Source organism: Planotetraspora phitsanulokensis, assembly GCF_016863295.1.
Taxonomy (GTDB): Bacteria; Actinomycetota; Actinomycetes; order Streptosporangiales; family Streptosporangiaceae; genus Planotetraspora; species Planotetraspora phitsanulokensis.
This window is the reverse complement of sequence record NZ_BOOP01000008.1, coordinates 285,705-398,793: the sequence shown is the minus strand read 5'-3', so window position 1 is coordinate 398,793 and position 113,089 is coordinate 285,705. Positions and strand designations below refer to the sequence as shown.

112 protein-coding genes (2 of these 112 only partly in view) are annotated in these 113,089 nt (G+C 70.6%); 52 read left to right on the top strand and 60 right to left on the bottom strand.

The window, feature by feature from the left end; all coding sequences use genetic code 11:
* On the top strand, window positions 1–314 hold the 3' portion of the coding sequence (locus Pph01_RS11735; protein WP_204073045.1) for an IucA/IucC family protein. Its footprint begins 1,411 nt before the window's first position; only the last 314 of its 1,725 coding nucleotides appear in the window; its start codon lies off the left edge, out of view; the stop codon is at window positions 312–314.
* On the opposite strand, the gene Pph01_RS11730 is transcribed toward Pph01_RS11735, so the two are convergent.
* Window positions 296–1,351: a type III PLP-dependent enzyme domain-containing protein gene (locus Pph01_RS11730; protein WP_239116613.1), complete on the bottom strand. Its 1,056-nt coding sequence runs from the start codon at window positions 1,349–1,351 to the stop codon at window positions 296–298. The two genes, Pph01_RS11735 and Pph01_RS11730, sit on opposite strands and share 19 nt — an antisense overlap.
* A 184-nt stretch (window positions 1,352–1,535) precedes the next feature.
* Here Pph01_RS11730 and Pph01_RS11725 point away from each other — a divergent pair, with 184 nt between their 5' ends.
* Window positions 1,536–2,252, top strand: coding sequence for a Uma2 family endonuclease (locus tag Pph01_RS11725; RefSeq protein WP_204073044.1), 717 nt, complete (start codon window positions 1,536–1,538; stop codon window positions 2,250–2,252).
* 8 nt (window positions 2,253–2,260) lie between these two features.
* Here Pph01_RS11725 and Pph01_RS11720 read toward each other — a convergent pair whose 3' ends face one another.
* The 8 genes from Pph01_RS11720 to Pph01_RS11685 all read right to left on the bottom strand — a co-directional run bounded on the left by Pph01_RS11720 (window position 2,261) and on the right by Pph01_RS11685 (window position 13,846).
* Window positions 2,261–5,506, bottom strand: a complete 3,246-nt coding sequence (locus tag Pph01_RS11720; protein WP_204073043.1) for an ATP-dependent helicase — start codon at window positions 5,504–5,506, stop codon at window positions 2,261–2,263.
* Between the two features lie 19 nt (window positions 5,507–5,525).
* Window positions 5,526–8,675 (bottom strand): ATP-dependent helicase, encoded by a 3,150-nt coding sequence (locus Pph01_RS11715; protein WP_239116612.1) that lies wholly within the window; start codon window positions 8,673–8,675, stop codon window positions 5,526–5,528.
* A gap of 400 nt (window positions 8,676–9,075) precedes the next feature.
* Window positions 9,076–9,396 (bottom strand): MGMT family protein, encoded by a 321-nt coding sequence (locus tag Pph01_RS11710; protein WP_204073041.1) that lies wholly within the window; start codon window positions 9,394–9,396, stop codon window positions 9,076–9,078.
* Window positions 9,384–9,755, bottom strand: coding sequence for a hypothetical protein (locus tag Pph01_RS11705; RefSeq protein ID WP_204073040.1), 372 nt, complete (start codon window positions 9,753–9,755; stop codon window positions 9,384–9,386). Before Pph01_RS11705 ends, Pph01_RS11710 begins: the two co-directional genes overlap by 13 nt.
* A 79-nt stretch (window positions 9,756–9,834) precedes the next feature.
* On the bottom strand, window positions 9,835–11,004 hold the full coding sequence (locus tag Pph01_RS11700) for a S8 family serine peptidase (protein ID WP_204073039.1): 1,170 nt from the start codon (window positions 11,002–11,004) through the stop codon (window positions 9,835–9,837).
* The gene (locus Pph01_RS11695) at window positions 10,998–11,873 is read right to left on the bottom strand and encodes a hypothetical protein (protein WP_204073038.1); all 876 of its coding nucleotides are present in this window, start codon (window positions 11,871–11,873) and stop codon (window positions 10,998–11,000) included. Before Pph01_RS11695 ends, Pph01_RS11700 begins: the two co-directional genes overlap by 7 nt.
* 9 nt (window positions 11,874–11,882) lie before the next feature.
* On the bottom strand, window positions 11,883–13,133 hold the full coding sequence (locus Pph01_RS11690; protein ID WP_239116611.1) for a S8 family serine peptidase: 1,251 nt from the start codon (window positions 13,131–13,133) through the stop codon (window positions 11,883–11,885).
* Entirely contained in the window at window positions 13,127–13,846 is a 720-nt protein-coding gene (locus tag Pph01_RS11685) for a hypothetical protein (protein ID WP_204073036.1), read from the bottom strand. The genes Pph01_RS11690 and Pph01_RS11685 overlap by 7 nt, the downstream gene beginning before the upstream one ends.
* Window positions 13,847–14,008: 162 nt before the next feature.
* On the opposite strand from Pph01_RS11685, the gene Pph01_RS11680 reads away from it, so the two are divergent.
* Together Pph01_RS11680 and Pph01_RS11675 are read left to right on the top strand one after the other, a co-directional pair.
* A complete protein-coding gene (locus Pph01_RS11680) occupies window positions 14,009–14,476 on the top strand; it encodes a hypothetical protein (protein WP_204073035.1) in 468 nt (155 codons plus the stop codon).
* Entirely contained in the window at window positions 14,476–14,778 is a 303-nt protein-coding gene (locus Pph01_RS11675; RefSeq protein WP_204073034.1) for a winged helix-turn-helix domain-containing protein, read from the top strand. Before Pph01_RS11680 ends, Pph01_RS11675 begins: the two co-directional genes overlap by 1 nt.
* Before the next feature lie 81 nt (window positions 14,779–14,859).
* Here Pph01_RS11675 and moeZ read toward each other — a convergent pair whose 3' ends face one another.
* Both moeZ and Pph01_RS11665 read right to left on the bottom strand, forming a co-directional pair.
* Window positions 14,860–16,038: an adenylyltransferase/sulfurtransferase MoeZ gene (gene moeZ, locus Pph01_RS11670; protein ID WP_204073033.1), complete on the bottom strand. Its 1,179-nt coding sequence runs from the start codon at window positions 16,036–16,038 to the stop codon at window positions 14,860–14,862.
* 98 nt (window positions 16,039–16,136) lie between these two features.
* The gene (locus tag Pph01_RS11665; RefSeq protein ID WP_204073032.1) at window positions 16,137–17,057 is read right to left on the bottom strand and encodes an alpha/beta fold hydrolase; all 921 of its coding nucleotides are present in this window, start codon (window positions 17,055–17,057) and stop codon (window positions 16,137–16,139) included.
* Between the two features lie 377 nt (window positions 17,058–17,434).
* Here Pph01_RS11665 and Pph01_RS11660 point away from each other — a divergent pair, with 377 nt between their 5' ends.
* From Pph01_RS11660 to Pph01_RS11640, 5 genes are all read left to right on the top strand, one after another.
* Window positions 17,435–17,824: a hypothetical protein gene (locus Pph01_RS11660; RefSeq protein ID WP_204073031.1), complete on the top strand. Its 390-nt coding sequence runs from the start codon at window positions 17,435–17,437 to the stop codon at window positions 17,822–17,824.
* Between the two features lie 295 nt (window positions 17,825–18,119).
* Window positions 18,120–18,503 carry a hypothetical protein gene (locus Pph01_RS11655; protein WP_204073030.1) on the top strand — a complete coding sequence of 128 codons (384 nt, stop codon included), beginning with the start codon at window positions 18,120–18,122 and terminating at the stop codon, window positions 18,501–18,503.
* Between the two features lie 312 nt (window positions 18,504–18,815).
* Window positions 18,816–19,217 (top strand): hypothetical protein, encoded by a 402-nt coding sequence (locus Pph01_RS11650; protein ID WP_204073029.1) that lies wholly within the window; start codon window positions 18,816–18,818, stop codon window positions 19,215–19,217.
* Window positions 19,218–19,835: 618 nt separating this feature from the next.
* The gene (locus Pph01_RS11645) at window positions 19,836–20,075 is read left to right on the top strand and encodes a hypothetical protein (protein ID WP_204073028.1); all 240 of its coding nucleotides are present in this window, start codon (window positions 19,836–19,838) and stop codon (window positions 20,073–20,075) included.
* Window positions 20,076–20,742: 667 nt separating this feature from the next.
* Entirely contained in the window at window positions 20,743–21,060 is a 318-nt protein-coding gene (locus tag Pph01_RS11640) for a hypothetical protein (protein WP_204073027.1), read from the top strand.
* 309 nt (window positions 21,061–21,369) lie between these two features.
* On the opposite strand, the gene ku is transcribed toward Pph01_RS11640, so the two are convergent.
* Window positions 21,370–22,287 carry a non-homologous end joining protein Ku gene (gene ku / locus Pph01_RS11635; RefSeq protein WP_204073026.1) on the bottom strand — a complete coding sequence of 306 codons (918 nt, stop codon included), beginning with the start codon at window positions 22,285–22,287 and terminating at the stop codon, window positions 21,370–21,372.
* Between the two features lie 76 nt (window positions 22,288–22,363).
* Between ku and ligD (Pph01_RS11630) the strand changes: the two genes are divergently transcribed.
* From ligD (Pph01_RS11630) to Pph01_RS11610, 5 genes are all read left to right on the top strand, one after another.
* Complete coding sequence (gene ligD / locus Pph01_RS11630) at window positions 22,364–23,326, top strand: non-homologous end-joining DNA ligase (RefSeq protein WP_204073025.1); 963 nt, start codon at window positions 22,364–22,366, stop codon at window positions 23,324–23,326.
* The gene (gene ligD, locus Pph01_RS11625; RefSeq protein ID WP_204073024.1) at window positions 23,323–24,210 is read left to right on the top strand and encodes a non-homologous end-joining DNA ligase; all 888 of its coding nucleotides are present in this window, start codon (window positions 23,323–23,325) and stop codon (window positions 24,208–24,210) included. Before ligD (Pph01_RS11630) ends, ligD (Pph01_RS11625) begins: the two co-directional genes overlap by 4 nt.
* A 44-nt stretch (window positions 24,211–24,254) precedes the next feature.
* A complete protein-coding gene (locus Pph01_RS11620; RefSeq protein ID WP_204073023.1) occupies window positions 24,255–24,458 on the top strand; it encodes an Rv3202a family protein in 204 nt (67 codons plus the stop codon).
* 66 nt (window positions 24,459–24,524) lie between these two features.
* Window positions 24,525–25,145 carry a TetR/AcrR family transcriptional regulator gene (locus Pph01_RS11615; RefSeq protein WP_239116610.1) on the top strand — a complete coding sequence of 207 codons (621 nt, stop codon included), beginning with the start codon at window positions 24,525–24,527 and terminating at the stop codon, window positions 25,143–25,145.
* Between the two features lie 95 nt (window positions 25,146–25,240).
* Complete coding sequence (locus Pph01_RS11610; protein ID WP_204073021.1) at window positions 25,241–25,471, top strand: DUF3107 domain-containing protein; 231 nt, start codon at window positions 25,241–25,243, stop codon at window positions 25,469–25,471.
* A gap of 52 nt (window positions 25,472–25,523) precedes the next feature.
* On the opposite strand, the gene Pph01_RS11605 is transcribed toward Pph01_RS11610, so the two are convergent.
* From Pph01_RS11605 to Pph01_RS11590, 4 genes are all read right to left on the bottom strand, one after another.
* The gene (locus tag Pph01_RS11605; RefSeq protein ID WP_204073020.1) at window positions 25,524–26,027 is read right to left on the bottom strand and encodes an SRPBCC domain-containing protein; all 504 of its coding nucleotides are present in this window, start codon (window positions 26,025–26,027) and stop codon (window positions 25,524–25,526) included.
* Between the two features lie 216 nt (window positions 26,028–26,243).
* Window positions 26,244–26,582 (bottom strand): ArsR/SmtB family transcription factor, encoded by a 339-nt coding sequence (locus Pph01_RS11600; RefSeq protein ID WP_239116609.1) that lies wholly within the window; start codon window positions 26,580–26,582, stop codon window positions 26,244–26,246.
* Between the two features lie 12 nt (window positions 26,583–26,594).
* Complete coding sequence (locus tag Pph01_RS11595) at window positions 26,595–26,942, bottom strand: VOC family protein (protein WP_204073019.1); 348 nt, start codon at window positions 26,940–26,942, stop codon at window positions 26,595–26,597.
* A 69-nt stretch (window positions 26,943–27,011) separates the two neighbouring features.
* Complete coding sequence (locus tag Pph01_RS11590; RefSeq protein ID WP_204073018.1) at window positions 27,012–27,683, bottom strand: ferritin-like fold-containing protein; 672 nt, start codon at window positions 27,681–27,683, stop codon at window positions 27,012–27,014.
* A gap of 399 nt (window positions 27,684–28,082) precedes the next feature.
* On the opposite strand from Pph01_RS11590, the gene Pph01_RS11585 reads away from it, so the two are divergent.
* From Pph01_RS11585 to Pph01_RS11575, 3 genes are all read left to right on the top strand, one after another.
* Window positions 28,083–29,936: a DEAD/DEAH box helicase gene (locus Pph01_RS11585; protein ID WP_239116608.1), complete on the top strand. Its 1,854-nt coding sequence runs from the start codon at window positions 28,083–28,085 to the stop codon at window positions 29,934–29,936.
* Between the two features lie 222 nt (window positions 29,937–30,158).
* Complete coding sequence (locus Pph01_RS11580; RefSeq protein WP_204073016.1) at window positions 30,159–31,037, top strand: alpha/beta fold hydrolase; 879 nt, start codon at window positions 30,159–30,161, stop codon at window positions 31,035–31,037.
* A gap of 13 nt (window positions 31,038–31,050) precedes the next feature.
* A complete protein-coding gene (locus Pph01_RS11575) occupies window positions 31,051–31,971 on the top strand; it encodes an oxygenase MpaB family protein (protein WP_204073015.1) in 921 nt (306 codons plus the stop codon).
* On the opposite strand, the gene Pph01_RS11570 is transcribed toward Pph01_RS11575, so the two are convergent.
* From Pph01_RS11570 to Pph01_RS11560, 3 genes are read right to left on the bottom strand one after another with little or no spacing between them, the layout of a single operon-like run.
* A complete protein-coding gene (locus Pph01_RS11570) occupies window positions 31,968–32,951 on the bottom strand; it encodes a RecB family exonuclease (protein ID WP_204073014.1) in 984 nt (327 codons plus the stop codon). The genes Pph01_RS11575 and Pph01_RS11570 overlap by 4 nt on opposite strands.
* A gap of 6 nt (window positions 32,952–32,957) precedes the next feature.
* On the bottom strand, window positions 32,958–33,668 hold the full coding sequence (locus Pph01_RS11565) for an MBL fold metallo-hydrolase (protein WP_204073013.1): 711 nt from the start codon (window positions 33,666–33,668) through the stop codon (window positions 32,958–32,960).
* 39 nt (window positions 33,669–33,707) lie between these two features.
* Entirely contained in the window at window positions 33,708–34,352 is a 645-nt protein-coding gene (locus Pph01_RS11560) for a DUF6758 family protein (protein WP_204073012.1), read from the bottom strand.
* A 73-nt stretch (window positions 34,353–34,425) separates the two neighbouring features.
* On the opposite strand from Pph01_RS11560, the gene Pph01_RS11555 reads away from it, so the two are divergent.
* Window positions 34,426–34,830, top strand: coding sequence for an NUDIX hydrolase (locus Pph01_RS11555; RefSeq protein WP_239116607.1), 405 nt, complete (start codon window positions 34,426–34,428; stop codon window positions 34,828–34,830).
* Here the strand turns inward: Pph01_RS11555 and Pph01_RS11550 are convergent.
* Together Pph01_RS11550 and Pph01_RS11545 are read right to left on the bottom strand one after the other, a co-directional pair.
* Window positions 34,811–38,233, bottom strand: a complete 3,423-nt coding sequence (locus tag Pph01_RS11550) for a beta propeller repeat protein (RefSeq protein WP_204073011.1) — start codon at window positions 38,231–38,233, stop codon at window positions 34,811–34,813. The genes Pph01_RS11555 and Pph01_RS11550 overlap by 20 nt on opposite strands.
* Window positions 38,234–38,380: 147 nt before the next feature.
* The gene (locus tag Pph01_RS11545; RefSeq protein ID WP_204073010.1) at window positions 38,381–39,361 is read right to left on the bottom strand and encodes a CPBP family intramembrane glutamic endopeptidase; all 981 of its coding nucleotides are present in this window, start codon (window positions 39,359–39,361) and stop codon (window positions 38,381–38,383) included.
* Window positions 39,362–39,496: 135 nt separating this feature from the next.
* On the opposite strand from Pph01_RS11545, the gene Pph01_RS11540 reads away from it, so the two are divergent.
* Together Pph01_RS11540 and Pph01_RS11535 are read left to right on the top strand one after the other, a co-directional pair.
* A complete protein-coding gene (locus tag Pph01_RS11540; protein ID WP_204073009.1) occupies window positions 39,497–40,189 on the top strand; it encodes a hypothetical protein in 693 nt (230 codons plus the stop codon).
* Window positions 40,190–40,253: 64 nt separating this feature from the next.
* Complete coding sequence (locus tag Pph01_RS11535; RefSeq protein WP_204073008.1) at window positions 40,254–40,805, top strand: DUF6529 family protein; 552 nt, start codon at window positions 40,254–40,256, stop codon at window positions 40,803–40,805.
* Between the two features lie 10 nt (window positions 40,806–40,815).
* Here Pph01_RS11535 and Pph01_RS11530 read toward each other — a convergent pair whose 3' ends face one another.
* Entirely contained in the window at window positions 40,816–41,757 is a 942-nt protein-coding gene (locus Pph01_RS11530; protein WP_204073007.1) for an HpcH/HpaI aldolase/citrate lyase family protein, read from the bottom strand.
* 272 nt (window positions 41,758–42,029) lie between these two features.
* Here Pph01_RS11530 and Pph01_RS11525 point away from each other — a divergent pair, with 272 nt between their 5' ends.
* Both Pph01_RS11525 and Pph01_RS11520 read left to right on the top strand, forming a co-directional pair.
* Window positions 42,030–42,596 carry a biotin transporter BioY gene (locus Pph01_RS11525; protein ID WP_204073006.1) on the top strand — a complete coding sequence of 189 codons (567 nt, stop codon included), beginning with the start codon at window positions 42,030–42,032 and terminating at the stop codon, window positions 42,594–42,596.
* Window positions 42,597–42,605: 9 nt separating this feature from the next.
* Window positions 42,606–42,956, top strand: a complete 351-nt coding sequence (locus Pph01_RS11520; protein WP_239116606.1) for a hypothetical protein — start codon at window positions 42,606–42,608, stop codon at window positions 42,954–42,956.
* A 22-nt stretch (window positions 42,957–42,978) separates the two neighbouring features.
* On the opposite strand, the gene Pph01_RS11515 is transcribed toward Pph01_RS11520, so the two are convergent.
* The gene (locus Pph01_RS11515; protein WP_204073005.1) at window positions 42,979–43,917 is read right to left on the bottom strand and encodes an EamA family transporter; all 939 of its coding nucleotides are present in this window, start codon (window positions 43,915–43,917) and stop codon (window positions 42,979–42,981) included.
* An 86-nt stretch (window positions 43,918–44,003) separates the two neighbouring features.
* Between Pph01_RS11515 and Pph01_RS11510 the strand changes: the two genes are divergently transcribed.
* Both Pph01_RS11510 and Pph01_RS11505 read left to right on the top strand, forming a co-directional pair.
* The gene (locus Pph01_RS11510; RefSeq protein WP_239116605.1) at window positions 44,004–45,212 is read left to right on the top strand and encodes a magnesium transporter MgtE N-terminal domain-containing protein; all 1,209 of its coding nucleotides are present in this window, start codon (window positions 44,004–44,006) and stop codon (window positions 45,210–45,212) included.
* Window positions 45,213–45,217: 5 nt separating this feature from the next.
* Entirely contained in the window at window positions 45,218–45,679 is a 462-nt protein-coding gene (locus Pph01_RS11505) for a DUF1003 domain-containing protein (protein WP_204073004.1), read from the top strand.
* On the opposite strand, the gene Pph01_RS11500 is transcribed toward Pph01_RS11505, so the two are convergent.
* The gene (locus tag Pph01_RS11500) at window positions 45,649–46,482 is read right to left on the bottom strand and encodes an aspartate/glutamate racemase family protein (protein WP_204073003.1); all 834 of its coding nucleotides are present in this window, start codon (window positions 46,480–46,482) and stop codon (window positions 45,649–45,651) included. The two genes, Pph01_RS11505 and Pph01_RS11500, sit on opposite strands and share 31 nt — an antisense overlap.
* 117 nt (window positions 46,483–46,599) lie before the next feature.
* Here Pph01_RS11500 and Pph01_RS11495 point away from each other — a divergent pair, with 117 nt between their 5' ends.
* Complete coding sequence (locus Pph01_RS11495) at window positions 46,600–47,739, top strand: Mrp/NBP35 family ATP-binding protein (RefSeq protein WP_204073002.1); 1,140 nt, start codon at window positions 46,600–46,602, stop codon at window positions 47,737–47,739.
* Between the two features lie 10 nt (window positions 47,740–47,749).
* Here Pph01_RS11495 and Pph01_RS11490 read toward each other — a convergent pair whose 3' ends face one another.
* The 4 genes from Pph01_RS11490 to sigE form a co-directional block, all read right to left on the bottom strand.
* Window positions 47,750–48,097, bottom strand: coding sequence for a sec-independent translocase (locus Pph01_RS11490; RefSeq protein WP_204073001.1), 348 nt, complete (start codon window positions 48,095–48,097; stop codon window positions 47,750–47,752).
* Window positions 48,098–48,165: 68 nt separating this feature from the next.
* Window positions 48,166–49,485 (bottom strand): S1C family serine protease, encoded by a 1,320-nt coding sequence (locus Pph01_RS11485; protein ID WP_204073000.1) that lies wholly within the window; start codon window positions 49,483–49,485, stop codon window positions 48,166–48,168.
* Between the two features lie 59 nt (window positions 49,486–49,544).
* On the bottom strand, window positions 49,545–50,105 hold the full coding sequence (locus Pph01_RS11480; protein WP_204072999.1) for an anti-sigma factor family protein: 561 nt from the start codon (window positions 50,103–50,105) through the stop codon (window positions 49,545–49,547).
* Window positions 50,102–50,710, bottom strand: a complete 609-nt coding sequence (gene sigE, locus Pph01_RS11475) for an RNA polymerase sigma factor SigE (protein WP_203883742.1) — start codon at window positions 50,708–50,710, stop codon at window positions 50,102–50,104. The genes Pph01_RS11480 and sigE overlap by 4 nt, the downstream gene beginning before the upstream one ends.
* Before the next feature lie 185 nt (window positions 50,711–50,895).
* Here sigE and Pph01_RS11470 point away from each other — a divergent pair, with 185 nt between their 5' ends.
* Complete coding sequence (locus Pph01_RS11470; protein ID WP_239116604.1) at window positions 50,896–51,528, top strand: O-methyltransferase; 633 nt, start codon at window positions 50,896–50,898, stop codon at window positions 51,526–51,528.
* Here Pph01_RS11470 and Pph01_RS11465 read toward each other — a convergent pair.
* Window positions 51,525–52,940 (bottom strand): leucyl aminopeptidase, encoded by a 1,416-nt coding sequence (locus Pph01_RS11465; RefSeq protein ID WP_204072997.1) that lies wholly within the window; start codon window positions 52,938–52,940, stop codon window positions 51,525–51,527. The two genes, Pph01_RS11470 and Pph01_RS11465, sit on opposite strands and share 4 nt — an antisense overlap.
* Before the next feature lie 81 nt (window positions 52,941–53,021).
* On the bottom strand, window positions 53,022–53,189 hold the full coding sequence (locus Pph01_RS11460; protein ID WP_203883600.1) for a DUF3117 domain-containing protein: 168 nt from the start codon (window positions 53,187–53,189) through the stop codon (window positions 53,022–53,024).
* A 180-nt stretch (window positions 53,190–53,369) separates the two neighbouring features.
* On the opposite strand from Pph01_RS11460, the gene Pph01_RS11455 reads away from it, so the two are divergent.
* Entirely contained in the window at window positions 53,370–54,143 is a 774-nt protein-coding gene (locus Pph01_RS11455; protein WP_204072996.1) for a PaaX family transcriptional regulator, read from the top strand.
* Window position 54,144: 1 nt separating this feature from the next.
* Window positions 54,145–54,924 (top strand): enoyl-CoA hydratase-related protein, encoded by a 780-nt coding sequence (locus tag Pph01_RS11450; protein WP_239116603.1) that lies wholly within the window; start codon window positions 54,145–54,147, stop codon window positions 54,922–54,924.
* Here Pph01_RS11450 and Pph01_RS11445 read toward each other — a convergent pair.
* Both Pph01_RS11445 and Pph01_RS11440 read right to left on the bottom strand, forming a co-directional pair.
* The gene (locus Pph01_RS11445) at window positions 54,890–55,465 is read right to left on the bottom strand and encodes a DNA-3-methyladenine glycosylase I (RefSeq protein WP_204072994.1); all 576 of its coding nucleotides are present in this window, start codon (window positions 55,463–55,465) and stop codon (window positions 54,890–54,892) included. The two genes, Pph01_RS11450 and Pph01_RS11445, sit on opposite strands and share 35 nt — an antisense overlap.
* Complete coding sequence (locus tag Pph01_RS11440) at window positions 55,459–55,968, bottom strand: hypothetical protein (protein ID WP_204072993.1); 510 nt, start codon at window positions 55,966–55,968, stop codon at window positions 55,459–55,461. Before Pph01_RS11440 ends, Pph01_RS11445 begins: the two co-directional genes overlap by 7 nt.
* 44 nt (window positions 55,969–56,012) lie before the next feature.
* Between Pph01_RS11440 and Pph01_RS11435 the strand changes: the two genes are divergently transcribed.
* Window positions 56,013–56,285 (top strand): hypothetical protein, encoded by a 273-nt coding sequence (locus Pph01_RS11435; RefSeq protein ID WP_204072992.1) that lies wholly within the window; start codon window positions 56,013–56,015, stop codon window positions 56,283–56,285.
* Between the two features lies 1 nt (window position 56,286).
* Here the strand turns inward: Pph01_RS11435 and Pph01_RS11430 are convergent, their stop codons facing one another.
* Together Pph01_RS11430 and Pph01_RS11425 are read right to left on the bottom strand one after the other, a co-directional pair.
* A complete protein-coding gene (locus tag Pph01_RS11430) occupies window positions 56,287–56,865 on the bottom strand; it encodes an LOG family protein (RefSeq protein WP_204072991.1) in 579 nt (192 codons plus the stop codon).
* A gap of 4 nt (window positions 56,866–56,869) precedes the next feature.
* Window positions 56,870–57,616: an LOG family protein gene (locus tag Pph01_RS11425; protein WP_204072990.1), complete on the bottom strand. Its 747-nt coding sequence runs from the start codon at window positions 57,614–57,616 to the stop codon at window positions 56,870–56,872.
* Between the two features lie 106 nt (window positions 57,617–57,722).
* Here Pph01_RS11425 and Pph01_RS11420 point away from each other — a divergent pair, with 106 nt between their 5' ends.
* Window positions 57,723–58,172 carry a hypothetical protein gene (locus Pph01_RS11420; protein ID WP_204072989.1) on the top strand — a complete coding sequence of 150 codons (450 nt, stop codon included), beginning with the start codon at window positions 57,723–57,725 and terminating at the stop codon, window positions 58,170–58,172.
* The gene (locus Pph01_RS11415) at window positions 58,169–60,331 is read left to right on the top strand and encodes a bifunctional polysaccharide deacetylase/glycosyltransferase family 2 protein (RefSeq protein WP_204072988.1); all 2,163 of its coding nucleotides are present in this window, start codon (window positions 58,169–58,171) and stop codon (window positions 60,329–60,331) included. The genes Pph01_RS11420 and Pph01_RS11415 overlap by 4 nt, the downstream gene beginning before the upstream one ends.
* Before the next feature lie 9 nt (window positions 60,332–60,340).
* On the opposite strand, the gene dapE is transcribed toward Pph01_RS11415, so the two are convergent.
* Genes dapE through fdxA form a run of 5 tightly spaced genes read right to left on the bottom strand, consistent with a single transcriptional unit; the run spans window position 60,341 to window position 64,333 of the window.
* On the bottom strand, window positions 60,341–61,402 hold the full coding sequence (gene dapE / locus Pph01_RS11410; protein ID WP_204072987.1) for a succinyl-diaminopimelate desuccinylase: 1,062 nt from the start codon (window positions 61,400–61,402) through the stop codon (window positions 60,341–60,343).
* 11 nt (window positions 61,403–61,413) lie between these two features.
* A complete protein-coding gene (locus Pph01_RS11405) occupies window positions 61,414–62,217 on the bottom strand; it encodes a hypothetical protein (RefSeq protein WP_239116602.1) in 804 nt (267 codons plus the stop codon).
* 21 nt (window positions 62,218–62,238) lie between these two features.
* Complete coding sequence (locus Pph01_RS11400; RefSeq protein WP_204072986.1) at window positions 62,239–62,883, bottom strand: DUF4178 domain-containing protein; 645 nt, start codon at window positions 62,881–62,883, stop codon at window positions 62,239–62,241.
* Between the two features lie 11 nt (window positions 62,884–62,894).
* Window positions 62,895–63,974: a succinyldiaminopimelate transaminase gene (gene dapC, locus Pph01_RS11395; RefSeq protein ID WP_204072985.1), complete on the bottom strand. Its 1,080-nt coding sequence runs from the start codon at window positions 63,972–63,974 to the stop codon at window positions 62,895–62,897.
* Between the two features lie 32 nt (window positions 63,975–64,006).
* Window positions 64,007–64,333, bottom strand: a complete 327-nt coding sequence (gene fdxA, locus Pph01_RS11390; protein ID WP_204072984.1) for a ferredoxin — start codon at window positions 64,331–64,333, stop codon at window positions 64,007–64,009.
* A 98-nt stretch (window positions 64,334–64,431) separates the two neighbouring features.
* On the opposite strand from fdxA, the gene Pph01_RS11385 reads away from it, so the two are divergent.
* The 7 genes from Pph01_RS11385 (at window position 64,432) to Pph01_RS11355 (ending at window position 73,527) form a co-directional block, all read left to right on the top strand.
* On the top strand, window positions 64,432–64,677 hold the full coding sequence (locus tag Pph01_RS11385) for a hypothetical protein (protein WP_204072983.1): 246 nt from the start codon (window positions 64,432–64,434) through the stop codon (window positions 64,675–64,677).
* A gap of 21 nt (window positions 64,678–64,698) precedes the next feature.
* On the top strand, window positions 64,699–65,784 hold the full coding sequence (locus tag Pph01_RS11380) for an ABC transporter substrate-binding protein (protein ID WP_239116601.1): 1,086 nt from the start codon (window positions 64,699–64,701) through the stop codon (window positions 65,782–65,784).
* A 75-nt stretch (window positions 65,785–65,859) separates the two neighbouring features.
* Window positions 65,860–66,636, top strand: coding sequence for a class I SAM-dependent methyltransferase (locus Pph01_RS11375; RefSeq protein ID WP_204072982.1), 777 nt, complete (start codon window positions 65,860–65,862; stop codon window positions 66,634–66,636).
* A 66-nt stretch (window positions 66,637–66,702) separates the two neighbouring features.
* On the top strand, window positions 66,703–68,340 hold the full coding sequence (locus Pph01_RS11370) for a hypothetical protein (RefSeq protein WP_204072981.1): 1,638 nt from the start codon (window positions 66,703–66,705) through the stop codon (window positions 68,338–68,340).
* A gap of 4 nt (window positions 68,341–68,344) precedes the next feature.
* Window positions 68,345–70,405, top strand: coding sequence for a UvrD-helicase domain-containing protein (locus Pph01_RS11365; RefSeq protein ID WP_204072980.1), 2,061 nt, complete (start codon window positions 68,345–68,347; stop codon window positions 70,403–70,405).
* A 49-nt stretch (window positions 70,406–70,454) separates the two neighbouring features.
* Window positions 70,455–72,299: a sigma factor-like helix-turn-helix DNA-binding protein gene (locus tag Pph01_RS11360; RefSeq protein WP_204072979.1), complete on the top strand. Its 1,845-nt coding sequence runs from the start codon at window positions 70,455–70,457 to the stop codon at window positions 72,297–72,299.
* A gap of 10 nt (window positions 72,300–72,309) precedes the next feature.
* Complete coding sequence (locus Pph01_RS11355) at window positions 72,310–73,527, top strand: CysS/YqeB C-terminal domain-containing protein (protein WP_204072978.1); 1,218 nt, start codon at window positions 72,310–72,312, stop codon at window positions 73,525–73,527.
* Here Pph01_RS11355 and rraA read toward each other — a convergent pair.
* From rraA to mshB, 4 genes are read right to left on the bottom strand one after another with little or no spacing between them, the layout of a single operon-like run.
* Window positions 73,509–73,991, bottom strand: coding sequence for a ribonuclease E activity regulator RraA (gene rraA / locus Pph01_RS11350; protein WP_204072977.1), 483 nt, complete (start codon window positions 73,989–73,991; stop codon window positions 73,509–73,511). The genes Pph01_RS11355 and rraA overlap by 19 nt on opposite strands.
* A complete protein-coding gene (locus tag Pph01_RS11345; protein ID WP_204072976.1) occupies window positions 73,972–74,424 on the bottom strand; it encodes a hypothetical protein in 453 nt (150 codons plus the stop codon). The genes rraA and Pph01_RS11345 overlap by 20 nt, the downstream gene beginning before the upstream one ends.
* 44 nt (window positions 74,425–74,468) lie before the next feature.
* Window positions 74,469–74,846 (bottom strand): DUF6113 family protein, encoded by a 378-nt coding sequence (locus tag Pph01_RS11340; RefSeq protein ID WP_204072975.1) that lies wholly within the window; start codon window positions 74,844–74,846, stop codon window positions 74,469–74,471.
* Between the two features lie 10 nt (window positions 74,847–74,856).
* Complete coding sequence (mshB, locus tag Pph01_RS11335; protein ID WP_204072974.1) at window positions 74,857–75,762, bottom strand: N-acetyl-1-D-myo-inositol-2-amino-2-deoxy-alpha-D-glucopyranoside deacetylase; 906 nt, start codon at window positions 75,760–75,762, stop codon at window positions 74,857–74,859.
* A gap of 57 nt (window positions 75,763–75,819) precedes the next feature.
* Here mshB and Pph01_RS11330 point away from each other — a divergent pair, with 57 nt between their 5' ends.
* The gene (locus Pph01_RS11330) at window positions 75,820–77,892 is read left to right on the top strand and encodes a DPP IV N-terminal domain-containing protein (protein WP_204072973.1); all 2,073 of its coding nucleotides are present in this window, start codon (window positions 75,820–75,822) and stop codon (window positions 77,890–77,892) included.
* A 67-nt stretch (window positions 77,893–77,959) separates the two neighbouring features.
* Here Pph01_RS11330 and Pph01_RS11325 read toward each other — a convergent pair whose 3' ends face one another.
* Both Pph01_RS11325 and Pph01_RS11320 read right to left on the bottom strand, forming a co-directional pair.
* Window positions 77,960–79,708, bottom strand: coding sequence for an ABC transporter ATP-binding protein (locus tag Pph01_RS11325; protein ID WP_204072972.1), 1,749 nt, complete (start codon window positions 79,706–79,708; stop codon window positions 77,960–77,962).
* 2 nt (window positions 79,709–79,710) lie between these two features.
* Window positions 79,711–81,411 carry an ABC transporter ATP-binding protein gene (locus Pph01_RS11320; RefSeq protein WP_204072971.1) on the bottom strand — a complete coding sequence of 567 codons (1,701 nt, stop codon included), beginning with the start codon at window positions 81,409–81,411 and terminating at the stop codon, window positions 79,711–79,713.
* A 99-nt stretch (window positions 81,412–81,510) separates the two neighbouring features.
* Here Pph01_RS11320 and Pph01_RS11315 point away from each other — a divergent pair, with 99 nt between their 5' ends.
* Together Pph01_RS11315 and Pph01_RS11310 are read left to right on the top strand one after the other, a co-directional pair.
* On the top strand, window positions 81,511–81,744 hold the full coding sequence (locus Pph01_RS11315; RefSeq protein ID WP_204072970.1) for an RNA polymerase subunit sigma-70: 234 nt from the start codon (window positions 81,511–81,513) through the stop codon (window positions 81,742–81,744).
* Window positions 81,745–81,747: 3 nt separating this feature from the next.
* A complete protein-coding gene (locus Pph01_RS11310; protein ID WP_204072969.1) occupies window positions 81,748–82,320 on the top strand; it encodes a Clp protease N-terminal domain-containing protein in 573 nt (190 codons plus the stop codon).
* Between the two features lie 133 nt (window positions 82,321–82,453).
* On the opposite strand, the gene Pph01_RS11305 is transcribed toward Pph01_RS11310, so the two are convergent.
* The 3 genes from Pph01_RS11305 to Pph01_RS11295 are packed head-to-tail and all read right to left on the bottom strand — an operon-like array spanning window position 82,454 to window position 85,886.
* Window positions 82,454–83,194: a succinate dehydrogenase/fumarate reductase iron-sulfur subunit gene (locus Pph01_RS11305; RefSeq protein WP_204073099.1), complete on the bottom strand. Its 741-nt coding sequence runs from the start codon at window positions 83,192–83,194 to the stop codon at window positions 82,454–82,456.
* A gap of 32 nt (window positions 83,195–83,226) precedes the next feature.
* Window positions 83,227–85,158 (bottom strand): fumarate reductase/succinate dehydrogenase flavoprotein subunit, encoded by a 1,932-nt coding sequence (locus tag Pph01_RS11300; RefSeq protein WP_204072968.1) that lies wholly within the window; start codon window positions 85,156–85,158, stop codon window positions 83,227–83,229.
* Window positions 85,155–85,886, bottom strand: coding sequence for a succinate dehydrogenase cytochrome b subunit (locus Pph01_RS11295; RefSeq protein WP_239116600.1), 732 nt, complete (start codon window positions 85,884–85,886; stop codon window positions 85,155–85,157). The genes Pph01_RS11300 and Pph01_RS11295 overlap by 4 nt, the downstream gene beginning before the upstream one ends.
* Before the next feature lie 164 nt (window positions 85,887–86,050).
* Between Pph01_RS11295 and Pph01_RS11290 the strand changes: the two genes are divergently transcribed.
* From Pph01_RS11290 to Pph01_RS11260, 7 genes are all read left to right on the top strand, one after another.
* Window positions 86,051–86,995 carry a LysR family transcriptional regulator gene (locus tag Pph01_RS11290; RefSeq protein WP_204072967.1) on the top strand — a complete coding sequence of 315 codons (945 nt, stop codon included), beginning with the start codon at window positions 86,051–86,053 and terminating at the stop codon, window positions 86,993–86,995.
* 23 nt (window positions 86,996–87,018) lie between these two features.
* Window positions 87,019–88,317, top strand: coding sequence for a PP2C family protein-serine/threonine phosphatase (locus Pph01_RS11285; RefSeq protein ID WP_204072966.1), 1,299 nt, complete (start codon window positions 87,019–87,021; stop codon window positions 88,315–88,317).
* Window positions 88,317–89,888 (top strand): sensor histidine kinase, encoded by a 1,572-nt coding sequence (locus tag Pph01_RS11280; RefSeq protein ID WP_204072965.1) that lies wholly within the window; start codon window positions 88,317–88,319, stop codon window positions 89,886–89,888. The genes Pph01_RS11285 and Pph01_RS11280 overlap by 1 nt, the downstream gene beginning before the upstream one ends.
* Window positions 89,881–90,318, top strand: coding sequence for a response regulator (locus Pph01_RS11275; RefSeq protein WP_204072964.1), 438 nt, complete (start codon window positions 89,881–89,883; stop codon window positions 90,316–90,318). Before Pph01_RS11280 ends, Pph01_RS11275 begins: the two co-directional genes overlap by 8 nt.
* A gap of 102 nt (window positions 90,319–90,420) precedes the next feature.
* Window positions 90,421–91,221 carry a succinate dehydrogenase subunit SdhC gene (gene sdhC / locus Pph01_RS11270; RefSeq protein ID WP_204072963.1) on the top strand — a complete coding sequence of 267 codons (801 nt, stop codon included), beginning with the start codon at window positions 90,421–90,423 and terminating at the stop codon, window positions 91,219–91,221.
* Between the two features lie 2 nt (window positions 91,222–91,223).
* Window positions 91,224–93,119: a fumarate reductase/succinate dehydrogenase flavoprotein subunit gene (locus Pph01_RS11265; protein WP_204073097.1), complete on the top strand. Its 1,896-nt coding sequence runs from the start codon at window positions 91,224–91,226 to the stop codon at window positions 93,117–93,119.
* Complete coding sequence (locus tag Pph01_RS11260; protein WP_204072962.1) at window positions 93,119–93,874, top strand: succinate dehydrogenase/fumarate reductase iron-sulfur subunit; 756 nt, start codon at window positions 93,119–93,121, stop codon at window positions 93,872–93,874. Before Pph01_RS11265 ends, Pph01_RS11260 begins: the two co-directional genes overlap by 1 nt.
* A gap of 57 nt (window positions 93,875–93,931) precedes the next feature.
* Here Pph01_RS11260 and Pph01_RS11255 read toward each other — a convergent pair whose 3' ends face one another.
* From Pph01_RS11255 to Pph01_RS11215, 9 genes are all read right to left on the bottom strand, one after another.
* Entirely contained in the window at window positions 93,932–94,918 is a 987-nt protein-coding gene (locus Pph01_RS11255; RefSeq protein WP_204072961.1) for a hypothetical protein, read from the bottom strand.
* A 148-nt stretch (window positions 94,919–95,066) separates the two neighbouring features.
* Window positions 95,067–95,462, bottom strand: coding sequence for a (deoxy)nucleoside triphosphate pyrophosphohydrolase (locus Pph01_RS11250; RefSeq protein ID WP_204072960.1), 396 nt, complete (start codon window positions 95,460–95,462; stop codon window positions 95,067–95,069).
* A 6-nt stretch (window positions 95,463–95,468) separates the two neighbouring features.
* Window positions 95,469–96,581, bottom strand: a complete 1,113-nt coding sequence (locus tag Pph01_RS11245; RefSeq protein ID WP_239116599.1) for a C40 family peptidase — start codon at window positions 96,579–96,581, stop codon at window positions 95,469–95,471.
* Window positions 96,582–96,607: 26 nt separating this feature from the next.
* A complete protein-coding gene (locus Pph01_RS11240; protein WP_204072959.1) occupies window positions 96,608–97,261 on the bottom strand; it encodes a hypothetical protein in 654 nt (217 codons plus the stop codon).
* Between the two features lie 10 nt (window positions 97,262–97,271).
* On the bottom strand, window positions 97,272–99,566 hold the full coding sequence (locus Pph01_RS11235) for a TrbL/VirB6 family protein (RefSeq protein ID WP_204072958.1): 2,295 nt from the start codon (window positions 99,564–99,566) through the stop codon (window positions 97,272–97,274).
* Window positions 99,563–102,043 (bottom strand): ATP-binding protein, encoded by a 2,481-nt coding sequence (locus Pph01_RS11230; RefSeq protein WP_204072957.1) that lies wholly within the window; start codon window positions 102,041–102,043, stop codon window positions 99,563–99,565. Before Pph01_RS11230 ends, Pph01_RS11235 begins: the two co-directional genes overlap by 4 nt.
* Window positions 102,044–102,138: 95 nt before the next feature.
* Entirely contained in the window at window positions 102,139–105,009 is a 2,871-nt protein-coding gene (locus Pph01_RS11225; protein ID WP_204072956.1) for a TcpE family conjugal transfer membrane protein, read from the bottom strand.
* A 21-nt stretch (window positions 105,010–105,030) separates the two neighbouring features.
* A complete protein-coding gene (locus Pph01_RS11220) occupies window positions 105,031–105,300 on the bottom strand; it encodes a hypothetical protein (protein WP_239116598.1) in 270 nt (89 codons plus the stop codon).
* 68 nt (window positions 105,301–105,368) lie between these two features.
* Window positions 105,369–106,388, bottom strand: coding sequence for a conjugal transfer protein (locus Pph01_RS11215; protein ID WP_204072954.1), 1,020 nt, complete (start codon window positions 106,386–106,388; stop codon window positions 105,369–105,371).
* A gap of 606 nt (window positions 106,389–106,994) precedes the next feature.
* On the opposite strand from Pph01_RS11215, the gene Pph01_RS11210 reads away from it, so the two are divergent.
* On the top strand, window positions 106,995–107,474 hold the full coding sequence (locus Pph01_RS11210) for a YcxB family protein (RefSeq protein WP_204072953.1): 480 nt from the start codon (window positions 106,995–106,997) through the stop codon (window positions 107,472–107,474).
* 99 nt (window positions 107,475–107,573) lie between these two features.
* Complete coding sequence (locus Pph01_RS11205) at window positions 107,574–108,230, top strand: class I SAM-dependent methyltransferase (RefSeq protein ID WP_204072952.1); 657 nt, start codon at window positions 107,574–107,576, stop codon at window positions 108,228–108,230.
* A 53-nt stretch (window positions 108,231–108,283) separates the two neighbouring features.
* Here Pph01_RS11205 and Pph01_RS11200 read toward each other — a convergent pair whose 3' ends face one another.
* On the bottom strand, window positions 108,284–109,000 hold the full coding sequence (locus Pph01_RS11200) for a hypothetical protein (protein WP_204072951.1): 717 nt from the start codon (window positions 108,998–109,000) through the stop codon (window positions 108,284–108,286).
* A gap of 261 nt (window positions 109,001–109,261) precedes the next feature.
* Complete coding sequence (locus Pph01_RS11195) at window positions 109,262–109,966, bottom strand: GNAT family N-acetyltransferase (RefSeq protein WP_204072950.1); 705 nt, start codon at window positions 109,964–109,966, stop codon at window positions 109,262–109,264.
* 165 nt (window positions 109,967–110,131) lie between these two features.
* Here Pph01_RS11195 and lepB point away from each other — a divergent pair, with 165 nt between their 5' ends.
* Window positions 110,132–110,845: a signal peptidase I gene (lepB, locus tag Pph01_RS11190; RefSeq protein ID WP_239116597.1), complete on the top strand. Its 714-nt coding sequence runs from the start codon at window positions 110,132–110,134 to the stop codon at window positions 110,843–110,845.
* Between the two features lie 374 nt (window positions 110,846–111,219).
* Here lepB and ychF read toward each other — a convergent pair whose 3' ends face one another.
* Window positions 111,220–112,308 (bottom strand): redox-regulated ATPase YchF, encoded by a 1,089-nt coding sequence (gene ychF / locus Pph01_RS11185; protein WP_204072948.1) that lies wholly within the window; start codon window positions 112,306–112,308, stop codon window positions 111,220–111,222.
* A gap of 122 nt (window positions 112,309–112,430) precedes the next feature.
* On the opposite strand from ychF, the gene Pph01_RS11180 reads away from it, so the two are divergent.
* Window positions 112,431–113,089, top strand: partial view of a DNA recombination protein RmuC gene (locus tag Pph01_RS11180; RefSeq protein ID WP_204072947.1) — the 5' portion only. Its footprint extends 655 nt past the window's final position; the window shows 659 of its 1,314 coding nt (coding positions 1–659); its start codon is at window positions 112,431–112,433; its stop codon lies off the right edge, out of view.

The following is a 113,089-nucleotide window of genomic DNA, read 5'->3' as shown; positions in this document are numbered from 1 at the left end:
CCTATGACCCCGCGCGCGGCTGGAACCGCGTCGTCTACTGCCTCGTGGTCAACCACCTCGCCGAGGTCGCGGCCACCGTCGCCGAGGTCGCCGGGACCGAACGGCTACTGGACGACCTGTGGCACGCCGCCCACGAGGTCCTGGAGGAGTACGCCCAGGGACACGGACGGCCCGGACCGCTGGCGGAGCTGCTCGGCGGGGCTCCCCTGCCGGCCAAGGCCAATCTGGGCGTCCGCTGGTCCCGCTCGGCCGACAGGGCGGCCGGGTACACCGCCGTGGCCAGCCCCCTGGCCGTCTACTCGCCCCGGATGTAGCGGAAGGCGGGCTTGGGGTGCATCAGGAAGTCGTGGTGGGAGATGTTCCACGCGTAGGCCCCGGCCATGGCGAACTCCACGACGTCACCGACCTCCAGGCGCACCGGCACGCGCCGGGCGAACACGTCCTTCGGCGTGCAGAGCTGACCGACGATCGTGATCGGCTCGCCGGGTTCGGCGGTCGCCAGCGGCTGGTCGTGGCCCTTCGTCGCCGGGGTCCGCAGGTGGTGCGTGCCGCCCGCCACGACGGCGAACAGCTCGCCGTGCACCCGCTTCACATCGATCACCCTGGTCACGTAGCGGCCGCAGTAGACCGTCAGCGCCCGGCCCGGCTCCACGCGCAGCACCTCTCCCGGACGGCGCAGCCCGGCGAGGCCCTTGCCATACGAGTGCCAGTCGAACAGCTCGTCCGGGTCGCGGTAGGACACCGCCATGCCGCCGCCGAGGTTGATCTCGGTGAGGCCGAGGCCGCGCGCATGGCCGAGCACCCCGGCGGCCACCTCCAGCGCGGTCGCGGCGTCGAGCCCGCTCGCCAGATGGGCGTGGAGTCCGCGAAGGCGCACCGTGTCCTGCCCTTCCAGCAGGTCGACGCACTCGGCGACACCCGCCGGATCCATGCCGAACGGCGTCGCGCCTCCCCCCATGACCAGTGAGGCCCCGTCGACCGGGAGGTCGAGGTTGGCCCGCAGCAGCACATCCGCCGGCCTCCCGGACGCGAGCAGCCGCCGCAGCTCACCGGGGCTCTCGATGTGCAGACGGGTGACCTCGGCGAACAGCTCGGGGTCGGTCTTGCCGGGACCGCCGAGCGCGACCGCGGCGCCGGGGAACAACCCCCGGACGTGCGCGAGCTCCCCGCCCGAGGAGACCTCGAATCCGTCGACATGGGGGGCGAGCACGCGCAGCAACTCGGGATCGGGGTTGGCCTTCACCGCGTAGTAGAGCTCGACCCCCTCCAGCGCCGCGCGTACGGCTCCCGCGTGAGTGTTCAGGCCCGCCAGGTCGTACACGTAGGCGGGCAGTTCCCGACTGTCTGTCACGTGGGCGCCTCCGATCGCAGCGAGGGTTGCTCTTACGAGTGAGAACTCTCCACCGCCGTGGGGATTTCCTCCACCCGTCCTCTCGGACCCTGACAGGCCCCGTCCCCTCGCCCGGCTACTTTCCGTCACACTCCTGCGACGGCACGTACCATCAGACGCGTAGGGAGTCCGAGAGGATGACGACATGGCGCTCACCAGGCCCACCCGGCACCGGCGGAACGACCACGTTCCCGCTGAGCGACAGCCTGACACCGAGCCCGAGCGACCCGGCACCGAACTCGAGCAGGCCGACCCCGGACCGGAGCGGGCCGATCCCGAACCCGGCCACCTCGACGACGAGACCGCGGCCGTCGCGCTTTGTCAGGAGCTCAACGACGCGGGCTACACCGCGGAGATCTCCGAGGGTCGGGTCGTCGTGAGCCCCTGGCAGAGCATGGAGAGCTCCTGCATCGTGGACAGGCTGTCGGATCTGTTGATCCCGCTCAAGCTCGCGAACGGCTGGCGCTTCCATCACAACCTCGCCGTCCGCATTCCGCCGTTTCTCGATCATCGGCTTCCGGACCTGATGGTCACGGCACGGGACGCCGAGCGTCACGACCACCTGCGCATGAAAGGCGGCAGCGCTCTGCTCGTCGTCGAGGTGTGCTCTCCGGGAACATACTCGGCCGACTGGCACGAGAAGCCGGTCGACTACGCGCGTGCCGGAGTGCCACTGCTGCTCATCGTCGATCCGCTCTCGGACCCGAAGACGGTCACGCTGATGAGCGACCCGTTGGACGACGTGGCCCCGGACGACATGCGAGAGCCGTACCGGCAGGTGGTCACGGTCGAGGCGGGGGAAGTGCTGGAGTTGCCCGAGCCGTTCGGCGTCAAGCTCGAGACCGACACGCTGTTCGAGTGACGGCGGCGCTATCGCGCTGACGGGATCCGGTCGACCAGTGCGGTGAGGCCGTCGGCCCCGAGCAGGTCGACGGGCCGCACCGTCTCGTTCGACCGGACGTAGTGGAAGGCCGCCCCGACCTTCTCCAGCGGGACGTCGGCGAGGGAGGCCCAGGCCAGCCGGTAGGCCGCCAACTGGACCGACGCGGTCTCCGCCGCCTTGCCGTGGAGCCGCTCCCCGGTCTTCCAGTCGACGACCACGTAGCCGTCGCCCTCCCGGAAGACCGCGTCCATGCGACCCCGCAGCAGCCGATCGGCGATGACCGTCTCGAACGGCACCTCCAGATCCAGCGGCTCCCGCCCGGCCCACTCGCTCTCCTCGAACCGCTCCTGCAGCTCGGCGAGCTGGATCTCGGCCTCCGACGGCTCGTCGGACGCTCCGGGCAGGTCGAAGTCGTCGATGAGCCGTTGTTGTCCCCAGCGTGTTTCCAGCCATCGGTGGAACGCCGTGCCGCGGCGGGCGAGCGGCGCGGGTTTGCGCGGCACGGGACGCCGCACCTGACGCGCGAACGCCGCGGGATCCGAGGCCAGCGTGACCAGCGACGACACCGTCAGACGTGCGGGGAGGTCCACGGCGCCGCCGCCTCGCCGGCGGTTGGCCTCACGTTCCCGGATGAGCAGGTCGGTGTCCCGGGCCCAGGCTCTGGCCCGTTCCCGGTCCCACTCCCTGATGTCGGCCACGTCCGCGATCTCCGATCCGGCTTCGCCGGCCAGGGCCTCCTCCACCAGGCGTGCCCCGTCCAGCACCGGCTCCGGCACGGACACAGACGGCCAGATCGCCTCGGCGGGCTCGGCGAGCAGCGGGTTCTCCTCACTGGTCCCTTCGTCCCACCACGCGACCTGGGCGCCGGCCTCCCGGATCTCCATGAGGAAACCCGACGGCTCCAGCGCCTTGGTCGAACCGCCCCAGCGGTATCCGGAGGCGATCAGGAGGTGGTGCGCCCGGGTCACGGCGACGTAGGCCAGCCGCCGCTCCTCCATCAGGTCCCGGTCGCGGCAGCGCTCGTCGAAGTCCGCCAGCGCCTCCTTGTCCAGGCCCGCCAGCACGGGCAGATCCGCCGTGTCTCCGCGGAGCGGGTACGGCAGCTTGCGCGGGTTCTCCGTCCACCGCGAGTTCGTCACCGGCGTGGCGGGGAACACGCTGCCCCGGGCCAGCCCGCCCTTCTGGGTGGTGAGCTGCGACAGTCCCGGGACGACGACCACCGGCCACTCCAGGCCCTTGGACGCGTGGACGGTCATGAGCTTGACGCTGTTGGTGTCGCCGACCCGCCCGGCCTCCAGCCCGAACTCCTCGGTCTCCGCGGCCTTGAGGTAGGCGAGGAAGGCCCCGAGCGTCGGGTCCTCCGCGTCGCCCGCGAACCGGGAGGCGGCGTCGAGGAACGCGTCCAGGTCGGCCCGCGCGGCGAGCGGGCTCCCGCCCCTGGCCGCCACCTCGATGTCGAGTCCGAGCCGCCGCTCGACCTCGCTGATGAGGTCGGGGAGCGGCTGCCCGGCGTGGGATCTCAGGTGGCGCAGTTCGAGGGCGAGCGCGGGCAGCCGGACCCGGGCCGGAGCCGAGAACGCCTCCAGCCACTCGGGCCGGTCGGGGAGTTCGTCGAGGGCGTCGACCAGGCTGCCGCGTTCCTCCGCCATGTCGGCGACGACCTGTTCGAGCGGGTCGTCGGGGCGTGGCCCGCCGTGGAACTCGCTGTTCAGCTCGCGGGCGACGTCGCCCAGGACCTTCATGTCGGCGGGGCCGATCCGCCACCGGGGCCCGGCGAGCAGCCGTACCAGCGCGTCCCCGGCCGTGGGGTCGTACAGCACGCGCAGCGTGGCGACGATGTCGGCCACCTCGGGCACGGTGAGCAGGCCGCCGAGCCCGACCACCTCGACCGGGATGCCCCGCGCCTCCAGCGCGCGGCGCAGGGCGGGGAACTGCGAGCGCTTGCGGGCCAGGATCGCCACGTCCTGTGGCTGTACGGCGGCACCGCGTCTGGTGCGCTCGCCCTCCCCCCAGGGCAGCCCGTCGGGCGCCCCTTCGAGCCCGATGGTCCGGGCCACACCGTCCGCGATCCATTCGGCCTCGGTCTCCGCAGTCTCGTGGAACGCGCACACCACCCGTCCGCGACCGGCCCGGTTCGCGCCGGGGACGAGCACGGGCACCTGCGCGGCCTCCTGCCGCAGCGGCCCTTGTAGCGCGGCGGCCACCCCCAGCACGTGCTCACCGTTGCGGAAGCTGACCGACAGCCGGCGGACGGGCGCCGGGTCCCCCGGCGCCGTCGGGAAGTCCTGCGGGAACCGGGACAGGTTGCCCGATGACGCGCCGCGCCAGCCGTAGATGGACTGGCAGGGATCCCCCACGGCCGTCACCGGGTGGCCTCCGCTGTACAGCGCACGGAGCAGGACGAGCTGGGCGTGGCTCGTGTCCTGGTACTCGTCGAGCAGCACGACGGAGAAGTGGGACCGCTCCGACACCCCCACCTCGGGGTGCCGTGACGCGATCAGCGCCGCGAGCGCCATCTGGTCGCCGTAGTCGATGACCTCCCGTCGGCGCTTCATCCGTTCGTACGCCTCGACGAGCGGCAGCAACTGCTCCCTGACGGCCTGGGTCCTGACCGGGCGCTGCTGGGCCAGGATCGTCCTGCCCGGCAGGGCGGCGAGGCGGTCGCGGAGCCAGTCGCCGACCTCGCGCACCTCTCCCGGGGTCCGCAGGTGCTCGGCCATCTCCCCGGCCAGTTCCAGCACGGCGGCGGTGACGCTCGGCGGGCCGAGGTCCACCTTGTCCATCGGGCCGTCGTACTGCCCGACGACCCGCGCGGCCATCTGCCACGAGACGGCGGGCGTGACCAGCCGCATGGTGGGCTCGAGCCCCTCGCGGAGCGCGTGGTCGGTGACCAGCCGGGCGGCGTAGGCGTGGTAGGTCGAGATGGTCGGCTCCGCGTCGAGCAGTTCCGGCTCGACCAGCCCGGCCGCCGCCAGCCCGTTCAGCCGCTTGCGCACGCGTTCGGCCAGCTCCGCGGCGGCCTTCCTGGTGAAGGTGAGGCCCAGGATCTGCTCGGGCCGTGCCAGGCCGTTGGCCACCAGCCACACCACGCGCCCCGCCATGGTCTCGCTCTTGCCGGAACCCGCGCCCGCCACGACCACGGCCGGCTCCAGGGGCGCGTCGATGACGGCGGCCTGCTCCGGGGTGGGGGGAAGGACGCCGAGCTTGGCGGCGAGTTCCGCGGGGCTCAGCATCAGGCCATCGTACGGAGGCTCAGCACACCTGGCCCCCGTTGTCGTTGACCGGGCAGGCGACCTTGGCGGCGCACGTCCGGCAACCGTCGTTGACCTTGGCGACGAAGACCTCGGCCGACATCCCCGCGGCGACGGTCTCGACCAGGTCCTGGGCCCACTGCGGCTGCGGGTCCTCCCCCAGCGCCCCCTGCGCCTGCTCCTTGGCAGCTCCCGTGACTCCGGCCGCCTTGCCGACCTGGACGAGCGAGGCGCCCCCCGGCTCGACGAGGCCGTGCCGCTTGAACGCCCCCAGCAGCGTGGCGAGCTGGTACACCCCGAGTTGCGGGTGCCGGTCGAGCTCGTCGTCCTTCGGCTTGGAGGCGCCGGTCTTGATGTCGATGATCACGGCCCGGCCGTCGCCGTCGCGCTCCACCCGGTCGACGCGGCCCTTGATGTGCACGCCCTCGGCGACCACCGCCGTGAACGCCTCCTCTGTCGCGACGAGTTCGCGGGGGTTCTCCTCGTGCCACCGGACGAACCGCTCGACCATCTGCTCGGCGACCTTGCGCTGTTTGCGGTTGAACCAGACGCCGCCGAAGTCGAACTGCTCCCAGACGTCGTCGAGCCGTGCGACGAGGTCGGCGCCGTCCTCCGCGGCCAGCACGGCTATCGCGTGGATGACCGAGCCGAGGCTCTGGGTCACGCTGGCGCTCCCCGCGCCAACCGCGGTCTCCAGGACCCACCGCAGCCCGCACTTGGTGAAGTTCTCCACGGCCGACGGCGAGACGCGCACGATGTCGTCCGGCCAGCCGAGGGGCCGGTCGTCGGAGAGCGGCGTCATCGCGTACCAGTCCCGCGGGCTCGCCCCGGGCACCCCCGCCCGCGCCAGCCTGGCGAGGTGCCCGGCCGCGTCACGGCGGAGCGCCTCCGGTTTGGTCAGGTCGCACACGGCCGCCCGCAGATCCGCCACCAGGGCGGACATGTTCAGCCAGCGGGCGCGGTCGTCGACCGTCGCCTCCTCGACCCCGCCGGGCAGCAGCTCGGTGAGGAACCTCGAGGGGCGCTCGTCGGTGTCCTCGCCGCCCACGGCGGTGACCACCAGCTTGCGCCGCGCGCGAGTCGCGGCCACGTAGAACAGCCGCCGCTCCTCGGCCAGCAGCTTGGACGACAGAGCCGCCGCCGTCGCCTGTGTGCTGTCGAGGGCGATCCCGGCGGACAACTCGACGAGTTCCTCGGCGCCGAGCAGCGACCCCCGTAGGCGCAGGTCGGGCCAGACGCCCTCCTGCACCCCGGCGATCACCACCACGTCCCATTCCAGGCCCTTGGACCGGTGGGCGGTGAGGATCCGTACGGCGTCGCCCTCCGGGGCCTGCTCCGCGAGGGAGTCCCCGGCGATCTCCTGGGAGGTCAGGTCGTCGAGGAACACCTCGATGCCGGCACTGGGCAGCCGGTCGGTGAACCGGGCCGCGTGGTCGAACAGCGCGACGACGCCGTCGAGATCCCGGTCGGCCTGGACTCCCCTGGCCCCTCCGGACAGGCTGGTCTCCGTCCACCGCTCGGCGAGACCGCTGGCCTGCCAGACGTCCCAGAGCGCTTCCTCCGCGCCGCGGCCGTGCCGTACGGCGTCGCGGGCGATCTTCAGGAGCCTCGCGACCCGTTCCGCCGGCGCGCCCACGTGGGGTTCGACGTTGACGAGTTCGCGGACGTCCTTGAGTGCGGCGACGAGCTTCTCGTCGGACGACCTGGCCGTGAACGGCAGAGCCGGCTGCCCCTCCTCGCCGGCCGCCTCCGCAGCGGCCGCGGCCTCGTTCTCGGCGACGCGCAGGGCCCGGCGCAACCGGCGGACGCCGATCATGTCGGTGCCGCCCAGGGCTCCGGTCAGCAGCTCCTCCGCGGTCGCGACGTCGAGGTCGGACGGTCTGACGGCGACCTTCAGCAGCATGATCAGCGGCCGAACACCCGGCTCCTGGACCAGCGGCAGCTCGTCGCCCGCCACGATGACGGGCACGCCCGCCGACGTCAGCGCCCGCCGCAGCAGGGGAAGCTGCCGAGTGGCGCTGCGGACGAGGACGGCCATCCTGGACCAGGGCACGCCGTCGAGGAGATGAGCCCGGCGGAGGGTGTCGGCCACCACGGCGGCCTCCTGGCTGTCGCTGTCTGCGAGCAGCACCGAGACCTCTCCCGGCTCGGCGTCGGCGAGCGGCGCGAGCGCCCGGTGGCCGCCCGCGGGCAGGCGGGAGGCGACGCGGCGGGACGCCTCCAGCAACTCCGGTCCGCTCCTGCGGCAGACTCCGAGCGCGATGACCGGGGCCTCGTCGCCGCCCGCCGTCCGGAACCTCTCCGGGAACCGGAGGATCCCCTGCACGTCGGCGCCGCGGAAGCCGTAAATCGACTGGTCGGGGTCGCCCACCGCGATGAGGTCACGCCCGTCGCCCGCGAGTTGCCGGAGCAGGAACTCCTGGGCCGGATCGGTGTCCTGGTACTCGTCCACGAGCACGATGTCGTAGGCGTCCCGCTCGCGCCGCCTGACCTCTCCGTCGGTCAGCAGGCCCGCGGCCTCGCGGATCAGCTCCGCGTAGTCCATCGACGGCACGGGGTCGAGGTCGAAACGATCCTGGTAGCGGTAGGAGAACCGGCCCGCGGCCTCCCAGTCGGCCCGGCCGTGAGTGCGGCCGAGTTCGATCAGCGCGTCGCCGTCCAGGCCGCGCTCGGCCGCCCGCGAGAGGAAGTCGCGCAACTCCTCGGCGAATCCCCGGGTCTTGAGGAGCTCACGCATGCGGTCCGGCCAGTGCTCGGCTCCGTCCTCCAGCTCGCCGTGGAGGAGCCTGCGGATCTCCAGGAGCTGCTCGGGCCCGGTCAGCAGGCGGGGAGGCGGCTCGCCCGCGAGCACGGCCTCCCGGCGCAGCAGGGCGTACGCGTAGCTGTGGAAGGTCAGGGCGAGCGGGGTCCTGGTGGTCCTGCGCATCCGCCCGGTGATGCGCTCACGCAGTTCGCCGGCGGCCTTGCGGCTGAAGGTGAGGACCAGGACGCGTTCGGGGTCGACGCCGCGCCGCTCGATGCGGTCGACGACGGTCTCCACGATGGTGGTGGTCTTTCCGGTGCCCGGCCCGGCCAGCACGAGCAGGGGGCCGCTCTCGTGCTCGACGACGGCCCTTTGGCGCTCGTCCAGGACGGGAGCTGTCCGGCTCACCCCGTCCCGGCGCACCAAACGGTATTTCTGACCACTCACAGCTCAGAATTCCATCAGAACACTGGGATAGATCGTGCCCGCTTGACCAGTACAGCGCGATGTCGCCGCTGTCCGTCGCACGACACGCCGGACATGACCGGCGAATATCCCCAATTCAACGGCCGCGCGTGAGCCTCACCACTCCGAGCGGCCGCAGCCGTGTCCGGACCGAGAAAACGGAGCCCAGCCGTCACGCGAGGGGCGCGGCCGTGTCTGGACTGAGGAGTGAGCGGGGAGCGAGGAACGAGCGACCCTGAACGACGAGGGAAGACACGGCCTCAAGGGCGCCCCGAGCCCGCGTGAGCGGAGCGAGCGCAATCAAACACCGCGCCCCGAGCCTGCCTCGCCGAAGGCGAGGCAGTTAAGCACCTCCATCCCAGCGGGCTCGGCGCATGTCCGCCCGGGTTCCTCTGAGGGGGGTGCCCTCCTCGCGCCACCGGGCGAGGCACTCGCTTTCGAGGCCGGGCGCGGCCGAGCCGTCGGCTCTGATCACGCGCCACCACGGGACGGCGCCGCCCCACGTCGACATGACCCGGCCCACCTGCCGCGGTCCGCCCTCACCGAGGTACTCCGCCACGTCCCCGTAGGACATGACCCGGCCTCGGGGGATGCGCTCGACCAGGTCGAGCACTCTCTCGGCGTACGGCGGGGGCTCGCCGCGCCGCCGGTTCAGCTGCTCCATTCGGTGGGCCCGGCGGCGATGATCTCCTCGAGCTTGCCGAACTCGTAGGTCGCCGAGCCGTTGACCTGCTCGACGACGCCGTTCCGCAGCCCGTAGGTCTCGCCGTCCTCGCCGACCAGCCATCCACCGAGCATGTCGGCGAGGCGGGCCAGCTGGGCCACCTGCCAGTCCGATGCCGGCCGGCCGACCAACCGGCCCGACCAGGTCGCGATGTGATGCGCGGAGTCACCGTGCCGTGCGATGAGCTCGCCGGCCTCCTGCGTCCCGCGCAGCTCGAATCCCGCGCCGGCCGAGATCACGCTCGCGAGTTCGGCGTAGGCGAGCGGTGCTGCACGCTCCACGCGCAACTCGTACCCCATGAGGCATGGACCTTAGCGAAACTTGACCTCGCCCTGTCACTGAAATCCGAAACGCCGCCAAATGGCGGCCAACATGTGATCACCTGCGGCTGAGGACGACGATCGCGCCGCAGAACCCGCCAAGGCCGATGAGGGCGGCGATCCCGTAGATCCAGAGCCTAACCGGATCGGGTCCCGGGCGCATCGGCGCTTCGGACAACGGTCCCTTCCCGAAGTGAAGATCATCCTGAACCGGGGCCGCATGGGCGTATCCCCCCAGTTCGGCCGCCTTGGCCACGGCCGCGCCCGCGTCGACCTCTCCGAACCCGACGTTGTCGTCGTAGCCGGCGTTCGGGCTGGGGTGGGACGTGGAGCTGAGGGCCCGCGACACGAGCTCGGGCGCCATGTTCGGATATTTCGCCTTTATCAGTGCGGCTATCCCCGCCACGAGCGCACTCGACGCGCCGGTTCCCGACGCTACGCCGTGCTTGCCGCCGGGCAGGACCACGGGCACGTCGGCGCCGGGAGCGGCGACGAGGACCGACAGGTTGTCGCTGCTCGACGCGGTCTTACGGCCCTGCCGGTCGAGGCTCCCCACGCCGACGACACCGGGATAGCCCGCGGGGAAGCGCCAGTAGGAGGTGCCGTTCTGCCTGGTGTAGGCCGACTGGCCGCCGTCACCCGCCGCGGCGACCAGGACGATCCCGCGTGACAGTGCGTAGGAGACCGCCTCTCGGTCCGCCCGGTCGATCCCGTAGCCGGCGATCGGGATGCAGATGACCGTCGCCCCGTGGTTGGCGGCGTAGCGGATGCCGCGCGCCATGGGACTGTCCTGGGCCACGCCCGTTCCGCCCTGGGGATCGGCCGGGGCCAGATCGGGCTCGCCGGTGGCGACCCTGATGGACAGGATCCGCGCCTCCGGCGCCACCCCGGACAGGCTGCCGCTGCCCGCGATCAGCGACGCCGCGGCGGTGACGTCGCCGGTGGACGTCTCCTTGGAGTCGTCGAACAGCGCCCCCGACAGGTCAGGGCCCTGCGTGACCCTTCCCCTGAGCTCGGCCACCTCGGCGTCCGGCTTCTCGTCGCCCAGCAGGGCCACGGTCACGCCTGCGCCCTTGGTGACCTTCCACGCCTCCTCGGTGTTGATCGCGTCCAGCGCCCAGCGCTCCTCGACCGCGCCGGGCGGCGCCTCGGCGCGGGCGGCGTGGAACGGCCCCGCGGCCAGCAGGGCGCACGCGACGGCGGCGCACAGCGCGATCGGCCTCAGCACACGTTCCCCTGGGTGCAGCGCGGGACGTCGGGCGGCTCACCCAGGGCGCGCGCGATGCGTCCGGCGATCGACTCGGCCGCCGGCCACATCTCGCTGTTCAACTGCTCCTCCATCGGCACGGAGTCGCGGGTCCTGCCGTCGGTGTACCCGACGGTGGAGAAGACGATGTACGGCCCCGCCCCCACCCAGCCGGTCCGCTGCCGCTGGGCGGCGCCGAAGGTGTCGGTGACCGTGCCGGGGAAGGCCACGGGACGCACGCCCACCCGGTCATCCACGGGCAGCTTGGCGGCGGCGCCCAGCCGGGCGTCCTCGTCCCTCAGTACGGCCACGCCCACGGTGATGGCGAACGTCGAGGTCTGGTCGACATAGGTGGCCCGCAACATCGTCCGGCAGCCCTGCTCGCGCAGGACCGAGGCGACGGGCGAGTCGACCGTCGTGGTGCAGACCTCCTCGGGGGCCACGCCGACGCGGTGCGCGTACTGCGTGGCCCGGCCGAGGCCGTTGTACGGGAGCTCCTCGGGGAAGACCATGCCGACCGGCCAGGCGTGCCACCGTCTCGCGACGTCCTGTGCGGCGTACTGGGCCCGCTCCTCGTCGGTGAGGGGACGCGAGCGCGTCTCCTGGATGAGCCCGACGGAGCCGAGCAGCACGTCCAGGGCCGCCACGGCGAGCACCACGCCCATCAACGTCAGGAAAAGAGAGCGGAACCTGAGGCCCCGCCTGAGTTCCGCCTGCTCCTTCGCGGCCTGGGCCGCCGTCGCCCGTCTCCCGGACGCGGGCCAGCGGCGCGCGCGTACCCGGCCTGCGGACGAGCCCAGAGGCAGCCCACGCCGACCACCGGGCGGTGTCCGGGACTCCTCGGGCGACATGATTCGATGCTACGTCGGAAGGCCCGTGGGCTGAGGAGGCGACATGGCGAGATCGTCGTGTTCCTCTCGTCGTGCCCGGCGAACGAGGAGGATCAGCACGATCAGGCTGGCGGCCGCGCTGACCAGCCCGGCGAGGGCGATGCCTCCGGAGACCACGATCGACCGCTGGTCGCGCCGGATCTGAACGGCGACGGGCGTGTCGTGCGTGCCCTTCCCGACGGCGCGGGCCGGATCCTGCACGCCCGTGCCCGACGCGGTGGCCCGGTGCCCGGCCAGGGTGTTCGCGACGGTCAGCGCCCGGTAGGCGTCGACGACGCCGAAGCCGGTTCCCGTGTTGTAGGCCGTCTTCCCTGCCGGCGACGAGCTCAGCGCCTGGGCCACGAGGGCGGGCGACATGTCCGGGTGGCGCGCCTTGATCAGCGCAGCCACCCCGGAGACCAGTGCGGTGGCCTGCGAGGTTCCCCGGCCCACCCAGTACTCGTCGCCCGGGCCCGCGCCCAGGACGTCGACGCCGGGCGCCGCCACGAGGACCGAGGAGTTCCGGTTGGAGAACGAGGCGCGGATCAGCGCCGGGGTGACGGCGGCCACCGAGATCACGCCGGGTATCGCGGCCGGGTAGGAGTACGGGGCGGTCTGCTTGCCCGTGCCGTCGTTGCCCGCCGCCGCTACCAGGACGACCCCCTTGGAGATCGCGTAGCGGATGGCCTCCCGCTCGGCCTCCGTCGGCCGGTCCTTGGAGATCGACAGGTTGATCACGTCGGCCCCGTGGTCCACGGCGTACCGGATGCCCTGGGCGACCACGCCCGCGTAGCGCGGGTCGGAGTTGAACTTCCGGAAGCCCGCCTCCTCGTCCTCGAGGATCACCCGGATGGAGAGGATCTTCGACTGCGGCGCGACCCCCATGACTCCGTCGGCCGCTCCCGGGCCGTGCCCGTGGCCCGCGATCAGCGACGCCATGTAGGTGCCGTGCAGCCGCACCTGCGCGGTCCCGCGCGGGGTCGCGCCGGCAGTGAAATCCTTGCCGGTGATCACCGATCCGGCCAGGTCGTGGTGCCGCGAGTCGACCCCGGAGTCGAGGACGGCGACCGTCACCCCCCGCCCCTGGGTGATCTTCCAGGCGTCCGCCACGTCGAGCGTCCGCATCACCGGCTGCTGGCTCGTACGGACCCCGTCCGCGAGAGCCGTACCGGTCGTGCCGGTGAGCAGGAGCCCCGCCGCGGCGAGGGCGGTGACGGTCCCGAGCGCCAGTCGTCTCAGCACGGCGACTCCCTGCCTCCGCATTCGAGAGGTGACGGGACGGTCAGGGCGTCGGCGACGCCCTCGGACAGGTCCTCCGTGAACGAGAACATCGCCGGGCGCTGCTTGCCCAGCGCGCGGGCGGGCCGTCCGTCCACCTGGCCCGCCGTGGTCAGCACGACGTACGGCCCGGCCTGCCGCAGGGAGGCCGCCTGGCGGGCGGTGGCGGTGAACCGGTCGGTCACGGTGCCCTTGAAGGCCAGGGCGCGCAGGCCCGGGGACGGTTTCCCGTTCCCGGGAAGCGCATTCTCCGCCGCGTCAGCCGACCGGGTGTCGGGAAAGGCCGCGACCCCGATCGTGACGACCATGCCCTGGAGGGCGTCCAGATACGTCGCCCGCAGGATCGCCCTGCACCCCGCCTTTCTGACCGCCACCTGGAGCGAGGCGTCCACAGCGGCCTTGCAGTCGGTCCCGGACGAGATTCCGACCCGGCGGGCCTTCTCCTTGCCGCCCTGCTCGTCCGTGTATTCCAAAGTGGCGGGGAAGATCCGGCCGGCCGGCCATGCCTGCCAGCGTCCGGCGACCTCGGCCGCCGCGGCCTGCCGTACCTCGTCCGCGTTGGGGCCTCGGGTGAGCTCGGCGACCGCCGAGTTGGCCGCGATGCCCGCGACGACCGCGCAGACCAGAGTGAGCACTGAGGCGACGACGAGGGCCGACCGGCTCCGCCATTCACTCACCGGGTCTCCGCTCCCCTCGCTGCGGTTTTCACCAAGCGACCTTAACCCCACCCACGGGTGGCTATCTCCTGAAATAGGCCGGAAAGTACTTGACGCTATGGAAAGCGAAAAGTACTTTCCCTAGTGGAAAGTACATGACTACCACGGCCCGAGGAGCCCCCCGTGAACGCCGACGAAGCCGCAAGGAGTCTCGCGACCATCAGAGACACGCAGACCAGGGCCGTGCGATCGCAACCCTGGTTTCCGACGTGGTACGTGGTGGGAGTCGCCCTCTTCGTGACCGGGATCCAGTTCGTCACCGAGCCGGGCATGCCCGTCCCCGTCGCCGGCGCCCTCGGCGTCCTGCTCGTCGCCGCGCTCGGCGCGCTGGTGGCCGTCTTCGTCAAGACCCGCAGGATGACGGCCCACAGGAGCCTCCTGTCGCCCGGCGAGTTCGTGCTGTTCGGCGTGTGGCTCGCCGCGTGCGTCGTCCTGTGCCTCGTCCTGGCCCTGCGGCTGCAGGCGGCCGAGATCGCCTACGCTCGGACGTACGCCGCCCTCGTCATGACCGTCTTCATGGCGGCGACCGGGCCCCTCGTCGCACGCGGGATCTCCCGGAGGATCGCCCGCAACATCGAGAGAGGGCCGTGATGGAGCTCGATCCCGTGATCCACGCCCCCACGCGGCTGCAGATCGTGTCGGTGCTGGCGGCGGCGGAGGAGGCCGAGTTCGGCTTCGTGCGGGACACGCTCGGCGTCAGCGACTCGGTGCTCTCCAAGCACGCGAGCGCGCTGGAGACCGCCGGTTATGTGCGGATCCGCAAGGGCTACGTCGGCAAGCGCCCCCGGACCTGGTTCAGCCTCACCGAGCAGGGCCGCTCGGCGTTCGCGGACTACGTGCGGAACCTGCAGAAGATCGTCTCCCCGAGCGGGTTGACGGTTCTGCCCGGCTGACCGCTCATCGCCGCCTGAACGCGGTACGGCTGCCGCCCCGCTGAGCGGGACGACAGCCGTACGTCGATCGGCGAAACGCGATCAGTAGGTGGGGAGGCTCGGATCGATGGTCTTGATCCAGCTCAGGACGCCACCGCCGACGTGGACGGCGTCGGCGAAACCGGCGTTCTTGAGCACGGCGAGGACCTCGGCCGAGCGGCCGCCGGACTTGCAGTGCACGACGATCTTCTTGTCCTGCGGCAGGCCCTCCAGTGCGGATCCGTTCAGGAACTCGCCCTTGGGGATCAGCACCGCGCCGGGGATGTTGACGATCTCGTACTCGTTCTGCTCGCGGACGTCGATCAGGTAGATGTTGTCGCCCCGGTCCTGCATCTCCTTGAGCTCGGCCGCCGTGATGGTCGAGCCGGCCGCGGCCTGCTGGGCCTCGTCGGAGATCGTGCCGCAGAACGCCTCATAGTCGATCAGCTCGGTGATCGTGGGGTTCTTGCCGCACAGCGGGCACTCCGGGTCCTTGCGGACCTTGACGTCGCGGTACTTCATCTCCAGCGCGTCGTAGATCATCAGGCGGCCGACGAGCGGCTCGCCGATGCCGGTGATGAGCTTGATGGCCTCGTTGACCTGGATGGAGCCGATCGAGGCGCACAGGACCCCGAGGACGCCGCCCTCGGCGCAGCTGGGGACCATGCCGGGAGGCGGGGGCTCCGGGTAGAGGCAGCGGTAGCAGGGGCCGTGCTCGGACCAGAACACGCTCGCCTGGCCGTCGAACCGGTAGATCGAGCCCCAGACGTACGGCTTGCCGAGGAGGACGGCCGCGTCGTTCACCATGTAGCGGGTGGCGAAGTTGTCCGTCCCGTCCACGATCAGGTCGTAGCCCGAGAAGATGTCCATCACGTTGTCCGTGGTGAGGGCCACATTGTGGATCACCACGTTGACGTTGGGGTTGACCTCGCGGACGCTGGCCGCGGCCGACTCGGCCTTGAGGCGGCCGACGTCGGACTGGCCATGGATGACCTGGCGCTGCAGGTTCGACTCGTCCACGATGTCGAAGTCGACGATGCCGAGGGTTCCCACCCCGGCCGCGGCCAGGTAAAGCAGCGCAGGCGAACCCAGGCCGCCCGCGCCCACACACAGGACCTTGGCGTTCTTGAGCCGCTTCTGCCCCGCCATGCCCACGTCAGGGATGATCAGGTGGCGTGAGTAGCGGCGCACCTCGTCGACCGTCAGCTCAGCTGCCGGCTCTACCAGCGGTGGCAACGACACAGTTCCACTCCCGTTTTCGCGCCAATGGTCGCGCTCGGCACCATGGGCCCATCACAAGCTCTTCTCACAACCTAACCGGGGTATCCCGCATTCCCCAATCATGCTGTCCGAAGAGCGGACAGTCGCGGAGCGGCCGCCTCGGCGATGAGCCGGCGCGCCTCCCTGGCGACGGCCTCGGGGAATTCCATCTGCGCGACGTGCGCCGCGTGGGCCAAGGTGACGAGCCGGACGTTCCGGAACGCACGACCCGCGCGGACGGCCATCCGGGGGTCGACGAGCCGGTCTCTGCGGCCGTAGATGACGAGCGTGGGCGCGGTGACCTGGGCCGCCTGGCGCCACAGATTGCCGGGTCCGACGCGGAAGTACTCGTTCACGATCGCCCGGGCGCACCCCACCATCGCCGCCGCCGCGTACGGCAGGCCGTCACGGCGGAGCAGTTCCTCCTCCGCCTCCCGGAGCCGCTGGGGGTGGACTCGGCTCCTGTCGGCGTAACACCAGCTGAGGGTCGCCTGGACCCGCCTGCCGACGGGGATCCCGTTGAGCTTCCTGATCGCGATCTCGCCCACACGCGGGATGGCCGACGTGGCCACCCTGGCCGGGCCGAAGCGGGGCAGCAGGTCCGGCAGGGCCGGTGAGATCAGCGTCAGCGACCTGACGAGGTCGGGCCGCGTCGCGGCCACCCGGACGGAGATCGCCCCGCCCATGGAATTGCCGAACAGGTGGACCGGGCCGCCGACGTGCTCGATCACCCCGACCACGGCGTTCACGTGGCGGTCCACCGAATAGTCGCCGTCCGGCGGCTCGGGCGAGTAGCCGGCTCCCGGCAGGTCGACGGCGTGTCCCCTGACCTCACCCGCGAGCTCGCCCATGAGATCGGTCCAGTTGGTGGCCGATCCGGCCAGACCGTGGACGAACACCGCGGTCTCTCTGGGCCCCGCGGGCGTGGACCTCACATGGAGCCGGGTATCGCCCGCCTCGACGAGCTCTCCCGGCCACGACGGAATCGGTTCGACACCCACGCGTCCTCCCCTGTTCGTCTTCTGTTTCGACGATAGCCGCCTGTCGTACGGCAAGGCCATGGGTCCCACTCTGCATGGACGGCCAGCGGGACGCGCCGGGATTAGCAGCGAACAAAGCAGCAAATATCGCTCATATCGGTGCATTTCAAATCCGACATAAATGACATTTCAGATGAAAATGATCAGAAATGGTTCAACGTCGTCAATAAAGAGATAAGCGGATGGCAAAAGCCTCCGATCGCCGTTTGTCGCTCCGGTGGGCGCGGAAAACAAGACAATGCAGGGATGACCCACCAAGGGTCAGCAGAAGACCATTTTCCAAGTTATTTGGAGAATGTCAGCGCATAGGACGCAAGTCCTTCCAAGGGGGAAATGAAATGCCCAACTTCAAGAGCCTCGTCGGGGTTCTCGCCATCAGCGCCGCGCTGACCGGCGGGGCCGTCGCCCTCGGCACCGCTGTCACCGCCGGCACCGCGAGCGCCACCACCGTCATGGGCTGCGGCGGCGGCTGCGGCGGCGGCGGCTGGGGCCGTGGCCACCGGAACCACAACCGGAACTGGAACCGCAACCACCAGCGGCAGCACGAGCGTCAGCACCAGTTCCAGCGTCAGCACCTGCTGCGTGACTTCACCCTGGTCGTGACGCCGTTCCAGAAGAGCGACAACGACGCCACCCCGTGGCAGAGGCAGGACAACGAGTCCGAGTCCAAGGCCGAGGCGGAGCAGGAGGACCCGTACTACGGCACGCGCGCTCCCGTGGCCGGCTAGTACGTCGCCGAATCGCGCGGACGTCCCGACCTGATGGTCGGAACGTGAGCACAGAAGGAAGCATGCCCGTGCTCGCCGATGCCGGGTTCCCCGTTTCCGGGAACCATGTACGCCCGGCGGGCACGGGCGCAGCCGAAAGCGCATCATCACCGGCGGATTCGCCGCATGAAACAAGCACGACCGCCTGTTTTTCTGCTCACACCGCATTCTTGTGACCCCGCCACGACGAAGCGCCCACAAAGGCGTGAGGCGTCTTCGCGTAGCGGGCAACCGCATTCATCAAGGGGAAATCGAAATGTCCAAGCTCAGCAACATCATGGGCGTTCTCGCCGCCAGCGCCGCGCTGACCGGTGGCGCTCTCGTTCTCGGCACCACCGCCGCGAGCGCGTCTGTCGTCATGGGCGGCGTTCCCGCCCCGGCTCCGGCTCCGGTCTCCGTCTCGCGGCCGGTGTGCCACAAGCAGGTCTGCTTCCGCGAGGAGCGTCAGCACAACCGCAACCACAACTGGAACCACAACCGTCAGCGTCAGCACGCTCGCCAGCTCGAGTTCCAGCGCCAGCACCTGCTGCGTGACTTCACCCTGGTCGTGACGCCGTTCCAGAAGTCCGAGAACGACGCGCAGCCCTGGCAGAGGCAGGACGACGACTCCCAGGCAAAGGCCGAGTCCGAGTTCGAGTGATCTAGGTCCACGCCTCGATCCAGGTCCGCGAGGGAAGGTGCCCGCACCGCCCGGCCAAGGGGCCTTCACCAAAAGATGCCGTGCTCGCTGACATCTCGGTTCCCATGAGGAGCCGCGGTCACTGAGCGAGCGCAGGCACCTCAGGGGCGTTCCGGGTCACCGCGTCCATCCATCCGTCCGTCCTCTCATGGACGGCGGATCGATCGGAATCCCTCACCACTGCGCCGGAGTCCTCGCACTTCCGGCCCGGAAGTTCTCACAACGCGGAGAACACCGCAGCAAGGGATCAGTTTCATCCGGAGGGAAACGAAAATGTCCAAGTTGAGCAACCTCGTGGGGATCCTCGCCGTCAGCACCGCGCTGACCGGTGGAGCCGTCGCTCTCGGGACCGCTGTCACCACCACGTCCGCGAGCGCCACCACCGTCATGGGCTGCGGCGGCGGCGGCTGCGGCGGCGGCGGCTGGGGTCGCGGGCACCGCAACCACAACCGCAACTGGAACCACAACCGCGAGTGGCAGCACGCGCGTGAGCACCAGCACCAGCGTCAGCACCTGCTGCGCGACTTCACGCTGATCATCACCCCTTTCCAAAAGTCGGACAACCAGGCGTTCCCGCAGCAGAAGCAGGACACCGACTCGCAGGCGAAGGCCGAGGCCGAGAGCGAGAACCAGAAGCACGGCTACGGCACGCCCGCTCCGATGGCTCAGCCGTAGCCCGGTCGTCCGACGCACATCCGGCAGGAAATCGATCCCGCGCCGGCAGGGACCTCATGATTCTCATGAAGCTCGGCCAGCCGGGACGGGCCAAACCCGGGAGAGGACACGGCGGCCGGTCCGGCCGTACGTGACCGCATGGATCTGGAACCGCAATCCAGGTGCCTTCTGTCCGCATCGCCTTCCCTGGTCGCGTCATAGGTCCAGGGAGTGCACTCCATATTCCGACACAACGAGCGAGGGCTCCGCGGCATCGTCCGCGGAGCCCTCTCTTTGTTTCCGGCCTCCGGCCCTCCCCACGGTCCGCGTCCCCGGCCCCTCATCGCGACCGCCGGTGAGGGTCTCTGGCCCCTCATCGCGACTTCCGGCGTGCATCCCCACCCCATCATCGCGACTTCAAATCGGACATAAGCGACATATCTACCGCAATTAGTCTAAGGCCGTTCACAGCCTGCCAATAAGCACTTAAAGGCACCAGATAGTCGTTTGTAGGGTGCCAATGCTGGAAATCTAGACAGCGCAGGACGATAGCCGCTTAAGTGGCTATCAGCGACATTGTTTCTCGTTTCAGAAATTGTCGCAAATAAGGGCAACCGATCCTTTCAAGGGGGACACCCAATGCCCAAGCTCAAGAACGTCATGGCCGGTCTCGCCATCAGCACGGCGCTTGCCGGCGGTGCCATCGCGCTGGGCGCCACCTCCGCGAGCGCCGCCACCACCGGCTGGGACAACGACCGTCACTGCTTCCAGGACGAGGACTTCACCAACTTCACCGTCGGCGCCGGCAAGGCCTTCGTCAACTTCTCGGAGTTCGACAAGGACTGCCACAAGTTCGACAACAACCGGTGGGACCGCTAAGCCGAGCGCGTTCGGGATCAGCTTCGGCGACGACACTGACGAGCCCGTGAGCGGCACGCCCGTGTTCGCCCGGATCATTTGATATCGATTCACGATATAGCGGTGAAGCGACGGCCTCACTGACGCGGCCTCGCGGAACGGCTTTCAATCAAATATCCGAGCTCGATCCCAGGCACACAGAGGCGAGAGCTCCGGTGGATGAGAAATCCACCGGAGCTCTCGCTTTTTCGCGTGAACCCTGGCCCACCCGCGCGAATGCCGCTGCGCCGCCCAGGCGTCCCCAGCGCCCTCAGGGGACGAAGAGGGACATCCTGCTCCCGGAATGCCATTGGAGCTGCACGAATGACTCAGCGAGCCACTGAGCCTCGCGTATCGCGTTCACCCGCCTTCCCTCCTGACGGAAGTGGCGGGCCCGTGGTGCGGAGCCCCTCCGACCGGCCTATTCGAATCGGACATTTCAGGACAAAAACGTCATTAACGGTCTATGCTTGGTTATAAAGAGACAATAAGCCACCAAAAGCGCCCAATCGTCGTTTGTGGGGCGAGTTCCCCGGTAATTAACGCATCGTACGAAAGATAGTCCATTAGGGACTAGCTGGGGCATTTTCTGTAACGGACGAAAATGCGCCCATTAAGGGCAATCGAATCCTTTCAAGGGGGACACGCAATGCCCAAGTACAAGAACGTCATCGCAGGGCTCGCGATCAGCACGGCGCTGACCGGTGGGGCCGTCGCGCTCGGCGCCGCCACCACCACCACGACCGCGAGCGCCAGCACCGCCACGATCGCCAGCTGGGGCGGCGGCGGCTGCGGCGGCGGCCGCGGCTTCTGGCGGGGCGGCAACCGCTGCGGCGGCGGCGGCTGCCACCGCGGCTTCTGGCGCTGCGGCCACAACCGCATGCGCATTCACAACAGCAACCACCGCACGTTCAACAACGTCCGCCTGGACCGCAACGCGCGCGGCAACGACGTCGTCATCGGCTGACCGAGCGGCCCTTCGCGATGAGCTCCGCGCCCCGAGCTGAGGGGTGGGGAGACCAGGGCGCCCGGACACGGACACCTGGTCTCATGACGCATCGACCTCTCGTGGGCCGCTTCTCAGCGGAAACTGGAGCCCTTTCTCCAGGGGCGTAGAGGCGAGGGCTCCGGTGGATCACCTCCACCGGAGCCCTCACAGCGAGACGCGGCACAGCAAGAGGCACAGCAAGAAGGCACGACAACGCACAGCGACACCGCGCGACGAGGCCACGCGGCGGGACCGGGTCAGAGCCGGCCCGGGAGGGGGATTCCCCGCTCAGGCCGAGCGGCGGGTCCTCCGCTTCGCGGGCGCCTTCTCCTCGGCGCTCTCGGCGGACTTCTCCCCCGCCTTCCCCGTGCCAGAGGCCTTCCCCGAACCTGAAGCCTTCTTCTTGGCGGCAGGCGCCTCCCGGCCCCCCTCCCGCTCCTTCTTCGCGGCCTCGACGCTGGCGCGCAGCGCGGCCATCAGGTCGACCGCCGGCCCGGCCTCGACCGGAGCCTCGGCGGCGACGACCTCCTTCCCCTCGATCTTGGCCTCGATGACCTGCTGGAGCGCCTCCCGATAGGCGTCGCGATACTCACCGGGGTCGAAGTCGGCGACCATGGTCTCGATCAGGGACTCGGCCATCTTGAGCTCCTGGGGCCGGACGTCGACGTCCTCCTCCAGGAACGGGAACTCGACCTCGCGCACCTCGTCCGGCCAGAGCATCGTCTCCAGCACGAAGATCCCCTCACGGACCCGGAGCGTCGCGAGAGCCTCCCGCTGGCGCAGCGCCACCTTCACGATCGCCACCTGCCCGGACCGCTCCAGCGCGTCGCGGAGCAGCACGTACGGCTTGGCCCCCTGGGCGTCGGGCTCGAGGTAGTAGGACTTGGCGAAGTAGATCGGGTCGATCTGCTCGGCGGGGCTGAACTGCAGTACGTCGATCCGCCGCGAGGTGGAAAGCGGCAGGTCGGCGAAGTCCTCGTCGGTCAGCACCACGATCTCGCCCGTGGCCAGCTCGTATCCCTTGGCGATGTCGGAGTACGGCACCTCCTCGCCGTCCACGGTGCAGACCCGCCGGTACTTGATGCGCCCGCCGTCCGTCCGATGCACCTGGTGGAAGGCGACGTCCTTCTGCTCGGTCGCCGAGTACAGCTTCACAGGGATGGTGACCAGTCCGAACGAGATGGCGCCTTTCCAGATGCTGCGCATAACCACATTCTCGTCTCTGTGTTCGAATACCACCATGGGGGATTCAAGGGACTTACCTCATGGGCAGGTACCCACTATGGCAATGCCGTATCCGGTCGAGCCCATGCTCGCGGTCGCCGGCGAACTCCCCCTCGATCGTTCCGCGTATGCCCTGGAGGTGAAGTGGGACGGCGTCCGCGCGATCGTCTACGTCGACGGCGGTGTCCGCGCCACCGGCCGCAAGGGCACCGACTGCACGTCCCGATACCCCGAGATCGCCCGAGTCGTCGCCCCCCTCGCCGGGCGCAGCGCCGTCCTCGACGGCGAGGTCGTCGCCTTCGACACACTCGGACGCCCCAGCTTCGAACTGCTCCAGCGGCGCATGCACGTGGCCGACCCGGCGGCCGCCGGGCTCCTGTCCCTCGTGCCCGTCACCTACATGCCCTTCGACCTGCTCTACCTGGACGGCCACGCGCTGTTCGACCTGCCCTACCGCGACCGGAGGGAACTGCTGGACTCGCTCGGCCTCGAGGCTCCGCCGTACCTTCCCTGCGACCCCGACGTGCTGGAGGCGACCCGCATGCAGGGCCTCGAGGGCGTCGTGGCCAAGCGGCTCGACTCGCCGTACCGGCCGGGGCGGCGGGCGGAGTGGTGGGTGAAGGTCAAGAACCTCGACACCGCGGACGTCGTGATCGGCGGCTGGCGGCCCGGCAAGGGCCGCCGCGAGGGCGGCGTCGGCTCCCTGCTCCTCGGCATGTACGCGGGACCGTCCCCGGGTCCGAAGGAGTTCCTCTTCGTCGGCCATGTCGGCACCGGGTTCACCGATGCGATGCTGGATGACGTGTACCGGCTGCTGAAGCCCCTCGAAATCGAACGAAGCGCCTTCTCCGCGGCGCTCCCGCGGGAGATCGGCAGGGACGCGCGCTGGGTCAGGCCCGAGATCGTCGGCGAGGTCGCCTTCACGATGTGGACGCTGGAGGGGCGCCTGCGCCATCCCGTGTGGCGCGGCGTCAGAACGGACAGGGTCCCCGCGGACGTACGGCGAGAGGAGCAGGGGTGACGGAGAAGGTGCTGGTGCGGGTCGACGGCCGGGAGCTCTCCCTGAGCAACCTGTCCAAGGTGCTCTATCCCGCCGTCGGCTTCGCCAAGGCCGAGGTCATCGACTACTACACCCGGATCGCTCCGGTCATGCTGCCTCATCTCCGCGGCCGGCCGCTGACCGTGAAACGGTTTCCCAACGGGGTCGAGGGCCAGTCGTTCTTCGAGAAGAACGCGCCCGCGCACACGCCGAAATGGGTCCGCAGAGTGACCCTTCCCGTGCCGGGCAGCACGATGAACCGCGAGAAGATCGATTTCTCGGTCGTCGACGACCTGGCCTCACTGGTCTATTACGCGAACCTGGCGGCCATCGAGTTCCACGTCCCGATGTGGCGGGTGGACGCCGAAGGGGCCCCGCTGCCGCCCGACACGCTCGTGTTCGACCTGGACCCCGGCGCCCCGGCGACGATCGTCGAGTGCTGCCGGGTCGCCGTCCTGATCCGCGACGAGCTCGAGCGGGACGGGCTGGAATGCTTCCCCAAGACCAGCGGCAACAAGGGCATGCAGCTCTACGCGCGCTGGGACCGCGGCCCCGGCACCACCGAATACGCGAAGGCGCTCGCGCAACGCCTGGAGAGCGCCCATCCCCTGGTGACGAGCGTGATGGCCCGCAAAATCCGCCCCGGCCGGGTCTTCATCGACTGGAGCCAGAACAACCCGGCCAAGACCACGGTGGCGCCCTATTCCCTGCGGGCGAACCGCCTGCCCACCGTGTCGACCCCCTTGTTATGGGACGAGGTCGACAAATGTGACGAGCCCGATCAGCTGGTGTTCACCGCCGCCGAGGCGCTGGCGCGCGTGGAGGAGCACGGCGACCTCTTCGGGTCCTCGGAATCCGCGCCGTAGTGTGGGAAATGTCGCAGCAGACCCTCTGATGAGAGGACGTGCACATGTCCGAGATGGACTCCCTCGACGACGTCGCCGATGAGCTCTCAATCGAGGCTCCGGAGGCGGACGCCGTGGAGCAGCACCAGCTGGCCCAGTCATCCGGGGAGGACCGCTGGCCCGAGCACGTCCCCTTCGACGCCGACCCCGCGGACGTCGCGGAACAGGAGCGCGCGGTGGACGTCGGCGACGATGAGGAATATCGCTGACCTGGCTACCCGCCCCGTAGGATGGGACGCTGGGGCGGCGAGGCCCCTCGTATCAAGGAGACTGCCGTGACCACACCCCCGGACGCCAAGCCCCGGGGCACCCGGCTGCCCCGGATGGCCCGCCGCCGCCAACTGTTGAGCGCCGCCCAGGAAGTCTTCGTGGAGAACGGCTACCACGCGGCCGCGATGGACGAGATCGCCGAGCGCGCCGGCGTCAGCAAGCCGGTCCTCTACCAGCACTTCCCGGGCAAGCTGGAGCTCTACCTGGCCCTGCTGGACCTCCACGTCGACGACGTGGTGAGCCGCTGCCGTGAGGCCCTGGCCTCCACCACCGACAACAAGCAGCGGGTCCAGGCCGCCATCGGCGCGTTCTTCGACTTCGTCTCCAGCCAGGGAGAGGCCTTCCGGCTCGTCTTCGAGTCCGACCTGCGCAACGCGGCCCCCGTTCGCCAGCGCATCGAGCGGTCCCTCAGGGAGAGCGCCGAGGCGATCAGCCAGGTCATCCAGGAGGACACCGGCTGCTCCAGCGACGAGGCCCACCTGCTCGGCGTCGGCCTGGTCGGCATGGCCGAGGTCAGCGCCCGCTACTGGCTGAGCAGCCAGGGCTCGATCCCCAAGGACGCGGCCACCCAGTTGATGGCCCGGCTCGCGTGGCGCGGCATCAGCGGCTTCCCCATGAGCGGCTGACGGCGAAAATCCTGTTCGCTTGACGCGATCAAAGGGCTCACCACGCCGCGAGGCGACGACGATGGGTATCACCAGCCCTCTGAAAGGGGAGCCCGATGGAAATCAAGATCGGCGTTCAGTCGGTGCACCGAGAGATCATTGTGGAGACCGACCTGTCGGCCGACCAAATCGAGGAGGAGCTCCGCAAGGCGCTCGCCGCCGACAAGGGCGTCTTCTCACTCACCGACACCAAGGGCCGCCGCGTGGTCGTCCCCGTCCAGTCCCTCGGATTCGTCGAGATCGGCGAGGACGAGCAGCGGACGATCGGCTTCGGCGGAACCCTGTGACCGGCCGGTCCCGGTGACCGGCTGAACCCATTTGATCGGCGCGACCGCGTGACTAACGGCCTTCGGCATAGGCCACCATGCGGTCCAGGATGAGGCTCCACCCCGCGGTGTAACTGCCGGGATAGCGGCGGGCGAGGTCGGGCGAGAGGCGTTCCCAGCCACGGTGCTCCAGCTCCACACGGGTCAGTGCGGGCCCGAGCGCCAGGAATCGCAGCTCGACCTCGGTCACCGCCCCCTCGGGCGACAGCCGCCTTTCCGGCGCGCCGTGCTCGTAGCGGGTGGACTCCCAGGTCATGGCGAACCGTTCCGGCGGTTCCCAGATCAGAACCTTTCCCCAGGAGCACTCCGTGCCGTCCGCGTCCGTCTCGTACACCCGGCCGCCGACGTGCCGCTCGACGGTGACGGCCACGACCTCGGCGTCGCCCAGCGAGTGGGACGACGTCGGCCACCACTGCCCGATCTCGCGGACGAAGACGTCGAAGACGTGAACGCGGTCGCTGCGCACCAGCACCGACCTGTGGATCGGGGGGACGGCCTCGCGCTCAGCCCCGGCCATATCCGCATCCGCGGGGGCGGCGGGTGAGGTCGGCGCCGTGAGTGTCACCCCGCCTCTGGCCGACAGTCGGGCATCCCGCGCTTCCCCTGCGCAACACCGCGCGCGAGGTCCAGCGATTCGGCCCACATCTCGTCAAGGAACTGCCGTAGCGGCGCGAGGCCCTCATGCCACGCACGCTACAACCATTTGGCCGCCGGATCAGCAGACCGGCTCATCTCATCCCGCCTGCGACCGCTGATCCGACACGCCGCGTTCGGCCTCGGCGATCCTGCGCGCGAAGTCCAGCGACTCGTCCCACATCTCGTCGAGGAACCGCCGCAGCGGCGCGAGGCCCTCGCGCCGAGCCCGGTACAGCCGTTTGGTGCCCTCCCGCCGCTCGATCAGCAGGCCGGCCTCCTTCAGCACCTGGAGGTGCTGGGAGACCGCGGGCCGGGTCACCTCGAAATGTTCGGCGATCCGGCCGGCGGGCATCTCCTGGTTCGCGACGAGCCGCAGGATGGCGCGGCGGCGCGGCTCCGCTATCGCCCGCAGCGCCTCATCCATCGGCTCGGTCATGCGTCGCTCCTGTCAGCGCTTCCAGAGCCCGATCCGGTTGCCCTGGGGGTCGGTGAACTCCGCGAGCGTACCCGTCCCCGGGACCTCGTACGGCGGCACGACGGTCTTGCCGCCGAGCGCCTCTGCCCTGTCCAGGTGTCCCTGGACGTCGTCGACGGCCACCACGATGCTCACGCCCTTCGCCGCCCCCTCCCCCGCGGTCCCGATGCCGCCGGGGATGCCGCCCTCCGCGGCGTCGACCATGCCGTACCCCATGGGGTTGTCCGCGTCGATCCGCCAGTCGAACAGGTCGGCGTAGAAGCCGAACAGGGAGGGTGCGTCGCCGGTCGCGATGTCGAAGAAAACCACTGGCCGAGCCATGGTCGTGCTCCTTTCCTGGAACTGTCTCCAGAAAAGTTAGCCGTCGCTTTCGTAAGTGTCAACTAACGCTTAGCCGCTCGTGGTGAGGCCGACCGCCGCCATGCGCCTGCCGTGCTCCTCGGTCAGCCGGGCGAACAGCCTGCCGATCTCCGCGAGGTCCTCCCCCTCCTCGCCCACCAGCATCGCGGCCAGCTCGGGACGCGCCGCGGCGAGCCGCTGCCCCTGGCTCAGCGCCTCTCCCACCATGCGCCGGGCCCACAGGGCCAGCCGGCCGCTCAACCGGGGGTCGGCCTCGATCGCCGCCCGCACACGCTCGACCGCGAACTCGGATCGGCCCTCGTCGGTCAGGACGTCGTCGACGAGCCGGCGGATGGGCTCCTCCGAGTGGCGGGCGGCCTCGCGGTAGAAGTCCCCCGCGATGCCCGTGCCGACGTAGGCCTTCACCAACGCCTCGTGCCAGTCCTTCGGCCTGGTCTGCGCGTGCCAGGCGTCGATCGCGTCCACGAACGGGTCCATCGCCTCCTCCGGGTCCACCCCGAGCGACGACAACTTGTCGCGCAACACCCGGAAGTGGCCGTACTCGGTCGCCGCGACGTCGCCCAGCGCGGCCCTGTCGTTCAGGGTCGGAGCCAGCAGGGCGGCGTCCTCCGCCAGCTTGAGGAACGCGGTCAGCTCGGCGTACGCGAGCATGCCCAGAAGGTCCACGACACCGGAGGAGAGGCCGGGAGAGGATTCAGTCATGGGTGAAGCGTACGTGGCCAAGGTCACGTCCCATCAGCCCATCGGACACCTCCACCTCACTGGTGCGATGGAGACGATTGGTCGGAAGAAACAGAAATCGGTTCCCCGTTGTGGTATCGAGTAGACTGCTCTGTGAAAAGTGCGACCGCACTATGTTGATCCGGGGTCTGGCCCCGGGACCCCCAGTAATTGGATGTGGCGGTCGCTCATCACGACGAAGGCGTGATCCACGAGAACCCGGACCGGGAAAGATCTGCCGGCTGGATGGCCAGGAGGCCGCCTTCGCACTGATTTAGGCAGGCCACACTGACAACGACGTTCCGAGACCTGGGAGTGATCCCGGAGATCGCCGATGCCCTCGAGACCGAGGGCATCTCTTCACCGTTCCCGATTCAAGAGATGGCGCTCCCGCTGGCCCTCGCCGGCCAGGACGTCATCGGCCAGGCGCGCACCGGCACGGGCAAGACCTACGCCTTCGGCGTCGCCATGCTGCAACTCGTCGGCAAGCCGAGGAAGAACCGCAAGAAGCCGCGCGGTCTGGTCATCGTGCCGACCCGTGAGCTCGCCCTGCAGGTGACCGAGGACCTGGTCCTCGCGGGCGGCAAGCTCGGCTCGCGGATCCTCACCGTGTACGGCGGCCGCGCGTACGAGCCTCAGATCGAGTCGCTCAAGAACGGCGTCGACGTGGTCGTCGGCACCCCCGGGCGCCTCCTCGACCTGGTCAAGCAGAAGCACCTCGACCTCGGCCAGATCAGCATGCTCGTGCTCGACGAGGCCGACCGCATGCTCGACCTCGGCTTCCTGCCGGACATGGAGCGGATCATCAAGCTGGTCCCCGAGGAGCGGCAGACCATGCTGTTCTCGGCCACCATGCCCGGTGAGATCGTGGCGCTCTCCCGCCGCTACCTCAGCCGGCCCACCCACGTCCGCGCGGAGAACGGCGACGTCCTGGACGAGGCGCCGCCCAAGACGACCCAGTTCGTCTACCGCACGCACCGCATGGACAAGATCGAGATTGTCGCCCGGCTGCTCCAGAGCAACGGAAGCGGTCTCACGATGGTCTTCTGTGAGACCAAGCGCGCCTGCGACATGGTCTCCGAGCAGCTCCAGGACAAGGGCTTCGCCGCCGCGGCGGTCCACGGCGACCTCGGCCAGGGACAGCGTGAGCAGGCGCTGCGGGCCTTCCGCAACGGCAAGATCAACGTGCTGGTGGCCACCGACGTGGCCGCGCGCGGCATCGACATCGACGATGTCACCCACGTGGTCAACTACGACTGCCCCCAGGACGAGAAGGCCTATGTCCACCGGATCGGCCGCACCGGCCGGGCCGGCCGCACGGGCGTCGCGGTGACCTTCGTCGAGTGGACCGAGCTGACCCGCTGGAAGGTCATCAACAACGCGCTCGACCTCGACTTCGCCGACCCGGTCGAGACCTACTCCAGCTCGCCGCACCTCTACTCCGACCTCGACATCCCGGAGGGGACCAGGGGCGTGCTGCCGCGTGCCAACCGCTCCCGCGCCGGGCTCGCGGCCGAGGAGATCGAGGACCTGGGCGAGACCGGCCGTGTCCGGTCCCGCAGGCAGGGACGCGGCGACCGTGATCGCGACGACGAGGCGGACGAGCGTCGCAAGCGTCCCGCCCGCACCCGTGAGCGGCGCCGCACCCGCGGCGGCCGCGTCCAGGAGACGGAGGCGGACGGCGCCGGCGTCGCGGAGACCACCGAGAGCGCCGAGCAGGTGAGCGCCCCGGCGCCCAGGGCCGAGGCGGTTCCCACGGTCGAGAGCATCACCACGGTCGAGAGCATCACCGCGGTCGAGAGCATCACCGCGGCCGAGACCACCGACACGTTCGAGACCAGCGACACGTTCGAGGCCTCGGTCGAGCAGGCGAGCCCGGTCAAGCCGGTGAAGTCCACCAGGCGGGCGGGTTCCGCCAGGCGGACGGCCTCCGCCAAGGCGGTGGACCCGGTCGAGACCGTGGGCGAGCCCGTGGCCGCCGTCGAACCCGCCGTCACCACCGAACCCGCGCGCAGAGCACTGCACGCGGACGTCCTCGAGGAGGCACCGCCCATGCCCCCCGCACAACGTTCCGCGCCGCAGCCCGAGCGGATCATCCCGGCGAGTCCCTTCGTCGTGGTGTTCCAGTCGCCCGACCTCGCGACCGAGGACGACGACCCCGCTCCTTCGGCGGCGACCGAGCGGGCCCAGAGCAGGCGCCGGTCGAGCCGTCCGCGGCCTCGCCGTACGACCTGATCGCGGGACGGCCCCGTCCCAGTGGGTATGGACTTCGGCATGAGGCGTGTGCGATGACCAGCCGTAACCTGCATAAGTTTTTCGGCAGTGTCGCGACGAGTTTCGCTCGGTATCGTGATGCCACGTGAGCGAAGCAGCCGACAGGAACAACAGCCGGTCCCCCGCGGGTGAGCCGTCCCGCCCATCGGTTCCGCGGCTCCTCGGCGGGGCGGAGGAGACATCGTGAGCACGCCACGGTTCCTGACGCTGCCGCCGGGAGTCTCCGTCCTGCAGATCGAGACCGAGCTGGGTGCGTTCACCGCCCTCGAGGCGCTGCCGGTGAGCGGCGTCGCGGAGCGGTGGCCGGCGCTTCTGGTTCCCGGATACACCGGGAGCAAGGAGGACTTCATCGCGGTCCTCCAGACGCTGGCCCAGGCCGGCCGCCGGGTGATCGCGGTCGACATGCGCGGGCAGTTCGAGACTCCCGGGCCCGACGACCCCCAGGCGTACACCTGCGCGTCGCTGGGCGCCGACGTCGACGCGATCGCCGCGGTCGTGGGATCGGGTGAGCCCGTCCACCTCCTCGGCCACTCGTTCGGCGGCCTGGTGGCCCGTGAGACGGTCCTGAACGGCACGACGCAGCTGGCCTCGTTCACGCTGATGAGCTCGGGTCCCGCGGGGATCATCGGCCCGCGCGAACAGGCGGGGCGGATGATGCTGGCGGAACTGCCCGAGCACGGTGTGGACTACATGTGGGCCAACCGGATGGAACCGGACGCGCTGCGCGCGGGCGTGCCGGACGACATCGTGGCCTTCCTCCGCAAGCGCCTGCTGTCCAACTCTCCCACCGGCCTGCTGGCGATGGCCGACGAGGTGCTGAACGCCCCCGACCGCGTGGGTGAGCTGGCCCGCAGCGGCATCGACATCCTGGTCCTGTACGGCGAGCACGACGACGGATGGCCGCCCCTCCTGCAGGCCGAGATGGCCAACCGGCTGGAGGCCGACTGCGTGGTCGTCCCGGGTTCCGTCCACTCACCCGCCGTCGAGGCGCCGGAGACCACCGCCGCCGCCCTGACCAGGTTCTGGAACGCCGCGGAGAGCCGGCTGCTCCAGTACGGCTGAAGGCGCGAGCAGCATGGCGACGATCGGCGCACCCACGGCGCAGCCACCGGAATCAGCCACGTGGCGGGTGCACATCGACAGGTCCATGTGGGTGGGCGGCGTCCGCGGACTGATGTTGCAGGCGCTCCACCCCCTGGCCATGCGCGGGGTCTGGCAGAACTCCAACTTCCAGGAGGACCCGTTCGGGCGGCTGCGCCGTACCGCGGACTTCGTCGGCCGGGTGACCTACGGCAGCCCTGAGGAGGCCGAGGAGATCGGCCGCCGCGTGCGGGGCATCCACCGCGCACTGCGCATCGACGACCCGGAGACCGGACGGCGGCACCGCGTCGACGATCCCGAGCTGCTCCTGTGGGTCCACTGCGCCGAGGTGACGTCCTACCTGGAGATCGTCCGCCGGGCCGGCGCGCCGATCTCCGACGGCGTGGCCGACCGCTACCTGGCCGAGCAGCGGCGGAGCGCGGCCTATGTGGGGCTTCACCCGGAGGACGTGCCGGGCTCGGTCGCCGAGATGGACGCCTACTTCGCCGAGATGCAGCCCCGTTTGAAGGCCATCCCCGAGGCGGTGGCGGCGGTGCGGTTCCTGCTGTGGCCACGCCTGCCGCACGATCTGCGCTTCCTCGCCCCCGGCAAGCCCGTGTACTTCCCCTTCGGTGCGCTGTGCTACTACACGCTGCCCGACTGGGCGCGCCGGATGTACGGCGTGCTGCCCGAGGTGCCGCAGGGCGCCGTCACGGCCGCGCTGAGAGCCTTCCGCACGGTGACGAACTCGCTGCCGGAGTTCGTGCACCAGCGCGCGTTCACCCCCTCGACGCGGGAGATGTTGCAGGGGTCGCGAGAGCGGCTGGCCGCGGCCGGATACGACGTGAGTAAGGGACTCCGCGGGCTGGTCGATCCGCGCAGGAGGCCCGGGCGGATCGTCGCCCAGGACTCCTAGGAGGCCGTGGTCGTGGTCGTGGTCGTCGTCGCGGCGTCCGCGCCCGAGTCGACGGCGAGCGCGTCCCACGGAAGGCGGTCGGGAGACGCGGCCCGGCCCTCCGGACAGTGCCGGCGGAAGTCGCACCACGAGCAGATCGGGCCGGGGTTCGGCCGGAACAGCTCGTCGATCTCGGGCGGAACCTCCGCACCCGCACCGCCCGCCTGAGCCGAGCCCGCTTGACCCGAGCCCGTGCGACCCGGCCCCGTCCGCTTCCGCTCCCCACCGCTGCGGCCCGCCCAGGCCCGGTAGGCCTCATCGGCGGCCGACGCCTCCATGGCGATCTCCTCCGCCCGGCGGAGGTGGCGGGCGAGCGACTCGTCGGTGTGCTCCCACTCGGCCACAGCGCCGGTGGGCAGGTGGTGGAGCTCCACACGCCGGCACGTGCGGTGCATCATGCGCGACGACGCGACGGCGTAGATGGCCAGGGCGATCGAGGACCTGGCGTCGTCGGCGTCCAGGGGACGGCGGCCGGTCTTGTAGTCGACCACCACGAGCTCGTCGCCCCGCCGGTCGAGACGGTCCACCCGTCCCGACACCGCGATCACGGCCGTGCGCGTAGCCACCGTGCGCTCGACGCCGACCGGGTCGTCCGAGGGATCGAGCGTCCTGACGTATCCGGACACCATTTCGCGTGCCCGGTCACGCCATGACGCCGACTGCTCCTCGTCGCGGAAGCCCTCGGTGATCCACCCGTTCGTCACGAGGATGGCCGCCATCATCGGCGTCCGCCGCTCGTACGGCTCGCGCCACCACGCGGCCAGGGCGTTGTGAACGGACGCGCCGACGCTGTTGTGCGCCCACGGCGGGCCCTTCTGCGGCGCCGGGCGGTCGAGGTACGTGAAGCGGTACCGGCGGCCGCAGTCGAGCCACGAGTTCAGGCGGGACGGCGTGCACGTGTAGAGCCGCCTCGGCATTCCGTCGAGGCCGAGCTGCTCCATGATCCGCTACTCGTCGAGGTCGAGCCTGACGCCGGAGGCCCTGGTGCCGTCCACGAGAGGCGGCGGCTCCGCGACGTGGTCCTCCGAGGTCAGCGAGCCGGACAGCCACCTGTCGAACTGCGGCTCGAGGTCGCCGATGCTGCTCTCCTCGCCATGCGCGGGGAGCACCCGGGTCGCGTGCGGGAGCGTGAACAGCCGCTCGCCGATAGAGGTGAGCTGGTCGCTGAGGGCGGGATACTCGCCCGCCAGCTTGCCCGGGCCGTCCAGCTGGAGCGTCTTGCCGGTGAACACCGCGTCGAGCTCCTCGCAGTAGAGGGACACGCCGCCGGGCGTCACCCCGGGCGTGGCCAGGACCTCGAGCTCGACGTCGGCGACGGCGAACAGGCCCTCGTCCTCCATCTCGATGTCGGGCCAGGTGTCCTCCCACGTCTGCCGCCACAGGCGCTTGTCCCTGGCGTGCACGGCGATCACCGCCTCGTCGCGTGCGGCGACCTCGATCGCGGCGCCGACGTGGTCGGGCAGGCCGTGGGTGCAGATGACGGCGAGGACCTCACGGTCGCCCACCGTCTCCAGGATCTTCTCCGGGTCGCGCGCGGGGTCGATGACGATCACCTCGTCGTCGTCGCCCACGATCCAGGTGTTGTTCTCGACCTTGTGCTCGACGTCCTCGATCTCGACGACGCCCGAAGTCACCACTCGTTCGATACGCGCTGTCACGGCTCAGAACCTTACTATCCCCAACTGATCGTGCCCGCCTTACTGGACGTCGTTGTCCAGCCGGGGTGAGAAGGCGCCGAACGGAAGATCCAGGGCCTGGTCATGATCGCGTAGATCGCGCAGGGAGAGGCCGGCCAGGGCGATGAAGCAGCCGGCCTCCGCCGGCCAGGCGATCGTCCACAACCAGTTGCCGAGGGCCTCGCCGACGTAGGCCGCCCGGTCCTCCGGCACCCCTCCCGCACACCACAGAGCGGTCGGATGACCACGGGCGTCGATCTTCACGTGCGGCGGTCCCGCGTCGAACCCGGCGCCGGGATCCGATCCCGGGAGCCCGGCGTAGGCGGCGCCGAGACCGACCCCAGGCTCCTCGGCGACCACGAGCATGTCGGCGGGGCCCGGGGTGATCGAGGGTCCCGAGAGAGCGACGACGCTCGCCCTGACCCCGCTGCGGTCGTCGCCCACCTCTGCGAACCCGGTCACCAGCCAGCCGGGCGGCAACGGCCACGGAAGCCAGACCGGGACCCGGGAGGCCCCGCGCAGCGCCTCGAGGGCGGCCTGGGAGGGGCGGCGGGGAGGCTGGTAGGGCAGAACGTCGCCGTGGGCACCGCAACGCCAGGAGCTCGACCAGACGTTCGGCTCGTGAAGCGGCCCGAAACACCGCGGACAGGTAGGCGCGGTTCTCACAACTACTCACGGTGCTGCCGAGTGAGCGCTCGCGTCAAGAGTCTTCCTGTTATCCAGCCGTAATCTTGGTCTTGTGCGCCGTGTCAGATGTGTGGGAGCGATCGTGGTGGACGACGGCAGGCTGCTGCTGGTGCGCAGGGGCCGCCCTCCGGGGCGGGGACTGTGGTCGCTGCCGGGAGGGCGGGTCGAGCCCGGAGAGACCGACGCGCAGGCGTTGCGCCGCGAACTCCTGGAGGAGACCGGGCTGGACGTGACCGCGGGCCCGCTGGCCGGCACCGTCGAGCGTCCGGGCCCCGAGGGCGTCACCTACGAGATCCACGACTACCTGGCGACCTGTGCCCCGGACGGCCGGCTCGTCGCCGGAGACGACGCCGCCGACGCCCGCTGGTGCCGCCCCTCCGAGCTCGTACGGCTCCCGCTGACCGACGGCCTCGCCGCCGCGTTGGCCGAGTGGGGGGTCATCGACTCCCTGCGGTGAGCGAACTGCGCCAGATGGTGAGGTGATCGTCGGCGTATCCCGTGGACCTGCCGATCGCCAGCACCCGGCTCCCGGACACGGCCACAGTTCCCAGCCACTGCGTGCCGGCGCCGCCCAGGCCGTCCTGGGTGAGCGCCTGGCGGGTCCAGGCGAGGCCGTCCTCGGAGATCCACGCGGCGCTGTCGCCCTCGCCCGCCGGGCCGTGCGAACCGACGGCGACGAGGCCGCCGCCCGCCGCGACGAGGTCGAGCACGACGGCCGTCTCGTCGGCGGGCAGACTGCCGTACTCCCAGTGGGCGCCGTTGTCGGCCGACACCACGGAGAACGGGCGGACGCCCTCATCGGTGACGGCTGTGCCGACCGCGACGACTCCGGAGCCGGTCGCCACCACCTGCCGCAGTCCGGCCGAGCGGGCGTCGTCGGGGACCACCCTGCTCGCCGGCGCCCATCGGAGCCCGTCGGAGGAGACCCAGGCGACGCCGGTCTCGAGATCGGCTCCGCCCGACCCGCCGACGGCCATGAACCCGGACGGCGTGGCGGTGACCGCGGCCAGGCGCACGCCCGCTCCCCCGGCCGGCATGCCCGAGGCCGGCACCCGGGTGAACCGCTTGAGGTCGGGGCTGAACCAGAGCGCGGGCACCACACCGGTGGCGCTGCGGTCGTCGCCGGCCAGGACATACCCCTTGGGACCGGCCGCGACCAGGCGCGGCGCGACCAGGAAGTGACCCGCGGGGACCTCCAGCGCCGGGCCCGCCTTCCAGGACCTGCCGTCGGACGACGTCACCAGCAGCGGCCGGGTGACCGCGGGATCGGTCATCGTGCTGCCGGCCGCCAGCCAGCCCTTCGAGCCGTGCGCCACGCTGTTGAGGGCCTGGCGGCCGGGCCCCCCGAGCAGCGCCGAGAGGCGGGCGTCGGTCCAGTTGGCCCCGTTGTTCCCGCTCGTCCAGATGGCGGCGTCGCCGTTGGCCGAGCCGACCGCCACGAACGCGCCGCCGGAGACCGCGACGTCGGCGGTGTCCCTGGCCAGGTGGCTGAGGCCGGCGACGGAACCCAGCGGCACGGACCGGGGGTCCTTGCCGTCCCCCGCCGTCATGAGGACCGGCAGGTTCTCCACGTCGCCGGCGCCGCGTTTGTCCCCGCCCGCGACGACCAGGCCGGCGTCGGTGATCGTCAGCCCGCGCAGCGTGCCCGGGATCTCCCCCAGATTCGCCTTCTTGGCCCACTTGCGGCCGTCGGCGCTGGTGTAGACGGCGTACGTCTCCCAGGCGGACTCGACGACGGCCGCGACGCCCGCCGACGACGACGCGAGCCCGCGGACTCCCGTGCCCTCGGAGCCGAGCCCGCCGATGGTGCCGCACTCGCTCCACCGGGCGCCTTCGGGCGAGCAGTACACGGTCACCTCGCCCGCCGCCGATCGCTGCCGGAGCGGCACGAGGACGTACCCGTTACCGGCCGCCGTGAGCGCCCCCGGCTCGGGTTGCACACTGGCGAGGGTCGAGGCGGTCCGCGACCACGTCCTGCCGCCGTCGGCCGACCGGAGGATCACCGAACCCGAGTCGCCCGGGCCGGGATCGGCCAGGGCGACGACCTGATCGCCCCGGGCCACGACCGCGCGCATGCCCCGGACCTTGTCGGGCGTGCCGATCTCGCCCGCCCGCGTCCAGGTCCGCCCGTCGGGCGACGTCCAGGCCACGGGACCGATCGTTCCGTTCTTCAGCGCGGCCGCGCCCACGGCGACGAACCCCGAGGCTGTCCTGGCGACGTCCGCGATCCGGTCCTGACTGCCGAAGGCGGCGAGTCCCTCCGGGTCCACCGCCGTCCATGCCCGGCCGTCCACTGACACCCACATCCCGCGGGCCGCCTGGCCCGCCCAGCCCGACACGTCGTTACCGACCGCCAGCCAGCGGCCGCCGCCGCCCACGACCCGGCCGACCGCTCCCGCGCCCGCCTCGTAGCCCGCGGGGCCGGCGACGCGTCCCAGGTCCCAGTCGCGCCCGCCGTCGGTGGACACGAGGAACAGGGGTCGCGGCAGCGTGCCCGTGGTGTCGCTGCCCACGGCCACCACGGTCGACCCCACGGAGGCGATCGCGTTGAGGACCTGGCTGGAGCCGTTGCCCGGTAGGCCCGGCGCGGCGAAGGCGGCGTCCCCCGACTGGCCGTCGCCGGCGGCGAGGCGCAGTCCGGCGGCCTGCGGGGCCCTCGCCCAGTTGACCGCGGCCACACCGAGCCCTGCCGCCACCAGCAGCACGATCGTCACCACGATCGGGAACACCAGCCTGCCGGGCCCGAAGCGGCGCGGCCGGAGCCGCCGGTGACGCCTGCCGTCTCCGGTTCTCGGCGGGCCGATGGCCACCAGCACGTCGGGGCGGGCCGGCCGCCCTCCCGGCGGGCGGCCGATCCGCTCGACCGGCTCCTGTGAGGGCCCGGGGTCCGGCGGGTGCACGGGCTCGAGAAAAGGCTGGTACGCAGGTTCGAGACCCGGCTGGTGAACGGGAGGATCGCCGGGCGACGCCACGGCTTCGGGCTCCGCGGGGATCTCCGGGCCCAGCCGGATGCCGCTGGACGAGGGGGAACCGGGGTCTCCCGTTCCGGGGGCCGGGGGTCTGTGCGCGAGAGTGCGGTCGTCTGCCGACGAGTAGGGCAGGCGCCGTCCGCGGCGGGGAGCGGCGGCGTCGGGATCCTCGGTGGGGATGTTCGCCCGGGGCGTTCGCGGCGGCCCGGACGCCACCAGCTTGTCGGGGGCGTCCACCAACCGCCGCCGGGGAGGCTCGGCGGGGGCGCCCGAACCGGACGCCGGACCCGAAGGACCTCCGGAACCCTCTGAGCCAGTTGAGCCGATTGAGCCGGAGACGCCGGAGGAGCCGGGGACGCCGGAGGGATCGGACGCCGGACCCGTCGAACCGGAGGGGTCAGCCGATGCCGCGGGCCGGACGAACGGATCCGGTAACGGCCCGGCCGCCGGAGCAGCGGGCCGGGCGGACGGGTCGGGTGACGGTCCGGCCGCCGGAGCGGACCCGGGCGAGCCGGGCTGCGGAGGGGGGTTCTCCCCGGACCGGCGGTCCCCTGTACGGCTGTGGCGCGGCTGCGCGGGGCCGGACGACGAAGAGTAGGGCCGGCGCCCGGTTCGCGGCTCCCGCTTGCTCTCAGCGGCCTGCGCGCCGTCCCCCGGAGAGGGTTCGGGCTGCGGCGCCCACAGATTCTGGGCGCTCTCCGGCGGCGCAGCGCCCTCCGGCTCCTCCGCGTCCTCGGGCACGGGAGCGCCGAACGGGGGCATCGCCCAGGGGGAGACGATCGGAGGCGTGTGATGAAGGGTGGGAGGGGGCTCCGTGTGGCCCTCGTCGTGTGCTCTGCCGTCGTCGTCGGCATCCTGCTGAGGCCGGCGCTCGTGGGGGCCCGAGGCCACGCTCAGTACCTCCTACCTCTGGCCCGGAGGGATATTAGGGACCGTTCCACCGCTTCTATGGCGAAGCGGACGCGATCCCCTTGATACCCCATCACCGTTCCAGAGCAACACGGGAACGCCGACGCGAACAGACCTCTCTAGTCAGATTTATCGCGAGAGCGTCTGAATTGCCCTCTTTCGGGCGATTATCACGACCGCGAAGCCGAACACGGCGAACTGGACGACCGTTCCGGTGATCGACTGCCACGGAAGCGCACCCTGGTGCAGCGCGCTCCCGATGTCCCCGGCGGCGGCGGTGATGCCGAAGGCCCCGACGTTGTTCATGACGTGCAGGGCGATGGGGGCCTCCAGACCCCCGGTGAGGATCGCCAGCCAGCCCATGAGCACGCCGAACCCGAAGACGTAGGCGATGCCCCAGTCGGTGTAGCCGTGGAGGGACGCGAAGGCGGCGGCGCCCAGGAGGACGCCCGGCCACGGGCTCTTGAGGTAGGCGCCGAACGCCTGGATGACCCAGCCCCTGAACGCGTACTCCTCCGCGGCGGCCTGGAAGGGCACGAGCAGCAGGATCACGATGAGGGGCGGCAGGAACCGGTCCCAGCCCACCCAGCTGAAGCCCGGGCTCTCACCGCTCAGCAGAAGCGTCCCCGCCTCGGCGGACTGCGCCAGCACGACCGCCACGACCGCGATCAGCAGGCACTGGCCCAGCCACGCCCAGCGGAGGCGGAATGCCACCGACGAGAGCGTGCCCGGCGGCCGCCGCTGGATCGCCCAGGCGGCCCCGAGGACGAGCGGGATGGACAGGGCGATCACGCCGAGCTGGAATCCCAGATCGGCCACCGGGTCCACGAAGATGCGCGAGCCGTCCATCGCCATCGGCAGGCCGGCCACGATCGAGAGCAGTCCGGCGGCCAGCCCGAGCCCGATCGACACCACGAGGAACGCGGCCACGATCGCCAGCGTGCCGGCGACGGGCCGCCACCACCGGTGGACCGACGTGCGGGCCAGTCTGTCGTAGCGGACTCCCGGCAGTGGCCGTACGGCCCATGGCGCCCGGACCGGCTGCCACGCGTACGGCGCCCCTTGGTAGGGGCCCGGGTAGGGCCACTGGTAGGGCTGCGGTTCGCTCATACCCCCATTGTTCGCGGCTGCCTCCGCGCCCTCGACGATGCCCCCTCGCCATTTGCGTAGAAGTCCACAGACAGACCGGGCGCGAGCGGGTTCACTCGAAGCCAAGAGCCGTCGCGAACACTCCAGGAGCACGCAATGAGCCGGCTAGGACCCGTCTACACGCTGGCCGCGGGCGCGGTGGTCGCCGTCGCCCTTGGGGCGGCCAGCCTGAAGGCCGCCCCCTCCTTCCAGCAGGTGGGAGCGGCGCAGGACACGACCGCCGCCGCGGCGCCCCCCGCGGAGTCGCTGCCCGCGCCCTCGCAGGAGCCGTCCCAGCAGCCCTCCGGCGAACCGGTGGGCGCGCCCGACCCGACGCCCAAGAAGGCCGACTACGCGGGAGTCGTGCAGGGCAACGGCGGGCTGGTGGCGATCGCCGTACGCGACGGAAAGGCCGTCGCCTACTTCTGCGACGGCCGGATCGAGGCGTGGCTGAAGGGCACCGCGGAGAACGGCACGGTCACCCTCGAGGGGAAGGACTCGCTGATCACCGCGGCCCTGGGCGGCGGAAAGGCCCAGGGCAGGCTCCAGGTCGGCAAGGCCAAGTGGCGCTTCACCGCGCCCCTGGTGAAGAAGCCGTCGGGTCTCTACCGGGCCAGCGCGGCAGTCCGCGGAGCGAAGATCGTCGGCGGCTGGATCGTCCTGCCGAACGGCCAGGAGGTGGGCCGGGTGCAGATCGGCGGCAGCGGCGAGCCCGCCCCCCGCTACGTGCCGGGCACGGCCGTGGACTACTACGGCGTCACGCTGCGGCCCGAGGAGCCCGACGGTTTCATCGACGAACTCGTCCGCTGACACCCACGACCCGAGCCTTCACCCCGCGCCGAGCCCTTCGCCGCCGTCGATCGAGGAGCCCTCCGTGACCCACACCACCGTCATCACCAAGCGGAGCGTCGTCCCGCTCCTCGTCCCGCTCGGCGTCGGGGCCCTGGTCGCCGTCGCGCTCGGCGTGTACGGCAGGGCGCACACCCCGACCGGCTTCGCCGTCGGCGTGGCCGGGTTCTCCGGACCCCTGGCCATGAAGGCCTGGCTGACCACAGGCGCGGCCCTGCTCGCGATCGTGCAGGTCCTGTCGGCCATTGCGATGTGGGGCAGGGCGGGGGCCCGATCCGCCTGGCTCGCCCCCCTGCACCGGTGGTCGGGCAGGATCGCCTTCCTATTGACGATCCCGGTGGCCTTCCACTGCCTGTACGCGCTGGGCGCCCAGTACGACAGCCCCCGCGTCCTGATCCACTCGCTGCTCGGAAGCTTCTTCTACGGCGTCTTCACGGCCAAGATGCTCTCGCTGCCCAGACGGGGCCTGCCCGGCTGGACCCTGCCGGTCCTGGGCGGCCTCGTCTTCACCGCGCTGATCGGGCTCTGGCTGACCTCGTCGTTCTGGTTCTTCACCACACTCGGCGTCCGGCTGTAGAGCCCGGACGTCACGAGGCCGGAGGCGTGAAGGAGGTCGTGCGGGGAAGACCCGCCGCGCGGCCCTTGGCCGAGATCACGAGGGCCATCTTCCGCGAGGCCTCGTCGATCATCTCGTCGCCGAGCATCACCGCGCCCCGCTTCTCTACGGTCGTGTAGTACTCGTACGCGTCGAGGATCAGTTCGGCGTGGTCGTAGTCCTCCTGAGACGGCGAGAACACCTCGTTGGCGGCCTCCACCTGCGACGGGTGCAGCACCCACTTGCCGTCGAAGCCCAGGGCCGCCGCCCTGCGCGCGACCCTGCGGAAGCCGTCCACGTCGCGGATCTGCAGGTAGGGCCCGTCGATGGCCTGGAGGTCGTGGGACCGGGCCGCCATCAGGATCCGCATGAGGATGTAGTGGTAGGCGTCGCCCTCCTCGTATCCGGGCGGCTGCTGCCCGACGACGAGGGTCCGCATGCCGATCGAGGCCATGAAGTCGGCGGGCCCGAACACCAGGGTCTCCAGGCGTGGCGAGGCGCCCGCGATGTCGTCCACAGCGACCAGTCCCCGGGCGCTCTCGATCTGGGCCTCGATCCCGATCCCGCCCTCCGGCAGGCCGGTGGCCCTCTCGATCTGGCCGAGCAGGGTGTCGAGCCAGGTGACGTGGGAGGCGTCCTCGACCTTCGGCAACATCACGCAGTCGAGCCGGTCGCCCGCCCCCTCGACGACCTCGATGACGTCGCGGTAGGTCCACTCGGTCGTCAGGTCGTTCACCCTGACGACGACGGTCTTGCCCGTCCAGTCGCCGTCGCGCAGGGCGGCGACGATGTTCGTGCGGGCGTCCTTCTTGGCCCCCGGGGCGACCGAGTCCTCCAGGTCGAGGAAGACCTCGTCGGCGGCCAGGCCCTGTGCCTTCTCCAGGAACCGGGGGTTGCTGCCGGGCACGGCGAGGCAGGAACGTCGAGCGCGCATGGCCCACACCGTAGCGAGAAACGGCCCCGCTGAGCACCGGGGCGGCAGGTGCGACCACAGTCGTTCGTAGACCTGCTACAACCGCCACCCGTGATGTGACCGCCTTGTCCGAGGTTGTACAGGTTGGCAACTGTGCCTTCTGTACAAAGCGCTCCACTTGTTCTTGGTGTCGCCCCCGTACGGCTTTCCTCGGCGCTGTCCAAGAATGGACATCGGCAAAGTGATCCTCCGCGCCGGTTCAGCCGGAGGCAACAGTCGAGAGGGAGCCATTCATGGCCAACGCCGCCGCAGGGACCCGCCCCGCCGTACTGTCCGACCTCATCCCGGGCAGGCTCGTCCGCGACATCGCGCTGATCGCCGGCGCGGCCCTGCTCACCGGGCTGTCCGCCAAGGTCAGCTTCCCGGTGCCGGGCACCCCGGTCCCCGTGACCCTGCAGACCTTCGCGGTCCTGCTCTCGGGCGCCGCCCTGGGCCTGCACCGGGCCGCGATCAGCATGGCCCTCTACCTGCTCGCCGGTCTCGCCGGGGTGCCGCTGTTCGCCGCGGCGAGCGACGCGACGCTCGGCTACGTGGTCGGTTTCTTCCTCGCCGCGAGCGTCGTCGGGGCACTCGCGGGCAGGGGCGGCGACCGGACTCCCTGGCGGACGGTCGGCACCATGGCCGTGGGCACCGTGCTGATCTACGCGATCGGCATGCCCTGGCTCATGGTCTCCACCGGTGCCGACCTGCCGACCGCCTTCGCGCAGGGGGTCGTCCCCTTCCTGATCGGCGACGGCCTGAAGGTCCTCGTCGCCGCCGGTCTCCTTCCGGCCGCGTGGAAGCTCACCAGCCGGAGCTAGGCTGATCACATGAGCCTGCCGGTGATCGAGGAAGGCGCCAAGAAGTCGGGCGTTCTGTGGATCGGACGCCGGCTGGCCTGGCACGCCTGGCATGACGGCGCGATCTACGTCGTGACCGGTGGGGGCGAGCAGGATCTGCCCGGCCTCACCGACGCGGCCGAGTCCGAGGTCACGCTCCGCAGCAAGGACAACGGGGCCGAGCTGGTCCGCTTCACCGCCTCGGTCGAGATCGTCGACCAGGCGGCGGAGCCGGACGCGATCGCGGCGCTGGCCAAGGAGCGGCTCAACGCCCCCGACGCCTCCGGGCTGACCGCCCGCTGGGCCGCGCACTCCACGGTCGTACGGCTCACGCCCCGCTGAGGAACGGCCCCGCGGGCGTCGTTCACACCCGTACGGCCTCCGCGGCCTCCGGCGCCTCCGGCGCGAGCCGTACGGTCGCCGACTGGGCGAGCAGTGCCCCGGCGAGCACGATCAGGCCTCCGACGATCTGGGCGGCGCCCAGGTGCTCGCCGAGCAGGATCCAGGCGATGACGGCGCCGGCGATCACCTCCAGCGAGGCGACGGTGGCCCCGACGGCGGCGGAGAGTCGGCGGACCGCCGTCACCCCGGTGAAGTACGCGATGACCGTGGCGACCAGCACGAGCCACAGGGCGGCCCCCGCCACCGGGAGGGAGTGCCCGCCGATGGCGACGGTGGTGCCGAACGCCTCCCACGGGATGTTCCACGGTTGCGAGATCGGCAGCAGGACGACCGCCGAGCCCACCATGCCCCAGGCGATGAGGCCGAACGTGTCCACGTCGTCGGAGAATGAATCACTCATCAGGAAATATCCGGCGCAGCACGCGCCCGCGACGAGGGCGATCACAAGCCCCAGCGCGTCGAGCCGCAGGCCCTCCCAGACCTGGACCACGATCGCCAGCCCGACGACGGCGATCAGCGCGCCGAGGTAGGCCGCCCGCGGCAGCCGTACCCGCCGGACGAATCGCACCCACAACACGACGATGACGGGAGAGGTGTACTCGATGAGCAGCGCGACGCCGACCGGCAGCCGCGTGATGGCCAGGAAGAACAGGGTCTGGACCGCCGCGACCGCGACGACCGCGTATGCGACCAGGAACGGCAGGCGCGCACGGGGGATGCGCAACGCCCGTGGCCGGACGATCGCGAGGGCCAGGATCAGGAGCACCCCGGATCCGGCCATGCGCACCCAGACGGATTCCAGCGGTGTGAGACCGGCGGCTCCGAGGTATTTGGCCATCGGGCCGGAGAACCCGAAACAGACGGCCGACACGAACGCGATCGCCAGGCTCACAGCCCGCATGCCCACCTGCCCATGTAATTACTGTTAGGTGCTCTTGATGCTGTCATATCGGTATCTTGCTCGCATCTGCGCGTAGCCTGAACAACGTGGATCGGATCTTCGTGGCACGGCTGGCCGGCCTCGCCGTCTTCGATCCGGCCGGAGACCAGATCGGCCGGATCCGCGACGTCGTGGTCTCCCTCCGCGGCCCGCTTCCGCCACGCGTCCACGGCTTCGTCGTCGAGGTCCAGCCGCGCCGACGGGTGTTCCTGCCGATCACCCGCATCACCAGCATCGAGGCGGGCGCGGTCATCTTCACCGGAAAGCTCAACGTGCGCCGCTTCGAGCGGAGGAACGCCGAGACGCTGGCCATCGGCGAGATGCTCGACCTCGGCGTGCAGTACAAGGGCGAGCCGGTCACCGTCCTCGACCTCGCCATGGAGCAGACACGGCCGTCCGACTGGCAGATCGTGAAGGTCGCGATCCGGAAGGGCACCCGCCGCCGGGGCGAGACCCTCGTCGTCGACTGGGACGAGGTCACCGGCTTCGGGATCACGCAGAAGGACCAGGGTGCGGCGAACCTGCTCGCGGCCTTCGAGTCCATGCGCCCGGCCGACCTGGCCAACATGCTCCACGAACTGCCCGGCAAGCGGATGGCCGAGGTGGCGGCCGCGCTCAACGACGATCGGCTCGCGGACGTGCTCGAGGAGCTGCCCGAGCGCGACCAAGTGGTCGTGCTGAGCCAGCTCCGCAAGGAGCGGGCCGCCGACGTGCTGGAGGAGATGGGTCCCGACGACGCCGCCGACCTGCTGCAGGAGCTGCCGTCCGAGCAGGCGGAGACGCTGCTGCGGCTGATGGTCCCGGAGGAGGCGGCCCCGGTCCGGCGGCTGCTGACCTACCGGGAAGACACCGCCGGCGGAATGATGACGTCCGAGCCTGTCGTGCTGCCGCCGAACGCCACCGTGGCCGAGGCGCTCGCGCACATTCGTCAGCGGGAGCTGACCCCGGCGGTCGCCGCCGAGGTGTACGTGACCCGGCCGCCCACCGAGACGCCGACCGGCAGGTTCCTCGGCGTGGCCCACTTCCAGCGGCTGCTCAGAGAGCCGCCGTCGACCCTGCTCGGCGCCATGATAGACATCACCCTGGACCCGATCAGGCCGGAGTTCAGCCTCCCGGAGGTGGCCTCCTACCTGGCCACCTACAACCTGGTGGCGATCCCCGTCGTCGACGAGCTCGGGCGCCTGCTCGGCGCGGTGACCGTGGACGACGTGCTCGACCACATGCTGCCCGAGGACTGGCGGGAAAGGCACGACTGACCGACATGACCGAGCGCCTCGACCAGCCCCGCGAGCTGACCCCCCGGGTCCGGCTCTACTACGACCCCGAGGCCTTCGGGCGGCTCTCCGAACGCATCGCCCGGTTCCTCGGCACCGCGCGCTTCATCGTCTACATGACCGTGTTCGTCTCGGTCTGGCTGGTGTGGAACTCGTTCACGCCCTACGCGTTCGACCCCTATCCGTTCATCTTCCTGACGCTCATGCTCTCGCTCCAGGCGTCGTACGCCGCCCCCCTGATCCTGCTCGCGCAGAACCGGCAGGCCGACCGGGACCGGGTCCTGTACGAGCAGGACAGGATCACGGCCGAGCGCGACCAGGCGGAGATCGAATATCTCACCAGGGAGATCGCCGGCCTGCGCATGGCCGTCGGCGAGGTCGCCACCAGGGACTACCTGCGGGCCGAACTCCAGCGGCTTCAGGACGAGCTGTCCGGCCCAGCCTCCTGACCGGCCTGCCCGCCGGTCCCGGCCTGCCCGCCGCTGCCGACCTGCCCGCCCCTGTCGGCCTGCCCGTTGCTGTCGGCCTGCCCGTACGGCCCGCCGCGCCAGCCCGGCAGCGGCGCACGGCCGATGGCAACGTCGAGGGCCGCCCGGGCGAGCAGGCGGGTCGAGTCCAGCGTCGGGAGCGGGGAGACGTCCGGCGTCACGAGGAGAGGGATCTCCGTGCACACGAGGGCCACCGCGTCGCAGCCCCGTTCCGCTAGCCGCCCGATGACCCGCGCGTACTCCCGCCGCCCCCGCTCGGAGACGACGCCGCCGAGCAGTTCCTCGAAGATGACCTCGTTGACGATCTCCCGGTCCGCGGCGTCCGGCACCTCGGCCGCGATTCCCCGCCTTTCGAACGCCACGGGATAGAGCGGGCCGTCCATGAGATACCGCGTGCCGAGCACCCCGACCCGCGTACGGCCGTCGCGGGCGGCGCGGTCGGCCACGACGTCGGCGATGTGCAGGCCGGGCAGCGCGAGATCCTCTCCGGGCAGTTCCAGCGCCATGTGGGCGGTGTTGTCGGGGCAGACGAAGAAGTCCGCCCCGGCCTTCGCGAGCCTCGCCACGCTCACCGACAGCGTGTCCCTGATCGAGGCGTGGTCCCCCGAGTCCCAGGCGGGCATGCTGCGCGCGAGGGCGATGCAGTCCATGGTCACGTCGGGGTGCTCATGCGGGCCGAGCGCGGCGAACCCCTCCTGACAGAAGGAGAGGAAACACAGGGCGGCGCCCTCGGTGCTGTGGGCGAGAATTCCGAGATGCCTCATCGCGACTCCAGCCCTTTCCGTAAGCCGTATCCCATTGGTCTCCCGTTGGCGCAAATCCTCGTGGACGCAGGCACACCCGCGTTCGTCGGACCGCGCAAGAGTCCATAGCATGGATTCATGGCACCATCCCCAGAATTGGTAACGGCCGCCCTGGCGACGGTCAACGACCCTGAGATTCGTCGGCCGATCACCGACCTTGACATGGTCAAAAGCGTGGATATCTCCCCGGACGGGGTGGTGCGCGTCGGCATCTTCCTCACGGTCTCCGGCTGCCCCATGAGGGACACCATCACCCGCGACGTCACCGCCGCCGTCTCCAAGCTCGACGGCGTCGCCCGTGTCCACGTGGACATGGACGTCATGAGCACCGAGCAGCGCAAGACGCTGCAGACCAAGCTGCGCGGCGACCGGGGGCCGGAGAAGGAGATCCCCTTCGCCAGGCCCGGCTCGCTGACCCGTGTGTTCGCCGTGGCCAGCGGCAAGGGCGGTGTGGGCAAGTCGTCCGTCACCGTCAACGTTGCCGCCGCGATGGCCTCCTCCGGGCTGAAGGTCGGCATCGTCGACGCCGACATCTACGGCCACTCCGTGCCCCGCATGCTCGGCGTGAGCGATCGGCCCACCAAGGTCGAGGACATGATCATGCCTCCCGTGGCGCATGACATCAAGGTCATCTCGGTTGGCATGTTCAAGCCCGAGGGCAACACCCCGGTGGTCTGGCGCGGCCCGATGCTCGACCGCGCGCTCCACCAGTTCCTCGCGGACGTCTTCTGGGGCGACCTCGACGTGCTGCTGATGGACCTGCCGCCCGGCACCGGCGACATCGCGATCTCCGTGGCCCAGCGGATGCCCACGGCCGAGCTCCTCGTGGTCACCACCCCGCAGCAGGCCGCCGCCGAGGTCGCCGAGCGCGCGGGATCCATCGCGGCGCAGACCCACCAGCAGATCGCGGGCGTCATCGAGAACATGGCCTGGCTGCCGTGCCCGCACTGTGACGAGCGCATCGCGGTCTTCGGCGAGGGCGGCGGTCAGACGGTGGCCGACGCGCTCACCCGCACGCTGGGCTCCAAGGTGCCGCTGCTCGGCCAGGTGCCGATCGACCTGCGGCTGCGTGAGGGCGGCGACGAGGGCAAGCCGCTCGTCCTGACCGATCCCGACGCCCCGGCATCCGTCGAACTGCGCAGGATCGCCGCCGGTCTGAGCAAGAAGTCCACCAGCCTCAAGGGCCTCAAGCTGGACATCTCGCCCACCAAGCACTGACGGCGGGGGCCTACGTAGCCTCGTTGTCGTAGGGCGGGATCTCCCCGAAACCGAGTTCCGGCTCGGCGGCCCCGATCGGCTGGGGAGCGGCGTCAGGTGTGCCGTTCCAGTCGTTCTCGAGGTCGTCGAGCAGGTGCTTGCGCACGAACGTCTTCGGATTGAGGTCGGCCGGGTCGAAGTTGGAGAACTCGGGCCCGAGGTTGGCCTGAAGGTCCGCCTTGGCGTTGTTGGCCATCTGCCGGAGCTGCCGCAACGTCTTACCGGCCTGAGAGGCAGCCTGGGGAAGCTTGTCCGGGCCGAAAACGAGCAGGCCGATCACCACGAGCGCCAGGATCTCCCACCAGCCGAGTCCGAACACGGTGATCTCCTCAATAAGCAACGACTGGGTTCAGCCTAATACCCCCCATTCCGGCCCGGGACCGGGCCTCAGGAGGGACGCACCGCCGGGACGGGCGCAGCGCCGACCGTTACCGTGGCCGTCTTCATCTGGCCCTCGTGCTGGAACCTGATCGTCATCTTGTCTCCCGGTGCCTTGCTCCGGACGGTGACGACCAGCTCGCGGCTGCCCCCTACAGGCTTGCCGTCGACCTCCAGGATGACGTCCCCGGGCGCCAGGCCCGCCTCGGCCGCCGGGCCGCCGGGAGTCACGGGAGGCTCCCCGGACTCGGTGCCCGTCGCGATCCGCACGCCCTCGCCCTGGTAGCCCTGGTCGATGGTGATGCCGATCCGCGAGGTCCTGGCCACGCCGGTGGTGATGAGCTCCTGGGTGATCCTGCGCACATGGTTGACCGGGATCGCGAAGCCGAGGCCGATGCTGCCCGTCTGCTGGCCCAGGGCCGGGGAAGCGCCGACCGCGGCGATCGCCGAGTTCACGCCGATCACCTCCCCCGAGGCGTTGACCAGCGGGCCGCCCGAGTTGCCGGGGTTGATGGCCGCGTCCGTCTGGATCGCGTTGATGAGGGCGTAGTCGGAACCGGTCGAACCGCCCGCCTCGACCGGCCGGTTCAGCGAGCTGACGATGCCGGTGGTCACGGTGCCGGCGAGGCCGAGCGGCGAGCCGATGGCGATGACGGGATCTCCGACGACCACGCCGTCGGAGTTGCCGAGCGGCAGCTCCGGAGCCTTGACCCGGACGTCCGGCTTGACCACGGCGAGGTCGGAGTTGGGATCACGACCGACGATCTTCGCGCTCGCCGAGGTGCCGTCGTTGAACCGGATCTTGATCTCGCCGCTCTGCCCGCTGACCGCGGCCACGTGGTTGTTGGTCACGATGTAGCCGCCCTTGATGACGAACCCCGAGCCGGTGCCCGCCTCGCTGTTACCCCTGACCTCCAGGGAGACGACGCTGGGCAGCACCTTGGCCGCGACGCCCGCCACGGACTCGGGCGGACGGGCGGTCGGACCGGCCGCGGGGGCGGCCAGGGAGTATCCCGGATCGGTGCCCGCCGGCGCCCGGGTCAGCAGCCAGGTGCCCACGCTCCCCGCCCCTCCCGCTACCAGCGCGATGACCACGGCCAGCAGGGCCGGCAACCCGGCACGCGCCCGAGGCGGCGCGACCGGGCCGGTCGGCGGCGGACCGCCCGGAAAGAGGCCATACGGCGCCGTGGGAGGCGCCCAGCCCTGACCGAAGCCGTGAACGCCCAGTGGGGGCTGGGCCCCGCCTGGAGGACCCCAGCCGGGCTCCTCACCCACGGGGAGGAACTCGGGCCGGTCCGACGCGCTGGAGGAACGCGTGTGATCGGTCATCGGGGCAGCCACTCCTCACGCGACGACGGCAACGCCTGATGCTATGCCGTTTCCCGTGGTCAGCGGGAAAACCGCGGGCTGGCACTGCCTGACGGACTCGGCGAGACCCTCACGAAGGGCGCCGGGTCCTTCGCCGGATGTACGAACAACACGTCGGGACCCGGGTCCTGGCGGGCGCCGGAACCCCCGACCATGAACATCGTGCCCAGGGCGACCGCCGCGGAGGCGACGCCCACGGCGACGTATCCGGCACGCCTGGCGCGGTTCGGCCGCCTCCCCGGACCGGACATCCCGCCGGAACGCCCCGGCCGGTTGTCGAGCGGGGCGATGCCGTGCATCCCCGGGAGGCCGGTGGACCCGAACGCCGGGTGGTCGGGAAAGGGGCGCATCCGCGGCGGGAGCGGCCCTCCCGGCTCCGACATCCGCAGCAGGGACATCGTCAGGTCGGCCGGCATGGCCGGCGGCTCCATGGAGCGAAGACGGCTCTTCAGCGCCCGCAGCGCGTCGACCTCCGCGCGGCAGTCCGCGCAGAACGTCAGATGGCCGAGCGCCCGCTCACGCTCGCTGTGGCCGAGTTCGCCGTCGATGAGCGCGGAGACGCGCTCGCCAAGGTGATTCACAGTCCCTCCCTGCTGAATGACGGGGGGAACTGATCGCCGCTTCTGTCCGTGGAAGGCGCGCGGTGTTCCAGAGCCTCCCGGAGTTGTGCCCGGGCCCGGTGGATGCGGCTGCGGACGGTCCCAAGCTTCACGCCGAGCGTGGCGGCGATCTCCTCGTAGGACAGTCCTTCGATGTCGCACAACACGACCGCGGCCCGGAACTCGGGCGCCAGGGCGTCGAGCGCCGCCTGGATGTCGGGTTCCAGGTGCGCGTCGTCGTAGGCCTGCGCGGGCGAGGGCTCCCGGCCGCGCAGCCGCTCGGCGGCGTCGTCGGCGAGGCCCTCGAACCGGATGCGCTGCCTGCGGCGCGCCATGTCGAGGAAGAGGTTCGTCGTGATCCGGTGCAACCAGCCCTCGAACGTCCCCGGCGTGTAACTCGAAAGGGAACGGAACACGCGGACGAAGACCTCCTGGGTGAGGTCCTCCGCGTCGTGCACGTTGCCCGTCAGCCGGAAAGCCAGGCGGTACACCCGCGCGGAATGCGTTCGGACGACCTCCTCCCAGGTGGGAGGCGTCCAGCCGGACACCGAAGTCTCCGCCTGGTGGTCGTGCTCGTCCACCGGCATTCCTCTCTGCAGGATCGTCGCTACAGCCATAGTGCCTGGTTTCGCCCCTTCCCGCGCACCGCGAGCCGAACGGCCTTGAACAAAGACCGTTCAAAGCGTGCAACGTCACCGTTGTGGCGTGAGTTCCCGTTCCGGTCCGACTCCCCTAGGCTGCGACCAACATGAACCAGGGGAAGGAGAGGCCGATGGCGACTCCGGCCAGCCTGGAGTACGCGGAGGACTTCGTCCCAGAGGACGAGATCCTCCAAGAGGCACGCCGACGCGGCATCGAGGTGGGAGCGACTCCGCTCCTGCCCGGGTGCGGGGCGGCCTTGTGCTTCCTCGCGACCGTGGCCGGCGCCCGTTCGGTTGTCGAGGTCGGCACCGGATGCGGCGTCTCCGGGTTGTGGCTCCTGCGCGGGATGCGACCGGACGGCACGCTGACCAGCGTGGACGTCGAGCCGGAGCACCAGCGCATGGCCAGACAGACGTTCGCCGAGGCCGGCTATTCCGGCAGCAGGATCCGCCTCATCGGGGGCCGCGCCCTCGACGTGCTGCCCCGCCTGGCCGACGGCGGCTACGACATGGTCTTCTGCGACGCGGCGAAGCAGGAGTACCTCGACTACCTCGACGAGTCGGTCCGGCTGCTGCGCCCCGGCGGCATCGTGGCGTTCGCGAACGCCCTGTGGCGCGACCAGGTCGCCGATCCCACCCGGCGCGACCCGGACACCGTCGCCGTCCGGGAACTCGGCCGGATGGTCAGGGAGGACGAGCGGCTGCGCCCGCTCATGCTCCCCCTGGGCGACGGTCTCCTGGTCGCGGTCAAGCTGCCCGACTAGCCGGCCAGGTAGCTCAGCAACATCCGGACGCCGAAGCCCGTCGCGCCCTTGGTGAGGGGGCCGTCGTCGGCGGTCGACCGCGCGGGCCCGGCGATGTCCAGGTGCGCCCACGGCCGCTTGCCGATGAACTCACGCAGGTACAGCGCCGCGATGACCGACCCCGCGGAGCCGGACATCTTGCGGTCCACGTTGGTCAGATCGGCGACGTCGGAGTCCAGGTCGGCCCGGTAGTCTTCGATCAGGGGCATGCGCCAGAACGGCTCACCGCTGACCTCGCCGGCGGAGAGCAGGGAGCCGGCCAGCGACTCGTCCGTGGCGTAGAGCGCGCCGAGGGAGACGCCCAGCGCCACCTTCGCCGCACCGGTGAGCGTGGCGATGTCGATCATCACATCGGGGTCCAGCTCGGCGTCGGCGTACGCCAGGGCGTCGGCCAGCACCAGCCGGCCCTCGGCGTCGGTGTTGAGCACCTCGACCGTGCGGCCGCCGTACTGCGTGATGACGTCGCTCGGCCGCTGGGCCGAGCCCGAGATGGCGTTCTCCGCACAGGCGATCAGGCCCGTCACGCGGACCGGCGCGTCGAAGGCGGCCAGGGCGCTCATCACGGCCATCACGACGGCGCCGCCCGCCATGTCGGTCTTCATGGCCTTCATGCCCTCGGTGGGCTTCAGGGACAGCCCGCCCGTGTCGAACGTGATGCCCTTGCCCGCCAGGACCACGTGCGGCGTGCCGTCGCCGGCGTTCTCGGGCGTGTACTGGAGCTGGACGAACCTGGGCGGATGGATCGACCCCTGGCCGACCGCCCGGATGCCTCCGAACGGGCCGAGCTCGTCGTCCGCCCAGACCCGAAAGGCCAGGCCGTGGTCTGCGGCGATCTCCTTGGCCCGGCCGGCCAGCCATTCGGGGGTCTTCACGTCGGACGGGGTGTTGATCAGGTCACGGGCGAGAGCGGTGGCGCGGGCGGCGACCTCGCCGCGGCGCAGGGCCTGCTCGTCCGCACCCGCGAAGACGATCTCCTCCACCGCGCGTGTGCGGGTCTCGCCGATCCTGAACGTGTAGGAGGCGAGCAGGGCACCCTCGACGAGAGCGCTCACGTCACCACTCGAGGGGACCAGCACGGACAGGGAGGGGCGTCCCTTGGCCTTGCGCGCGAGAGCCGCGCCCGCCTTGCGCAACGCCGGGGCGGTGCGGTCGCCCGTGCCGTAGAGCAGGACGCGGCCCACGCCGTCCCCACGGACCACGGGAACCTCGTAGACCTCGCCGGGCTCGCCCTTGGCTTCGTAGTGGGACAGAAGGGCGGTCACCGGCACCGGAAGCTCGACGGGCGGAGCGAGGTCGGCCCCGAAGGGCACCGCGGTCAGCTCCGCGTCGTCGGCGAGCCGATCAGCAACGGTCAACGTGGTCTCAATTGGCACGAACGCCTCCCAATAGGGCGGCCCCGGCGCGGGGGGGATCCCGTCACCAGGGCCGAAAAGTCGAACAGGTCGGCTGAACCCTCAGCCGACCACTGTCTTCAGCGCGTCTCCGAGAGCGCCGGCCTCATCCGCCGAGAGCTCGACGACGAGTCGGCCGCCACCCTCGAGAGGGACCCGCATGACGATGCCCCGTCCTTCCTTGGTGACCTCCAGCGGACCGTCGCCAGTCCGTGGCTTCATCGCCGCCATGCGTGTATCCCTTCCCGCGTAGTCGGCCACCCCGAAGGGTGACCGGCGCATTCACGTTTCTGTGATGTTCTATTATCCCGCCTCCGAGCTCAAAAAGGTAACGGCCCGGCTCCGGTCAGTCGATCAATAAGGGCTCAGGCACATTGTCGGAGAGCGATCCAGACCCTCAAACTGAGAGGGATGAACGCCCGAGCCGCACTTTTCGACCTCTACGGCGACCACCTCCGCACGCGTCACGGACGCGCCTCGGTGGCCGCGCTCGTCAGGCTGCTCGCGCCCCTCGACATCGCCGCCCCCGCCGTACGGACCGCGATCTCCCGCATGGTCCGGCAGGGGTGGCTCGACCCGGTACGGCTGCCGCAGGGGCCGGGGTATGCGGTCACGCCGAAATGCGAGCGACGGCTCGACGAGACCGCCACGCGGGTCTACCGCGGGGGCGCCGCCGAATGGCGGGGGCGGTGGCACGTGCTGGTGCTCGAGCCGGTCAGGGAGCGGGCGAAGCGGGAGCGGATCCGGGCCGATCTGGCCTTCCTCGGCTACGCCCCTCTGTCGGAGACCACCTGGATCGGGCCGTGGGCCTCCCCCGAGCTGGACGCGCTGCGACTGCCCGCCCACCGGTTCGACGCCGCGCTGGAGGGCGACACGCGCGAACTGGTCGCCCAGGCGTGGGACCTGGACGGCATCGCCGGAGCGTACGAGGATTGGCTCGCCGGTGCCGTGGATCTCGTGGGATCGCTGCCGGGGAACCCCCCGGACCACCAGGTCTTCGCGGTCCGGAGCAGGTTGGTGCACGGCTGGCGCAACTTCCTGTTCCGCGACCCCGGCCTGCCGGCGGAACTGCTGCCTCCGGGATGGCCGGGCGACAAGGCCCGCGCCTTCTTCGAGCAGGAGGCGGCCCGGCTGCTGCCCGCGGCGGCGGCCTTCGTCGACCGCAACCTGGATGGGGGATCGTGAGATGAGTGTCGGCTACGAGGTCGAGCAGGCGGTCGCGACGGTCACCCTGGACCGCCCCAACGCGATGAACTCGCTGACCGCGGCCATGAAGGGCGAGTTGCTCGCGACGCTGCGCCGGGCCGCCGGGGACGCGTCCGTGCGCGCCGTCCTGCTGACCGGGGCCGGCCGGGCCTTCTGCGCGGGACAGGACCTGCGCGAGCACGCCGACAACCTGGACAGCGGCCTCGGGCTCGCGAACACGGTTCGTGAGCACTACAACCCGATCGTGCTCACGATCGCCTCGATGGACAAACCGGTGGTCGCCGCCGTCAACGGCGTGGCCGCGGGAGCGGGGGCGTCACTGGCCTTCGCGTGCGACTTCCGCATCGCCGCCGAGAGGGCGAAGTTCGCCATGGCGTTCACCGGGATCGGCCTCGCGCCCGACTCCGGCGCCTCGTGGACCCTTCAGCGCCTCGTGGGCCCCGCCGTGGCCAGGGAGATGCTGCTCCTGGGCGAAACCGTCGACGCGACGCGCGCGCTGGAGCTGGGCCTGGTGAGCAAGGTCGTGCCGGGCGAGGACGTGGTGCCCACGGCACGCGAGCTGGCGCTGCGCCTGGCGCAGGGACCCACCCTGGCCTACGCCGCGACCAGGCGTGCGCTCGACTTCTCCGCCTCCCACCCGCTCGCCGCCGCCCTCGACCGCGAGGCCGATCTGCAGGACGAGTGCGCGGCCACGGCCGATCATCTGGCCGCGACGAAGGCCTTCCTCAGCAGGGAGACCCCGCGCTTCGAAGGACGTTGACCTCCTCGCGCACCCAGCAGTCGACCACGTGGTCGTTGACCAGGCCGATCGCCTGCATCAGCGCGTAGGCGGTGGTCGGGCCGACGAACCGGAACCCGTGCTTCTTGAGCTCCTTGGCCAGCGCCTTCGACGCCGCGGTCTGCGCGGGCACGTCGCCGAGGCCGGCCGGTACGGGCGAGGACGGGTCCGCGAACTTCCAGACCAGCCGGCACAGGCCGTCCGGCAACTCCGCCGCCGCCCTGGCGTTGGCGATCGCCGCGTCGACCTTGGCCCGGTTCCTGACGATGCCGGCGTCGTTCATCAGGCGCTCGACGTCGGACTCGTCGAACGCGGCGACCTCGGGGATCGAGAACCCGGCGAAGGCCCGCCGGAAGTTCTCCCGCTTGCGCAGGATCGTCAGCCACGACAGGCCGGACTGGAACGCCTCCAGCGTGATCCGCTCGAAGACCCGGTCGTCGCCGTGGACCGGGCGCCCCCACTCGTCGTCGTGGTAGGCGATGTAGTCCGGGGCCGAGGTAGCCCACGCGCACCGGTTCACCACGACTCTTCCGCGTCCGCGCGGTCGTCCTCCCAGGCGCCCGCCGCGGTCTTGGAAGGGACCTCGGGGGTCTTGGCGGGGATCTCGGAAATCTTGGCGGGCACCTCGGGAGTCCTGGAGGGGATCTCGGGGGTCTTGGGGATCTCGGGCAGGTGCTCGGTGACGGCCGGCTCGGCCGGCCGCGCGAAGGCCTCCTGCCGCGCCTGGAGGCGGCCGGCCAGCAGATCCGCGACGCGCTGCTCCAGCACCGCGATCCGGGTGTCCCGCTCGCCGAGCGCGGTCGAGAACCGGTAGAGGGCCTCGTCCACGACCTGGGTGTGGTAGCCGACCAGGCTCAGGGGCAGCTGCAGGCTCATGAGATCGGCAGCGGTCAGGTGACCGGCGTCGGGCAGCTCCGTCGGAGGCGTGTCCGGATGGAAGACGGCCAGCTCACCGCCATGGCCGAGCGACACCATCCACACGCAGAAGAGGACGGCGAGTCCGGCTAAGACGAGTACGACCAGCACATACGAATCGTGCCACAACTCGCATGCGTGCGAGCATTGAAGGCATGACCATTGTGATCCGTCCGGAGGACGAGGCCGACCCGGCCTGGACGGCGGCGGGCTCGCTGTCCGAGGTCTCCGCGCTGGCCCAGGCCGGCCATACGGTCATGGTGACCCTGCCGGAGGACGAGACGGAGGCGATCGCGGCGGCCGCCGCGTTCGCGTGGGCGGGGGCGACGGTGTTCCGCACCTCCCACCAGGTACGGCAGGCGCTCGACATGACCGAGGTCCTGATGGGCCGCCGGCCTCCCGCGCTCACCCGGCGCGGCCTCGCCTGACTCAGGACTCGCCGATCTCCTCGGCCGTGGGCCGCAGGTGCGCGGCCGGCCTTTCCAGCAGGTCGAAGGCCTCCTCGACGGTGGTCGTCCAGGAGATCGCGTCGAAGACGTTGGGGCGGGTGAATCCCTGCTCGTACATGCCGTCGACGAGCCGGCGCAGCGGCGCGTACAGACCCCACGGGTCCAGCACCACCAGCGGCCTCTCATGGATGCCGAGCACCCGCGAGGTCCAGATCTCGAACAGCTCCTCCAGGGTGCCGATCCCGCCGGGCAGCACGAGGAAGGCGTCCGACCTGGCGTCCATCAGGCCCTTGCGCTCGCGCATGTCCCCGGTGACGATCAGCTCGCCGGAGTCGGTGTCCGCGATCTCGATGTCCACGAGCACCTGCGGGATCACACCCACGGTGTGGCCGCCGCCGTCCCGCACGGCCCGGGCGACCTCGCCCATGCAGGAGACGATCGCGCCCCCGCTGACGAGGGCGTGCCCACGCCTGGCGAGCTCCGTGCCGACGTCGCGGGCGAGGTCGAGGTACTTGCGGTCGATCTTCTGGCTGGACGCGCAGAACACGCAGATGAACACCTCGTCACGCTCCCGCGCGGTGCCGGTCGGCCTCGAGGATGATCCGGACGGCCTCGTCGGGGTCGTCGGTGACCCGCAGGAGGTCGACGTCCGACGGCGAGATCTTGCCCGTCTTCGCCAGCGTCGTACTGACCCAGTCGACCAGCGGCGACCAGAACTCCGACCCCATGAGGATCACGGGGAAGGAGGTGACCTTGTGCGTCTGGACCAGGGTGAGCGCCTCGAACAGCTCGTCGAGCGTGCCGAACCCGCCGGGGAGGGCGATGAAGCCGGAGGAGTACTTGACGAACATCGTCTTGCGGACGAAGAAGTAGCGGAACTCGACGCCCAGGTCGACGTACTCGTTCAGGCGCTGCTCGTGCGGAAGCTCGATCCCCAGGCCGACCGAGACGCCGCCGGCCTCTAACGCACCCTTGTTGGCCGCCTCCATGACGCCGGGGCCGCCGCCGGTGATGACGGCGTACCCCACCTTGGCCAGCGCGTGGCCCACGCGGACGCCCAGGTCGTACTCGGCGCTGTCTCGGGGGGTGCGGGCGGATCCGAAGACGGTCACCGCCGCGGGGAGGTTGGCGAGGGAGCCGAATCCTTCGACGAACTCCGACTGGATGCGCAGGACCCGCCACGGATCCATGTGCAGCCAGTCCGTCGGGCCCTTGCGGTCGAGCAGGCGCTGGTCATAGGTCGAATCGGGGACGAGGTCGCCGCGGAGCACCGAGGATCCCTGGCGGCGCTCAGGCCGGTCGTGGTTCATGTGCTCACGCTAGCGGGCCATGGCCAGTGCGGGCGTTCTCCACAAGATGGCCACAAATGCCGCTTTGTTCCCAGCTGTATATCTGGGCTCACTACCATCACACCTCGTGAACGAGCCACGCCCTCAGGACACCGCCGTGTTCGTGGACCACAGCGGCCGACGCGGCCGGATTCTCACGGTGACGGCGATCGGTTCCGGAGTCGTCGTCGTGACCCTCCTGGCCTTCGTCGTCACCGGAATGCTGGGCGGCACCGAGTTGCCCGGACTGGGCTGGCCCGGCAAGCCTCAAAAGGGACCGGCCATCGAGAGAACCGCTTCCCGGTCCGCGGGCCCGCCCACGCGGGCGCCACGCGTCAGCCCGTCCGCGACGGCGGTCCCACAGGCCCCTGTGCCCACCGCGCCGAGCAGCGAGCCGCAGCGGACACCTGACGCCACGCCCTCGGCCGGCAGGCCCGGCAACACCCCGCCGCCCGACGCCCAGGGTTCCGTGACGGGCAATCCCGGCCACGGCGGCACCCCGCCGGGGCAGACCGACAAGACGCACGGGCCGAAATGAGCACGCGGCGGACCAAGCGAAGCGACCCGCGCGCCCACTGGATCCTGGTCGCCCTGGCGGCCGTCCTGACCGGCGGGGCGCTCTTCCTGAACGGCTACGTCCACAACGTCGTCGGCGAGACGCACCCGCCCGCGGACGACACCGGCGATTCGGCGATGCTCGACCGGGTGCGCGCCGGCGGCCCCGTGGTGAACATGTCGGGACCACGACCGCAGGCTCTGCGCGTCGCACGGCGCACGGTGGCGCTCACCTTCGACGACGGGCCCGATCCGCGCTGGACGCCCCAGGTGCTCGACGTGCTTCGCAAGCACGGCGCCACCGCGACGTTCTTCGTGGTCGGTGCGCACGTCGCCGAGAATCCCGATCTCATCCGGCGCATGGTCGCCGAGGGCGACGAGATCGGCGACCACACGTACACGCACGCCGACGTGACGACGACCCCGGACTGGCGAAGCCGGCTGGAGTTGTCCCTCACACAGAAGGCGCTGGCGGGGACAGCCGGCATCCACACCCGCCTGGTCCGCATGCCGTACTCCGCGTCTCCTGAGGCCGTGGGGGACAAGCAGTTCGCGGCGATGCGACTGCTCGCGTCGGAGGGCTACCTGACCGCCCTGACCGATCTCGACTCCAAGGACTGGAGCCGGCCGGGGGTGGACAAGATCGTCAAGGCGTCCCTGCCGCCGCGCGACACCGGCGCCGTGATCATGTTCCACGACGCTGGAGGAGATCGTTCGCAGACCGTGGCGGCTGTCGACCAGTTGCTGACCACGCTGGACAAGCGGGGCTACACGGCCACCACCCTCACCCGGGCGGTCGGGCTCCCCTCGGCGCACACGCCCGCCTCCACGGGCGACCGGTGGCAGGGCGAGGCCCTGGTGCTCATCCAGCGGGCCTCCTCCGCGTTCACCGGATCACTCGGCTGGATCCTCGCCGCGGCCGGTGTGCTGACCCTGCTCCGGCTCGCGCTGTTCGTCGCCCTCGCCTGGGTCCACGCGCACAGGGCGAGGCGGCTGCGAAGGGACAGGGACGCCGGACGCCGCCGCCGGGGAATCGCGCGGTGGCCCGCTCCACCTCCCGTCACCGTGATCGTCCCCGCCTACAACGAGGAGGCGGGCATCGAAGCCACCGTCCGCTCACTCGTCGCGACCGACTACCCGGGGCTCGTGGAGGTCATCGTCGTCGACGACGGCTCCACGGACCGCACGGCGGAGATCGCGGCCTCGCTGGGTCTCCCCGGCGTACGGGTGATCCGCCAGCAGAACGGGGGCAAGCCGTCCGCGCTGAACACCGGGATCGCGCAGGCGGCGCACGACATCCTGATCATGGTCGACGGGGACACGGTGTTCGAGCCGTCGACCATCGGCAACCTGATCCAGCCGCTGGCCGACCCGTCCGTCGGCGCGGTCAGCGGCAACACGAAGGTCGGCAACCGGCGGGGCATGATCGGCCGCTGGCAGCACATCGAGTACGTCATCGGGTTCAACCTCGACCGGAGGGCGTTCGACCTCCTCGGCTGCATGGCCACCGTCCCGGGCGCCATCGGCGCCTTCCGCAGGTCAGCGCTGACGTCGGTCGGCGGCGTCAGCCTGGACACGCTCGCCGAGGACACCGATCTCACGATGGCGATCTGCCGCGAGGGCTGGCGCGTGGTCTACGAGGAGCACGCCCGGGCGTGGACCGAGGCGCCCACGTCCCTCGGGCAGCTCTGGCGGCAACGTTACCGGTGGTGCTACGGCACGCTGCAGGCGATGTGGAAGCACCGCGGGGCGGTCCTGGAACGCGGCTCCTTCGGACGCAGGTGCCTGGGCTATCTCATGCTCTTCCAGGTGATCCTGCCGCTGCTGGCCCCCGTCGTGGACATCATGGCGGTGTACAGCCTGGCCGTCGCCGACCCCCTGCCCGTGGTGGCCGTGTGGGCGGGTTTCGTCACCGCCCAGGCGCTCAGCGGGTGGTACGCGCTCCGGCTCGACGGCGAGCCCGCCTCCGCGTTGTGGGTGCTTCCGCTCCAGCAGTTCGTCTACCGGCAGTTGATGTACCTGGTGGTGATCCAGTCGGTGGCGACTGCCGTGCTGGGTGTGCGCCTGCGCTGGCACACGATCCGCAGGGAGGGCACCTTCAGCCCGGAACCGGTGCTCCCCGAGGTCACGACCGGCCGCTGACGGAACCGCTCAGAGTGGAGTGCTCAGCCAGTCGAGCATCCGCCGCTCGGTCTCCGCGATCATCGCCAGGCTCACGTGCTCACCGCTGGTGTGGGCCAGGTTGGGGTTGCCGGGACCGCAGTTGACGGCGGGCATCCCGAGAGCCGAGAACCTGGCGACGTCGGTCCAGCCGAGCTTGGCGCGCGGCGTGCCGCCGACGGCGGCGGCGAAGGCCGCGGCCACCGGGTGGGTGAGCCCGGGCCTGGCTCCCGGCGCACCGTCCCTGAGCCGCACCTCGAAGCCGTCGAACTGCTCGGTGACGTGGTCGAAGGCCTGCTCGACGGTGAGGTCGGGGGCGAAGCGGTAGTTGACGGTCACCACGCACTCGTCGGGGATCACGTTCCCGGCCACCCCACCGTGGATGCCGACGGCGTTGAGCCCCTCGTGGTAGCGCAGGCCGTCGACCACGGGACGCCTGGGCTCGTAGGCGCCGAGGATGTCGATGACCGGCTTGATCCCGTGGATGGCGTTGACACCCTCCCAGGACCGCGCACTGTGCGCCCTGGCCCCGCGCACGACCACCTCGGCCCGCAGCGTCCCCTGGCAGCCGCCCTCGATCAGCCCGTCGGTCGGCTCCATGACGACGGCGAAGTCGCCGGCGAGCCACTCGGGGTGCTCCCGGGTGAGGCGCAGCAGGCCGCTGCGCTCCGCCTCGATCTCCTCGCAGTCGTAGAAGACGAAGGTCAGGTCCCGGTTGGGGTCGTCCAGCAGGGCCAGCTTGAGCTGGACGGCCACGCCGCTCTTCATGTCCGAGGTGCCGCAGCCGTAGAGCAGGTCGCCGTCGACGCGGCTGGGCAGGTTGGCCGCGACGGGGACGGTGTCGATGTGCCCGGCGAGCACGACGCGCTCGGCGCGCCCGAGCGTCGTGCGGGCCACGATGTTCTGCCCGTCGCGGTTCACGGTGAGGTGGTCCAGCGGGGTCAGCGCCTCCTCGATGGCGTCGGCGATGGCCTTCTCACCGCCGCTGACCGACTCGATGTCCACAAGGCGCGCCGTGAGCGCTCCGACGTCCTGTCCAAGGTCCAGCCGCATGCCCCCTGAGCCTAGGCGATGCGCACGGCCCCGGACGCCTTGGCCTCGTCCTTCAGCCAGCCGTCGTGCCCCGCCTCCGCGGTCCAGGTCATGCCGCCGTAGTGCACCTCGCGCAGGCCGTACTTCTGCGCGTTGGAGACGTACCACTCGGCGATCAGCCAGCCGTGCTTGGCCGAGGAGTCGTCGCCCAGAGCCCGCACGAGCTGCTTGCGCGCCTCTTCGGGCCGCGGTGAGACGGGCTTGTCGGCCGGGGGGTACCAGCAGTGGACGGCCTTGGGGACGCGCCCGGTGAAGGCGGCCGTGAGGATCTTGGCGGACGGCTCGTGCTGCGCGTACGCGGAGCCGTCGGCCGAGCGCTGGACGGCCTGCGCCGCCTCGTGGAGGGGCATCGACTTGTAGTGCTTGACCTTCTCCAGCGCGGCGAAGAACTTCTTGGTCGCGTAGACGGGGTCGGTGAGCTGCTCGGGCGTGCCCCATCCCTGGGAGGGCCGCTGCTGGAAGACCCCCACCGAGTCCCGGTCGCCGAACGGCAGGTTGGCCAGCTTCGACTCCTGGATGGCGGTCACGTACGCGATCTGCAGGGCGCGCTCCGACAGCTTCCGCCTGGCGGCGACCGCCGCGATCGTGGCGGCGATCTGGGCCTGCTCGATGTCGAGGTCCAGCGTGCCGTCCGATGTCGTGACCAGGCAGTGTTCGCCTAAAGCGAACGGCTGGGCCTTCTTCATCAGGTGGTAGACACCGTATCCGACGCCTCCAACGATCAGGACGGCGATGATCAGAACGGTCAGGCCTACGCGGGAACGACGCCGAGTCACCCTCCAGAAACTACCGGCCGATCAAGGTGTGCGTTCCACACGGATGGAACCCGGCGTCAGCGGACGGGTGTAGAAGGACGACCACTGGCCGCCCTGGACACGCTCGAACGACAGCAGCCGGCCGTCTGTGGCCCGGTAGTGGGCGAAGTCGAGGAGCCCCCGGTCGGGGTGGCCCGTCATCCCCTCGGAGCGGAAGGCCACCGTGCCGCGCTCGACGGGGAAGAACTCCACACCCTCCATGATCAGCATGTGCTTGGCCGGGACCATCCCCTGGGTCGGCACCTGGGTCCACAACATGACCTCGAGATGGAGGGGCTCGCCCTCCGCGGAGCCGCGGCGCTCCTCGACGGAGAGCCACTGGTAGCGCCGGACGCCCTCATCGAGGAGGTACTCCGTCCACTGGTCGCCCTGCCGCGACAGGTGCAGGGCGCCGATGGCACGGGACTTCACGCCCTGGATGTGGACGGTGTCCCCTACCTTGATCGTCCTGGGATCGAAGTAGTCGGCCGCGGGGGCCGGAACGCGGACGGACTCGGCCTCCGGCTCCTCGAGCGGCAGCGGCGGCATGGGCGCCGGAACCCTGCCCTGCCGGGCCGTCGCGACGAACGCGCCCAGGACGACGACCAGTGTGGCGACACCCAACACGAGCACGACCGCTGCCGTCATGCCGCGCGATCCTACTGGAGGCGGCGCACCACCGCATCGATCCTTTCATCGGTCGCCGTAAGGGCGATCCGCACATGGGCGCGACCTGCGACTCCGTAAAAGTCGCCTGGTGCCACCAAAATGCCCTTTTCGGCCAGCACGCGTACCTGCTCCCAGCAGTCGGTGCCGTCGGTGGCCCACAGATAGAGGCCGGCCGTGGAGTGGTCGATCCGCCAGCCCGCGCGTTCCAGCGCGGGACGGAGCACCTCCCGCCGCCGGGCGTACCGCCCCCGCTGCTCGTCCGCGTGCTCGTCGTCGTCGAGGACGGCGGCCATCGCGGCCTGGACCGGGGCGGAGACCATCATGCCCGCGTGCTTGCGCACCTCGAGAAGCCGCTTCACCAGGGCGGGGTCTCCGGCGACGAATCCGGCCCGGTAGCCCGCGAGGTTGGATCGCTTGGACAACGAGTGAACCGCGAGGAGCCCCTCGTGCGAGTCCCCGCAGACGTCGGGGTGCAGGACGGAGACCGGATGGTCCTCCCAGCCGAGCTCGAGGTAGCACTCGTCGGAGGCCACCACCGCGCCGCGCTCACGCGCCCAGGCCACGACCTTGCGCAGGTGCTCGGTGGGCAGCACCCTGCCCGTCGGGTTGGACGGCGAGTTGACCCAGACGAGCGGCACCCGCTCGGGGCCCACGGCGAGGAGGCCGTCCGCCGCGTACGGCTCGGCTCCCGTCAGGCGGGCGCCCACGTCGTAGGTGGGGTAGGCCAACTCGGGGATGACGACGCGATCCCCGCGTCCGGCGCCCAGGAGCGTCGGCAGCCAGGCCACCATCTCCTTGGAGCCGATCGTCGGCAGCACGTCGGCCGGGTCGACCGTGACCCCGTGCCTGCGCCGCAGCCATCCCGCGGCCGCCTCACGCAGCCGCGCGGTGCCGTACGTCTGGGGATAGCCGGGGCTGTCGGCGGCCGCGGCGAGCGCCTTGCGCGCGACCGCGGGCACCGGGTCGACGGGCGTGCCGATCGACAGGTCGGCGATCCCGTCCGCGTGAGCCTGGGCCAACTCCTTGTACGGCGCGAGCCGATCCCACGGGAAGTCGGGCAACTCGATCAACGGATCACCCCGGTCAGCGGACGGGCCCGCACTCAGTGGTCCTCGGCCTGCGGAGGGAGAGCGGCGACGACGGGGTGATCCTTGTCGATCTTCCCCACCTTCGAGGCGCCGCCGGGCGACCCGAGCTCGTCGAAGAACTCCACGTTGGCCTTGTAGAAGTCCTTCCACTGGTCGGGAAGGTCATCCTCGTAGAAGATCGCCTCTACCGGGCACACCGGCTCACACGCCCCGCAGTCCACGCACTCGTCGGGGTGGATGTAGAGCATGCGCTCGCCCTCGTAGATGCAATCGACGGGGCACTCCTCGATGCACGCCTTGTCCAGGACATCCACGCAAGGCTGCGCGATGACGTACGTCACCTCGGGCTCCTTCTGGGTTGCACGGCTCGGCCGCGGTTTGCTACGCCCTAGTATTGCGTTGCCTGTCGAGTAGCCGGAACAGGAGGGGGCCAATCATCGTGAGCCCTCGGTTCGGAGCCAGGCTGGTCGTGGCCATCACCCCCGAAGACGTGGGGCGACGGGTGACCGTGCGACGTTTCGAGGCCGGTGTTTTCCGTGACGCGGTCGGCGTGTTGGAGTCGTGGACCGGCGGCGTCCTCACCCTGCGCAGGCGAGACGGCTCGACGGTCGAGATCGCCGAGGACTCCATGGTGGCGGCCAAGATCGTGACTCCTCCCCCGCGTGCCTCCTCGACCGGCGGCTGAGTAACGCGGAATATACGTAGCGTGACCATACGTGCCAGTGCTGTAGTGGTGATGCTCGTCTCGGCGGCGGCGTGTTCCGCGCCGACATCGAAGGGCGACAAGGAGCTCCCGCCGGTGAACCCGATGGCGGCGAGCATGAAGGACGGGTTCTCCACCATGGACAGGCTGGTGGAGGCCGCCAAGCGGGAGGGCACGCTGACCGTCGTGGGACTGCCGCGCGGCTGGGTGAACTACGCGGACATCATGGACCGCTTCTCCGACAAGTACGGCATCAAGGTCATCGGGGTCTCCCCCGAGGCGAACAGCCAGCAGGAGATCGACGCGGCGACCCGGCTGCGCGGATCCAAGGACGCGCCCGACGTGTTCGACCTGAGCCTGGACGTCGCGGTCGCGAACGCCAAGCGGTTCGCCCCTTACAAGGTCGTCGGCTGGGGCGACGTCCCCGACCGGCTGAAAGACGCCAAGGGCCTCTGGTACGGCGTGTACGGCGGCTACATGTCGATCGGCTACGACCCCAGGAAGCTCTCGGCCCCGGCGTCCTACGCGGCGCTGGCCAAGCCCGGCGTCTCCGTGGCGCTGCCGGGCGATCCCCTGCGGACCGCCTCCGCCTTCAGCGGCGTGATGGCCGCCTCGCTCGACGGCGGAAAGGTCGACGCCGCACGCGGCGTGGACCTGTTCGCCCGGATCAAGCGCGCCGGGATGCTCAGCCAGCCGGACCGCGCCGCCTCCGTCGTCGACTGGGACTTCCTCAACACCGCACGGGCGGAGACCTCCGCCCGGGACGACAAGCCCGCCTGGCAGGTGACGATCCCGCGGGACGCGGTCCTCGCGTCGTACTACGTGCAGGCCATAAGCAAGGACGCCCCGCACCCGGCCGCCGCGCGGTTGTGGGAGGAGTTCCTCCTGTCCGACGAGGGCCAGAACCTCTACCTCAAGGCCTACGCCCGGCCGGCCAGGATGGAGGCGATGGAGATGCGCGGAACGCTCGACAAGACCGCCGCCGCCAAGCTTCCCGCGGCGACGGGAAACCCCGTCGTCCTCACCGTCCCCGAGCAGGATGAGGCCAAGTCCTACCTCAAGACACATTGGTCACAAGCGGTGGGCTAAGCGTGCACAACTCGCAGGGGCACCCGAAGCCGTAAAGTGTGTCGCTATCTGAATGACTCAGAATGCGAGCTGATCTTGCGGTACGAAACCCCCAATCTCACGAGATGGAACGCTCGTGCGTATGACAGCTCCTTCGGCTACGTCTCCGCGCACGGAGCGCCGCTCGTGGAGCTGCTCGATCCCCGGCCGGGCGAGCGGGTGCTCGACCTCGGCTGCGGGACCGGCGTGCTCACGGCCGACATCGCCGCCCGCGGCGCCGAGGTCCTCGGGATCGACGGCTCCCACTCGATGATCGAGACGGCCATCGCCCAGCACCCCGGTCTGGACTTCATCGTCGGCGACGGTCACGATTTCACGGTGGCCCAGCCGTACGACGCGGTGTTCTCCAACGCCGCGCTGCACTGGATGAGCCGTGACCCCGAGGCGGTGATCGCGTGTGTGCGCATGGCCCTGCGCCCTGGCGGACGGTTCGTGGCGGAGCTCGGCGGCGCGGGCAACTGCGCGGCGCTCACGTCCGCGATGCTGACCGCCTGGCGGGAGTACGGCCTGCGCGAGCCCGAGCTTCCCTGGTATTTTCCCAGCCCGGCCGAGTATGCCCGGCGTCTGGAGCAGGGGGGCTTCACCGTCCGGATCCTGGAATACTTCGATCGCCCGACGCCGCTCGACGAATGCCCGAACGGCGCCGCCGACTGGGTGCGGCTGTTCGCGGGCTCCCTGCTGGACGGCGTGCCGCCCGCGACCGTGGAGCCGCTGCTGCTGCGGGTCAACGAGCTCGCCGCCCCCGCCCTTCGCCGGGAGTCCGGGTGGATGGCCGACTACGTCCGGCTGCGGTTCGCCGCCGTTCGTCCCTGACGCAGTGCCCCTGCGAATGGGGATTTGTCAGACTATGGTCTGGTCCGACGGAGTGATGGGGAAAGCATGAACTTCTGCCTGAGTGACCTCGTGCCACCGCTGCGCTGGAGTGACGCCTCCCGCATCGGAATCCTGAGCGAGCAGGGCGATCTGCCGGACGCCTGGTGGCGCAGCCTGCCCATGGAGCGGGTGCTCGGTGTCATGGACCCCGAGGGCCTCGGCGAGCTGATCACCGATCTGGCGCTGGAGCACTGGCCGGCCGCCGCGGTGGGCGACGTCCTGCCGGCGCTCTACGTGCTCGACCCCGACGAGGCCGACGATCCTCAGGTCGCGATCGCGCTCGACCGCGCGGGGTCCTGGCCCGGCCTGCTCACCCTGTCCGGCCGCGAGCTCACCGACCAGCCCTTCATCAAGGCCCGGCCCGTGCTGACCGCCCTGTTCACCGCCGTGTTCACCCGGCTGGCGCCGTCCCTGGGCGAGGACGCCGAGCAGGCCCCCACCAGGGCCCACTCGGCCGACGGCCCGGCCAGGCACCTCAAGTCGGTGCCCGAGGTGCCGGCGCCGCGGCAGCCGCAGAGCGAGGTCGACTTCCCCGCCCTGATCGACGCGGCGTTCTCCGACATGGACGACAGGACCTGGATGGTCGCGCAGAACCGGGTCTTCACGGACGCGCCGTCCGCCATCGAGGAGCTGGCCAAGCTCCTCGCCGTCTCCACCGACGTCATCCAGGCGCTCGAGACCACTCTGCGCGTCTGGCTGGCCGAATGGCTCGGCAAGCCGGAGGCCCTGCCGTACAAGGCGCACCTGGCCTGGCTCGCCGACGAGTTGGGGGTGGCCGCGCCGAAGAGCCGGCTGATCACGGCGGCCGAGTGGCACGAGCACGAGCTGCGCTCGCTCGACGTCCCGGCCTGGCACTTCGTGGTGGCGACCCTGCCCGGTTACCAGGTGTCCGGCGACTGGCTGGTGGCGGGAGACCTCGCCGATCTGCACGAGCGCACGCGTGGCCTGATCGTCAACGCCGAGCGCCCGCCGACCGTGGCCCGGGCGCTGGAACTGGTCTCCTCCCTCGGCATCCACCCCGATGTGGCCAAGGAATGGCTGGAGAACGTCCCGCAGCTGCGCATCCAGAGCAGCAGCAAGAGCAACGGCGCGCGCCACGCCATGAACGGCTCCGCGGCCGACAAGCCGGTGGGCCAGCTCAAGGACGTGTCCCTCACGCGAAGGTGCTTCCGCCAGCCTGACGGCCGCTGGTGGCTGCGGGTGGACATCACCGACGAGCATCTGCGGGGCGCCGAGGTGCCGATGCCGACCGGTTTCGCCGCCTATCTCGGTCTCACGCCGGGCGAGAACCGGCCCGCGCGGAGCGCGGCGGGAGACGTGGAGCTCACCTGGATATCGCGCCCCGGCTTCGGATCACTGCAGCGGATCCTCACCGAGGTCGCCGCCAAGGAGGGCAGCCACGTCTTCCTGACCATGTCGGACGAGGGCATGTTGCGGGTGCGGCACCTCGCGGCGGCCAACGGCGGCGACCCGACCTCCCAGGCGTTGCGCCTTGTCGGGTACACGGCCCCCGGCGGCACCTTCGACCAGGCCGTGCGCGTGATCGCGACGAGGATCGGCCTCTCCGGGCCGGCCGGACGGCCCGAGCTCATCACCAGGCTCCGCGAACGAGGCGACCGCGACCTCATCTCCTTACTGGACTAGGGCGATGCCCCGGCTCGCGATCTCCCCGGAGTTCACCAGGGAGCTCAGCACCCTGGCCCGGCCGGTCCGACGGGAGGCCGTGGTCGCGGTCCGCGGGTTCCTGGGCAACTCCTCTTCGGCGCCGCATCCGGAGCGGGTGCGCAACGGCCGCGACCACCGGGTGACCACGCTTCGCCTGGCCGACCGTCACCGGGCCGTGGCCGTACGGCAGGGCGACACCTATTGGCTGGTCACGGTGCTCCCGGACGCGGCGGCCTGGGCGTACGCACAGCGTCACCGGTTCGGGGTCAACCCCGCCATCGGAGTGATCGAGACCTGGGACGCGGAGGCGCTGGATCGCGTCGAGCCGGCGTTGCGAAGGTCGGCCCAGCGGTCGGAGCAGCGGTTGTTCGCCGGGTTCTGCGACACGGACCTGCTGGAGATCGGCGTCGATCAGCAGATGTTGCGGCTCCTGAGGCTGATGACCACCGAGTCGCACTTCGAGGCGCTCGAATCCCTGCTTCCGGAGAGCCAGTTCGCCCCTCTGGCGGCGCTCGCCCGCGGCGGCACCCTCACGGACGCCTGGCGCGAACTCGACGCCTGCCGCTCCTCGGAGCCCGGCGTCGTCGACACCGGCGACCTGGCGGCCGCTCTGCGGCGAAGCCCCCACCTCGCCGCGTTCGCGGCCGATCTCGACGAGCTCGACCGGATCATGGCCCTGCCGCACTGGTGCACCTTTCTGCATCCCCCGCAGCACACGTACGCGAACTGGGCCGGGTACGACGGGCCGGTGCTGGTGACGGGGGGCGCGGGCACCGGGAAGACGATCATCGCCCTGCACCGGGCCGCCCACCTCGCCCGCGCCGGCGCCGGTCCCATCATGCTCGTGACGTTCTCCCAGGGCCTGGCCACCGAGCTGTCCTCACGGCTCGACCTGATCGTCGACGACGAGGTCGTGCGCAAGCGGGTCGAGGTCGGCAACGTCGACCGGCTCGCCCACCGAATCGTCGCTGAGGCGGAGGGGCGGCCACCCGCCATCGTCGGCGCCGGCGACCTGGCGACCCTCTGGGAGGAGGCGGCGGGCAGCCGGTTCGGGGCCGCGTTCCTGCTGCGGGAGTGGGAGCAGGTCATCCTCGCCCAGAACCTCCGCACGCTGGCGGAGTACCAGGCCGCAGGCCGCCCGGGCCGGAGCGTGGAGCTGGGCCCGCAGAGCCGGGCCGAGGTGTGGGAGGCGGTCGGGCACGTCGTCGACCGGCTGAAGGAGTCGGGGCGCCGCACGCTCCTCCAGCTCGCCGCCGAGGCGGCGGGGCTGCTCGGGGAGTCGACGGGCGACCTCCTCGGCGAGCAGGCGCCGGGGCGGGAGCCGTACCGGCACGTCGTGGTGGACGAGGCGCAGGACCTGCACCCGGCGCAGTGGCGGCTGCTGCGGGCGGCCGTCCCCGTCGCGCCGGACGACCTGTTCATCGTGGGCGACCCCCACCAGCGCATGTTCGACACCCGGGTCGCGCTGGCGAACGTCGGCATCCCCGCCCGCCGGTTTCATCTGAAGATCTCCTATCGTCTTTCCCGGGAGATCCTTTCCTGGGGCGTCCGGCTCCGGGGAGGCGGGCCCGCCGACGGTCTCGTCGAGGGGGTCGCCGACCTGTACGGCTTGCGCGCCGTCCGGAACGGGACGCGCCCGACGGTCCTGGAGTACGTCAGCCCCGAGGCCGAGATGGCCGGTCTGATCGCGCATGTGTCCGAGTGGATGGAGGAAGGCGTGCCGACGCATGACATCGCCGTCGCCGCTCGCACCGCCGAGCTGGTCAAGGCCGCCCGGACGGCTCTGCGTGACGCGGGGATAACAGTGAAAGTCACGATGCTGCACGGGATGAAAGGGCTGGAATTTCGCAGGGTGGCCGTGATAGGCGTGGCTGACGGAATCGTGCCGGCGCCCGACGCGCTGACCCCGGCCTCGGAGGACCCCACCGCCCGGGCCCACGATCTGCAACGAGAACGGGGGTTGCTCTACGTGGCGTGCACCCGAGCCGGCGAGCTGCTGTACGTGTCCTACTCCGGCCGGGCAAGTCCCTTCCTGCCTGGTTGATCCCCTACCCTGAACTGCGGATATATTCCCCTTGCCGGTTGGACCTGCATTGAACCTGAGCCTGAGCGACATCGTGCCCCCCCTGCGCTGGACGGCCCCGAGCCAGGTGGAGCCGATCGCAAGCGATCCCGGCCTTCCCGACGCCTGGTGGCAGTCGCTTCCGCTCGACCGGGCCTGCGCCCTGGTGGGAACCGCGCAGGTCGCGTCCCGCCTGACCGACCTCACCAGCGCCTGCTGGGAGCATCTGATCCTCGGCGACATCCTGCCGCTGCTCAGATTCACCGACCCCGCGGACTGCCTCCAGACGCCGGGCTCCCGCGAGGGCGTGCACAGGCTGTTCGCAGGAGTGCTCGACAAGCTGCTGGCGACCGACCCGGCGGACGATCCCTCGGCGGCCGCGCTGCCGGAGATCATCGACCGGCTCTTCGCCCGTCTCGACGACCGGCAGCGGGCCATCGCGAGGGACCGGCTGTACTTCGACGCCTCGCAGAACTCCGCCCAGACCGCGCAGCGGGCCACGCTCGACGAGCTGGCCCAGAGGTTCTCCGTGACCCGGGAGCGGATCAGGCAGATCGAGCGCGACCTCCGCGAGCACGTCCTGAGCTGGCTGGCCGGGCCGGAGGCCGCCCCCCTCAACGCCCATCTGTCCTGGCTGCACACCCGGCTCGGGTCCGCCGTGCCCGCGGACGAGCTCGCCGTCGCCGCACCGTGGCACCGGACGGAGCTGGCCACCCTCGCGATCCCCGCGTGGCGCTTCGTGCGCACCCTGCTCACGGGCTACGAGCAGGCGGACGGCTGGCTGGTCGCCGGAGGCGCCGAGGAGCTGCGCGAGAAGACCCGGCAACTGTTCGCGGACGGCCCGCGGAAGCTGGACGAGGCCGTCTCCCTCGTCTCGCAGCTCGGCGTGCGCGAGGACCTGGCCGAGCGGTGGATCGTCTCCGTCCCCCAGCTGCGGGTGCTGGACGGGCACGTGGTCCCGTGGCCGCGCGGCGTCAACGACAAGGCCGAGGCGGTGCTGGCCGTCGCCGGCACCCCCCTGAGCCCCGAGGAGATCCAGGAGCGGATCGGCGAGGACCACAGCGTCGTCGGCGTGCGCAACCAGCTCGCCTCCGACGAGCGATTCATCCGCCTCGACCGCAACAAGTACGGCCTGCGGCGCTGGGGCGGCGGCGAGGAGTACCTCGGCATCCGCGAGATGATCGTCAGGGAGATCGAGCGGGCGGGCGGCGAGGCGTCGGTCAACACGATCGTCGGCAACCTGACGTCGCGGTACGAGGTGAGCGAGAGCTCGGTCCGCGCGTACGCGGGCGGGCCGGGATTCGAGCGCACCCAGCGCGGCTGGATCCGGGTCGCCGGGCCGGAGCAGGGCGAGCCGTACCACCCGCGCAAGGACGTCTCGATGACCCGGCGGTCCTTCCGCAGCCGCGACGGCCGCTGGTGGCACCGCGTCGACATCAACGCCGAGCACCTGCGTGGGTCGGGGTCCCCGCTGCCGACCGGTTTCGCCGCCCACCTGGGGATGGCGCCCGGAGGGCAGCTGACGGCCTCCACGCCGGCGGGCGACGTGGTGATCAGCTGGCACAACCAGCCGACGATGGGCTCCATCAGGCCGGTGCTGGTCGACTACAACGCCTCGGACGGCGACCACGTCTTCATCACGGTCTCCGACGGCGGGGAACTGCTGACCCGCTTCCTCCCGGCGTCGGCGGCCGGGCTGCCGTCGCTCAACCGGGCCCTGCACCTCATCGGCTACACGGCCCCCGTGGCGTCCGACGCGGAGGGCGTCCGGCTCATCGGCGCCCGCATCGGCCTCCCCGAGGGCGCGACCCGCGAAGAGGTGCTCGAGCGGCTGAGGGAACGGGGCGACCGGGACATCCTCGGTTTCCTCGCCTAGGCTCAGGAGCATGCTCCGGGTCTACGACACGCGCGCCGGGCAGGTGGAGCCGGTCGTCGCCACGGGTTCGCGGGTCCTGCGGATGTACGTCTGCGGGCCCCCCGCCCACCGGTACGCCCATCTCGGAGACCTCCGCTCGCTCCTGCTCGCCGACCTGGTCAGGCGGGTGGCGGAGCGGCGGGGACCGCGCGTGGTCGCCTGCCGGAGCGTCGCGGACGTGAGCGGCCATGGGGAGGCGGCGAGCGCCTCCGACGGCAAGCCGCCCCCGCCGCTGTACGAGGACGCCTTCCGCGCCGACGCGCTCGCCCTGAACATCCGCACTCCGGAGCACACCCCGCGGGAGTCGGAGAACCTCGACACGGTGATCGAACTGATCACCCGGCTGATCGAGCTGGGCCGGGCCCGTCCCGCGCCCGACGGGTCGGTGTACTTCGACGCGGACCCCCGGTGGCCGCTGTGGACGGCCGCGGTGCCCGCCTGGGACTCTCCCTGGGGTCCCGGCGCCCCGGGTCCTCATGTGGGCTGTTCGGCTCTGTCCGCGCGGTTCCTCGGCGGGCGCGTCGACCTCTACGCCGGCGGCGCCGACCGCCATCAGGAGGGAGTGCGCGCCGAGTCGGGCGCGGCCGCAGGCCGCGGGACGACCGCGCCCTGGCTCCACGGCGGGCCCCTGCTCTTCGAGGGCAGGCCGGCAAACGGCCCCGACCCGGTGCTCCTGTCCGACGTCACGGCGGAGGGCCTCGACCCGCTGGCCGTACGGCTCGCGCTCATGGGGCGGCACCACCGGGAACAGGCCGACCTCACCGGGGAGTCGCTCAGGGCTGCGGCCCGGACCCTCCGGCGCTGGCGGCGGCGGGTGGCCGACTGGGCCGAGTCGCCGAGCCGTCCCATCGACGCCGGCCGGGCGGAGGCGGTCCAGCGGGCGCTCGACGACGACCTCGACATGCCACGGGCGCTGCGCATCCTGCACGACCTCGAGGACGACGGCGGCGTGGCGCCGGGCTCCCGGTTCGAGACGTTCCTCCACTTCGACCACGTGCTCGGCCTCGACCTGTCGATCGACATCGGGAAGGTCCCGACGCTCCCGCCCGGCGCGGGAGAACTGCTGCGGGCACGTGAACGCGCGCAGGAGGAGGGCGACTGGGCCGCCTCCGACCGGCTCCGCGACGATCTGGCCGAGCTCGGGGTGAAGGTCGCCGACACCCCGACGGGTCAGTCCTGGAGCCTCTGAGGGCTCACGACCACCCCGTCCTCATCGCTGTAGAGCCACTGGCCCGGGGCGAAGGTCACCTCACCGAAGGTCACCGGGACGCCGACCTCGCCCCGTCCCTCCTTCGCGCTCCTGCGCGGGTTGGATCCCAGGGCCTTGACGCCGAGGTCGAGCCCGGCCAGCGCCGCCGTGTCCCTGACCGCGCCGTTGACGATCACACCCGACCACCCGTGCCGTACGGCGGACGCCGCGAGGAGGTCGCCCAGCAGGGCCGTCCGCAACGATCCGCCGCCGTCCACGACGAGGACCCGCCCGTCCCCGGGTGTGCCGAGCACCTGTCGCACGAGCGCGTTGTCCTCCAGACAGCGGACCGTCTCGATCCGCCCGAGGAACCGGGTGCGTGAGCCGTACGAGCGGAACTGGCTGACGCAGCTGCTCAGCGCGTCGCCGTGGGCGTCGAACAGGTCAGCGGTCGTGAAGGTCATGCCCGGATCTCCCCTCCCGGGATCGGCTCCACCGGGCTGCCATGTGGGGGTAGCCGCCGTCGTCCAGGTCGGCCAGCCGCTCGAAGGGGTTCCACGAGGCCGGATTCCCGCAGATGGCGTAGGACACGCCCGCGGCGACGACGTACAGCACGATCATGGGCAGGCCGACGCACGCGACGTACTGGTTGGCATGCCGGGCCTCGTGGTCGAGCAGCCTGCCGGTGAGGTAGCCCTCGCCGTTCTTGGTGAGGACCACGTTGCCCACAGTGAACGCCCCGGCGACGGGGAAGGGGATGCGGTACCCGTGGGCGAAGATCAGCCCCTGCTCGCCCCTGCACGGACGCGCGCCGCCGATCAGCGCGATGAGCAGGCCGGCCGGGGTGGAGAGGTTGACGTAGTTGATCACCTGCCGGGTCCGGTGCCATCGCCGCATGACCTCAGAATCGGCGACGGCCGTCCCGAGGTAAAGCACCTGTCTCAGGTGCCGCCGGGCGACTTCAGCAGCCACGACCCGCTGGAGCGGGTGAGCAGGACGGCGGCCGCGACGGCGACGGCCCCGCCGTAGAGGTACCAGTACCCCGACGAGTCTCCGGCGATCGCCAGGTCTCCGGCGGGCTGCCGGGTGGCGAGCAGGAACGACGACACGAGCCAGCCCACCGCCGGCACCGCCGCCCCGAGTCTGCCGCCCATCAGCCTGCCCATGCCGTACGGCACGGCGAACAGGATCAGCAGCCATCCCAGCGCGGCGATCGGCACGGTTCCCACGTACCAGGAGTGCTCGAACGCGCCGATGACGCCCAGCACGAGGCCCAGCAGGAACAGCATGCCGTAGGCCGCGCCCGTCACCGGTCTCATGCCGCAGAGGTTAGCGGATGCCCGCGAACAGGTCGTCTTCGCGGTTGTAGGGCGCACCGATGCCGCCGGCCTCATGGGGCGCGCCGACGCCGGAGGGACCGGGGACCCCGGCCCGCAGGATGAAGTGCTCGACGCCGAGCGCCTGCTGGCCGATCTTGTTCGAGAGCGCGAACCAGGGTGCGTCGACGGCGATCTGGGAGGCGTGCGCGCGCATGGCGTCGAGCTTGGCCTCCACGTGCGGCCGCGCGTCGATCTCCGTCGTGACCTCCCCGTCGCCGCAGCCGAAGGGCATGTCGTCGGAGTCGACGTTCCAGAACTCCACGTCGGCCTCGCGCATCGCCTCGGCCGTCCGCCTCATCACCGACTTGGGCATCGCCGTCTGGTAGAACTTCGCGATCCGCCACGGGTCGCCGCCCGGGTGCCGGGAGTCGGCGGCGAGCTGGAAGGCCCGCCAGGCCACCCGGTGGGCCTGGATGTGGTCGGGGTGCCCGTAGAAGCCGTTCTCGTCGTAGGTGACCAGGACCTGCGGGCGGACCTGCCGGATCACGGTGACGAGCTCGGCCGCGGCCTCGTCGAGGTCCGCCTGCCAGAAACAGCGGGGGTCCTCGTTGGTCGCGGCGCCCATCATCCCCGAGTCGCGCCACCGGCCCGCGCCGCCGAGGAAACGGTGATCGGTGACGCCGAGCGCCTTGCACGCCGCGGCGAGCTCGCCGACGCGGTACTGCCCGAGGGTGTCGTCACGATCGGCCGCGTGGTGGGCGAGCTCCGGCGGGATGACCTCCCCCTCCTCGCCGAGCGTGCAGGTGACGAGCGTAACGTGGGCGCCCTCTGCCACATATCTGGCCATCGTCGCCCCCGTGCCGATCGATTCGTCGTCGGGATGGGCGTGAACGAGCAGCAGGCGCCGATCAGTCATGGCTTCGAGCCTAGGTCATGGCCCCACCCGCCGGGACGGCTGACAGTATGGGGGGCTATGACTGAGAGCTTCCCGCGGCTGTATGCCAGGACCCGCCGGTTCACCCTCGGAATTCCCCGTGGCTTCACGATCTCCCCGGACGGCGGCCGGGTCGTCTTCCTCCGGACGAAGTCGGGCACGGATCCGGTCACGTGCCTGTGGGAGCTCGACACCGCCACCGGGGTGGAGCGTCTCGTGGTCGACCCGCTGTCGCTGGGGGCCGCCGACGAGGACCTGCCCGCCGAGGAGCGGGCCCGCCGCGAGCGGTCGAGGGAGTCGGCCGGCGGGGTGGTCGCCTACGCGACCGACCGCGACGTGCGGCAGGCCGTCTTCGCGCTGTCCGGCGAACTCCACCTGGCCGACCTCGCCACGGGCGCGGTGCGCGGGCTCACGACTCCGGGCGCGGTGATCGACCCCCGGCTGAGCCCCGACGGCACGCGGGTGGCCTACGTCACGGCGGGCGCCCTGCACGTCCAGGACGTCGCGACCGGCGCGGACCAGGTGCTGGCCGCGCCCGAGGGCGACGAGGTCGCCTACGGCCTGGCGGAGTTCATCGCCGCCGAGGAGATGGACCGCATGCGCGGCTACTGGTGGGCGCCGTCCGGCGACCGGCTGCTGGTCGCCCGCGTCGACGAGTCGCCGGTCGGGTTGTGGCACATCGCCGACCCGGCGAACCCGGACCGCCCTGCCGTGGCCCAGCGTTATCCGGCCGCCGGCACCGCCAACGCGGAGGTCTCCCTCTTCGTGCTGGGTCTCGACGGCTCCCGGGTCGCGGTGCCGTACGAGCACGAGTACCTGGTGACGGCCTCCTGGAACGGGCACGGACTGTCCATCGTCACGCTCTCGCGCGACCAGCGGACCCGGCGCCTGCTCGCCATCGACCCCTCGACGGGCGCGACGGACCTCGTCCGGGAGGACACCGACCCCGCCTGGCTGGACATCGTCCCCGGCGTGCCCGGCCGGCTGTCCGACGGGCGGCTCGTCTGGGCGACGGTGGCGGAGGGCGGGCACCGCCTGTTCGTCGGCGAGGAGCCGGTGACGCCCCCGACGCTGCAGGTGCGCGCCGTCCTGGACGTCGACGGCGACACCGTCCTGTTCACGGCCTCGACCGAGCCCACCGAGATCCAGCTGTGGACCTACTCGGGCGGCTCGCTCCGCCCGGTGACCACCGACTCCGGGGTGCACTCCGGACGCCTGTCCGGCGGCGTCACCGTCGTCCAGCGGCAGAGTCTCGACACCGAGGGCATGACGGTGACCGTCGTGCGCCGTGACGGCACCACCGCGCCCATCGCCTCGGTCACCGAGCGCCCCGGCATCGAGCCCCGGGTCTCCCTCGTGCGCGCCGGATCGCGCGACCTGTCCACGGCGGTGCTGCTGCCGTCCTGGCACGTGCCCGGCTCCGGCCGCCTGCCCGTCCTGATGGACCCGTACGGCGGGCCGCACGCGCAGCGGGTGCTCTCCGCCGGCCGGATGTTCCTGGAGCCCCAGTGGTGGGCCGAGCAGGGCTTCGCGGTGGTGGTCTCCGACGGCAGGGGCACACCCGGCCGCGGCCCCGCGTTCGAGCGTGAAGTGCTGCACGACCTGTCGATGGCGCTGGAGGACCAGGTGGACGCCCTGCAGGGGGTGGCCGCGCTGTACCCGGACGACCTCGACCTGTCGCGGGTGGCGATCAGGGGCTGGTCGTTCGGCGGCTACCTGTCGGCCCTCGCGGTGCTGCGCCGGCCCGACGTCTTCCACGCCGCCGTCGCCGGGGCCCCCGTCACCGACTGGCGGCTCTACGACACCTGCTACACCGAGCGTTACCTCGGCCACCCCGACGAGGGCCACTACGAGGCGTCGTCGCTGATCGGCGACGCCGAGAAGCTCGAGCGGCCGCTGCTGCTGGTCCACGGCCTCGCCGACGACAACGTGGTCGCGGCGCACACGCTCAGGTTGTCGTCGGCCCTGCTGGCGGCGGGCCGGCCGCACACCGTCCTGCCCCTGTCCGGAGTCACCCACATGACTCCGCAGGAGGTCGTCGCGGAGAACCTGCTGCTGCTCCAGCTGCAGTTCCTCACCGGCTCGCTCGGCGGCGAGTTCCGCCGGGACTAGGCGGGCGCGAACGGAGTGAGGGCGGCCGGTCCCGCGATGTCGCGGGGCCGGCCGCCCTCGGCCGTTCTCACCTGCCCTTGCCGTGCCAGCTGTCCCACAGCGCGGCGTACGCTCCGCCGGCTGCGACGAGCTCGTCGTGCGAGCCGAGCTCGCTCACACGCCCGTCCTCCACGACCGCCACGCGGTCGGCGTCGTGGGCGGTATAGAGCCGGTGGGCGATCGCGATCACCGTGCGGCCCTCCAGGACCGCGGCCAGCGAGCGCTCCAGATGCCTGGCCTCTCGCGGGTCGATCAGCGACGTGGCCTCGTCGAGCACCAGCGTGTGCGGGTCGGCCAGGACGAGCCTGGCCAGCGCCAGCTGCTGCGCGTGGGCCGGGGAGACGGCCTCGCCGCCCGAGCCGACGACCGTGTCCAGGCCTTTGTCGAGGGTCTGCGCCCACTCCCAGGCGTCCACGGCCTCAAGCGCCCTGCGCACCTCGTCGTCCGTCGCGTCCGGCCGCCCGATCAGCACGTTGTCGCGCAGAGTCCCGCGGAACACGTGGTGCTCCTGCGTGACGAGCGCCACGTGGCCGCGCAGCTCGTCCAGCGGCAGCTCGACGAGCTCGACGCCGCCGACGGTGACCGAGCCGGTCCGCGGGCCGTGGATGCCCGCGAGCAGGCGTCCCAGCGTGGACTTGCCCGCGCCTGACGGGCCCACCATGGCGAGCCGTTCCCCCGCGCGGACGTCGAGGTCGATGCCGTGCAGCACGTCGTGACCCTCGCGGTAGGCGTAGGTCACGCCGGTCGCCTCCAGCTCCTCGCCGCGCGGACGCTCGTCGCCGGCGACGCGGTCGTCGGGCACGTTGACCACGCCGAGCAGCCGGGCCATCGACGCGCCGCCGACCTGGAGCTCGTCCATCCACGACAACACCCGGTCGAGCGGGTCGATCAGCTGCTGCACGTACAGCGTGGCCGCGGTGACCTGGGCGAGCGAGACCCAGCTCTCGGAGTGGAACAGCCCTCCCAGCAGCAGGGTCGCCACGACGGGGATCACGTAGCCGATCTCGACGGTCGGGAACCAGATCATCCGCAGCCCGAGGGTGTACCGCTCCGCCGCGAACGACTTGGCGATGTCGCCGTCCGTCCGCCGGTGGCGGCGCCTCTCGATGCCCAGGGCCTCGACGGTCCGCGCGCCCTCGACGGTCTCGGCCAGCCCCTCGGTCATGTCCGCGTAGGCCGCGTTCTCCCGGAGGTAGCCGTCCGTGGCCCGCTTCAGGTACCACCTCGTGGAGATCCAGATCAGGGGCACCGCCACCAGGCAGGGCACCGCCATGATCGGGCCGACGAGCAGCAGCGCGCCCACGGCGAACAGGCACGTGACGACCGCGATCAGGGTCTCGGGCACGGCGTGCCGCACGGACCGGGACAGGGCGTCGACGTCGCGCGACGTACGCGTGATGAGGTCGCCGGAGCCCGCCCGCTCCACCGTCGACAGCGGCAGGGCGAGCACCTGGTCCACGAAGTCCTCACGGAGCTCGGCCAGGACCTTCTCGCCCAGCCGCGACGAGGCGTAGACCGCGAACCTGACCAGCACCGCCTGCACGACCACGAAGCCCGCGATGGCCAGTGCGACCGTGTTCACGTCGACGTCGTTCGAACCGTCGGCGACCGCCTGGACCAGCTCTCCCAGCAGCCGCGGAGAGGCGAGGCCCGCGATCGCCGCGAGGGCGTGCAGGGACAGCGCCAGCCCGAGTTCCTTCGGATACTTCAGGGTCAGCCGCCGCGCGTAGGCACGCACCTGCGCGCGGTCGGCGACCGGCAGAATCCGGCCTGCCATGGTCAGCCCTCCCCTCTCGTGACTACGGCCGAATAGCCGGGCTCCGCGTCCAGCAGTTCCCGATGGCTTCCCTCGGCCCTGACCTTGCCGTCCTCGACGAACACGACCAGATCCGCGCGGTCGAGGACGAGCGGGCTGGTGGTGCAGACCAGCGTGGTGCGGCCCGCGCGGGCCTTGCCGAGCCGGTCCGCGATGCGGGCCTCCGTGTGGGCGTCGACCGCGCTGGTCGGCTCGACCAGGACCAGGACGTCCGGGTCGGCGGTCAGCGCCCGGGCGAGCCGCAGCCGCTGCTGCTGCCCGCCGGAGAACTCCCGGCCCGCCTCGGCGACGCGGGCGTCGAGGCCGTCGGGCAGGGCCTCGACGATGTCGTCGGCGCAGGCGGCGTGCAGCGCAAGCCGTACGTCGTCGTCGGTCGCCGTGCCCCGCACGTCGAGCTCGTCGCGCAGGCGCCCGGTGAACAGCCGGGCCGCGTTGTCGGCGACCAGGATGTGCCGCCTGACCTCGCCGACCGGCAACTCGGCCAGGGAGACGCCGCCGAGGGTCACCTCGCCAGGCGTGTAGCGTCCCAGCCGGTCCGTGATCGCCGCCGCCTCCTCGGGAACCGCCGCGACGAGCGCGGTCAGCCTGCCCGGCCGTACGGCGACGCCGGACTCGCCGTCCAGCAGGACGTCCGACACGGCCTCGGCGGGCAGGGTGCCCGTCCCGTCCCGGATCTCGGGTTCCAGCGACAGGATCCGGCACACCCGGCGTGCGGCCACGTGTCCCTTGGTCAGCTTGTCGGCGGCCTCCGTGACCGTCCGCAGGGGGGCGATCAGGAACGCGGCGTAGGCGTAGAACGCGACGAGCTGGCCGGGACTGATCCGCCCGTCCAGCGCGAATTGGGCGCCCAGCCAGGTGACGGCCGCGATGAGCACGCCGGGCAGCAGGATCTGGGCGCCCTCCAGCGCCGACTCGACCGAGGCCACCCGGACGCCCGCCCGCCGCACCCCCTGCGACTCCTCGCGGTAGCGGGCGGAGAAGAGCGCCTCGCCGCCGATCCCCCGCAGCACCCTCAGGCCGCCGACGATGTCGGAGGCGCGGGTCGCGAGGTCTCCCTGCAGGTCGCGCTGGGCGTGCTGCCTCTTGTGCAGCGGTCTGAGCAGAGGGCCCACGGCCGCGGCCATCAGCGGGACACCGATGAGCACGATCAGTCCCAGCGGAGGCGACGTGGTCAGCAGGATCACCGTCACCGTGCCGATCGCGACGAGCGCTCCGGTGCCGCGCAGGAGGATGTCCATCGCGTTGCCGATGTGGGCGATGTCGGAGTTGCCGACGCTGACGACCTCGCCGGTCGACAGGCGTTTCGGCAACGTCGCGCCCAGCCGGGTCGCCTGCCGTGCGGTCACCTGCACCGTGCGGTAGGCCGCGCCGAGCCAGGTCAGCACCGCGAACCGGTGCCGCAGGACCCCCGTGACCGCCTGGATCGCGCCCAGGCCGAGGATCGCGGCCGACCACTCCACGAGATCGCCCGTACGGCTTCCCGCCAGCGCGTCGATCGCCCGGCCCAGGGCGGCGGGGACGAGCGCCTGCGCGAGCCACCACAGGATGGCCATGGAGATGCCGACGAGCATCGGCCACTTCTGGACACGCGCCACCCACCACAGGTACCGGAGGGGCCCGCGGGTGTCTGGAGTGCCGGGATCGGCGACAGGCAAGGAAATCATGGTCATTCTAGGCTCGCAAGATCGCAGGTCATCGGGCAAATGGTTTTCCGCCGTCAACCAGGGTTGACATGCCGCCGGGTGTCAACTTAGGTTTACAGCATGAGCGACACGGCACAGCTGGCCAACGACGCCGGCAGCCGCGACCCGGCCACAGGGCTGCGGGCCGTACGGGCCCTGCGGCTGCTGGTCGAGCGGCTGGAAGCACTACAGGTGGAGAACGCCCGCACCGCGGGATGGTCCTGGCAGGACATCGCGCTCCTGCTGGGAGTGACGCGGCAGGCGGTGCACAAGAAGTACGCGGGCGGACGGGGACTGATGAGGCGGGAGAAGTAGACGATGTTCGAACGATTCACCGACGAGGCCCGGCAGGTGGTCAAGCTCGCCCAGGGGAACGCCCGGACCCTCCGGCACAACCACGTCGGCACCGAGCACCTTCTTCTCGGCATCCTGGAGCAGCCGGACACCCTGGCGGCACGGCTCGTGAACCGGCACGGCCTCGACCACGCGCAGGCGTCGGCGGCGGTGGTGCGCGTTCTCGGCACCCTGCCGGTCGGCGACATCGACGCGGACGCCCTCGAGGCCATCGGCATCGACCTGACGGCGGTGCGTGAGAAGGTCGAGGCCGCCTTCGGGCCGGGGGCCCTCGACCGCCATCCGAGCAGGGACCGGCGAGGCGGCCTCGTCAGCGGGCGCAGCATCCCCTTCACGCCACGCGCCAAGAAGGTCCTCGAACTGTCCCTGCGCGAGGCCCTCGCGCTCAAGAGCCGCAACATCCGCGACGGCCACATCCTGCTCGGCCTGCTCCGCGAAGGAGAGGGCCTCGGCGTCAGGATCCTCTCCGACGCGGACATCGACCTTCCGACCCTTCGTGAGGAGATGCGCGCCGAGGTGGGCGCCTCACGCCAGTAGGCGCCCGATGAGCCGGGGGCACCCGGCGGCGTGCGCCGGTGCGACCCGGCCCGGCGGCGGACGGGGAGAACGCCGATGCGGCGGACGCGCGTGGGGCGACGTCCGCCGCATCTGTACGGCGTGGTTCCGCGACCTACTTCGACGCGGTCTTGAGATAGTCGGCGTTCATGCGGGCGATGGCGTCCAGCGGGATGCCCTTGGGGCACACCGCGGTGCACTCGCCGGTGTTCGTGCAGCCGCCGAAGCCCTCGGCGTCCATCTGCTCGACCATGGCCTTGGCCCGGGACGCCCGCTCGGGCTGCCCCTGCGGGAGCAGGCCCAGGTGGGTGATCTTGGCGGCGGTGAACAGCGAGGCCGAGCCGTTCGGGCAGGCGGCCACGCAGGCGCCGCACCCGATGCAGGTTGCCGCGTCGAACGCCGCGTCCGCGTCGTCCTTGGGCACCGGCACGGCGTGCGCGTCCGGCGCGGACCCCGCGGGGACCGAGATGAACCCGCCCGCCTGGATGATCCGGTCGAAGGCCGACCTGTCCACCACGAGGTCCTTGACCACGGGGAACGGCGCCGCGCGCCAGGGCTCGATCGTGACGGTGGCACCGTCCTCGAAGTGCCGCATGTGCAGCTGACAGGTCGTCGTCGCGCGCTGCTCGCCGTGGGCGACGCCGTTGATGACCATGCCGCACATGCCGCAGATGCCCTCGCGGCAGTCGTGGTCGAAGGCGACGGGGTCGTCGCCCTCGAGAGTCAGCCGCTCGTTGAGGACGTCGAGCATCTCCAGGAAGGACATGTCCGGCGACACGTCCTTGACCTCGTAGGTCACCATCCGTCCGCGATCCGACGAGCCGTTCTGGCGCCAGATCTTGAGGGTCAGGTTCATGCCCGCCTTCCCCGTGCTTGTGGCGCGCTCGCTCACTTGTAGCTCCGCTGGGTCATCTTGACGTATTCGTACTCGAGTTCTTCCTTGTGCAGGATCGGCCCTTCAGGGCTCCACTCCCACGCGCCGACGTAGGCGAAGTGCTCGTCGTCGCGCAGCGCCTCGCCGTCCGCGTCCTGCGACTCGGCCCGGAAGTGGCCGCCGCACGACTCGGTGCGGTGGAGGGCGTCGAGGCACATCAGCTCGGCCAGGTCGAAGAAGTCGGCCACCCGGCCCGCGCGCTCGAGCGCCTGGTTCAGGCCCTCGTCGTCGCCCGGCACCTTCACGTTGTTCCAGAACTCCTCGCGGAGCTCGGGGATCCGCTCCAGCGCCTTGCGCAGCGACGCGTCGGTCCGCTCCATGCCGCAATAGTCCCACATGAGACGGCCCAGCTCGCGGTGGTAGGAGTCGGCCGTACGGGTGCCGTTGACGGCGAGCAGCCGGTCGATCTTCTCCTGGACGGCGGCCTGGGCCTGGGCGACCTCGGCCTCGTCCACCTCGCCGAAGCCCCCCGCTCCCGCCAGATAGTCGCCGAGGGTCGTCGGCAACACGAAGTAGCCGTCCGCCAGGCCCTGCATCAGCGCGGACGCGCCGAGGCGGTTGGCGCCGTGGTCGGAGAAGTTGGCCTCACCGATCACGAACAGGCCGGGGATGGTCGACTGCAGGTCGTAGTCGACCCACAGGCCGCCCATCGTGTAGTGGACGGCGGGGTAGATGCGCATCGGCGTCTCGTACGGGTTCTCGCCGGTGATGCGCTCGTACATCTCGAAGAGGTTGCCGTACTTCTTCTCGACGGCGCCGCGGCCGAGCCTGGCGATCGCGTCGGCGAAGTCCAGGTAGACGCCGAGCCCGCCGGGGCCGACGCCGCGGCCCTCGTCGCAGACGTTCTTGGCGGCGCGGCTGGCGATGTCCCGGGGAACGAGATTTCCGAAAGCCGGATATATCCGCTCAAGGTAGTAATCGCGCTCATCCTCGGGGATGTCGGCCGGTACCCGGTCGTCGCCCTTGCGGAGCGGCACCCAGACCCGGCCGTCGTTGCGCAGCGACTCCGACATGAGCGTCAGCTTGGACTGGTACTCCCCGCTGACCGGGATGCACGTCGGGTGGATCTGCGTGTAGCAGGGGTTGGCGAACATCGCGCCCTTGCGGTGCGCCCGCCAGATCGCCGTGGTGTTGCAGCCCTTGGCGTTGGTGGACAGGAAGAACACGTTGCCGTAGCCCCCGGTCGCGAGCACCACTGCGTCCGCGAGGTGGGTCTCGACCTCCCCGGTGACCAGGTCGCGGACCACGATCCCGCGTGCCCGCCCGTCGCTGACGACGAGCTCGAGCATCTCGTGGCGGGTGTTCATCTCCACGGTGCCCGCCGCGATCTGCCGCTCCAGCGCCTGGTAGGCCCCGAGCAGCAGCTGCTGGCCCGTCTGGCCCCTGGCGTAGAAGGTGCGGGAGACCTGGGCGCCGCCGAACGATCGGGTGTCGAGCAGCCCGCCGTACTCACGGGCGAACGGCACGCCCTGCGCCACCGCCTGGTCGATGATGTTCACGCTGACCTGGGCGAGCCGGTAGACGTTCGACTCCCGGGCGCGGAAGTCGCCGCCCTTGACGGTGTCGTAGAAGAGACGGTGGATGCTGTCGCCGTCCCCGCGGTAGTTCTTCGCCGCGTTGATCCCGCCCTGCGCGGCGATCGAGTGCGCACGCCGGGGCGAGTCCTGGTAGCAGAACGACTTGACCTTGTAGCCGAGCTCACCGAGCGTCGCCGCCGCCGAGCCGCCCGCGAGGCCCGTGCCGACGACGATGACGGTCAGCTTGCGCTTGTTGGCCGGGTTGACCAGCTTGGCCTGGAACCTGCGCGTGTCCCAGCGCTCCTCGATCGGTCCCGACGGAGCCTTCGTATCCTTGATCGGCTCGCCGACCGTCCACGAGAGCGTCATTTCACCACTCCGATCATCACGGCTAGGGGTATGGCGATGAATCCGACGACGAGCACCGCGGAGACCGCGGTGGAACCCGCCTTGAGCGCCTTGTAGCGGCCCGCCAGGCCGAGCGTCTGGAGTGCGCTCCACAGGCCGTGCCGCAGGTGGAGGCCGATCATCGCCATGGCGACCAGGTAGAAGACCGTGACCCACCAGCGGTCCGGCGCGAAGCCGGCCACCAGCCGGTCGTACGGCGTGGCCTGCCCGCCCTTGGGGTTCACGACCCCGAAGGTGAGGTCGAGCAGGTGCCAGATCACGAACAGCAGGATGATGACGCCGCCGTAGCGCATGGTCCGCGTGGCGTATCCCCCCGCCTGCGGCTTCACCCTGGCGGCGTACTTGACGGGCCTCGCCTTGGCGGCCCGCCTGGCCAGCGACACCGCCGACCACATGTGCAGCACCACCGCGACCACCAGGCCGATCTCGGCGATGGTCAGCAGGGTGCGGTTGGGCAGCGCGGGCGACCCCACCGTCCGCAGCCATTCCGCGTAGTGGTTGAACGAGTCGGCGCCCAGGAACGCCTTGAGGTTCCCGAGCATGTGGCCGACCAGGAAGAGCACGAGGACGGCGCCCGTGACGGCCATGACCGCCTTCTTGCCGTTCGATGAGCCGAAGAAGCCGCGAGGCCGCCTGCGCACGGGGGCGGCGGGCGCGCGGTCCACGCTGTGGTCAACTGTGGCTGTCACGTCGGCCACGCTAGGCAGAACGCGGTTCGGGCGTCCAAGTCATCGCGGGCCTCGTTCCGATAGCCCTGGGCTATTCGACGTGCCCGGCGCGGTCGGGCGGCCTTCCCGGCTCCCCCCGGGTGCGACCAATCTCACAGAGTGGACAGGTCGTAGGCTTTCGACACGTGCAGTTCCAACAGCTGGCCTATTTCCTCGCGGTGGCCGAGACCCGGCACTTCACCCACGCCGCCGAGCGGATGCGGGTCGCACAGCCGTCCCTCAGCAAGCAGATCAAGGCGCTCGAGGCCGAACTGGGGGCGCCTCTGTTCAGCCGGGCCCGGGGCAACGTCACGCTGACCCCCGCCGGCGAGGCCCTTCTGCCACTGGCGCGGCGCATGCTGGCCGACGCGGAGACCGCCAGGCGCGAGGTGGCCGAGCTCGCCGGCCTCCGGCGGGGCCGGGTACGGCTCGGCGCGACGCCCTCCCTGTGCGCGGGACTCCTGGCGGATGTGCTGGCCCGCTTCCACGGCGACTATCCCGGCGTCGAGCTCCAGGTCGAGGAGGGCGGCTCGCGCGACCTGGTCCGCGACCTGGCGAGGGGACAGCTCGATCTCGCGCTCATCATCCTGCCCCTGCAGAGCAGCGACCCCTCGCTGGTCACCGAGGAGATCCTCAGGGAGGACCTGGTCGTCGCCTCGGCCGCCAAGCCCGGCCGCAGGCCGCACATCCGGATCGACGAACTGCGCGGACGCCCCCTCGTGATGTTCCGGCGCGGCTACGACCTGCGCGAGGCGACGCTCACCGCGTGCAGGCAGGCGGGGTTCGAGCCCCGCTTCGCCGTGGAGGGCGGGGAGATGGACGCGGTCCTGCGGTTCGTCGAGGCCGGGCTGGGAGTCGCCGTGGTCCCCTCGATGGTGCTCGACGGGCGGCCGGGGCTGGTGGGAACGCCGCTTCTCCCGGGGCTCCGCAGGACCGTCGCGCTCGCCCACAGGAAGGACGTCGAACCGACGCGTGCGGCTCAGGCCTTCCGCTCCGAGCTTCTGTCGTTCCTGGTGGAGGCGGCCGCCGGGGGAACCCTGTCCCCCGGCATCGAGGCGCTCACCCCCCAACGGCCCATCGAGACTTCGTAGATTGACGATAAGATTTGGCGACCGTGTCCCCGACGTTCCGAGAGGCGTCAGTGATCACGCCCTCGCCCGATCTGCCCGACCCGCTCACCCTCCTGCTGATCGAGGATGATTCGGCCGACGCGTTCCTCGTCGAGGAACTGCTCGCGGACGCCGAGAGACCGCCGAAGATCACTTGGGCCCGCACTCTGGCCGAGGGGCGCGAGCGGCTGACCGATGACGTCCAGTGCGTCCTGGTCGACCTGTCGCTGCCGGACGCGACCGGCCTGGAAGCCCTCGAGCAGGTGCTGTCGATGGCCTCGGACACCGCCGTGCTGGTGCTCACCGGCCTCAACGACGCCCACGTCGGGATCGAGGCGGTGGCCGCCGGGGCGCAGGACTTCCTGGTCAAACAGGACGTGGACGACCGGCTGCTCACGCGGGCCGTCCGCTACGCCATCGAGCGCAAGCGCGCCGACGTCGCCATGCGCGAGCTGGTCGCGGAACGGATCGTCGGGCAGGAGAACGCCCGCCTGGAGCGCGGCCTGCTCCCCGTCCCGCTGCTCCCCCCGGCCTCCCTGCTGCACCACCAGACGAGATACCTGCCCGGGCGGGTGCGCGGCCTGCTGGCCGGCGACTTCTGGGACACTGTGCAGACCGCCGACGGCGCGGTGCACGTCCTGATCGGCGACGTCTGCGGCCACGGGCCCGACGAGGCCGCACTCGGCACCGCGCTGCGCATCGGCTGGCGCACCCTCGTGCTCGCCGGCCACACGGGGGACGAACTGCTGGGAACCCTCGACACGCTGCTCAGGAACGAGCGGAAGTCACCGGAGATCTTCACGACCCTGTGCACCGCCACCATCGACCCGGATCTCCGCAACGCCCGCATGCACGTGGTCGGCCACCCGTCTCCGCTCGTGATCCGCGACGGCGTCGTTGACGTCGTCACCGACATCCCGTCCGGACCGCCGCTCGGCATCTTCGACGACGTCGACTGGAATCCCGTCGACATCCCGTTGGGCGACCGGTGGTCGCTCCTGCTCTACACCGACGGGCTCATCGAGGCGACGGTCGGTACGGGCCGTGACATGCTCGGCACGGACGGCCTGGCCGGCATCGTCCGCGACCACGGCGGCGTCGACCTCGACCGGATCATCGCCCAGGTGGGCGACGCGCTCAACGACGACGTGGCCGCCGTGCTGGTCTCCAGAAACGACGTCCCCGGAGACGACGCCTCAGGGAACGACGGCCCACGGAACGACGGCCCACGGAACGACATCGTCGGGAACGGCCTCTCCGGAGGCCGCCTCTCCGGGAACGAAGGGAACGCCGGGACGCCATGATGAAACCGGAGCCTCTCGCGCCGCTGGCACCTCCGGCCGGCAGGCGAGGGCTCCGCCTGGCCCGCTGGTTCGCGCTCGCCGGCACGGGCTCAGCGTTCGTCTTCGTGCTGGGGGTGACCGCGATCCTGCTGACGCTCAGCACGACGCGCGAGGCCAGGGAGACGCTGGTCGACGTGATCGACCCCGCCACCCTGCACACGCTGGAGATCTCGACGGCCCTCCAGGCCCAGGAGGGCGCCATCAGGGCATACGGCCTGACGACCGACCAGCAGTACCTCACGGCCTACCGCCAGGGCGTCTCCGCCGAGCAGACCGCCACCGCCGCCCTGACCGCGCTGATCCCCCGCCTCCCCGAGGCTCCCGCCGTACGAGCCGGGCTGGACCGGCTGACCGCCGCGTCGACCGAATGGCGGCGGGACTACGCGGACCAGATCGTGGAAGCCGTCCCCGCGACCGGGACCCGGGCGTTGAACCGCGACACGGCGAAGGTCAACGTCGAGCGCTTCGCCCGTGTCCGCGCGGCGCTGGACGCGCAGCAACACCAGCTGAACCGGCTCCACGACATCGGCAGAGACCGTCTGTACAACGGCTGGAACACCATCTATGCGGCGGTCGGCGCGCTCGTGGCCGCCGTGGTGGCAGCGGTGATCGGCTGCGCGCTCATCGTGCGCAGGGTCGTGGTCGGCCCGGTGGAACGGCTGGCCGGGCAGGTGCGGACGGTGGCGGCCGGCGACTTCGACCACAAGCTCGGCGTGGACCGGCCGTACGAGCTGCGGGAGCTGTCCGGGCACGTCGACGGGATGCGCAGGCGCATCGTCGCCGAATGGCGGGCGGCGGTGGAGACGCGGCGGCAGTTGTCCGACCAGACCCGGGAGCTCACCCGGTCCAACGGCGAGCTGGAGCAGTTCGCCTACGTGGCCAGCCACGACCTGCAGGAGCCCCTGCGGAAGGTGGCGAGCTTCACGCAGCTGCTCGAGCAGCGCTACGGCGACCAGCTCGACGACCGCGCCCGCCAGTACATCGCCTTCGCGGTCGACGGCGCCAAGCGGATGCAACTGCTCATCAACGACCTGCTCGACTTCTCGCGGGTCGGCCGGGTCGGCGGCGACCTCCACCCGGTGCGCGCCGCCGACGCGCTGGAGGCGGCCCTGCACAACCTCGACGCCCTCCTGTCGGACGGAGGCGCAGCCGTCACGCACGACGACCTGCCCGAGGTCCTCGGCAACGGGCCGCTGCTGACCCAGTTGTTCCAGAACCTGGTCGCCAACGCCGTCAAGTTCCGCTCCGCCGATCCGCCCCGCGTCCACATCGGCGTACGGCGGGACGGCGCGATGTGGGAGTTCAGCTGCGCGGACAACGGCATCGGGGTCCACCCCCGGTACGCCGACCGGATCTTCCTGATCTTCCAGCGCCTGCACCCGCGCGACGTCTATCCGGGAAGCGGCATCGGACTCGCCCTCTGCCGCAAGATCGTCGAATATCATGGCGGCCGGATCTGGCTCGACTCCGGGGAGGGTCCAGGGGCCACGTTCCGCTGGACGCTACCGGCCGTGGGAGAACCCGATGCCTGACTACCACCCCATCGAGGTGCTCCTCGTCGAGGACGATCCCGGTGACGTGCTCCTGACCAAGGAGGCGTTCTCCTACAACAAGGTCGGCAACCGGCTGCACGTGGTGCACGACGGCGAACAGGCCCTGATGTTCCTGCGAGGCGAGGGCGCCTACTCCTCCACGCCGCGGCCCGACCTGATCCTGCTCGATCTCAACCTGCCCCGCGTCGACGGCTTCGAGGTTCTGCAGGAGATCAAGAACGACCCCGAGTTGCGGAGCATCCCGGTGGTGATCCTCACCACATCGGAAGCGGAGCAGGATATCCTCAAGGGTTACAACCTGCATGCAAACGCGTACGTGACAAAACCGGTGGACTTCGACCAGTTCATTCGCGTGGTGCGACAGATCGACGATTTCTTCGTGACTGTGGTCAAACTGCCGGGGAAGTGACGGGAATCACAGACGGTTGGGAGTGACCCTCCTCACATTTGAGGATGTGGCCGTCGTAATGTTTCCCCCACCATAAGCGTGCCAGAGGGTGGAAAGTCTCCGATGACCCAGACAACGGCCGAGAGCCCGATAAGCAAACAGCGAGCGCAACTCAAGGTGCGCACGCTACGCACCGACAGGTGGTGGCTGGTCCCGGCGCTGACGTTCGCCGGACTCATGTCATTCCTGATCTACGGATTCTGGGCGATCTTCGACAAGAGCTACTTCGCCGAGCCGTACATCGCGCCGTTCTCGTCGCCCTGCCTGGCGACCTCCTGCCCGGAGGGAGCACGCTTCCTCGGGCTCGCCCCGTTCGGCGACTGGTACGGCCTTCCGCCCGGCCTGCTCATCCTCGGCCTGCCGGGTGGCTTCCGGCTCACGTGCTACTACTACCGCAAGTCGTACTACCGGTCGTTCTGGCTGTCGCCGCCCGCCTGCGCGGTGTCCGAGCCGCACAAGAAGTACTCGGGCGAGACCAGGCTCCCGCTGATCATCCAGAACGTGCACCGCTACTTCTTCTACCTTGCCGTGGTCATCGGCGCGATCCTGGCCTACGACGCGATCCTCGCGTTCCGCGACGAGCACGGCAACTGGGGCCACGTGGGTCTCGGCACGATCATCCTGCTGGCCAACGCCATCCTGATCTTCTGCTACACCCTCGGCTGCCACTCCTGCCGGCACATCACCGCCGGCCGCCTGAACCACTTCTCCAGGCACCCGATCCGGTACAAGGCGTGGACCTTCGTCTCGAAGCTCAACGCCAGGCACCAGCAGTTCGCCTGGGCCTCGATGTACTCGGTCATGATCGCTGACCTCTATGTGCGGCTGGTCGCCAAGGGCGTCATCAACTTCCCGTTCGCTTAAGGATTCTCAACGTGGAGCGTCACGAATACGACGTCGTCGTCATCGGAGCCGGTGGGGCAGGGCTTCGTGCGGCGATCGAGGCACGGCAGCAGGGCAAGCGGACCGCCATCATCTGCAAGTCGCTGTTCGGCAAGGCCCACACGGTCATGGCCGAGGGCGGCGCCGCCGCGGCGATGGGCAACGTCAACCCCGACGACAACTGGATGGTGCACTTCCGCGACACCATGCGCGGAGGCAAGTTCCTCAACAACTGGCGAATGGCCGAACTGCACGCCAAGGAGGCCCCGGACCGCGTCTGGGAGCTCGAGGCGTGGGGCGCGCTGTTCGACCGCACCAAGGACGGCAAGATCAGCCAGCGGAACTTCGGCGGCCACGAGTACCCGCGTCTCGCCCATGTCGGCGACCGTACGGGCCTGGAGCTGATCCGCACCCTGCAGCAGCGGGTCGTCGCCCTCCAGCAGGAGGACGAGCGCGAGCACGGCGACCCCGAGGCGTTCATCAAGGTGTTCGCCGAGTGCACGGTCACCCGCCTCCTCAAGGACGGCGACGCCATCTCCGGCGCGTTCGGCTACTGGCGTGAGACGGGCGACTTCATCGTCTTCGACGCCCCCGCCGTGGTGCTGGCGACCGGAGGCATCGGCAAGTCCTACGTCGTCACCTCGAACTCCTGGGAGTACACGGGCGACGGCCACGCGCTGGCCCTGCTCGCGGGCGCCAAGCTGATCAACATGGAGTTCATCCAGTTCCACCCGACCGGGATGGTCTGGCCTCCGTCGGTGCGCGGGATCCTCGTCACCGAGTCGGTCCGCGGCGACGGCGGCGTGCTGCGCAACTCCGAGGGCCGCCGGTTCATGTTCGACTACGTGCCGGACGTCTTCAAGGACAAGTACGCGACGACCGAGGAGGAGGGCGACCGCTGGTACACCGACCAGGCCAACAACCGCCGTCCTCCGGAGCTGCTGCCCCGTGACGAGGTGGCCAGGGCCATCAACGCCGAGGTGAAGGCCGGGCGCGGATCGCCGCAGGGCGGCGTGTTCCTCGACGTCTCCAGCCGCCTCCCGGCGGCCGAGATCATCAAGCGCCTGCCGTCCATGCACCACCAGTTCAAGGAACTGGCGGACGTGGACATCACCCAGGAGCCCATGCAGGTCGGCCCGACCTGCCACTACATCATGGGCGGCGTGGAGGTGGACGCCGACACCGGCGCCGCGTCCGTGCCCGGCCTGTTCGCCGCCGGAGAGGTCTCGGGCGGCATGCACGGCTCCAACCGCCTGGGCGGCAACTCCCTGTCCGACCTCCTGGTCTTCGGCCGCAGGGCCGGCCTCGGCGCGGCGGCGTACATCGACGGCCTGTCCGCACGGCCCGCGGTGGCCGAGGTGGCGGACGCCATGGCGGAGGCCGTCGCCCCGCTGGAGCGGACCGGCGGGGAGAACCCCTACGAGGTGCACCACGAGCTTCAGCGCACGATGAACGACCTCGTCGGGATCATCCGGAAGGCCGGAGAGGTCGCCGAGGCGCTGCAGGTCGTCGAGAAGCTCAAGGAGCGGTCGAAGAACACGGGCTCGTCCGGCAGCCGCATCTACAACCCCGGCTGGCATCTGGCGATCGACCTGCGCAACATGCTGCTCGTGAGCGAGTGCGTCGCCCGCGCCGCGCTGCTGCGGGAGGAGAGCCGCGGCGGGCACACCCGCGACGACTTTCCCGGCATGTCCCCCGAATGGCGGCAGAAGCTGCTCGTCTGCGCCGCCGAGCCGGACGCTTCCGGCGTTACCGTCGAAGAGAAGGTCCAGCCGTCCATGCGTGGCGACCTGATCAGCCTCTTCGAGCGGTCCGAGCTTGAGAAGTACCTCACCGAAGACGAGCTGGCGGAGTACGACGCCGCGGTCAAGGAGTCGTGATGGGTTACAAGGCGAAGTTCCGCGTCTGGCGCGGCGAGGGCGGCGAGGGTCAGCTCGAGGACTTCACCGTCGAGGTGAACGAGGGCGAGGTCGTCCTCGACGTCATCCACCGGTTGCAGGCCACCCAGGCCCCCGACCTCGCGGTCCGGTGGAACTGCAAGGCCGGCAAGTGCGGGTCCTGCTCGATGGAGATCAACGGCAGGCCCCGGCTGGGCTGCATGACCCGGATGTCCACGTTCGAGGAGTCCGAGACCATCACGGTCACGCCGATGCGGACGTTCCCGGTCATCAAGGACCTGGTCTGCGACGTCTCCTTCAACTACCAGAAGGCGCGGGAGATCCCGTCGTTCACCCCGCCGAAGGACGTCAAGCCGGGCGAGTACCGCATGCAGCAGATCGACGTCGAGCGGTCCCAGGAGTTCCGCAAGTGCATCGAATGCTTCATGTGCAACAACGTCTGCCACGTGATCCGCGACCACGACGAGAACAAGCCCGCCTTCGCGGGGCCGCGTTTCCTCATGCGCATCGCCGAGCTCGACATGCACCCCTATGACGAGGTCGACCGCAAGGACGCGGCCCAGGAGGAGCACGGCCTCGGCTACTGCAACATCACCAAGTGCTGCACGGAGGTGTGCCCCGAGCACATCAAGATCACCGACAACGCGCTGATCCCGATGAAGGAGCGCGTGGTCGACCGGAAGTACGACCCGCTCGTGTGGCTGGGCTCGAAGATCTTCAAGCGCTCCAGCGTCTGAGGGCCATAAGAGAAGCGCCGGCCGGAATCCTCCGGCCGGCGCTTTCGTGTTCTCAGCTCAGCCCTTGTCGGGCTTGTCACCCTTGTCGGGCTTGCCGCCTTCGGCAGCCTTGTCGCCTTCGCCGCCCTTGTCGGCCGAGTCGGCCGTTCCGAGCTGCTCAGACCGACCTGGCTGGTCGGCCTGCACGGCCGCCTCTGGGTACGGATACGGGTGGGCATAGACCTGCGGATATCCGTAGATCGGATATCCGTACGGCTGCTGGCCCGTCGTATAGCCCTGCACCGGCACGTACCCGACCAGCTGCTGCTGGCCCTGCCCGCCGGGCGTCGCCCCATCAGGAGCGGTGGGCGGCGTCGCGGAGGTCCGCCACGCCCGCGGCCCCGCCTTCCGTATGGCCGCCGCGTGCGCCATCCGCCGCAGCCTGCCTTCGAAGACGAGCCAGGCCAGCAGTGCCAGCAACACCAGCACCGCGGCGAGGATCGACAACTTGCGGCTGACCGTCACCTGGTCGTACTCGGGAGTCGCGTTGCGAATCTCGATCGGCACCGACTCGGGCGTCGGATCCTCGAACGTGGGCGCCGGCGTCGGCTGGGGTGTCGGCTGAGCGGGAGCCAGCGTGACACCCGGGTCCGGCGTCGGCGTGGTCAGCGGCGGAGCCGCAGCCACGTTCGTCGGAAGGACGGGCAACCCCTGCGCCGGAACCGTCGCCGTCTGCGTGACCGGCGGCGACGTCCGTGTCGCGGTCGCGGTCACCGTGACCGTGACGACCGGGGTCGACTTCGGAGTCGGCGTGGGGGTCTTGGTTATCGTCACCGTGACCACGGGTTCCGGACCCGCGGTCACGGTCTTTGTGGCGGTCACGGTCTTTGTGGCGGTCGCCGTCGCCGTAGCGGTCTTCGTCTCGGTGACGGTTGCCGTCACCGTGACCGGCGGCGTGGTCCCACCTGGGTCAGCGGCGGGATCCGTCGGGTCCTCGGCGGTCACCCCGAACACGGGGCCCGCCGCAAACACCGCCGCGGCGGCGACTCCCAACGAAGCCGCCACCGAGGACACGGCCCTCAGCTGTGCACGTCGTACCACTGCTAGGCCTCCACCCTTTCGGCCTGGGTCGTGGAACAGTCTAGCTACGCTCAAATCATGGCAAAGTCTGTGGGCGAACGCCATTTCCGGGCCGGCCCACAGGAGAAACCGCCTACCCCCAGACGAGCTTCTCGACGGCGGCCACGGCCGGAAGGTCGGCGGACAGCCACGCGACGTCGTACAACTCCTGGTGCGTCAGCCAGCGCAGGGCGAGATGCTCGTGGGCGGAGGGCACGCCCCGCCGGATGCCCGCCAGCCAGACCCGCATCACGTAGCCGTTCGGCAGCGGCCATTCCCCCGCGACCCGCTCGCCTGGGACGATCTCGACGCCCAGTTCCTCCACGCACTCGCGGACCAGCGCGTCCAGGTCGCTCTCACCGGGGTCCACCTTGCCGCCCGGGAACTCCCAGCCTCCCCTGAGCGCCTCCGGCTCCGCCCGCTGCGCGGCGAGAAGCCGGCCGTCCTGCACGATCGCGGCCCCGACGACGAGCTTTCCGAAGGCGTCCATGGTCGATCAGGTTACGGCGCGCCTCAGCTGCTCGAGCACATCGGAGTTCTCCAGCGGGCGCGTGAAGCCCACGATGTTGGGCCGGTCGGTGTATCCGGTGACCTTGATGGGCCCGCACAGGGTGCACCGGGCCTCGATCATCTTCCCCTTCGAGACGACCATGCCGACATGACCCGGGCGGTTCGCCCTCGTGCCCGGCCCGGAGTTGAAGAACACCAGGTCGCCCGGCTGCTCGTCACCGGCGCGCACCTTCACGCCGAAGGGCCACTGGCCGAACGTCGTGCGCGGGATCGACAACCCGGCGTTCCGGTAGGCCATGTAGATGATCCCCGAGCAGTCGAAGGCGTCGGGACCCGTCCCGCCCCAGCGGTACGGCTTGCCCCGCTGGGCCAGCGCGTACTCGAGGATCTTCTGCACGACCTCGCTGGACGCGCTGTCCACGTAACCGCCGTCACACGCGGGATCCGCGTCGGCCGGGATGCCGATCTCCCCTGAGGCGGCGTAGCGCTTGGCGATCTCCAGGACCTGCTCGACGTACCAGGTCGCCCGGTTGTAGACGAAGATCGCCCTCGGCAGGTCGTCGGGGGCGCCGTTGCGCTTGAGCATCTTGGCCGCGCCCAGGATGGCGTCGGCGGGGTCGTAGACGTCGCCGTACCCGTCGCCGTCGCCGTCCGACGCGTACCCGTTGATCCCTGGAACGATCTTGATCTTGGCCTTGCCGCCCCAGGTGCTGATCAGGAACTGCATCGGGCCGGCCGCGCCCGCGTAGTTGGTCCCGCTCCGGACGCCGGGCAGCTGTGACCGGCCGTGGTCGGTCTCCCGCTTGCCGATGGCGGCCAGGACGTTCCACTGGACGCCGATCTCCTGGCCGACCTTCTTGTAGATCCGGAGATAGTCCTGCGGGATGTCGGAGGCGGCGGCCTGCGACGTGTCGGCCGCCGAGGCCGCCGACGCGCAATCCTCGCCGAAACTTCCGCCGACGAAGATCGACGGGGACGGCGACATCAGGATGATCGAGCCGAACAACGTCAGCGGGACGATCAGCGCGAGCGCCACGGCGAGGCCCCGCCACGAACGTCCCCCGGCCCTGATCACCCGCAGGCTTCGCAGCCCCCGCATGCCCATACCTGTGCGCGGAGGTGTCGTCACGGCGAGGTGTCCCCGTCCTGGCCGGCGCCGGCGGGCTGCATGTCGTAGACCCGCCAGTCGGCGGCCGCCTTGACCACGGTCACGGCGTACTGGTCGTTCTGGTCCTTCTCACCGCTCTGGGCGATCACATGGCGGACGGAGCCGACGACGAACACCACCATGTTGGGCGTCATGTCGCGGATGGACTCCACCTGCGCCGACCCCTTGGAGACGACACGGTCGGCCTTGTTCTGCTCGACCACCGCCGGATCGGTCATGGCCCGGGTGAGCTGCTCGCCGAACTCGTTCGTCGAGAACGCGTTCAGCCGCGACGCGAAGGCCGCCGGATCCTCGGAGTACTCGAACGTCCCGTAGGAGGCGGTGAACCGCTGGGCGAGGTCGGCCGCCGCGCCCAGCTCGCTCCGCGACAGCGGCAGGTAGCGGTAGACGTCGAACGTCCCGGGAGTGACGGCCACCTGGCTCGGCGCGGCGGCCGGAGGCGGGCTGGACACGACGGTGGCCGGGGCGGTCCCCGCCACCGTCTCCGTGCGGTCGCGGTCGCCGCCTCCGGTCGACGGGCTCATCGTCAGATACACGCCGACGGCCGCGAGCACGGCGACGGCGCCCGCGAACGCGAGCCCTTTTCTGCGGTCGGTTCCCTGGGTGGTCATGAAGCCTGCGTCAGCTGTCTCGAGAGTCTCTGTCGGTGGGACGCGCCCAGAACGGAGCGGCGTCGCCGGATCCCCGCCTGGTGTCGCCCCTGCTCTGCAGCCACAACGGCGGCGCGTCGGAGGACCTCGACCTGCTGGAGGACCCGTTGTCACGCGGAGGCGCCGGGCGGGAGCGGCCTCCCGAGCCTCCGGACGAGTCGGATCGGCGTGACGACGAGGAGGAGCCGCCGCCACCACCGCCGGACGATCGACCACCGCCTAAACCGCGTGAGCCGCTGGGTGCGGCGGGCCGGGAGGCCCAACCGCCCGAACGGCCGCTGAACCAGCCGCCGCCCCCACCGGAGCCCGATCTCGATCCCGACCCGGATCCGGAGCTCGGGACCGATCCGCCGCCGCCACCGCTGCTTCCGCCGCCGCGTGAGGGCGTGCTCGCCGGGGGACGCCCCGGACGCGCGGGCCGGGACGACCGGGGAGCGTCGGCGGGCCGGACGCCCGTGAGGTTGAGCGGCGGCGCCGAACCGGTGCGGGGAACCGTTCCCCCGGCCTTACGGCGCCCGGCGGCCTGCGGGTCGGTCTCCAGCGGCTCCGGCTGGGCGCCGGCCCTGGCACGGGCCTGACCCTGCGCCGTGGCCGCCCCTTCCTCACCGCGGACGCGTCCCTGCGCGACGGACGTCGCCGCCGCGGCGGCGGTGCCCGCTCCGGTCGCCATCGCGGCCGCGCCCATGACGGGCTCGGCCTTGCGCAGGCCCCACCGGGCGGCGCGCGTGGCCGCCACCGGCGGCAGGGCGTTGGCCGCGCGCGACAGCGTGGGTGCGGTCGCGGCGTCCCCGAGCATCCTGGTCGTGAGCGTGTGACCGTCCATCGAGGCGAACAGATGCTGGAACGGCCGTCTGTAGAAGAAGACGGCGATCGTCAGCAACGCCATGAACAGGATCTGCATCCCCCACGGCAGGTTGGTCGAGATGATCAGCGCGTAGCCGTACACCAGGACGCCCAGGACGAGGGCCAGCACGGCCTGGCGCAACAACGTGCCGACCAGCATCTCGACCCAGCGCATCGCGATGATGCGCCCGGAGCCCGGGTGCACGCCGATGAGCAGGAACACCGGCCCGAGCATCAGCAACAGCAGGAAGCCCACCTTGAGCACCAGCAGCGACACCGCCACCAGGAAGATGAGCAGGCCCGCGACCATCGCGGCGAGGAAGGCGCCGATGGCGATGCCGAGGCGGCTGGTCCAGTCCTTGCCCTGGAGGAGGAAGAACGTGGGGTTGTTCTCCAGCGGCTTGGCGACCTCCTCCTCGAACCGCTTCTGATGGGCGTCGCCGCTCGGCATCTGTTTGGCGGCCTGTTCGGAGGCGTCGATCGCCTGGATGTCGAGCAGCTTGGCGCCGAAGGCCTTGATGATCGGGGCGTTCGCGTCGGCGGTGCCGAACTCGCCCATCAGCCAGGGCTTGCACACGAGCGTGGACCACAGCGCGTCGGCGTTCTGGTCGACGCCCGGCGTCCCCTGCTGGCCGTACCCGCCGGGCTGGGCCTGCGCGGTGGTGTCGCCCTTGGCCGGCAGGCAGGACGCGCCGCCCGCTCCGGGCAGCCCCGAGAAGGCCGAGTTGACGATCTCTCCGGTCTTGTCGGTCACGGTCTTGCCGAGTGAGGTGAAGTCGCCCGGGCGGCTGAAGAACCACACGGCCGCGGTGACCGCGATGACCATCCAGACGACGCCCTCGGTCGTGGTGGTCGCCCGTTTGCGGATCAGGCCGTACCACATGAGCCAGATGGCGCCGAGGATGACGATCGGCCGCAGGTAGGGCCAGTACATCGCGTCGGCCAGGTTGGTGACGATCTCGTCGGCCACGTTCTTGATCGGCTGGAGCGGTCCTTCGGTGGCCGCGGCCTGGTAGGTGCTGATCGTCAGCCGGTCGACCGCCTTGGCCCAGGAGAAGACCGTGTTGGCCCAGGCGTTGCCGAGGACGGCCGTGACGTCCGAGCAGCCGAGGCCGTAGGTGTGCCAATACTGACCGGCCATGCCGTACCGGTCGTAGTTGGTGAGCGGCTCCCGGGGCGCCTGCGGCGCCACCGCTCCCGCCGTGCCGGCCGCGTCCGGCGGCGGAGGCTGCACCAGGCCGTCGACGCCGCCGCCCACGATCTCGGGGGCGAGTTCGGACGAGAGGTCACACGGCCCGGCCGCGCTCGCCGTGTCGGCGGGAAACGCGAACGGCATCATCACGAACGCCGCGAAGGCGACGAGGAGCAGGGCGAGTTTGCGCCGTACTCCGAATCGGACGCGACCGTTCCTGCGCAATCTCAAGACCGCACCTCCTGAGCGACCCCCGACCGGTCTGCGCCCCCGCTAAGACGATCATGCACGCTTTCGCCTGGTTTGTCGTGCGTCGGATTGGTATCGAGCCACTGAAGGAGTTCCTCCGAGACGAGGTCCACCCCGATACGGCCCGCCCTGCCGTCCAGGTCCCGGAAGATGCATTCGCCGTTGCCGAGCGACCGCAGGACGGCCTTGTGCTCCTCGGACGAGTCGACCCCGAGCAGTTCCATCACGTGCCCGACCTCGACCCGCTCGGAGGAGCGGAACGCGAAGACCGAGGAGAGGCAGTTGGTGACCTGCTCGTTGAGGAGGTCGCCCGCGTTCTGGGACACCAGGACCAGGGCCGTGTTGCGCGAGCGGCCCATCCGGGAGACCTCCGGCACCAGCTTGGCGCCCTCGGGCGTGGACGTGATCGCCCACGCCTCGTCGAGGAAGATCGCCTTGGGCGTGCGCCGGTCGAGCCCGTTCATCAGCCGCCGGGCGAACTGGGACACCAGATACAGCAGGGCCACCGACAGCCGCTGCTCGTAGGAGTAGTCGTCCCGCGTGGTCGTCACGTCGGGCAGCGTGAGACCGCCCAGCGTGAACACCGTGGTCCATCCCTCGGTGTCGATCTGGTCGCCGCCGAACGTGTCGAAGCAGAGCCGGGCGAGATGCATCTCGGACATCGACCGCAGCACGGCCCCGAGGTTCTTCGACGCCGGGTCCGCGGACTGCTCCAGATGGTCGACCACCTTGCCGAGCGACGGGTCCGGCTCGTTGGAGACCGCGGCCACCGCCTGGATCATCGCCGACTCGCGCTCCTCCGACATGCGGGGCAGCAGGAGCCGCAACGTCTCGGAGGCCATCGTCTTCTTCGCCGCGATGTCGTCACCGAACGAGAACGGGTCGAGCAGGCCGGGCGCGGCCGACCCCAGCGGAATGATCCGCGCCTTGCGGCCGCGCCGCTGGAGAAGCTGGACCAGCGACTCCGCGTCGCCCTTCGGGTCGATGACGGCGACGGTCACGCCGCGCAGGGCCATCTGGTAGATCAGCAGGAGCGCGAGCGTCGTCTTGCCGCCCCCGGGCTCGCCCGTGATCGCGATGGCGGTCGGGCGGTTCCTGGTGGCCGCGACCAGCGGGTCGAAGTGGACGATGCTGCGGGCCCGACCCAGGGTCTCCCCGATGTACGGCCCGACCCAGCCGGCGTTCGACTCCTCCACCCGGTCGCCCAGCTCCACGGTCGCCGTCGACATGCCGCCCGCGATCGTCCGGAGGGGCTGACGCTGGGCGTAGGCGTTGACCCGCACCTTCTCACCCGGCAGCGCCTCACAGAACAGCGAGAACTGGTCGCCGGTGGAGTTGACGACGTCGATGCCGATGTCGCGGTAGTGCTCGACGACCGCCTCGACCCGCTGAATGCAGATCTCCTCCGTGGGCGCGCTGACGCTCAGCCGGTGCCAGCCGTACACGAACGGGAGCCGCTCCTTGGTGATGCCGTGTTCCAGCATCCGCGCGGCGTCGATCTGCTCCGCCAGCGCGAGGGGCGCCTCCGCCCCCGCCTCGCGGATGTGGATGTCCATGTCGCGCGCGTGCGCCAGCTTCCTGGCCACGTCCTTGCTCGCGCGCACCGGCGAGATCAGCCGCATCCTGCTGGAGATCTCCACCGGGAACGGCAGCTGGTCGGCGAAGTGCAGCCACGGCTCGCCGTCGGGGAAGGCCATCAGGTCGGGGAACCGGGCGAAGGACAGGTGGGCGGTGAACGCCTCCCCCGACGTCTGCTCGAGCCGCAACAACGACCTGCCGTTGTGGATCTGTCCCTCGACCAGGGCCTCGATCTCGCCCTTGCCCCACCTGCGGCGCGGCGAAGCCGAAGCGGAGGGCTCGCCGAGCGCTCCCGAGGCGGCGTGCTGGAACAACCAGGCGATCTCCGTGGACGTGGCGTGCCGCGCGTAGAGGGCGCTGGAGGTCAGGGCCCGGCCGAGCCGTTCCGCCTGGCCCGTCCACCGCTCGATCTCGCGGTCGGGGACGTGGTCGTCCTCGATCCCGAGCGCACGCTCGCTGCGCTGGTAGAAGCCGAACAGCTGGGACAGCACCCCGCCGCCGATCTGGGCGCCGCGCGGGCCGAGCCGTACGCCGAGGTAGACCTCCTTGCTCCAGAAGTCCTTCGCCCAGACGTGGCGGTACATCTCCTCCAGGTAGTCCCGCCAGCCCGGGCCCTCGTCGGAGGTGGCGTTGAGCGCCATCGCCCATTCGGCCGCCGGATACGCCCGATGCGCGATGCGCAGATGCACCTCGGCGTCGGGCATCCTGATCGCGGCCAGGGCGATCGTGATGTTGGTGGCGAGGGCCTCCCGCTCCTCGGGGGTGAGGAACTCGTAGCTCACCGTCGGCAACCGGAAGTAGGCCCACGCCGCCGAGTCGGTGAGAAGGACCCGGTCGTCGAAGTACCGCACCGCGAGACGGCTGCGTGCCTGCTTGCTCATCGGTCGCTCACCGGCTTCCTCACGCGCCGCCCGCTCGTCGGGTTCGCTCCCGCGCTCATCGGTCGCTCACCGGCTTCCCCGCCCGCACCGGGCGCTCATCTGGCCACCTCCTGCTTCGCCTGGATCGTCGCCAAGCCGCTCACGATCACTCCGGCAAGTGCAACGTACGCCCTGCGGCCTCCGATCCGGAGGTGGTTGACGTCAACTGGTCCAGGACGCCCCGGAGCCAGCTCGTCCTCCCAGGGCACGCGGACGATGGCCCGGCAGCGGCCACTGGCCACGGCCTCGGCCTGCTCGACGTCCGGCATGCTCCGCCTGCTCACACCGTTGATCACCATGACGGCTCTGCGCCGGAGGTCGGCGACGCCGTGGCCGTCGAGCCACTCGTACGTCATGGCGATGGCGTCCGACGCGTCCGCACTCGCCGGCGCGACCAGCACCAGCTGATCGGTGTACGGCAGGAGCCGCGCGGCGAGCGCGGCGGCCGGGTCGACGACGACCAGACGGTAGTGCTGGTCCAGCGCGGTGAGCGTCCGGCGCCAGTCGTTCAGCAGAGCACGGTCGGACAGGCGCTGCTCGGCCCCCGCGTCGGTGTCTGCGCCGACCACCTCGAGTCCCGACTCGCAGCGCGTGGTGTAGGCGCGCATCCCGAGATAGCCGGACAGCGCGTGCGAGCCTTCGAGCAGCGAGCTCAGCGTCTCGGGCGACTCGGCCTGGATCCGGGTCGTCAGCGTGTTGTCCCCGGTGTTCGCGTCGAGGGCCAACACCCGGTCTTCCCGGTAGCGGGCGAGCGTGTGGCCGAGCATGAGCGCCGTGGTCGTCTGCCCGGCGCCGCCGGTGCACCCCAGCACCATGATCCGCCGGCTCGTGGTGAGCGGCGTGCGGGTCCGTGCCTCGTCGACCTCCATGCCGTCGGTACGGCTTCCGCCGACGACCACCTGGGCGATCCTGCGCCACCCACCGGAGGAGCCGCGCCCGACGACGGACTCCACGCGGCGGACTCTGGGCTCGTTCACCGGTGAGGACGGCAGGGCGGCGGGAGGAAGCACCGGAGTGGCGGGGCCGCTCGCCTGGGGAAGGGTGGGGACCCTCCGGATCGACACGCCTCTGCCCGCGCCAGGCGACGGGTTCGCGGGCGCCTGGGGAGATCCCGTGGAACGCTCGGCGGCCGGCTGGACGGCGGGCGTCTCGGCGACCGGCTGCGGAGCCGACCGTGCGGCGGGTGCCTCAGCCTGGGGCTGGACGGCGGGCGCCTCAGCAGGCGACTGCGCGGCGGGCGCCTCGGCGGCCTGCGTCCGACCGGCGAGAGGCAGGACGGGCGGAACAGCCGAGGTGGCGGGAGTAGGCGCCGGGGCGGTGGGGGCAGGGGGCTGGGCCGAACGGACCAGCCGCGGCGGCTGGCCCTTCCTGTGCTGCTCCCATGCCTCCCGCTGCCGATCGGAGGTGCTCGGGCCCGGCCGGCTCTCCCTGTCCGCCTCGGGTCGGACGGCCTGCCCGGGTTGAACGGCTTGCCCGGCGAGTTCGGTTTCCGACACCGGCTCCCCGAAGACGTTCTCCGAGGCGTCCTGTGCCGGCTCCTGAGCCGAGACCTGTACGGGCGCCTGTGCCGAGACCTGCGCGGGTGCCTGTGCGGGCGTCTGTGCCGCTCCTTGCTCCGGGCCCTGGACGGAAGTCTCGGTTGAGCTCTGGGTCTGTGACTCCCGGGCCGGCGACTCCTGGGCAGACTCCGCCGCAGGTTCGGGCAGCGCCGGTTCGCGCGTCGCCTCAGGAGAGGCGTCCTGTACGGGATCCGGCTCCGCGGCGGCATGGCGGGGCGGGTTGTGAACCTCATCCGGGCCGAGCTCCCGCGCGGGCTCCGGACTCGCGTGACGCGTCGGCCGGGGATCGGGTTCCGGCGCTGATTCGGGTGCGGACTCGGCGCTGGCCGCGAGCCTGCGCAGCCGCCGCAGCGCCTCGGTGCCGATGGGCGGCACGGGGGCGGCAGGCTCCTCGGCGGCCGGGCCGGACGGGGTCGCAGGTGACGCCGACGGCGGCGCAGGAGGCAGCGCGGGCGGCGTGGCCCGCTCCGGCAGCGCGACGCGGATCGGTGGGGGTTGCTTCTCGCCCGTGGAGGCGGGCGGCTTGGGCATGTAGAAGACCGGCTCGTCCGCAGCAACGCCCTTCACGGGCTCACCCGTCGTGGCCGGCTTCACGGCGGGCCTGCTCCACGCGTCGGACGGCGAGTCGCTGACCGGCGACGCGGCGGCCGCGGCGGCCGCCACCGCCGGATGCACGGTGGCGGACCGTCCCGTGGAGGCGGGTTGGCCGCCGGAGCCCGGCGGCAGCGTGCGGGGCGGGATCACGCGGTCAGGGGTCCACGGCTCGACGGACTTGCCTCTGCCCCTGTTCCCCCCGGCTCCGGCCCGGGCTCCTCTCGCCGCGGTCTCGGGCGTCCTCGTCCTGGGTGCGGTGCCACGCACCTTGTCTCTGCCGCGTGCCTTCGTCTCGGCGCCGCCGCCCTTCGCCGCGGCGCTCCGCTTCTTGGTCGTCGCGTCCTGGGTCGCGGGCTCCGTCACCACGGCTTTGCGCGCCGCCTTGACGCGGACCGGCGCGCTCGACGGAGCGGTCCGCCAGACGCGAGCGGTCAATGTGATCGTCTCCGGCTCCGCGGCCGGTGCCATCCGGCACCAGATGCGCGGCTCCGCCACGTAGCGCAGCTGCGACTGAAGCACCTCGGTGAGGCGCTTGCCCTCGATGACCGGACGGGTGGACAACCAGGTGATGACTCCCGGCGGCACCAGGTAGACCACGTGCCAGGGCGCCGCGAACGGCACTCCGACGAGCCAGAGGAAGAGCCACCAGGGGACCAGGACTCCCACGAACACACCGATCCAGACGATCGGAAGAGGCATGGGCAGCCGCAGGTCGTACAGCTTGTAAAGCCGCTTCTCAATTCGCCAGATATTCGTGTATGTGGGGAGATCCACCCGATCCTCCTCTCCGCCGGATCACTTGATCCCGAGTGCGCCCGCGATCGCCTTCGCCGTCACCTCGATGATGTTGGGCACATAGAAGATCACACCGATCGCGATCGCCAGAATGATGAACTGCACGAACCTGGTGATCTCACGGGTGAAGAGGAAGAAAAGCGCCACGATCGAGACGACCACGAGGAACAGCGGCGCGAAGAAGGTGCGGAGGAAGTCCGCCAGGCCTTCGGTGTTGATTCCCCCTGCCGGGGGCTGCGAGGGCGCGGCCAGTTCCAACGAACTGTCCACGATGGTCTTCAGAATCAATTCTCGCCCTCCCGGGGGTATGGATCAGCGATGTCACGGCCGGGCATGCGCTACCCCACGGACCGGCCCGCGCCCTGGACCTGCTGGACGAACCACTTGCCGCCCTGCTTCTCCATGGTCAGTCGGTAGGCCTGCTCGAGGCCGCCGGGCTGGACGGCCGGGTCGTTCTGCCCGGAGGTCGAGACGGCGTCCGTCCCGTTCGACGAGACGGCCCACACGACCACAGCGGTGACCACCCTGGTGTTCGCCTCACCTTCCGGCACGACGAGGTCCTTGAGCTGAGCCAGGGTGAACTCCCCGTTGAAGCCCTCGATCGAATCGCCGCTCGCGACATACCGCTGCAGATCGACCTGGTTGCCCGCCGCGAACGCCTTGAAGAAGCCCTCGACCTGCGGACGGAGTTCCGCTTCCGTCGCCGAGTCCCGCGACGGGCCGGAGACCTGGGGGAACCCCGGCAGGGCGGGAGCGGGCAACAGTCCGGGCTGGCCCGACACGACGAAACGACCGTCCTCGTTGTAGATCGGAACCGACAGCAGCCCGCGGTATCCGCTGGTCTGATAGGCGACCGTGACGACGGCGTCGTGCTCGTCGTTCACCTGAATGCCAGAGAACTGAAACGCGCCGGCCGTCATACGCCCATAACCGTTCCAGCCGAACTGCTCGTCCGCCCCATCGGGCAGAAAAGCCTTCAGCCGTTCCGCTCTTTGTTGCGCGTTGGTGGCGTCGTAATTCAAATAGACGGCGGCGAACTGATTGGCGAATGCGGCGGCCTGGGTCACGGGGAAATTGAAATCATTCGACGTCGAGTTCGCCTGCGACTGCGGCGCGGCGCCGTTCTGAGTCAGCCGCTCGAATGGCGCGCGGACGCCGTTGACGACGATCACGATGATGAGCGCCCAGAGGACTACGCGTCCCGCCCACACGAGCCAGCGGCCCCCGCCGCCGCCCCAGCCTCCGCGCCGGGAGGAGGTCCCACGCGATGCCGTCACCCGATCAGGGCCCTCCAGAGGGTACGACTCGGGGTCGCCAGCGATCCGCGGATCCTGCTGGACGGTTGACCTGCGAGCCATCACGCCTCCGCTCGCGCCGATCCCCCCGGCTGGCGCGGTGTCGTCTTACTCTCGATCTGGTTAGCCGCATTGAAGTATTCACCCTAGCGGTCTCGCCAATTCTTCCAGGAAAGCCACGCCCATGGTGCAAGCATCGCCGTGACCGAGCAAACCAGGTCTACTTTCCGATGAGACGACCCCACGCCTGACCGCTCCGCGGGAAAGCACGTTACGCCTGGCCAGCGCGGACATCGATTACCTAACCGCCACGTATTGCTGTCTTCGCAGCTCAGAGACGTATCGACGCAGACGTTGCACCCGGACTCCCACCGCCGTCCGGCCGGCCCGGGCATGAGCGCGTCCCGGGGACGCGCGGCCCTCCGGCCGTATGTCCGGTGGCCGTTCGTTGCCCAAAGTTCACGGTGTCTTGTGCCCGCCCGCGCCCCGACGGTGTGGGCACGGCCGTGAGCGCGGGCGGCCTGGCACAGGGAGCTCTCCCTCGGTTGCGGCCCCCAGGGCGTCCTTCGCGACATTCCGGGTCCGCCAGGCGGCCGACACGCGCTCGACCAGGTCACACCGACCTGGGTCGGGACATTTCCCCGCCCGCGGTCGACCTAGGATGCGACGGTGCGAATTTCCGTGTCGGTCCCCCACGACGAGAAACTGCTGCGTCGGACAGTCAAGTTCCTCCTCCGTCCGCAGCTGAAATTCATCCGCATCATGGGTGGAGTACTGGTCGTCCTCGGCCTCGTCCTGGTGGCAATGGATCCCTCGGACCCGATCGCCCACCTGGCCATGATCCTCGGACTGCTGTTCGTGGTCGCGGTCGCACCGATCGCGGTGGCCCGGTCGATGCGGGGGGTGCCCGACGTCCTCAAGCACGGATTTCACGTGACTCTGGACGACGAGTGGGCCATCGTGACCTACCCGCTCGCCGAGTCGCGGTTCCGGTGGGCCGGCCTCGGTCGCGTCGTCGAGACCCCCGAGGTCTGGTACATCATGTTCGGCAAGTACCAGGCCGTCACGATCCCGAAGGGCCCGATGACCGAGGAGCAGCGGGAGGAGTTCGCCGCGTTCGTCGGCCGGTTGCAGCACACCCGAGGGTGACCGCGGCCCCGTCGAACCGAGGCCGGAGCACCGATCTCCCCATCCGGATCCGGTTCCCCGACGGTGATGTCACGGACGACAGAAGGGTGGACTCGCGCCATGACGACACTGCCGCCTCGCATCCTTCGGGCACTCGACCGGTTCCATGCGGCTCACCCCTGGGACCACAACGCCCACTACCACCGATGGATCCTGCGGCAGCTCCCAAGAAGCCTCGACAGCGCTCTGGACGTCGGATGCGGCAGCGGTGACCTGGCCAGGCTCCTGACCTCGCGAGCCAGGACGGTGCACGGTGTGGACGTGGACCCCGCGATCGTCACCCGGGCGCGGGAGCTCACGCCGCCGGCCGTCCCGGTGACCTTCACCGTCGCAGACGCGCTGCGCGAGATGCCGCCCGGCCCCCACGACGTCATCACCTGTGTCGCCACCATCCACCACATGCCGTTCAGCGATGCTCTCACCGTCTTCCGCCGGCACCTAGCGCCCGGCGGGACCCTGGTCGTCGTCGGTCTCGCCCAGGCACAGACTCCCGGCGATCACCTGCTCGGCGCCGCCGCCATTCCGTCGAATGTCGCCATGGCCTGGATCAAGAACAAGGGCCGCAGCGCACCGCGGCCGGACTCGATGACCGCCCCGACCCGACCGGCGACCATGAGCTTCCCCGACATCGTTCGCGAGGCCCGCAGCGTGCTACCTGGTGCACGGCTGCGCCGACGGCTGTTCTGGCGCTACACCCTGGTCTGGCGCCGGCGCTGAACCATCAGCGGCTCAGCCGACCTCGGCGTGGAGCTCGCAGCGCCGGCGTGTAACTACCGCCCCTCGGCCGACGGATCAGAAGAAGCCTGGTCGTCGGGTGTGCCCCGGAACGAGCACCGCCCGCGCGTCCATTCCCGGAGCTTTTCGTCGACTTCCGCCAGTGATACGCCATGGACCCGGTGGAGGTTGATGGCCACCGGCGTACCGAACGCCAACTCGTGCGAAAGCATGTCGACATCGACGTGCTCACCATCCGCAGCGGCGGCCCGGGCCAGTTTCTCAGCGACCTCCCGGGCGCGGTCCGGGGAGACAGGCCTCACGTAGATCGAGGCGGGCACCGCCTCCATGACGGCGGCAGGGTGAAGGTCGACGCACCAGAAAAGATGTCCGTCGCCATCCGGCCGGTAGCCGCAACCCTCAACCAGGCCCCACGGAACGTTGAGCGGAAACGTGCCGGTGAAGGCGCTGCTGTAGTCCAGGCCCGCAGGAGTCAGCCGCATCGCCGGCACCCCCCGCCGCCGCCAATATGCCCAATTCATGAGGAGCTCCACGTGGCCGACTACCACCCACAACACCAGCAGGAGAAGCAGACCTCCCACCGAGTAGGCCAAGCCGAGGGCGAATCCGTGAAGATGCCGTGAGACCCACCAGAGCGCCAGGCACCCGCTGGCGAGGACAGCCACGGTCAGACTGAGGATCACGACGCTCGGGAACGGCCGGTCCTTGCCGGTGATCAGCAGGTACTCCTCGCCGGGCGGGCTCGTCTCCATTCACCCTCCATCCGGCACACGATCCTCGACCCTTCCCGCACCCGTTCGCGCAGTGCGACCGGTGCCGAGCGTCTCAGGCCCTTTATCTCACGACGACACAGGCCGAAAAAGATCGCGCCACGCGGGCTGGGGATACGCCACGACCGCGACTGCACCGACCACTACGGAGTCGGCTGCGCAGCCGGGACAGGCGGGGACAGGCCCAAGCGGGAGGCCGGACAGTGATGCCCGAGTGCGACTCCCCGCGTGAGCGGTTCACTGTCAGAGGCCGAACATCGGCCGACAAGCCGCCATCCCGTCCACCCTCACCGCGGCCCGCTTCTCCTGAGTCCACTTTTCCCGGGTAAGCCGTAGGCGGTCCGAGACGACGGCTTCGTCGCCGCGGGCATCAACGGAGATGCCGTCGTGCTCATAGCCGAGCTTGCGGGACACGCCCTGAGAGGCGTGGTTGTCCTGGAACGCCTCGGAGCGTGCGGCACGTGCGCCGAGGTGGTCGAAGGCCAGTGTCAGCAGGCCGATCCGAGCCTCGGTTCCGTAGCCCTTGCCCTGGTGTTCGATTCCCAGCCATGCGGATGTCGTGACCTCCCGAACGACCGGGAAGTCACGCGCTCGAAGCGTGACCATGCCAAGCGGGTGTCCCTGATGAAAGACCCCCAGCCCGAGCCGCCACGCTGCCACGCTCCAGTCTCCAAGCCGGCCCCAATGTGCCTGCAGAACGAACCGGGCCCGATCCTCGGGGCTGCCGTCGGGCCAAGGCGTCAGGAACGGACGCTCGTCCGCGCGGTGCACGCCCCTGCCGGCGAGGTGAGCAAGCTCAGCCAGTTCCTCTTCACGAGGCAGACGAAGCTCGAGTCGAGGGGTGAAAATGGTCAGACCGTACTGGGGCCATAGATCAGCAAGCATGGACGCGATCCTGACGATCAAGCCCATCGCCGCGCCACTGGTTTGCTGAGACGGCGCTGTCATCGGCACGAGCGGGCAGGGCGACATGACGGGCGGTCCGCGCAGAGCTTGGGCGGTCAGCGGTGACCTGTGCCCCGTACGCACCCCAGCGGGCTGCTGGTAGCGAGCAGGGAGAGGTAAGTAAGATCACAACTCGGTGCTTAGCGCCCCTAACGGGACGAGGTGAACGTGATCGCGGAAGACACCCAGCAGACCGACACGGGGCGCAGGGGCAAGAAGGGTTCGTTCTTCTTGGAACTTCCCGGCCTCGTCGTCATCGCCCTGGTTCTGGCGTTGCTGATCAAGTCGTTCGTGGTCCAGGCGTTCTACATCCCATCGGGGTCGATGGAGAACACTCTCCTCGTCAACGATCGCGTCCTGGTGAACAAGCTTGTCTACCGCGTCCGGGACATCGAACGCGGCGACATCATCGTCTTCTCCGGTGTCGACTCCTGGGACCCCGAGATCGAGTACGAGGACCCCGGCAACCCGATCGGTCGTGCATTCCACTGGATGGGCGTTCAATTCGGCATCGTTCCCGGTGACACGGACTACATCAAACGCGTCATCGGCATACCGGGCGACACAGTGAAGTGCTGCGACTCCAAGGGGCGGGTCACTGTCAACGGCACCGCGATCGACGAACCCTACGTGCATCCCGGCGATGTCCCCTCCGATCAGACCTTCGAGATCACCGTGCCGAAGGACCGCCTGTGGGTCATGGGCGACCACCGATCCGATTCATACGACTCCAGGCGTCACACGGAGGACCCGGGCGGCGGCACGATCCCCATCGAGAAGGTGATCGGACGTGCCTTCGCCATTGTCTGGCCATTTGATCGTGCAACGGTGCTCCCGATTCCCGCCACGTTCGCTCAGCCGGCCCTGCACGCCAAATCCTGAGGCCCCACCGGCTTATCGCCGACCGAACGGCACGAGCCTGCTGCGGCGGAAGCCGGCGACCGTACGGGCCTGCAACGGGCAGCCATCTTCTTCTTCACGGAGTGATTGTCTGGGTGCGTGGGGCTCGCAAGCTCGCGTACGCCCGACTGTCCGTCCCGTCCGCCATCGACCCGGACCGCGAGGCGGCAGCGGGCCGGTGACGGACGTACAAGCCCGGCTCGACGTGTCCCTTCGCCTGTGAACCTTCCACGGTGAGGGGACGCCAACGGTCACAGCCGGGCTTGCGGCGGACGAGGTGGGCTGCTGGGCTCGCCTGGGGGCGATGTGCCCCAGGACGACAACCCGAACGTCTGACCTGTGCGGACGGGGCCGTTTTAGACGTTGAAGCGGAACTCCACCACGTCGCCGTCGCGCATGACGTAGTCCTTGCCCTCGATCCGGGCCCGGCCGGCGGACCTGGCGGCGGTCATCGACCCCGCCTCGACCAGGTCGTCGAACGAGACCACCTCGGCCTTGATGAAGCCGCGCTGGAAGTCGGTGTGGATGACGCCCGCCGCCTCGGGCGCCGTCGCGCCCTTGCGGATCGTCCAGGCCCTGGCCTCCTTGGGCCCGGCGGTCAGGTAGGTCTGCAGGCCGAGCGTCTCGAAGCCGACCCTGGCCAGCTGGGACAGGCCGGACTCCTCCTGGCCGACGGACTGCAGCAGCTCCAGAGCCTCGTCGTCGGGCAGCTCGACGAGCTCGGACTCGATCTTGGCATCGAGGAAGACCGCCTCCGCGGGGGCGACGATCGCCGAGAGCTTCGCCCGCAGGTCGTCGTCCGTCAGCTCGTCCGCGTCGAGGTTGAACACGTACAGGAACGGCTTGGCCGTCAGCAGGTGCAGCTCGCGCAGGTCGGCGAGGTCGATCCCGGCCGCCTTCCCCCCGGCGTACAGCGTCGTCCCGGTGTCGAGCAGCTTCGCCGCGGCCTCTGCGGCCTCCAGCAGGATCTTGCGGTCCTTGTTGTTCCGCGCCTCCTTCTGGAGCCGCGGGACCGCCTTCTCGATCGTCTGGAGGTCGGCGAGGATCAGCTCGGTGTTGATCGTCTCGATGTCACGCGCGGGCGAGACGTCGCCGTCGACGTGGGTGACGTCGGGGTCGCTGAAGACCCGGATGACCTGGCAGATCGCATCGGTCTCGCGGATGTTGGCGAGGAACTGGTTGCCCCTGCCCTGCCCCTCGGAGGCGCCCTTGACCAGGCCCGCGATGTCGACGAACTCGACCTTGGCGGGCAGGATCCGCACGGAGTCGTAGATCTCCGCCAACCTGCCCAGCCGCGAGTCGGGCACGCCCACGATGCCCACGTTGGGCTCGATGGTGGCGAACGGATAGTTCGCCGCCAGGGCGTTGCCGCTCTTGGTCAGGGCGTTGAAAAGCGTGGACTTGCCGACGTTGGGCAGGCCGACGATGCCGATGCTCAGGCTCACGTTCGCCGAGTTTACGGGCCTCCGCCGGTGAGCAGGACATCAGCGCTTCAGCGCGCCCGCGGGCGCGCCCGGATGCGCGCGCCTCCACGTCATGGAAGGGACAACCTGGGATCATCCAGACCGTGGATGTCGTGGCTCTCGCACTCTGGCTGGCCGTGGGGCTCCTCGCCGGACTCGTGGTCGGTTTCACGCTCGGGCGGAGCCGGACGGCGCGTGAGACCGCCGAATCCGCCGTCAGGCTGGCCGAGGCCCAGGCCCGGGCGCAGGCGGCCGAGGAGCGGATCGCCTACGTCGAGGCCCAGCTTCCCGAGAAGTTCCAGGCCCTGTCGGCACGGGCGCTCGACGTCGCCAACCTCCGCTTCCTCGAGCTCGCGGAGAACCGGCTCAACACCACCCGGGCCGAGGCCGCCGGCGACCTCGATCAGCGGCGCCAGGCCGTAGAGGGCCTCGTCGCGCCGCTCAGGGAGACGCTGGCGAGGGTCGAGGAACAGCTCAGGGAGACCGAGTCGGGATCGCGGGCCGCCCGCGCCGAGCTGAGCAAGCAGATGGAGTTCGTCAGATCGAGCTCGGAGCAGCTCAAGACGCAGACCACGGCCCTCGTGCGGGCTCTTCAGCGGCCCGAGGCTCGCGGCCGCTGGGGAGAGCTTCAGCTGCGCCGCGTCGCCGAGATCGCCGGCATGGCCCGGTTCTGCGACTTCGACGAGCAGGTGAGCGCCGCGACCCGGGACGGGCTCGTCCGCCCCGACATGGTCGTACGGCTCAGCGGCGGCAAGAACATCAT

Coding starts and splice junctions, on each gene's coding strand:
- Pph01_RS11450 (WP_239116603.1), top strand. CDS start 54,145: ATGAGTGTCGGCTACGAGGTCGAGCAGGCGGTCGCGACGGTCACCCTG.
- Pph01_RS11345 (WP_204072976.1), bottom strand. CDS start 74,424: ATGCGGCGATGGCACCGGACCCGGCAGGTGATCAACTACGTCAACCTC.
- dapE (WP_204072987.1), bottom strand. CDS start 61,402: ATGCGGCTGGACCTTGGACAGGACGTCGGAGCGCTCACGGCGCGCCTT.
- Pph01_RS11460 (WP_203883600.1), bottom strand. CDS start 53,189: ATGGCGGCGATGAAGCCACGGACTGGCGACGGTCCGCTGGAGGTCACC.
- Pph01_RS11305 (WP_204073099.1), bottom strand. CDS start 83,194: ATGAACCTGACCCTCAAGATCTGGCGCCAGAACGGCTCGTCGGATCGC.
- mshB (WP_204072974.1), bottom strand. CDS start 75,762: ATGACTGATCGGCGCCTGCTGCTCGTTCACGCCCATCCCGACGACGAA.
- Pph01_RS11620 (WP_204073023.1), top strand. CDS start 24,255: ATGTCCGAGATGGACTCCCTCGACGACGTCGCCGATGAGCTCTCAATC.
- Pph01_RS11340 (WP_204072975.1), bottom strand. CDS start 74,846: ATGAGACCGGTGACGGGCGCGGCCTACGGCATGCTGTTCCTGCTGGGC.
- Pph01_RS11250 (WP_204072960.1), bottom strand. CDS start 95,462: ATGGACGCCTTCGGAAAGCTCGTCGTCGGGGCCGCGATCGTGCAGGAC.
- Pph01_RS11195 (WP_204072950.1), bottom strand. CDS start 109,966: ATGACAGCGCCGTCTCAGCAAACCAGTGGCGCGGCGATGGGCTTGATC.
- Pph01_RS11660 (WP_204073031.1), top strand. CDS start 17,435: ATGCCCAACTTCAAGAGCCTCGTCGGGGTTCTCGCCATCAGCGCCGCG.
- Pph01_RS11245 (WP_239116599.1), bottom strand. CDS start 96,581: ATGCGGGGGCTGCGAAGCCTGCGGGTGATCAGGGCCGGGGGACGTTCG.
- Pph01_RS11590 (WP_204073018.1), bottom strand. CDS start 27,683: ATGACTGAATCCTCTCCCGGCCTCTCCTCCGGTGTCGTGGACCTTCTG.
- Pph01_RS11355 (WP_204072978.1), top strand. CDS start 72,310: ATGCTCCGGGTCTACGACACGCGCGCCGGGCAGGTGGAGCCGGTCGTC.
- Pph01_RS11230 (WP_204072957.1), bottom strand. CDS start 102,043: ATGAGCAAGCAGGCACGCAGCCGTCTCGCGGTGCGGTACTTCGACGAC.
- Pph01_RS11315 (WP_204072970.1), top strand. CDS start 81,511: ATGAGCGACACGGCACAGCTGGCCAACGACGCCGGCAGCCGCGACCCG.
- Pph01_RS11275 (WP_204072964.1), top strand. CDS start 89,881: ATGCCTGACTACCACCCCATCGAGGTGCTCCTCGTCGAGGACGATCCC.
- Pph01_RS11400 (WP_204072986.1), bottom strand. CDS start 62,883: ATGACGGCAGCGGTCGTGCTCGTGTTGGGTGTCGCCACACTGGTCGTC.
- Pph01_RS11655 (WP_204073030.1), top strand. CDS start 18,120: ATGTCCAAGCTCAGCAACATCATGGGCGTTCTCGCCGCCAGCGCCGCG.
- Pph01_RS11645 (WP_204073028.1), top strand. CDS start 19,836: ATGCCCAAGCTCAAGAACGTCATGGCCGGTCTCGCCATCAGCACGGCG.
- Pph01_RS11320 (WP_204072971.1), bottom strand. CDS start 81,411: ATGATTTCCTTGCCTGTCGCCGATCCCGGCACTCCAGACACCCGCGGG.
- Pph01_RS11370 (WP_204072981.1), top strand. CDS start 66,703: ATGAACTTCTGCCTGAGTGACCTCGTGCCACCGCTGCGCTGGAGTGAC.
- Pph01_RS11215 (WP_204072954.1), bottom strand. CDS start 106,388: ATGGCTCGCAGGTCAACCGTCCAGCAGGATCCGCGGATCGCTGGCGAC.
- Pph01_RS11505 (WP_204073004.1), top strand. CDS start 45,218: ATGACCGAGCGCCTCGACCAGCCCCGCGAGCTGACCCCCCGGGTCCGG.
- Pph01_RS11425 (WP_204072990.1), bottom strand. CDS start 57,616: ATGAACCACGACCGGCCTGAGCGCCGCCAGGGATCCTCGGTGCTCCGC.
- Pph01_RS11325 (WP_204072972.1), bottom strand. CDS start 79,708: ATGGCAGGCCGGATTCTGCCGGTCGCCGACCGCGCGCAGGTGCGTGCC.
- Pph01_RS11575 (WP_204073015.1), top strand. CDS start 31,051: ATGGCGACGATCGGCGCACCCACGGCGCAGCCACCGGAATCAGCCACG.
- rraA (WP_204072977.1), bottom strand. CDS start 73,991: ATGACCTTCACGACCGCTGACCTGTTCGACGCCCACGGCGACGCGCTG.
- Pph01_RS11310 (WP_204072969.1), top strand. CDS start 81,748: ATGTTCGAACGATTCACCGACGAGGCCCGGCAGGTGGTCAAGCTCGCC.
- Pph01_RS11595 (WP_204073019.1), bottom strand. CDS start 26,942: ATGGCTCGGCCAGTGGTTTTCTTCGACATCGCGACCGGCGACGCACCC.
- sigE (WP_203883742.1), bottom strand. CDS start 50,710: ATGCCGGTGGACGAGCACGACCACCAGGCGGAGACTTCGGTGTCCGGC.
- Pph01_RS11675 (WP_204073034.1), top strand. CDS start 14,476: ATGGAGCTCGATCCCGTGATCCACGCCCCCACGCGGCTGCAGATCGTG.
- Pph01_RS11610 (WP_204073021.1), top strand. CDS start 25,241: ATGGAAATCAAGATCGGCGTTCAGTCGGTGCACCGAGAGATCATTGTG.
- Pph01_RS11585 (WP_239116608.1), top strand. CDS start 28,083: ATGGCGCTCCCGCTGGCCCTCGCCGGCCAGGACGTCATCGGCCAGGCG.
- ku (WP_204073026.1), bottom strand. CDS start 22,287: ATGCGCAGCATCTGGAAAGGCGCCATCTCGTTCGGACTGGTCACCATC.
- Pph01_RS11435 (WP_204072992.1), top strand. CDS start 56,013: ATGACCATTGTGATCCGTCCGGAGGACGAGGCCGACCCGGCCTGGACG.
- Pph01_RS11330 (WP_204072973.1), top strand. CDS start 75,820: ATGACTGAGAGCTTCCCGCGGCTGTATGCCAGGACCCGCCGGTTCACC.
- sdhC (WP_204072963.1), top strand. CDS start 90,421: ATGACCCAGACAACGGCCGAGAGCCCGATAAGCAAACAGCGAGCGCAA.
- Pph01_RS11525 (WP_204073006.1), top strand. CDS start 42,030: ATGGCCAACGCCGCCGCAGGGACCCGCCCCGCCGTACTGTCCGACCTC.
- Pph01_RS11600 (WP_239116609.1), bottom strand. CDS start 26,582: ATGACCGAGCCGATGGATGAGGCGCTGCGGGCGATAGCGGAGCCGCGC.
- Pph01_RS11545 (WP_204073010.1), bottom strand. CDS start 39,361: ATGAGCGAACCGCAGCCCTACCAGTGGCCCTACCCGGGCCCCTACCAA.
- Pph01_RS11240 (WP_204072959.1), bottom strand. CDS start 97,261: ATGACCACCCAGGGAACCGACCGCAGAAAAGGGCTCGCGTTCGCGGGC.
- Pph01_RS11650 (WP_204073029.1), top strand. CDS start 18,816: ATGTCCAAGTTGAGCAACCTCGTGGGGATCCTCGCCGTCAGCACCGCG.
- Pph01_RS11415 (WP_204072988.1), top strand. CDS start 58,169: ATGAGCACGCGGCGGACCAAGCGAAGCGACCCGCGCGCCCACTGGATC.
- Pph01_RS11470 (WP_239116604.1), top strand. CDS start 50,896: ATGGCGACTCCGGCCAGCCTGGAGTACGCGGAGGACTTCGTCCCAGAG.
- Pph01_RS11280 (WP_204072965.1), top strand. CDS start 88,317: ATGAAACCGGAGCCTCTCGCGCCGCTGGCACCTCCGGCCGGCAGGCGA.
- Pph01_RS11200 (WP_204072951.1), bottom strand. CDS start 109,000: ATGGAGACGAGCCCGCCCGGCGAGGAGTACCTGCTGATCACCGGCAAG.
- Pph01_RS11205 (WP_204072952.1), top strand. CDS start 107,574: ATGACGACACTGCCGCCTCGCATCCTTCGGGCACTCGACCGGTTCCAT.
- Pph01_RS11520 (WP_239116606.1), top strand. CDS start 42,606: ATGAGCCTGCCGGTGATCGAGGAAGGCGCCAAGAAGTCGGGCGTTCTG.
- Pph01_RS11605 (WP_204073020.1), bottom strand. CDS start 26,027: ATGGCCGGGGCTGAGCGCGAGGCCGTCCCCCCGATCCACAGGTCGGTG.
- ligD (WP_204073025.1), top strand. CDS start 22,364: ATGGCAATGCCGTATCCGGTCGAGCCCATGCTCGCGGTCGCCGGCGAA.
- Pph01_RS11705 (WP_204073040.1), bottom strand. CDS start 9,755: ATGGGGTACGAGTTGCGCGTGGAGCGTGCAGCACCGCTCGCCTACGCC.
- Pph01_RS11695 (WP_204073038.1), bottom strand. CDS start 11,873: ATGTCGCCCGAGGAGTCCCGGACACCGCCCGGTGGTCGGCGTGGGCTG.
- Pph01_RS11530 (WP_204073007.1), bottom strand. CDS start 41,757: ATGCGCGCTCGACGTTCCTGCCTCGCCGTGCCCGGCAGCAACCCCCGG.
- Pph01_RS11260 (WP_204072962.1), top strand. CDS start 93,119: ATGGGTTACAAGGCGAAGTTCCGCGTCTGGCGCGGCGAGGGCGGCGAG.
- Pph01_RS11485 (WP_204073000.1), bottom strand. CDS start 49,485: ATGACCGATCACACGCGTTCCTCCAGCGCGTCGGACCGGCCCGAGTTC.
- Pph01_RS11720 (WP_204073043.1), bottom strand. CDS start 5,506: ATGCTGAGCCCCGCGGAACTCGCCGCCAAGCTCGGCGTCCTTCCCCCC.
- Pph01_RS11455 (WP_204072996.1), top strand. CDS start 53,370: ATGAACGCCCGAGCCGCACTTTTCGACCTCTACGGCGACCACCTCCGC.
- Pph01_RS11725 (WP_204073044.1), top strand. CDS start 1,536: ATGGCGCTCACCAGGCCCACCCGGCACCGGCGGAACGACCACGTTCCC.
- Pph01_RS11515 (WP_204073005.1), bottom strand. CDS start 43,917: ATGCGGGCTGTGAGCCTGGCGATCGCGTTCGTGTCGGCCGTCTGTTTC.
- Pph01_RS11500 (WP_204073003.1), bottom strand. CDS start 46,482: ATGAGGCATCTCGGAATTCTCGCCCACAGCACCGAGGGCGCCGCCCTG.
- Pph01_RS11365 (WP_204072980.1), top strand. CDS start 68,345: ATGCCCCGGCTCGCGATCTCCCCGGAGTTCACCAGGGAGCTCAGCACC.
- Pph01_RS11710 (WP_204073041.1), bottom strand. CDS start 9,396: ATGGAGCAGCTGAACCGGCGGCGCGGCGAGCCCCCGCCGTACGCCGAG.
- Pph01_RS11540 (WP_204073009.1), top strand. CDS start 39,497: ATGAGCCGGCTAGGACCCGTCTACACGCTGGCCGCGGGCGCGGTGGTC.
- Pph01_RS11300 (WP_204072968.1), bottom strand. CDS start 85,158: ATGACGCTCTCGTGGACGGTCGGCGAGCCGATCAAGGATACGAAGGCT.
- Pph01_RS11640 (WP_204073027.1), top strand. CDS start 20,743: ATGCCCAAGTACAAGAACGTCATCGCAGGGCTCGCGATCAGCACGGCG.
- Pph01_RS11570 (WP_204073014.1), bottom strand. CDS start 32,951: ATGGAGCAGCTCGGCCTCGACGGAATGCCGAGGCGGCTCTACACGTGC.
- Pph01_RS11495 (WP_204073002.1), top strand. CDS start 46,600: ATGGCACCATCCCCAGAATTGGTAACGGCCGCCCTGGCGACGGTCAAC.